Raw genomic sequence first — 108,858 nt, 5'->3', positions numbered from 1 at the left:
ACGGTTCCTTCGGGGACGTTCAGGTCGATGCCGTCGAGGACGGTCTTGTCGCCGTAGGACTTGCGCAGCCCGTGCGCGGCGATGGCCGGGTCGGTCATGTCAGGTGCTCCTTCGGGGTGGGGGCGGGTCAGTTGCTGCGGGCGGTGATGTCGCCGTACGCGGTGGTGGCGTTGATGGTGAGGTCGGTGGTGCCGTCGTTGCGGAGGGCGTTGGTGACGCGGCCGTAGGCGGTGCCGGCGTCGAGGGCGGCGGAGGCGCCGCGGGCGGCGCCGACGGTGATGTCGCCGTGGTCGGTGCGCAGGGTGACGGTGCCGCGGTGGGCCTCGGCGATGCGCAGGGCGCCCTTCCGGGTGGTGATCTCGGCGGGGCCGCCGAGGCGGCCGACGGTGATGTCCCCGGCCTGGAGGGCGAGGTGGGCGCTCGCGGTCTCGTCGAGCTTGACGGTGGCCTGGGCGGCTTCGAAGGTGACGTCGCCGAGGCGTCCGACGCCGCGGAGTTCGGCGAGGGCGGCCTTGGCCTGGACCCGGGAGCCGGCGGGCAGCTGGACGGTGATCTCGACGGAGCCGGAGTCGCCGAAGAGCTGCTTCTTGGGGGCGGGGGCCTCGATGCGCAGGACGCCGTCGGCGTAGTCGACCTCGATCTGCTCGGCGGCCTTGACGTCACGGCTCTTGGCGGCGTTGGCGGGGAGGATCTCGACGGTGGTGTCGGTGCGGTCGGCGGCGATGAAGCGGATGGTGCCGGCGGGGATGTCGAGGACGGTGGAGACGGCGGCGGGGGTGGCGAACTTCTGCATGGTCTTTTCTCCTTCTCAGTGGCGGGCCCTTCGTCGTCCCGCTCTTTCCGACAAGGGAAAAGCTACGTTGCGTTCGATGTTGTGGCAACAACATCGTTGCGTAGAGACATGGAAATTGCAGGTCAGGGCAGCAAATTCATTGCAATGGTTCTGGATTTAATGCAACAACGATCACCCCATCCATTGCAATGAATTGATGGTGAACGCTATGCTGGAGGCATCAGGAAGCGCGAAGCACCACAAAGGAGACCGCGATGCCGGGAGGCCGCCTCACCCAGCCCGAGCGCCAGCAGATCGCAGTCGGTCTGGCCGACGGCCTCGCCTACGCGGAGATCGCCCGCCGCCTCGACCGGCCGACCTCGACGATCACGCGCGAGGTGATGCGGAACGGCGGTCCCACCGCCTACCGCGCCGAGCTGGCCCACCGCGCCACCGAGCGCCGCGCCCAGCGCCGCAAGCAGGCCGCGCCCCGGAGCGGGGAGGCGCTCCCGCAGGCCCACGGGCGCGACCCCGAGGCGATGCGCGCGTACGAGGAGACGTTCACGGCCGTCCTCGCGGGCTCGGGCATGCCGACGATGATGTCCCGGGTGATGGCCTGCCTCACCCTCACGGACACGGGCAGCCTCACCGCGGCCGAACTCGTCGAGCGCCTCCAGGTCAGCCCGGCGTCCATCTCCAAGGCCATCACCTTCCTGGAGAGCCAGGGCTTCGTCCGCAGGGAGCGCGACGAACGCCGCCGCGACCGCTACGTCGTCGACGACGACATCTGGTACCAGTCGATGATCGCCAGCGCCCGGTCGACCGCCCAGATCGTCGAGATCGCCCGGCAGGGCGTCGGCGTCCTCGGCTCCGACACCCCGGCCGCCGTCCGCCTGGAGAACGTCGCCCGCTTCCTCGACTTCGTCTCCGAGAGCATCCTGCGCGCCGCCGAGCAGGCCCGCGAGGTCCTCTTCGCCAAGCCCGAAAGGACCCCGGACGACGCCGGCGACGAGCCGGCGGCGTCCTGAGGTCCCGGGGGAGTCGTACGGGCGCGCCGATCAGCCGGGGAGCACGCAGGTGACGTGCGGGGCCAGGTCGCGGAGGAAGGCGGGCGCGTCGAAGGCCGCGCCGGCGGAGGCGACGCCGGTCGTCGCGGCCCGTCCCGTGAGGAGGTGGCGGACGGCTTCCACGGCGAGCGGCGCACTGACGGCGTAGATGTCCCGGCCGCTCGCGACGGCGCGCCGCTCCTCGCCGCCCGAGCGGACGAGGACGTCGACGAGGAAGGTCTGCGCGGAGCGACCGCTCTCGTCGACCGCGGTCGGCGCCGGCGTGTCCGGGGACGCCAGCTCGCGGGCCGCCTCGACGGCCATGTACGTGCGGACCTCGGGGACGGCGAGGTGGCTGGGGACGGTGACGATGTCGGCCATGCTGAACTCGCCGATCACCGGACGGGTGCCCATCGGCTCGGGGAAGGCCCAGTCCAGGGTCGGTGCGGCGTCGTCGCGGTACTCGACGCGGCCGTTCGCGAACACCACCCGCCGGCCGTCCCGCCGCTCGCGGGAGACCGTGCCCGCGGCGAGCGTCCCCGCGGTCGGGTGCCAGCCGCTCAGCCCGTACGCGACGTGCACCTCGTCGGCCGCCTCCCAGTCGCCCATCGCGGCCGTGACCAGCAGGTCCCCGAGGCCGCCGAAGAAGGCCATCGCGGGGACCACCACGGTGCCCGCGGCCTTCGCGCGGTCCGCGAAGTGCGCGAACGTGTCGAGGTTGGCCTCGATCTCGGCGGCCACGTCGACGTACGGGATCCCGGCCCGCAGCGCCGCGTCGATCACCGGCGCGGCCGTCGTCGCGAACGGCCCCGCGCAGTTGACCACGGCGTCCGCCCCGTCCAGCGCCCGGTCGAGCGTCGCCGGGTCGTCGACCGACGCCGGGCGGACGTCGAGCCCCCCGTGCTCCGCTGCCGGACGCCCGTGCTCCGCCGCGAGCCCCTCGTACTCCGCCGCGAGTGCCCCGAGGCGGGCCGCGTCCCGCCCCGAGAGCACCGGCGTGAAGCCCCGGCGCAGCAGCTCCGCCACCACGAACCGCCCGGTGTGCCCGTACGCGCCGAACACCGTCACCGTGTGCCCCGAAGTCATCGCTCTCTCCCGCCGTCCTCGCTCGTTCAACTATGAACAAGCTTGGCGCGGTTCGACGGTCCGCACGAGGTCCGGAAGTGACACACCCCGCACAGTTCCGGACACGTCCCCGCAGCCGCGCTGGACGGTCGCCACCAGCTCCACCTCGAAGCCGTCGGCGTTCTCCAGGTAGGCCGCGTACGTGCCCCCGCCGCCCGCGTGCGGGTGCCGGTCGGGGAACAGCAGGCGCCAGCCGTGGGCCTGCGCCCCGGAGGTGAGGGCGTCGACGGCCGCGCGGTCGCCGGCGTGGAAGGCGAGGTGGTTGAGGCCCGGACGCAGCCGGTCGTGACGGTCCCCGGTACGGGCGGGCGACTGCTCCAGGACGAGGTAGGTGGGCCCCAGGCGCCAGCTGCGGCCGCCCTCCCAGCGCTGGAAGGGCTCGTACCCGAGGGCGCCGAGCAGCCAGCCGAAGCTCGCCTCGGCGCCCGCCAGGTCGCCCACCCAGACCTCGACGTGGTGCAGGGTCCCGACCTGGCTCACAGCTCGCCCAACTGGTCGGGAAGCGGGGCCGAATGAAGGATCGTCAGGCCGGAGACGGCACGGGTGAGGGCCACGTAGAGGCGGCGGAGGCCGGTGCGCTCGTCCGGTTCGCCGTCGACGACGGCGACGGGCTCGTCCAGGACCACGTAGTCGTACTCGAGGCCCTTGGCGAGGGAGGCGGGCACCAGGGTCAGGCGCGAGTCGGCGGTGGTCTCCTCGCCGGGGGAGAGGTGGGGGAGCCCGGCCGCGGCCAGGGCCTCCGCGAGCGGGGCGATCCGGGCGTCGGCCGCGATCAGGCCGATGGATCCCTCGTGGGCCAGGGACTCGACGCAGGCCGCGACGACGGCCGCGTCCAGGTCGTCCGTGGGGCGGACGGCCAGTGAACCGGGGTTCTCCCGGACCGACTCCACCGCCGCGAGCCCCGGCGACATGTGCGGAAGGAGCCGGGAGGCGTACGCGATCACCTCGCGCGGCACGCGGAAACCGGCGGTCAGCTCCTCCACCACCGCCTCCGGCTTCCCCAGGTGCCCGAGCGCCTGCGCCCAACTCTCCGTCGCCCAGGGCGTCGTGCCCTGCGCCAGGTCGCCGAGGACCGTCGCCGAACCGGTCGTGCAGCGGCGGCCCACCGCCCGGTACTGCATGGGGGAGAGGTCCTGCGCCTCGTCGAGGACCACGTGGCCGAGCGAGTGCGTCCGCTCGATCAGGTCCTTGGCCTCGTCGACGAGGACGGCGTCCGCCGCCGACCACTTCGCCGTCTTCACGCTGCGCGCCGGCTTCGCCCACAGCAGCAGCTTCTGCTCGTCCTCCGTGAGCACGCCCTCGGCGTGCTCCGCGAGGAACTCCGGGTCGCTCAGCAGGCGCAGCACCAGCTTCGCGGGCTCCACCGCCGGCCAGCACTCCTTCACGACGGCCTTCACCGCGGGGTTCCGCGCGACCGCGTTCTGCACCCGGTCGTCGGGCGCCTCGCCGGCCTGCTCCATCCGCACCAGGACCGCGTGCGCGACGCGCTGCGGCAGGGCGTCGCGGGCGGCGCCGTACCGGATGTCGCGGTCGATCAACTCCTGGACGATCTCCTCCAGTTCGTACGCGGGCACCCGCCAGCGGCGCGAGCCGCGCACCACCATGAGGGACTCCGTGGGCAGGGAGATGTGCGAACGGACCGCGCGCCGCAGCACCTCCGCCATCCGGGCGTCGCCCTTGACGACCGCCGTCGCCGCCTCGTCCGTGCCCCGCACCTCGACGTGCGCGACGAGGTCGTCGACCGTCGCCTGCTGGACCTCCAGCTCGCCCAGGGCGGGGAGGACCTGCTCGATGTAGTGGAGGAAGGACCGGTTCGGTCCGATGACCAGGGTGCCGGTGCGGGCCAGCCGCTCGCGGTGCGCGTACAGCAGGTACGCGACACGGTGCAGGCCCACGGCGGTCTTGCCGGTGCCGGGGCCTCCCTGCACGCAGACCGACCCGGACAGGTCGGAGCGGACGATCTCGTCCTGCTCGGGCTGGATCGTCGCCACGATGTCCCGCATGGGGCCCACGCGCGGCCGCTCGATCTCCGCCTGGAGCAGCCGGCTCGTGGTCTCCAGTTCGGCCGGGTCGGACAGGTGCTCGTCCTCGTACGCCGTGAGCTCGCCGCCCGTGTAGCCGAAGCGGCGCCGCAGTCCGACGTCCTGCGGGTCCTTCTTCGACGCCCGGTAGAACGGCTGCGACACCGGGGCGCGCCAGTCGATCACCATCGGGTCCCCGTCGGCGTCGTGCACGTGCCGCCGGCCGATGTAGAAGCGCTGCCCCTCCTGCGTGGTGTGCAGGTAGTCGAGCCGCCCGAAGAACAGCGGCGTGCCGGAGAGGTCGGCGAGCGCCTTGATCCGGTCCTCGATCTGCCGCCCGAGCACCAGCGAGTTGACCCAGTTCGCCGTGACGTCCTTGATGTCGAGCGCCTCGACGTCCTCGCGCATCGCGCGCAGCGCGGAGCGGGACGAGGCCAGGTGGGCGCGTTCCCGCGAGAGCGGGTCGGATGCGGAAACGGACACGGTGAAGCCTCCGGGCAGGTGGATACGCGGACACGACGAGGTGGCCGCCGGTTTCCGACCGGACGGCGGCGCTCCACGAACGGGAGGCGGGGAAGCCGGCAAGTGTAACTCCGGGCGGGCGACCCCACGAACCCCTTTCCCCTTAGGGGCCGGGGTCCGCCTCACGACGGACCCCGGTTCCACCCCCAGGCCGATGTGTTCGGAATGTCCGGATTCCATGATGGAGGCATGACCGCGACGACCTTCACCCTCGTGACCACCGTCCCCCGCCCCCACCGCCTCGCCACCGCCCTGCGGGCGATACGCGCCTTCGGCGGCGCGGCGGCCGCGGTCACCCTCCTCGGTGACCACGGCCCGGCCGAGGCCGGCGTCAGGAACCCGCGCCCGGTGTACGCCCCGGCCCGGGACTGAACCGCCCGGCCCCTACGGCGCCGCCCGGCCGCCCGTCCCCCTAAGGCGCCAGCAGTTCGTCCGCGTCCACGATCCGGTACGCGTACCCCTGCTCCGCCAGGAACCGCTGCCGGTGCGCCGCGAAGTCCTGGTCGATGGTGTCCCGGGCGACCACCGAGTAGAAGTGCGCCTGGTGGCCGTCGGCCTTCGGGCGGAGCACCCGGCCGAGGCGCTGGGCCTCCTCCTGGCGGGAGCCGAAGGTGCCCGAGACCTGGATGGCGACCGTCGCCTCCGGGAGGTCGATGGAGAAGTTGGCGACCTTCGACACCACGAGGACGTTGATCTCGCCGTTGCGGAACGCGTCGAAGAGCTTCTCCCGCTGCGCGTTCGACGTCTCGCCCTTGATGACCGGCGCGTCCAGGTGCTCGCCGAGCTCGTCGAGCTGGTCGATGTACTGGCCGATGACGAGGATCTGCTGCCCGGCGAACTTCTTCACCAGGGCCTCCGTGACCTTCCGCTTCGTCGCCGTCGTCGCGCAGAAGCGGTACTTCTCCTCCGCCTCGGCCGTCGCGTACGCGAGCCGCTCGGAGTCGGTCAGGTTCACCCGGACCTCGACGCAGTCGGCGGGCGCGATGTAGCCCTGCGCCTCGATCTCCTTCCACGGCGCGTCGAACCGCTTCGGCCCGATCAGCGAGAACACGTCGGACTCCCGCCCGTCCTCGCGGACCAGCGTCGCGGTCAGACCGAGCCGGCGGCGGGCCTGGAGGTCCGCCGTGAACTTGAAGACCGGCGCCGGCAGCAGGTGCACCTCGTCGTAGACGATCAGACCCCAGTCGCGGGAGTCGAACAGCTCCAGGTGCGGGTAGATGCCCTTCCGCTTGGTCGTGAGCACCTGGTACGTGGCGATCGTGACCGGCCGGATCTCCTTCCGCGTACCGCTGTACTCGCCGATCTCGTCCTCGGTCAGCGACGTCCGCTTCACCAGCTCGTGCTTCCACTGCCGGGCGGAGACCGTGTTCGTCACCAGGATCAGCGTCGTCGCCTTGGCCTGCGCCATCGCACCGGCGCCCACCAGCGTCTTGCCCGCGCCGCAGGGCAGCACGACCACGCCGGAGCCGCCGTGCCAGAAGCCGTCGACGGCCTGCTTCTGGTACGGGCGCAGGCTCCAGCCGTCCTCGGCCAGGTCGATCCGGTGCGCCTCGCCGTCGACGTACCCGGCGAGGTCCTCGGCCGGCCAGCCCAGCTTCAGGAGCGTCTGCTTGATCTGCCCCCGCTCGGACGGGTGCACGGCGACGGTGTCCGCGTCGATCCGCTCGCCGACCAGCGGCTGCACCTTCCTCGACCGGAGGATCTCCTCCAGGACGGGCCGGTCCGTGCTGGTCAGGACGAGACCGTGCGTCGGGTGCTTGGACAGCGTCAGCCGCCCGTACCGCGCCATGGTCTCGGCGATGTCGACGAGCAGCGCGTGCGGCACGGGATAGCGCGAGTACTCGACGAGCGCGTCCACCACCTGCTCGGCGTCGTGGCCGGCGGCCCGCGCGTTCCACAGGCCCAGCGGCGTCACCCGGTAGGTGTGGATGTGCTCCGGCGCCCGCTCCAGCTCCGCGAAGGGCGCGATGGCCCGCCGGCACGCCTCGGCGAGCTCGTGGTCGACCTCCAGGAGCAGCGTCTTGTCGCTCTGGACGATCAGGGGTCCGTTCACGCGCGATCAGGTCCTTCCCGGGCCGCTCCGACGACGGCCAATCCTCCAGTCTGCCTGATGTCAGACCTGGTCGTCGGCGAGTTCCGCCACGCCCGTGATGCGGTGCAGCGGATACGTGCGGACCTCGTCGGCCGTGTGGTCGTAGCCGGTGACGAAGCCGCCCTCGACGCGGACCGGCGCGATGACGCGCTGGCTGGCGGCCCCGTCGGCGTTCACGTAGCCGATCCAGACGGCGGAGCCGGTCATCGCGGCGGCCTGCACGGTCGCGAGGGTCTCCGCCGCCGAGGTACGGGGCAGGGCGCCGGCGGCGGTCGCCGCCGCGGGCTCCTTCCGCACCGCCGTCGCGGCCCGGTCACCGGCGCGGATCGCCTTCACGGCCGCGCCGAGCAGGGTGGCGTCGGGGGCCGGCGGGCCGTCCGGCACCGGCACCGGGGCCGTACGGGCTCCGGTGCGGTAGGCGTCCGCGCGGGTGATGAGGACGTCGCCCTCGGCGGACTCGGCGGCCGGGGCGTACCCCATCGACCGCAGCCCGGCGAGCAGCGAGGCCGGATCGGTCTGCGCGGCGAGCACCGTCGGCGCCAGTCGGCGCAGGCCCAGGGCCGCGGAGCGCCGGTCGGCCAGGATCTCGCCGAGGACCGTGTCGTCGTCGCAGCGCACGTACGCCGACGCGGACCCGACCTTCAGGTGGCCGTGCCGCCGCGCCACGTCGTCGATCAGGTACGCGAGCGGCTGCGGTACCGGCGTACGGGAGTGCGCGGCGAGGAACGCGTGCAGGTCGGACGCGGTCCGCCCGGCGTCGAGGGCCCGCCGTACGGAGCCTGGCGTGAACCGGTAGACCGTGGCGCCGCCCTTCGACTCCACGTCCGCGAGGACGGACAGCGCGTCGGCCAGCGGACGCCGCAGCGGGCCCGGCGCCACGGCCGTCAGGTCGGCCTGCAGCAGGACGTCGTCGACGACCTCAGGCAGCAGCGGCGCGAGCAGCGTCGCCGCCCGCGCGGCGGCCACCGCCAGCTCGACCCCGCCGCCGTGGTCGGCGAGCGACGCGGCCTCCGCGAGCGGCAGGTTCAGCAGCGCGCGGGCGGGCGCCGACAGGGCGCCGCGACCCGTCAGCCCGAGGAGCTCGGCCTCGGCGAGCGTCCAGCGCGCGAGCCGCGACCGCAGGTCGGCGGGCGCCTGCGGGCCCGGCCCGCCGTCCGCCGTGTCGGGCCCGCCGGCCGCCGGGCGCGGCGCGCCGACCGGGGCGGCCGGGACCGACGGGGCCGCGCCCCGCAGCGGGCGTTCCCAGCGGAGCCGGGCGAACAGCGACTCGGGGTCGGCGGCGGACCCCGGCGGGAGCGTCGCGAGGAGTTCGAGGACCCGGTGCCTGACCTCGGGCGCGGACGCGCGGTCCAGGTCGGGGCCGAGGGCGGCGAGGGTCCGGCCCTTGGCGTCCTGGTCGCCGACCAGGCCGGGCGTGCGCGTCGCGGAGAGCCAGGGCGCGACGAGCCGCGCCCAGCGCTCGGCGGGCGGCAGGTCGAGCCAGTCGTCGTAGGCGGGCGTCGGCGCGTACCGCTCGTCGGCCTCGCCGTCCGAGGCGAGCAGCCCCGCCCCGAAGGCGAGCTCCAGCCAGAACGCGGCGGTCTCCTCCGGCAGGTCCAGGGCCGCCGCGGTCCGCCTGAGGTCCCGTACGGCGAGCCCGCCCGCGCGCAGCACCTGCGGGCCGCCCTGGTCCCAGGACTTCAGCAGTTCCTCGACGGTCGCGAGCGCCGCGTGCGCCTGCCCGGCGGCGGCACCGTCCACCACCTGGGGACGGTACTCGCGCAGCACCGCCGGCTGCGGCGCCAGCGGCTCCGGCGCCCGGTGCGCCCGCCCGCCCCGCAGGTGCAGCGCCACCTCGCGCGGCAGCACCATCGTCCGCGGCGACACCGGGAGCAGCAGCCCCCGGTCGCGCAGCCAGCGGACCGGCGGCGCCGGGTTCGCCGTCACCTCGCCGTACGGCGGACCCCACACCAGCCGGTCGAGCACCGTCAGCGCCTCCGGGGCCGCCGTGTCCAGCAGCCCGCCCATCCGCGTCCGGTCGGTGAACAGCTCCGTGAGGGCCGCCACCGCCGACACCGGATCGTGCGTCGGCGGCAGCCCGGCCGCCGCGATGATCTCCTGCACCCGCCCCGGCGACATCCCGGCCGTCGCCTCAGCGACCGTCGGCCCGAGCCCCGTCGGCGACGGGTGCTGCGCCGACGGCGCGAGCAGCTCCCGCGCCGTCCGCACCAGCCGCAGCCGGTCGTCCTCGCCCCACACCAGCGCCTGCTCGCGCAGCAGCGCCACCGCGCCCGGCAGCGCCGCCTCGATCTCCGCGTCGCCCTCGTCGCCGGTGAGCAGCCCCAGCAGGACGGGGTACGGGGCCGGGTCCGGAGCCACCGCGAGCGCTTCGGCCGTCTGGAGGGCGAACCGGTCGAGCCGCTCCAGGGCCCGCACGACCGAGCCGCGCGTCCCGGCCCGCGTCGCCAGCTGCGTGAGGTCGTTCGGTACCGGGTTCAGGAGGTCCGGCCGGGCACGCAGCAGCGCGGCCAAGCCGTCGTCGCCCCGCGCCCGCAGCGCCTCCGCGAGCGTGCGCGGTCCCCCGCCGGTGCCAGTTGCCTCGGCCACGTGCGCCTCCCGGTCGAGCTCACCGATCCCCATCCGCCCCACGTTAGCCCCAATCCGTACGCCTGAGCCCGCCGCGCAGGCGCTAACGTCGGCCCGTACCGGGCGAACCGGCCGTGGAGGGGGCACCGTGGGCATCGAGAGCGACCAGCTGGTCTACGACTATCTGAGCCGGGTCGGCGACCTGGCCCAGCAGCAGCACCTCCCCGCGAGCGACCGCATGCGGCTCGTCTCCGGCCTCCGCGACGAGATCGACCGCCGCCGCGCCACCCACGGCGAGGAGAGCCCGGCCGCCGTCCGCGCCCTCCTCGGCTCCCTCGGCACCCCCGACGAGGTCGTCGGCCGCGTCGGCTCCCCGGCCGCCCGCCCGGCCGATCGCCCCGTCCCCGGGCCCCGCCCGACGGACGACGAGGAGGCGGGCGAGGGCACGGGTGCGGGTGGAAACACGGGTTCGGGCACGGGCGGAAGCACGGGCACGGACAGGCGCGCGGGCGCGGCCCGCACCGGCGACGCCCGGCGGGAAGCCCGGGGCGCCGCCCCCGGCACCCGCCCCACCCCCGTCTCCGTCCCCCGCCCCGGCCGGGCGAAGAAGGACTGGTGGCAGAAGGACGCCGCCGACGCCGCCGAGGACGACGAGCCGCCGGTCTTCGCCGGCGGGATCGAGCGACCGGACCTCTTCGCGCCGCCGCGGGAGGACGAGGAGGAGACCGACCGGACGGCCGGCGAACCCGCTCCGGCGAAGCGCCGCCGCCTCGCCCGCGTCCTCCGACTCCGCAAGGGCACCGCGCCCGGCCCCGTCCCCGAGGGGGAAGCGGACGCCGGAGAGGAACCGGACGCCCGGGACGACCCGGGCGCCGGCGACGGGACGGCCGTACGGCCCCGGCTCCGCCTCGGGAACCCGTTCCTCCTGCTCGCCGCGCTGCTCCTGCTCGGCGGGGCGCTCTTCGGATCGCTCCTCGCGCTGGCCGCCGGCTGGCTCCTCGCCTACGCCTCCCGCCGCCTGACGCCCGCCGAGGCCAAGACCGCCGTCCTCGTCCTCCCCGGCCTCGCCGCCACCGCCGGCGCCGTCTGGCTGTGGGGTCGCGTCGGCGGCCGCTGGGGCGCCCCGGTGGCCCAGGGCGGCGAGGCCCTCGGCGCCGCGATCTCCGAGACCTGGCCCTGGACCCTCAAGGGCGCCGCGGTCGTCTCCGCGCTCTTCCTCCTCTGGCGCTCCCGCAGGCACTGACGCCGCGGGCCCGGCCCGATCGGCGAGCCACCCCGGCGAGCCATCCCCTAGACGGCGGCCTCCTCCTCCCGCTCGTCCGCGTGCCACGGCGTCCCCGGGACCACCAGCGGCGAGCCCGTCACCGGGTCGGGGACGACGACGGACTCCAGGCCGAAGACGTCGCGGACGAGGTCGGCCGTGACGATCTGCTCGGGCGGGCCCTCCGCGACGACCCGGCCGGCCTTCATGGCGACGAGGTGGTCGGCGTAGCGGGCGGCCTGGTTCAGGTCGTGGAGGACGAGGACGACGGTGCGGCCGCGCAGGCGGTTGAGGCGGCGGACCAAATCGAGGACCTCGACCTGGTGGGAGATGTCGAGGTAGGTGGTGGGCTCGTCGAGCAGGAGGAGGTCGGTCTCCTGCGCCAGGGCCATGGCGATCCACACGCGCTGGCGCTGGCCGCCGGACAGCTCGTCGACGGACCGGTCGGCGAGGGCGGTCACATCCGTACGGGCCATGGCGTCCACGACGGCCCGCTCGTCCTCCTCGGACCACTGCTTCCACCAGGCCTGGTGGGGCTGGCGGCCGCGGGAGACGAGGTCGGCGACGGTGATCGCCTCGGGCGCGACCGGAGTCTGCGGCAGCAGTCCGATGGAGCGGGCGATGCGCTTGGTGGGGAGTTTCGCCAGCTCCTCGCCGTCGAGGAGGACCGCGCCGCCCGCCGGCTTGAGGAGCCGGCCGAGCGCCCGCAGGGTGGTCGACTTGCCGCAGGCGTTGGGGCCGACGATCACGGTCACCCGGCCGTCGGGGACCGCCAGGTCGAGCGCGTCGACGACGGTCCGGTCCTCGTAGGCGAGCGTCAGCCCGCGCGCGGTCAGCCTGCTGCTCACGCGTTACCTCCTGCGGTACGGCTCCGGACGATGAGCCAGATCAGATACGGGGCGCCGACCGCCGCCGTGAGGACGCCCACGGGCAGTTCGACGGGGGAGAACAGCCGCCGGCCGAGCAGGTCGGCGACGACCACGACCACCGCGCCCGTGAGCGCGGAGCAGAACAGCGGGATCTGCGCCGTCCGCGTCATGCGGCGGGCGATCTGCGGGGCGAGCAGGGCCACGAAGTCGACCGGCCCGGCGACGCCCGTCGCCACCGACGCGAGGACGACGCCGACGGCCACGAGCCCGAGCCGGACCCGTCCGAGCCGTACGCCGAGCCCGGTCGCCGTGGAGTCGTCCAGGGACACGGTCCGCTGCGCGCGGGCCGCCCACAGCACGGCGGGCAGCATCAGGAGCAGCGTCCAGCGGATCGGGGCGGACTCGTCCCAGCCGCGCCCGTTGAGGGAGCCCGTCATCCAGATCTGGGCCTGCTGGGCGACCAGGTAGTCGCCCTTCGTCATGAAGAGCGTGATCAGGGACCGCAGTGCGATGGCGAAGCCGATGCCGATGAGCACGAACCGGGTGGCGTGCAGTCCGCCGCGCCAGGCGAACACGTACACGAGCGCGGCGGCGAGGACCCCGCCCGCGATCGACAGGTACGGCAGGACGGCGTACGAGGTGAGGCCGAAGGTCATCGCGGCGACCGTGACGGCCCCGGCGCCCTGGCTGATGCCGATGATGTCGGGGCTGGCGAGCGGATTGCGCGCCACGGTCTGGATGAGGCCCCCCGCGACCCCGAAGGCCGCGCCGACGGCGAGGGCGACGACCAGCCGCGGCTCGCGCAGCTCCTCCACCACGAACGCGGACGGCGACGCCTGCCCGAGGAGGATCCGTACGACCTCCGAGGGGGCGACGAACCGCTCGCCGACGCAGAGGTACGCCACGGAGGCCGCGGCGAGCAGCACCAGCAGGCCCGCGGCGACGACCGTGGAGCGCCGGTGGACGAGGAACGAGCCCTTCCCGGCGCGCACCAGCCCGTACCCGGCGGGACGGACACCGGCGCGGGCGCCGGAGGGGGCGCGGGTGTCGCGAGGGGCGGTGGAGGCGGGCGCGGTCATGCCGGCACCGCCTTCCGGCGCACCAGGGTCACGAGGAACGGCACCCCGATCAGGGCGGTCGTCACCCCGGCGGGGATCTCGCCGGGAGGGAACACGATCCGGCCGGCGACGTCGGCCACGAGCAGCATCACCGGGCCGATGAACGCGGCCATCGGCAGCACCCAGCGGTGGTCGGAGCCGACCACGGCCCGCGCGATGTGCGGGACGGCGAGGCCGACGAAGGCGACGGGCCCGGCGGCGGCCACGGCGGCGCCCGTGAGGACGGTCGCGCCGAGTCCGCCGACGATCCGGACGGTCGCGACCCGCTGCCCGAGGCCCTTGGCGACGTCCTCGCCGAGCGCCAGCGCGTCGAGGCCGCGCGCCACGGACAGCACGAGGACCGCGCCGAGCAGCAGGAAGGGCCAGACGCGGGCCACGATCTCGGCGTCGCGGCCGTCGAGGGAGCCGATCTGCCAGAACCGGAACTCGTCGAGCGCCGAGGCCCGGGTGGTGAGGACGCCGGTGGTCACGGACAGCAGCAGCGCGTTGATCGCGGCCCCGCCGAGCGCGAGCTTCACCGGCGTCGCCCCGCCCCGCCCGCCGGACGCGACGGCGTAGACGGCCACGGAGGCGAGCGCGGCGCCGGCGAACGCGAACCACACGTAGCCGCCGATGCCGTGCACGCCGAAGAAGGCGATGGCGAGCACCACGGCCACCGAGGAGCCCTGGCTGATGCCGAGGATGCCGGGGTCGGCGATCGGGTTGCGGGTGATGCCCTGGAGGGCGGTGCCGGCGAGCGCGAGCGCCGCGCCGACCATCAGGCCGACGACGGTACGGGGCACCCGGAGCTGTCGTACGACCTCGGCCTCGGGGCTCGTCCCGCCGTGCAGCAGGGCGTCGAACACGGTCGAGGGCGCGATGGCGCGGGCCCCCACGGCGAGGCTGAGGAGCACGGCGACGAGCAGGGCGACGACGGCCGCCGAGGTCGCGAGGACCCGTCTGGAGGGGAATGCGGCGGACATGGGGGACCCATCGGGCGGAGAACAGGTTCGGTAAGGCTTGGCTTAGTGTAAGCAGCACCCATATTCGAACACCCCGGGCCGGAAGTCCTCCAGAATGGGCCCATGACCCACACGCCCGAGACACCGCTCACCGTCGGCTTCGACCTCGACCTGACCCTGCTCGACACCCGCCCGGGGATCAGGGCGGCCTACGTCGCCTTCGCCGCCGAGACGGGCGTCCCGATCGACGCCGACCTCGTCGTGAGCCGTCTCGGCCCGCCCCTCGAACAGGAGATGGCGCACTGGTTCCCCGCGGACCGGGTCACCGAGATGACCGCCCGCTACCGCGCCCTCTACCCCTCGTACGCGATCGAGCCCACCGTCCCCATGCCGGGCGCGCGGGACGCCATCGACGCCGTCCGCGAGGCGGGCGGCCGCACCATCGTGGTCACCGCGAAGAACGGCCCGCACGCCGAACTGCACCTCAAGCACCTCGGCATCGAGCCCGACGCGGTCGTCGGCGGCCTGTGGGCCGAGGGCAAGGCGGAGGCGCTGCGCGCCCACGGCGCCCGGGTCTACGTCGGCGACCACGTCGGCGACGTCCGCGGCGCGGCCACCGCCGGCGCCGTCTCGGTGGCCGTGGCCACCGGCCCCTGCAGCCCCGACGAGCTCCGCGAGGCCGGTGCCGACGTGGTCCTCACGGACCTGACGGACTTCCGCGCCTGGTGGGACGCCTACCGCGGCTGAGCCGCCGGGGCCGAGGCCTCCCGGGCCTGCCGCCGCTGTGCCGCGATCGACCGCAGCACCCCGGCGGCGGCGACGGCGAATCCGACGCCCATCAGCATCGAGACCGTGTACGCCACGGTGGGGAACGGGTCGCTCCCCAGGAACAGCGGAGCCACCGTGACCAGCGTCGCCACGGCGCCGATCGCGAACAGTACGACACCGGCCTTGACCAGTCCGTCACCAGGGGCGCTGTCGTTCACCGGCACGGCGGGGGTTTCACTACGCATCCCGCCAGGGTAGTTCCCAGGCCGGAGGAACATTCCGGCGACGTCGTGTCGACGGTCCCCGGAGCACTAGCCTTGGCGTCGGCGGGTCGGTCGACCCGCCGTTCGCCATCCCCAGCGACGAGTACGAGGACGAGGACAGACGTGCCTACCGGCAAGGTCAAATGGTTCAACAGCGAGAAGGGCTTCGGCTTTCTCTCCCGCGACGACGGCGGCGACGTCTTCGTCCACTCGTCGGTGCTCCCTGCCGGAGTCGACGCCCTGAAGCCGGGGCAGCGGGTGGAGTTCGGGGTGGTCGCCGGTCAGCGCGGCGACCAGGCGCTGTCCGTCGCCATCCTCGACCCCACCCCGTCGGTCGCCGCCGCGCAGCGCCGCAAGCCCGACGAACTGGCGTCCATCGTGCAGGACCTGACGACGCTCCTGGAGAACATCACGCCCGCCCTGGAGCGCGGCCGCTACCCCGAGAAGACCCAGGGCAAGAAGATCGCCGGCCTGCTCCGCGCGGTGGCGGACCAGCTCGACGTGTAGGCCCCCGCGGACCGGCCGACGACCGGGTCCCCGCGGACCCGGTGCGACGCGCGGGTCCCCCGCGGACCCGGCCCGGCGGCCGGGTCCGACGTCCGGGGCCCTACGGGAACGACAGCGCGTCCGGCGCGAGGGGCGGTACGAGCCCCTCCGCCGCGGCGCGGGTGAGCAGCCCGCGGACCGCCGCGTAGCCGTGCTCGCCCAGGTCCGCGGTGAACTCGTTCACGTACAGGCCGATGTGCTGGTCGGCGACCTTCGGATCCATCTCCTGGGCGTGCTCCAGGACGTACGGCCGCGAGGCCTCCGGGTCGTCCCAGGCCATCCGCACGGACGTGCGGGCGGCCTCGGCGAGCCGCTCCAGGGTCTCCGCGCCGAGGGAGCGGCGGGCGACGATCGCGCCGAGCGGGATCGGGAGCCCGGTCGTCGACTCCCAGTGCTCGCCCATGTCGGCGAGGCAGTGCAGGCCGTAGCCCTTGTACGTGAAGCGGGCCTCGTGGATGACGAGCCCCGCGTCGACCCGGCCGTCGCGCACGGCGGGCATGATCTCGTGGAACGGCATCACGACCACGTTCCCGACCCCGCCCGGCACGGACTCGGCCGCCCACAGCCGGAACAGCAGGTACGCCGTCGAGCGCTCGCTCGGCACCGCGACCGTCTTCCCCGCGAGGTCCGCGCCCGACCCGGGCTCCCGGGTGAGGACGAGCGGCCCGCAGCCCCGGCCGAGGGCGCCGCCGCACGGCAGCAGCGCGTACTCGTCGAGGATCCACGGCAGCACGGCGTACGACACCTTCAGGACGTCGTGGTCGTCGGTGCCGCCCTCCGCCCAGCCGTTGGTGACGTCGATGTCGGCGAAGGTCACGTCCAGCCGGGGCGCGTCGGCGACACGGCCGTGCGCCCACGCGTCGAAGACGAACGTGTCGTTCGGGCAGGGAGAGTAGGCGATCTTCAGCTTGGTCACGACGGCTCCACGAAGACGGTGCTGAGCAGCGCGAAGGCCCGCCGGAGCGCGTCCAGGGCCTCCCCGATGCGCCAGGCGGCGCGGTCGCGCGGCCCGACGGCGTTCGACACGGCCCGGATCTCCACGACGGGCACGCCGTACGCGGCGGCGGCCTCTGCGACGCCGAAGCCCTCCATCGCCTCGGCGGCCGCCCCGGGGTGCCGTCCGGCGAGCTCGGCGGCGCGCCCCGCGGTCCCGGTGACGGTGGAGACGGTGAGGACGGGCCCCACGGTGTGCGCCAGGCCCCCGGCGCCCAGGGCGGCGGAGAGCCGGCCGGTCAGGGCCTCCGCCACGGGATGCGCGGACCGCCCGAAGCCGAGCTCCTCGACGGTCAGGTACCCGTCGGGCGTCTGCGCCCCGAGGTCCGCCGCGACGACGGAACCGGAGACCACGACGGTCCCTACCGGTGCCACGGGCACGAACCCGCCGGCGATCCCGGCGGAGACGACGAGGTCGTAGCCGCCGTCCGCGTCCCCGGGTGCCGCGCACGCCAGGGCCGTTCCCGTCGCGGCCGCGACGGCGGCGGGGCCGACCCCGCCGGTCAGGACGTCGGCGCGGACGCCGCCGCCGGTGTGACGGCGCAGGGCGAAGCCCCCCGGCAGCGGGAGGTGCCCAGGGCCGTCGAGTCCGCTCAGGCCGAGCCCGGCGGAGACGGAATCGGCCTCCGCCGCCACGGCCGTCACGATCAGGATCCGGTGGACCACCGGCGGATCAGGATTCCTTCTCCAGCTGGAAGTGCCAGATGCCCGTGAGCGTCTTGCCGGTGTTCTCGACGATGGTCACCTGGGTCTTGTCGGTGGCCTCGCCGGTCTGCGAGGAGAAGAAGGCGCTGGCCGGAATGGTCCGGTACGTCTTCTTGTACGGCTCCGGCTCGGCCTGCTGGCCACCGAGGAAGATCGTCCAGCCGCGGTCCGCGATCTCCGGGTCCACGCCGAAGCGGATCTTGTCGTCCGAGGCGACGGTGATGGTCTTCTCGGCCTTCTTGTTGAGGCACTGCTGGATCTGCGACTCCTTGATGGGGTCGCCGTTGTTGTAGCAGGCGGCCTCGGAGTGGATCGATTCGGTCCCGACCGTCACGGTCGCGAGCGGAGTCGGCTTGTCGCAGGCGGAGAGTACGAGGAGCCCGGCGGAGACGGCCCCGAGGGCGACGGCGGCCCGGCGGCGCGAGCCGGAGAAGAACGCAACGGTCATGAGCCGAAGGCTATCGGGCCGCCGCGCCCGCGCCACGCGGGGGTACGGCGTGCCGCCTCCCGGCACCCCTCCGGCCCCGCCGCCCCGACCGCACGGGCCCCGCCGGTGAACGGGCCCCGGCCCCGCCGGCGGGCGCCCGACTACGCCACCCGCGCCTTGGTGCGGTCCTTGGGGCCGGGGCGGCGGGCGGCGCCGAGGAGGCCGCGGACCGCGAGGAGCGCGCCCACCCCGAGGATGCCGGCCGCGACGGCCATGCCGAGGGTGCCGTTCAGGGGCAGGGCGATGCCGATGCCGCCGCCCACCACCCACGCCATCTGCAGCGCCGTCTCGGAGCGCGCGAACGCCGACGTCCGCACCACCTCCGGCACGTCCCGCTGGATCAGCGCGTCCAGGGACAGCTTCGACAGGGCCTGGGTGAGGCCCGCGACCGCGGTGAGGACGGCGACCATCAGGCCGCCGAAGAAGATCGCCGCGCAGATCGCCGTACCGAGCACGGTGCTGATCATGGTGGCGATGATCACTTCGGGGCCGTGGCCGCGGTCCCTGAGCAGCGAGCCCGCCGCCGTGCCGCACGCGTTCCCGATGCCCGCCGCGACGCCCACGATCCCGAGCGAGACGGCCGCGCTCTGCCCCGAGAGCGGATGCTCGCGCAGCAGGAACGCCAGGAAGAAGATCAGGAAACCCGACAGCATGCGCTGCGCCGCGTTCGCCTCCAGGCCGTGCAGCACCGACGGGCCGACCGTCCGCAGGCTCGGCTTCCGCTCGCCGTGCGTCAGCAGGTGCGCCCGCCGCTCGCCCTTCGCCGAGTCCACCTTCGGCGGCATCCGCAGCGCCCAGAACGTCCCGAGCAGGAACAGCGCGCACGCCCCGTACAGCGGCCAGCCGGGGCCGATCAGCTGGAGCCCCGCCCCGATGGGCGCGGCGATGCCGGTGGCGAGCAGCCCGGCCAGCGTGACCCGCGAGTTCGCCTTCACCAGCGAGAAGTTCGGTGGCAGCAGCCGCGGCACCACCGCGCTGCGCACCACCCCGTACGCCTTCGACGCCACGAGCACGCCGAGCGCCGCTGGATAGAGCTCCAGGCCGCCGGTCGCCACCGCCCCCGACATCATGATCGCGAGCACCGCCCTGGTCAGCATCGCGCCGGCCATCGCGGCGCGCCGACCGTGCGGGATGCGGTCGAGGAGCGGTCCGATCACCGGCGCGAGGAGCGTGAAGGGGGCCATCGTGACGGCGAGGTAGAGGGCGACGCGGCCGCGGGCCTCGTCCGTGGGCACCGAGAAGAAGACCGTCGACGCCAGGGCCACGGTGATCATGACGTCCCCGGCGCCGTTCACGGCGTGCAGCTCGATCAGCTTCCCGAGCCCCGACTCGCCCGCGCCGTGCGCGTGCGTGGCCTTCCGGATGCCCCTCGCCGTCCCCGTGAAGGGCAGGTGGAGGGCACGCCCGACCGCCCGGCCCGCTCGGCGGAGCGGTCCGGCATGATCTTCGGATCGTGCGGGAGACCGTGCGGCTGCCACTCCGTCATAGTGCCCCACCCGCACCCCTGGCGAACCGTGCCACGACGGCGAAGACCACGCGAACCCGGCGCGAACACGGTCGGAACCAGGCCGAACGTGGGTCGGCGACCGTCCGCGATCCGGGCCGAACAGGGGTCGGCGACCGCCCGTGATCCGGGCCGTACGGGGTGTGGCGACCATCCGTGATCCGGGCCGTACGGGGTGTGGCGACCGTCCCCGTTCCGGGCCGTACGGGGTCGGTGACGGTCCGCGAACGGGGTCGGGCGCGCCGCTCCGACCGTCCGCGATCCGGGCCACTTGGGACGGGCAGGTGGGCGGAGGCCCGCGAACGGGGTAGCGTGCGTAGCGCGTCACCGGCGGAAGCTCTCGGCCGCGCGCCTCTTCGGCATCCCGCAGAATGGATGGCGATAGGTGTGCCCGAGACACGCGAGACAAGTCGGGTGCGCGGACGTCGATGCGGCCCACAGGTCCGCTCCGCCCGCCGCCCGTGGCTTCGCTCCCGCCCCCTCGGCCGGCGCACCCGTGAGACGGCGTAGGAGAGAAGCGAGACCTGTGAGTGCTGCGACGACGCGAAGCGGTACCCCGCGTACCCCGCGAGCCACGCGTACCCCCGACCGTCTGTGCGTCGAGGCCGTAGACCTCGCGCGAGAGGCCGCCGAGGAGGCGGCCGCGCCCGGCATCGTCGGCGCGCACGTCGAAGTGGTCGCGGAGGGCGACCGGGTCGTCACGCACTACTTCGAGTCCAAGGAGCCCGGCTACCGGGGCTGGCGCTGGGCCGTGACGGTCACCCGCGCCTCCCGAGCCAAGAACGTCACCCTCGACGAAACCGTCCTGCTGCCCGGCTCCGACGCCCTCCTCGCCCCCGAGTGGGTGCCGTGGAGCGAGCGGCTGCGCCCCGGCGACATGGGCCCCGGCGACCTCCTGCCCACCGAGCAGGACGACCTGCGCCTGGAGCCCGGCTACTCCGGCGAGGACGCGCCGCCGCCGAACTCCGCGGTCTCCGAGGAACTGGCGGACCACCTCGACGCCGAGGACGCCGAGATCGTCACCCGCACCCCCTCGCGGGGCGCCATCGCCGCGGTCGCCGACGAGCTCGGCATGCGCCGAGCCCGCGTCCTGTCCCGCTACGGCCTGCACACGGCCGCCGACCGCTGGGACGAGGCCTTCGGCGCCAAGACGCCCATGGCCCAGGCGGCCCCCGCCTCCTGCGAGTCCTGTGCCTTCCTGGTGCCGCTGGCCGGCTCCCTGAAGCAGGCCTTCGGCCTCTGCGCCAACGAGTTCTCGCCCGCGGACGGCCGCGTCGTCTCCCTCGCCTACGGCTGCGGAGGCCACTCGGAGGCCGCGATCATGCCGAAGCCCCCGCGCCCGGCGCCCCCGGTCCTCGACTCCATGGCCGCCGACGCCTTCCCCCTCCGTCCCGCCAAGGACTCCGGCTCCACCACCGAACCGGACGCCGCCTCCGAGGACCTCGGCCACTCGTAAGGGTGTCCTGTCGACCCGGCCGGGCACGCGGGGCCTGATCGACAGCCCCGGCGCCCGTACGGGCTCCCCCGGACGCGCTCCCGCGCGCCCCGGGGCCGGGACGTGCCCCGGCGTTCGGGGCGGGGCGGAGCGCGGTACCTTCGGGCCCCGGACCTTCGGGTCCGGCACCACCGCCCGCAGCACCGCCCCGCAGAGTGGAGTCAGACGTGAGCGTCAGCGTCCGGACGACGACCGACGGAACCGACCCCTTCGGCACCGCACGGCTGCGGCGGGGCGTGCTCGACGCCTGGGGCGCCTCACCCGCCCGGTTCCGCGAGGACGCCAACGCCGAGGAGGACCTCGCACTCGGCGGCTACCGCGACCGGCTCGTCGTCGAACTCGCCCAGAACGCCTCCGACGCCGCCCACCGCGCCGGCGTCACCGGCCGCCTCCGCCTCACCCTGCACCCGGCCGACCACGAGGGCCCCGCCGTCCTCGCCGCCGCCAACACCGGCGCCCCGCTGGACGCGACGGGCGCCGAGTCGCTGTCGACGCTCCGCGCCTCCGCCAAGCGCGACCAGGGCGGACCGGACGGCCAGGGCGCCGTCGGCCGCTTCGGCGTCGGCTTCGCCGCCGTCCTCGCGGTCAGCGACGAACCCGCCGTCCTCGGCCGCCACGGCGGCGTCCGCTGGTCCCTCGCCGAAGCCCGCGAACTGGCCGCCGAAGCCGCCCGGTACAGCCCGGGCCTCGGCGACGAACTCCGCCGCCGCGACGGCCACGTACCCCTCCTGCGGCTCCCGCTGCCCGCCGAGGGCACCGCCCCCGACGGCTACGACACCGTCGTCGTCCTCCCGCTGCGCGACACCGCCGCCCAGGACCTCGCCGAACGCCTCCTCGACTCCGTCGACGACGCCCTGCTCCTCACGCTCCCCGGCCTCGCCGAGATCGTCGTCGAGACGACCGAGGGGGTACGGACCCTCCGCCGCTCCGAGGACGACGGCTACGTCCGCATCGACGACACCGCCACCGGAACCCACCGCTGGCGGACCGTCTCCCACGGCGGCCCGATCGACGCCGAACTGCTCAAGGACCGACCGGTCGAGGAACGCCTCCGCCCCCACTGGACCGTCACCTGGGCCGTACCCGTCGACGGGGAAGGGGCCCCGCGCTACCCCCGCACCACCCCCGTCGTGCACGCCCCCACGCCCACCGACGAACCCCTCGGCATCCCCGCCCTCCTCATCGCCTCCCTGCCGCTCGACACCGCCCGCCGCCACCCGGCGCCGGGCCCGCTCACCGACTTCCTGGTGCAGCGCGCCGCCGACGCGTACGCCGAACTCCTCGCCGCCTGGCACCCGGTGACGACCGCCACCCTCGACCTCGTCCCCGGCCCGCTCGGCAAGGGACCCCTCGACGGGGCCCTGCGCGAGGCGATCCTCGACCGGCTGCCGAGGGTCGCGTTCCTCGCCCCCGCCGCCCCCTCCGAGGAACTGCCCGCGCTCCGCCCCATCGAGGCCGAGGTCGCCGAAGGCGCCGGCGCCGAGACCGTCGCCGTCCTCGCCGAGGTCTTCCCGACCCTCCTCCCGGCCGGCCTCGAACGCCGGCCCGAACTCCGCACCCTCGGCATCGGCCGCGTCCCCCTCACCGAGGCCGTCGACCGGCTCGCCGGCGTCGACCGCGCCCCGACCTGGTGGTGGCGCCTCTACGACTCCCTCGCCGGCGTCGACCCCGACCGCCTCACCGGCCTCCCCGTACCGCTCGCGGACACCGTCGACGGCCTCCGCGTCCGCACCACCATCGGCCCCCGCCAGGTCCTCCTCCCGCAGGACCGCACCCCCGCCGAACTCACCCGCCTCGGCCTCAAGGTCGCCCACCCCGAGGCCGCCCACCCGCTCCTGGAGAAGCTCGGCGCCCTCCCCGCCACGCCCCGCGCGGTCCTGACGACCCCGCAGGTACGGGCGGCCGTCGCGGCCTCCCTCGACGCGGGCGAGATCTGGGACGAGGACGCCGACACCCTCGACGCCGAGGAACTCGCCGACACGGTCCTCGCCCTCGTCCGGGACGCCGAACTCGACCCCGGCGACGAGCCCTGGCTCGGCGCGCTCGCCCTCCCCGACGAGGACGGCGAACTCTCCCCGGCCGGCGAACTCGTCCTCCCCGGCTCCCCCTTCGCCGCCGTCATGCGCCCCGACGAACTCGCCTACGTCGACGCCGAACTGGCCGCCCGCTGGGGCGAGCGCCCGCTCGCCGCCTGCGGTGTCCTCGCCACCTTCGCCCTGGTCCGCGCGACCGACCTCGTCCTCGACCCCGACGAGGTCGAACCCCGCGAGAGCGACTACCCCGAGCCCGACGACGCCGGCCTCCTCGACGCCGTCGACGTCTGGTGCGAGGACGTCCTGGACCGGCTGCCCGCCACCCCGGTGCCGCCCGTCGCCACCGAGATCGTCGCCGTACGCGACCTCGACCTCGTCGACGACGACTGCTGGCCCATGGCCCTCGCGCTCCTCGCGCAGCCGCCCCTCCGCGACGCCCTCACCCAGCCCGTCCGCATCCTCCTGCCCGACGGCACCACCGAGACCGTCCGCCCCTACACCGCCTGGTGGCTCCGCGACCACCCCGTCCTCGACGGCCGCCGACCCGCCGGACTCCGCGCCGAGGGCTCCGACCCCCTCCTCGCCGGCCTCTACGACTCCGCCGACGCGACCGGCTTCGACGACGAGCAGGTCCTCCGCGCCCTCGGCGTCCGCACCTCCGTCGCCGCCCTCCTCGACGAACCCGGCGGCGCCGCCGAACTCCTCACCCGCCTCGCGGACCCCTCCCGCGAGGTCACCGCCGTCCAGCTCCACGCCCTCTACACCGCGCTCGCCGACCTCGACCCCGAGCAGGTCACCCTCCCCGACGAGCTCCGCGCCGTCGTCGACGGCGCCCTCGTCGTCGTCGACGCCGCCGACGCCCTCGTCGCCGACGCCCCCGACCTCCTCCCGCTCACCGCCGGCACCCCCCTGCTCCCCGTCTCCCCGTCCCGCGCCGCCGACCTCGCGGACCTCTTCCAGGTCCGCCGCCTCAGCGAGGCCGTCGAAGCCGAGGTCACCACCGTCGGCGAGGAACACGACGTCCCTCCCTCCGTCCATGCCCTCCTCGGCCCCGCCACCCCGGCCTCCTACATCGAGCACGACGAACTCCGCGCCGCCGGCGTCGAACTCGACTGGCGCCACACCCCCGACGGCGTCCTCCACGCCGCCACCCTCGAAGGCGTCGCCGCCGGCCTCGCCTGGGCCGCCGGCCAATGGCCCCGCCGCTTCGAAGTGGCCGCCCTCCTCGAAGACCCCTCCCGCACCACCGAACTGGCGAGGGACCGCTGGTTCGACTGACCCCGGCGACTCCCGGGGCGGCCTTCGGCCGCCCACCGGCCCCCGCGAACGCTCCGCGTCGCGGGGGTCAGTTCGTCTCGGCCCCGGAGAAGGCGGCCGTGGCGAGCTTCACGGCGTAGTCGGTGTACTGGTCGCGGGTTCCGGTGCCGGTGGGGTTGAGGGAGTAGACGAGGCGGCGGGTGAGGTCGCGGGTGGCGAAGAGGCCGTTGTCCCAGCCGGGGCGGGAGCCGGTCTTGCCCCAGACGGTGGTGCCGTTGGGGAGGGTGAGGCGCATGAGGCCGCTGGGGGCGAAGCAGGAGGTGCCGTCGAGGCAGTTCCTGTTCTGGGGGGCGCTGGGGACGTCGGGGACGGAGAAGGCCACCTTCTGGAGGGCGGGCGGGAGGAGGCGGCCGCGGAAGAGGGCGGTGGTGAAGCGGTCGAGGTCGGCGGCGGTGGAGATCATGCCGCCTTCGGCCCAGGGGTAGGGGCTCTGCTCGGTGACGTCGTCGGCGCCGACGTACACGCGGGTGTGGGGGGAGGGGAGGGCGGTGTCCCCGGCCGCCGGGAGGCTGGTGTTCCGCAGGCCGAGGGGGCGGAGGAGGCGGCGGTCGAGTTCGTCCCGGAAGGGGGTGCCGGTGGTCCTCTCGATCAGGAGGCCGGCCACGACGGTGTTGATCCCGTTGTACTGCTGGACGGTGCCCGCGGCCGGGCGGTGCCGCTGCCACATCTCGTCGTCGGCGGCGAGCGCGAACGCGTCGCGGACGCCGTCGGCCGGTGCGACCGACCTGAGCCACCAGCCCGGCCCGTCCTTGGGGCCGGGCGTCGGGGCGGGGGCGGGGAATCCGCTGGTGTGGTCGAGGATCTGGCGGACGGTCACCGCGGCGTAGTCGGCGGGGACCAGGTCCGGGAGGTAGCGGCGGACGGGGGCGTCGAGGGCGAGTCTGTGCTCGGCGACGAGCTGGAGGACGATCGTGTGGGTGAAGACCTTGCTGATGCTGCCGATGCGGAAGTGGTCGTCCGGGGACACGGCCCCGGATGTGCCGGTCCACAGGGCGCCTCTGCCCGGCCCGTCGACCCGGACGAGTGCCCCCGCCTCGTACCCGGGCAGGGGGCTGATCAGGTCGCGGAGCGGTGCGCCGTCGAAGTCCGTGCCCGCACCGCGGGTCGCCGTGGTGGCCGGGCCGTGCTCGGCGGCCGTCGCCGCGGGGACGCCGACCGAGACGGCGAGGGTGACGGCCGCGATCCCCGCCACGGTGAGGCGGCGCAGGGCGGTGGTCGGACGGTGTCGCATGGGGCTGCTCCCAGGGTGGTCGCCGCGAGGGCTCGTCGAGTGCTCCGGACACCACTGACTCTGTCGCGTCCGGCGCCCCGGGCCCATCGGTGATCACCCCGATCGCCCCCGGATCGGACCCCGGCCCCGACCCCGAGGCGGACCCCGGCCCCGACCCCGAGGCGGACCCCGAGACCCGCCCCTGAAGCAGGCCCCGAGGCAGCTCCCGAGGCCCGACCCCGACGTCAGGCCGGGAACCTGCGGTCCACCCAGCGCCAGGCGAGTTCGAGGAGGGTGGCCGCGGCCGCGGCGACGGCGACGGCGGCCCAGGGCATGGTGACGCCGACGAGTTTGAGGGCGAAGAAGTCCTGGAGCCAGGGGACGACGAGGACGAGGAGGAAGGCTCCGGCCATGGCGGCGACGAGGACGAGGCGCCAGAGGGTGTAGGGGCGGGCGACGATCGCGAGGACCCACATGGAGACGAGGAAGAGGGTGAGGGTGGCGGCGCTCGTCTCGGCCTCCAGCGCGCCGGGGCCGCTGTAGTGGTGGCGGGCGAGGAGGTAGGTGGTGAAGGTGGCGGCGGCGGCGATGACGCCGCCGGGGATGGCGTACCGCATGACGCGCCGGACGAAGTGCGGTTGGGCGCGTTCCTTGTTGGGGGCGAGGGCGAGGAAGAACGCGGGGACGCCGATGGTGAGGGTGGAGAGGAGCGTGAGGTGGCGGGGGAGGAAGGGGTACTCGACCTGGGAGCAGACGACCAGGATCGCCAGGAGGACCGAGTAGACCGTCTTGGTGAGGAAGAGGGTGGCGACGCGGGTGATGTTGCCGATGACGCGGCGGCCCTCGGCCACCACCGACGGGAGCGTGGCGAAGGAGTTGTTCAGCAGGACGATCTGGGCGACGGCCCGGGTCGCCTCCGAGCCGGATCCCATGGAGACGCCGATGTCGGCGTCCTTGAGGGCGAGGACGTCGTTGACGCCGTCGCCGGTCATGGCGACGGTGTGGCCGCGTGACTGGAGGGCGGCGACCATGTCGCGCTTCTGCCGGGGGGTGACGCGGCCGAAGATCGCGTTCTCGTCGAGGGCCTTCGCCATCTCCTCACGGTCGGTGGGGAGGGTGCGGGCGTCCACGGTGTCCGCCGCGCCGGGCATGTCGAGCTTGGCGGCGACGGCGCCGACGGAGACCGCGTTGTCGCCCGAGATGACCTTGGTGGCGACGTTCTGCTCGGCGAAGTAGGCGAGGGTGTCGGCGGCGTCGGGCCGGAGCCGCTGTTCGAGGACGACGAGGGCGGTGGCGCGGGCGTCGGTGGCGACCTCGGGGGAGTCGAGCTCGTGGACCGCGCGGGCGAGGAGGAGCACTCGGAGGCCCTGCTGGTTGAGGTGGTCGATCTCGGTGAGGGTGGGGTGGTCGGCCGCGAGGAGGACGTCGGGGGCGCCGAGGAGCCAGGTGGAGTTCTCGCCGTTGCCCTCGCTGAAGGCGGCGCCGCTGTACTTGCGGGCGGAGGAGAACGGCAGGCTCTCCGTGCAGCGCCACTCCACGGTGTCCGGGTAGGCGTCGACGATGGCCTGGAGGGAGGCGTTGGGCCGCGGGTCGGACTCGCCGAGGGCGCCGAGCACCTTCCGTACGTACGCCTCGTCGCCGCCGTCGAGGGTGCGGAGCTCCGTGACGTCCATGCCGCCCTCGGTGAGGGTGCCCGTCTTGTCGAGGCAGACGACGTCGACGCGGGCGAGGCCCTCGATGGCGGGCAGCTCCTGGACGAGGCACTGCTTGCGGCCGAGCCGGATCACGCCGACCGCGAAGGCCACGGAGGTGAGGAGGACGAGGCCCTCCGGGATCATCGGGACGATGCCGCCGACCGTGCGGGCGATGGCGTCCTTGAAGTCGTCGCCCTTGACGACGAGCTGGCTGATGACGAGCCCGATCGCGGTCGGGACCATCATCCACGTCACGTACTTGAGGATCGTGGAGATGCCGTTGCGCAGCTCCGAGTGGACCAGGGTGAAGCGGGACGCCTCCTCGGCGAGCTGGGCCGCGTACGCCTCGCGGCCGACCTTGGTGGCGGTGAAGGCGCCACCGCCGGCGACGACGAACGATCCGGACATCATGCGGTCGCCGGGTTTCTTCACCACCGGGTCGGCCTCGCCGGTCAGCAGGGACTCGTCGATCTCCAGGCTGTCGGCCTCGGCGACCACGCCGTCGACGACGACCTTGTCGCCGGGTCCGAGCTCGATGAGGTCGCCGAGGACGATCTCGGAGGTGGACAGTTCGGCGGCGCGGCCGTCGCGCCGGACGGTCGGTTTGGCCTCGCCGATGACGGCGAGGCCGTCGAGGGTCTTCTTGGCGCGGAGTTCCTGGACGATGCCGATGCCGGTGTTCGCGACGATCACGAAGCCGAAGAGGCTGTCCTGGATCGGCGCGACGATGAGCATGATCACCCAGAGCACGCCGATGATCGCGTTGAAGCGGGTGAAGACGTTGCCGCGGATGATGTCGGTGGTGGAGCGGGAGCTCCGCAGGGGTACGTCGTTGACCTCGCCGCGTGCGACGCGCTCGGCGACCTGGGCGGAGGTGAGCCCGGCGGGGTGGTGCACGACGGGGGGCTCCACCGCCTCGATCCCGCCGCCGCCCGTGTCGATCTTCGCCCGCTGAGTCATGTTTTCGACGGTACGGCCGGATTCGACCGTTCACCTGCCGAGAAGGGCGAAGATCGGACCGGGGGAGGACCGGAATCGTCCCCTGGTCTTACGCGGGACCGCCGCGGGTGGGAGTCCGTCATGCGCGGGACCGGTCGCGGGCGGGACGGGCCGAGGCTGGGACCGGTCGCGGGCGGGACGGGTCGAGGGTGGGACCGGTCGCGGGCGGAACGGGCCGAGGGTGGGACCGGTCGCGGGCGGGGTCCGTCTTACGCGGGACCGCCTCCGTCGGCGCGCGGTGCGTCCGCTTCCGCCGCGCGTGCCGCCGCGTGCCGCTTGATCGCCGCGTCCCGCTTCCGTACGTACCAGATGCCGATCAGGCCGAGTCCGGCGCCGGCCAGGCAGGTCCACACCCACGAGGTGAGGTCGCGGTCGGCGAACCAGCCGTAGAAGGGGACCTGGACGAGGAAGAGGACGAACCAGAGGATCGTCCCGCCGGTGATGGTGGCGACGACGGGCCCTTCCAGGGGCTCGGGTGCCTCGTGCTTCGGTGTCCACTTCGCCATGGGCTCAGTCTAGGTGGCGCGAATTCGCACCCCTGCATGGTCTACGCGCGGAGATGGACGCTCGATCGCTCATGTGTTCATACTGAAACGGTTTGCCTCTGGCGTGTTTCCTTCGTATGAACCGCCAAAAAGGACTTCTTCCGAAGAGGAACCCCCATGAGCACCACGGCCACCGCCAAGGCCACATCCCCGGAGAGCCCCGAGAATCCCGAGAACCAGGGAACTCCCGCCTCCGGCCTCGACCGCTTCTTCAAGATCTCCGAGCGCGGTTCCACCGTGGCCCGCGAGGTCCGCGGCGGCTTCGCCACCTTCTTCGCGATGGCCTACATCATCGTGCTGAACCCGATCATCCTCGGCAGCGCCAAGGACATGTACGGGCACCAGCTCGACAGCGGCCAGCTCGTCACCGCGACCGTCCTGACGGCGGCCTTCACGACCCTCCTCATGGGCGTCATCGGCAACGTCCCGATCGCCCTCGCCGCCGGCCTCGGCGTCAACACGGTCGTCGCGCTCCAGCTCGCGCCGAAGATGTCCTGGCCGGACGCCATGGGCATGGTCGTCCTCGCCGGCATCGTCGTGATGCTGCTCGTCGCGACCGGTCTGCGCGAGCGCGTCATGAACGCGGTCCCGGTCGGCCTGCGCAAGGGCATCGCGATCGGCATCGGCCTCTTCATCATGCTGATCGGCCTCGTCGACTCGGGCTTCGTCTCCCGCATCCCCGACGCCGCGCACACCACCGTCCCGCTCCAGCTGGGCGGCGACGGTCACCTCACCGGCTGGCCGGTCCTGGTCTTCATCCTGGGCACGCTCCTCACCCTCGCCCTGATCATCCGCAAGGTGCCGGGCGCGATCCTCATCTCGATCGTCGTGATGACGATCGTCGCGATGGTGATCAACGCGGTCGCGACCGTCCCGTCCTGGGGCCTCACCACCCCGGAGTGGCCGGGCAACCCGGTGGCCTCGCCGGACTTCGGCCTGGTGGGCGAGGTCAGCCTGTTCGGCGGCTTCGGCAAGGTCGGCATGCTGACCGGTGTCCTCTTCGTCTTCACCGTGCTGCTGTCCTGCTTCTTCGACGCGATGGGCACGATCCTGGGTGTCGGCGACGAGGCCAAGCTGATCGACAAGGACGGCAACTTCCCCGGCATCAACAAGGTCCTGCTGGTCGACGGCCTGGCCGTCGCCTCCGGCGGCGCGACCTCCTCCTCGGCCACCACGTGCTTCGTGGAGTCCACCGCGGGCGTCGGCGAAGGCGCGCGCACGGGCCTCGCCTCGGTCGTGACCGGTGGTCTCTTCTCGGTCGCGCTGTTCCTCACGCCGCTGGCGACGATGGTCCCGTCCCAGGCGGCCACGCCGGCGCTGCTCGCGGTCGGCTTCCTGATCCTGGCCGGTTCGGTCAAGGACATCGACTGGAGCGACTTCACCATCGCGGTGCCGGCGTTCCTGGCCATGGTGATGATGCCGTTCACGTACTCGATCACGAACGGCATCGGTATCGGCTTCATCGCGTTCAGCGTGCTGCGACTCGCGGCCGGCCGGGGCCGTGAGGTCCCGGTGGCCATGTACGTCGTGTCGGCTGTGTTCGTCTTCTACTACGCGATGCCGGCGTTGGGCCTGACCTGATCGTCGCGGGGCGCGTCGGAGGCCCCGTAGAACTTCTCCGTCTCCTCCACGGCGGTTTTGAACCGCGCGTCGAAGTCCTCCCGAATGAGCGTCCGGACGACATAGTCCTGGACGCTCATTCCTCTTTTGGCGGCGTGACTCTTGAGCCGGTCGAGCAGCTCACTGTCGATGCGCAGGCTGAGCACTGTCGATCCCATGTCGTCAGGGTCGGGGCAGCAGGGGCTCCTTCGCGTCACTTTCCGGATCCGACTCACTCATTTGGGTGATGCATGGATATGCAAGCGTGACCTGCCCGGATGTGATTCGTGTGACGTCTGCGTGTTCCCGTTGGTATTTAGACAGGGTAATGAGTTAGGCTAACAAACATGCCAGACCTGTCCCACGGCACCGCCGACGACGCCGCGGCCGTGAACGCGCTCCGCTCCTCCGTCATGCGACTGGGCCGACGCCTCAAGCACCAGCGCGTCGACGAGTCGCTGAGCCCGACCGAGATGTCGGTGCTCGGCACCCTGTCGCTCTGCGGCTCGGCCACCCCCGGTGAGCTGGCCCGCAAGGAACACGTCCAGCCGCCGTCGATGACCCGCATCGTCGCGCTGCTCGAAGCCAAGGGACTGGTCCGGCTGGAGCCGCACCCCGACGACCGCCGACAGAAGGTGGTCAGCCAGACCGAGCAGGCCACGACCATGCTCGAAGAGTCCCGCCGCAAGCGGAACGCCTGGCTGGCCGCCCTCGCCGAAGGCCTGGACGAGGACGAATGGGCCAAGCTGCGCGCGGCCGCCCCGGTCCTGGAGAAGCTCGCCCACCTACCCCCGGCTCCCCGGGGGTAGCCCCCAGGGCCGGGGGAGCCCCCGGACCCGACGCGCCAAGGAGGCGACGCGCTTTGAGTACGGGACACGGAGCAGACTCCGCACCCGTCCACAAACCCACCCTCGACACCCGCGGGCGGGGAGGAACCCTCTTCGGGGACACCTTCTCCTCGCTCGGGATCCGGAACTACCGGCTGTTCTTCACCGGAGCGATCGTCTCCAACACCGGTACGTGGATGGCCCGGATCACCCAGGACTGGCTGGTCCTGAGCCTCACCGGCTCGGCCGCCGCCGTCGGCATCACGACCGCCCTGCAGTTCCTGCCGATGCTGCTCTTCGGGCTGTACGGCGGTGTCATCGCCGACCGCTACCCGAAGCGGCTCCTGCTCCTCTTCAGCCAGGGCGCCCTCGGACTCTGCGGCCTCGCGCTCGCCGTCCTCACCCTCTCCGGCTCCGTCCAGGTCTGGCACGTCTACCTGATCGCCTTCCTCCTCGGCCTGGTGACCGTCGTCGACAACCCGGCCCGGCAGTCCTTCGTCTCCGAGATGGTCGGCCCGAAGCAGCTGCGCAACGCCGTCTCCCTGAACTCGGCGAACTTCCAGTCCGCGCGGCTCGTCGGCCCCGCCGTCGCCGGCGTCCTCATCGCCGGAGTCGGCAGCGGCTGGGCCTTCCTCCTCAACGGCCTGTCGTTCCTCGCCCCGCTCGTGAGCCTCCTGCTCATGCGGACGAGCGAACTCCACAAGGTGGAGCGCACCCCGCGCGGCAAGGGCCAGCTGAGAGAGGGCCTGCGGTACGTGGCCGGGCGGCCGGACCTCATCTGGCCGATCGTCCTCGTCGGCTTCATCGGCACCTTCGGGTTCAACTTCCCGATCTGGCTCACCGCCTTCTCCGGCGACGTCTTCCACGTCGGCGCCGGCACGTACGGCCTCCTCAACACCCTGATGGCGGCCGGCTCCCTGGTCGGAGCCCTCGCCGCGGCCCGCCGCGGCTCGACCCGGCTGCGGATGCTGGTGATCGCGGCGGCCGTCTTCGGCGTCCTGGAGATCGCGGCGGCCCTGTCGCCCGCGTTCTGGATGTTCGCGCTGCTGCTCGTACCGATCGGCATGATCGGCCTCACGGTCAACGTCACCGCGAACTCGGCCGTCCAGATGGCCACCGACCCGGCCATGCGCGGCCGCGTCATGAGCCTCTACATGATGGTGTTCGCCGGCGGCACGCCGATCGGCGCGCCCCTCCTCGGCTGGGTCACCGACACCTACGGCGCCCGCGTCGGCTTCGCGACGGGCGGCGCGATCTCGCTCGTGGCCGCGGTCGTCGTCGGCCTCGTCCTCGCCCGCGTCGGCGGCCTCAAGGTCGCCATGGGCTGGCGTCACGGCCACCCCCAGGTCCGCTTCGTGGCCCGCGAGCGGCTGGCGACGGCGGCGTAGGAGCAGAAGCAGGCGTAGGCGTTCGGCCGCCTCGGAGTTGCCGGCCCCCCCTTGACCTCTCGCTCACGCGTGCGAGGATCACCGAGCCGTGCAGGTGATGATCAAGAAAAAAGGGGGGCTTGCACGCCCATGCCATTGACCCGCCGTAACGTCCTGACCGCGATGGCCGCCGCTCCGGTCCTCGTCCCGGTCCTCGCTCCCGTAGGAGCAGCCCAAGCGGCCGTCCCGCAGGCGGCTGTCCCGCAGGCGGTCCTCCCGCAGGCCGAGCCCGCCGTCTGGCCCGCCGCCGCCACCCTGCCCGCCGGGCACAGGTTCGACCTGAAGGCCCTGCCCACCGACCTGCTGGGCAGGGAGATCCTCCTCGAACACACCAGGGTGCACCAGCAGGTCGCCTTCGACCCGGTGACCGGCCTGGCGTACGCCGTGCAGCTCATGAGCGGCGGCCGCCGGCTCCCGGACGAGGATCCGGAGGTCACGCTGAATACGGAGGACCGCAACCGGCGGGGCGACCTGTGCGTCAACCAGCTCGCGCCCGACGGCACCGTCCTCGCCGTCATGCACCTGAGGGGCTTCGGCCACGGCGGCGGCCTCGGCGTCGAGCACGTCGACGGCACGCCGTGGCTCTGGCTGGAGACCGACGCGGACCGCGTCAGCGAACCGGTGAAGTTCGCCTACGGCAAGCACATCGGCCGGGTCGCGTTCACGCCCGGCGCCGTCGTCGACGCGGGCAGCAGCCTCGTCGAGGTGTTCGACCCCGTCCCGGGCGCCGCCATGATCACCCCGTCCCTGGACGTCGACCACGGCCGCATCGCGGTGCGCCACGAGACGTCCGGCGTCGCGGAGTACCGCGTGTACGGGCTCGACGCCTTCAAGAACCGCGTCTTCACCCCGGAGCACAGCTTCCCGGCGCAGTACGCCACCCAGTCCTGGTGCCTGTACGGGAACCTCGTCCACCAGAACCAGGGCAGCGCCTACAGCACCACCAACCCGAGTCCCGGCAACTCCTGGTGGACGGTCTACGACGTCCGCACCGGCAAGGTGGTCGAGCGGACCTTCAACGCCACCGCCCTCGACCTGGCCCACCGCGAGACCGAAGCGATCACCGTCCGCCGAACGCCCGCGGGGCCGCAGCTCGTCTTCGGCTTCGCCACCCAGGAGACACGACACATGGCCCTCTACGGCATCTCCGGCACCACCGTCCCGTGGACCGACCTGGTCTGCGACCCCGCCTACACCGCCACCGACAGCTACAGCCCGCAGTACCGCCAGTCGGGCGACCGCGTCGACCTCCGCCTCCGGGTGACCCGCGTCGACCTGAAGCCGTGGACCAGCGGCGAGACGATCCTCACGCTCCCGCCGCACCTCCGCCCCGGCCGCACCCAGGGCATGGTGGGCACGGCGACCGGCGCCGGCACGATCACCGGCCCCCTCGCCGTCCGCTGGGAGGTCACCCCCGACGGCCGGCTGCGCGTCTACGACGAGCGCGGGTTCGCCGGCTGGATCGCCTTGGACGCCGGGTACTTCACCAGCTGACGGGGAACCGCCGGGTGGCGGGTCCTCCGACCCGCCGCTCCAGCACCTGCCCCGGCCAGTCGCCCACCGCGAACGGTTCCGTACGGGTGAAGCCCCGGCCCTCGTAGTACGCGATCAGCCGCCCCTCGCTCCCGGCGAAGCAGTCGACGCGCAGCAGGGAGACGCCCCGGCGCCGGGTCTCGGCCTCGGCGTGGGCGAGGAGGGCGGCGCCCACCCCGTGGCCGTGGAAGCGGGCGTCGGTGGCGAGGAGGCGGACGTACACCTCGGGCTCGCCGGCCGGGGCGACGTGCCGGCCGGGGTGCGGGGTCGGCGTCATCGTGCCCGCCGGTACGCCGTCGACCTCGGCGATCCACGGGTCGCCCTCGCCCATCGTCCGCTCGACCTGCTCGACGGCCTCGGGGCGGCCGGAGAACGACTCCGTGCCCCACTGGGCGGTGGTCCCCCTGCCGTTCGGCCACACCACGGCGCTGTCGAGAATCGCGAGTATCGCAGGGAGGCCGTCGGCCCCGCCCTTGCGGATCTTCATGCCGCCGCGGCCAGTCGCTGTCAGACTTTCCCCATGAGGCTCTTCGCCGCGGTCCTGCCGCCCCCGGAGCGGCTGGCCGAACTCGGACACGTCGTCGACCGACTGCACCGGCTGCCGGGGGCCGACGGGCTGCGCTGGACGACGCGGCCCGGGTGGCACCTCACGCTCGCCTTCATGGGGGAGGTGGACGAGGAGCTGCTGCCGGAGCTGCGGGAGCGGCTGGCCAGGGCCGCGCACCGGACGCCGCCGTTCGCGCTGCGGCTGCACGGCGGCGGCCACTTCGGGCGGCGGGCGCTGTGGACGGGTGTCGCCGGGGGCCTGGACGAGCTGCGGCTGCTGGCCGAGCGCGCGGACGCCGCCGCACGGCGGGCGGGGGTCGCGATGGAGGAGCACCGCCGCTACCAGGCGCACCTGACGCTCGCGCGGGCGCGGACGGACGAGGTGGACCTGCGCCCGTTCCAGGACGAGCTGGGCGCCTTCGAGGGCGGCCGCTGGGAGGTCGCCGAGCTGGCGCTCGTGCGGTCGAACCTGCCGGTGAGCGGGGTGCCGGGTGAGCAGCCGCGGTACGAGAAGGTCGGCGGCTGGCCCCTGGAAGGGGCGGAGAGCGGCCGGGCCGGGGACGGGCGGCCGGGACGGGCGGGTTAACCTCGAAGGGTGGACCCGAAGACCCGTAACCGGATCATGGCCGGCGCGCTCGTACTGATGTTCGCGATCATCGCGGTGGCGTCGGTGGTCGGCCAGTAGCCCCTGCGCGCGGGGCCGAGGCCGCCCCTACCCACCCCGCGAGAAGCCCCTTGCTTCGAGTGCGCTCGAAGCAGTTGGCTTGACTCCCATGAAGTACACGCAGCTCGGACGCACCGGACTCAAGGTCAGCCGACTCGTCCTCGGGACGATGAACTTCGGACCGCAGACGGACGAACCCACCAGCCACGCCATCATGGACACGGCGCTGGACGCGGGTCTCAACTTCTTCGACACCGCCAACGTGTACGGGTGGGGTGAGAACAAGGGGCGGACCGAGGAGATCGTCGGCTCCTGGTTCGCCAAGGGCGACGGCCGCCGCGACCGGACCGTCCTCGCCACCAAGGTCTACGGGAACATGGGCACCGACGGCGACGCCTGGCCCAACCACGACAAGCTCTCGGCGCTGAACATCCGCCGCGCCGTCGAGGCCAGCCTCAAGCGGCTCGGCACCGACTACATCGACGTCTACCAGTTCCACCACATCGACCGCTCGACCCCCTTCGAGGAGATCTGGCAGGCCGTCGACGTCCTGATCCAGCAGGGCAAGGTCCTCTACGCGGGCTCCTCGAACTTCCCCGGCTACAAGATCGCCCAGGCCAACGAGGCCGCCGCCCGCCGCGGCTCCGTCGGCCTCGTCAGCGAGCAGTGCCTCTACAACCTCTTCGAGCGGCGCGCGGAGATGGAGGTCATCCCGGCCGCCCAGGAGTACGGCCTCGGGGTCATCCCCTGGTCCCCGCTGCACGGCGGCCTGCTCGGCGGCGTCCTCAAGAAGGAGGCCGAGGGCAAGCGCCGTACGGAGGGCCGCGCCGCCGCCACCCTCGCCGACCCGGCCTCCCGCGCGAAGCTCCAGGCCTACGAGGACCTGCTCGACAAGCACGGCCTCGCGCCCGGCGAGACGGCCCTCGCCTGGCTGCTCACCCGCCCCGGCGTCACCGGCCCGATCGTCGGCCCGCGCACCCCCGAGCAGCTCGCCGGCGCGCTCCGCGCCCTGGAGACCGAGCTGAGCGACGAGGTCCTGGCCGGCCTCGACGAGGTCTTCCCCGGCCCGGGCCCGTCGCCGGAGGCCTTCGCCTGGTGACGCCGCCGCCGGCGGCGATCCTGCCGCCGGCGGTCCGTCCCCGGGTCCCGTTCCTGGGGGTCCCGTCCCCTGGGGTCCGTCCCTGGGGCCCCGTCCCGGGCGGCCCCGTCCCGGGCGGCCCCGTCCCGGGCGGCCCCGTCCCGGGCGGTCCCGTCTCCCGTGGTCCCGTGAGGGCTCAGGGGGTGCCGAGCCAGCTGGTGGCGTCCAGGCGGAACGCCGTCTCCGCGGGGACGACGGTCCGCAGGGCGCCCTCCAGGTCGCGGACGCGGTCCGCGCCGAGGGCCGCGACCCACTCCGCGCGCAGTTCGTCGAAGATCGCGGCGGAGCGGGCGAGCGCCGCGTACCCGCGCGGGGTGAGGTGCACGAGTTTGCGGCGGGCGTCGGCGGGGTCGTCGGCGCGCTCGGCGTAGCCGAGGGCGAGCAGCCGGTCCACGGTCTTGCCGGCGGCCTGCTTGGAGACGCCGAGGCGCCGCCCGATCTCGCTGGCGGTCGCCCCCTGGGTGCCGACCGCCTGCATGGCGAAGCCGTGCGCGGGGCGCATGTCCGGGTGGCCCTCGGCGGCGAGGCGGGCGTGCAGCCCGTCGATGAGCATGCGGAAGCCGCCGAAGAGGAGCAGGGGGAGTTCGTGGCCGGGGCCGTCGGCGGGCGGTGTGCGGGGATCCCCCTTGCCGATATCGACAACCTGGTTTACGTTTTCTCCAGCGACATGGTCAACCATGTTGTCGATTCTACGTCCGGACGTCCAGAGATCCGGACATCCGCGCATCCAGGCATCCACGCATCCAGGGGGAACCGCCTTGTCCGCAGCCGTCTCCGCACCCGAACCCGCCCTCGCCTCCGTCCCCGCCGACATGTCCGCTCGCGCCGCCGCAGCCGTCGCCCTCCTCAAGGAGTCCCCGGAGACCTTCGACGGCTTCCTGAAGCTGAGCGCGATCTTCGAGTCCACGACGCTCGACCCGCACTCCCGGGAGACGGTCGTCCTGACCGTCGCCGAGCGCAACCAGTGCCACCTGTGCGTCGACATGCACGAGGCCAAGATGGCCGCGCTCGGGCCGGCGCCGGAGCCCGAACGCCTCGCGGCCGTCCGGACGTTCACCCTCCGGGTGCTCGCCTCCTCCGGCGCCGTCGGTGACGCGGACCTGGCCGCCTTCGAGGAGGCCGGCTACACCCGCCGCAACGCCCTGGAGGTCGTCCTCGGGGTGGGCACGTACACCCTCTCCACCTTCGCGAACCGCCTCGTCCGCGCGGCCTGACCCGCGCGGCCCGACCTCTGCGGCCCGGCCCTCGCGGCCCGGTTCGCGGGTGCTCAGCCGGAGTACGGGCCGCCGAGGCCCCAGGCCTGGTGCATCGCGTCGGCGAAGGCGGCGGCCAGCTTGTGCTCGCCGGTGGGGCCCGGGTGGGTGCCGTCGTAGGTGTCGGTCGCGAGGTCGTACGACTCGGGGATCGTCGCGAGCAGCAGGGGGGAGGCGGCCGTGTCCAGGTCGGCGACGGCCTTGGCGAGGAGCTCGTTGAAGCGGGCGCACTCGGCGGCGAAGGGGGCGTCGTAGCCGGCGCGGACGTTGGGGATGACCGGCAGGAGGACGGCCCGCACGCGCGGGTTCGCGGCGCGGGCCGCCGCGACGAACGCCCGGACGTTCTCCTCCGTCTGGTCGCTGTTCGTGTAGAACCCGAGGTCGATCAGACCCAGGGAGATCAGCAGGACGTCCGCGCCCGTGGCCGTGACCGTCTCGCCGATCACCGGCGCCATGTGCAGCCAGCCCTCGCCCCAGCCGGCCAGGTGGCGCCGCGCCGCGGCGGGGAAGTCCGGGTCCGCGTAGGCCTCGACGCCGTCCGGCGCGTCGGCGGCCGTCGGGTCGTAGAGCCCGGTACGCGGACCCACGATCTCGTACCCCCCGGGAAGCACGGCCTCCAGGTGCCGCCACATCCGGTGGCGCCAGGTCCAGTCGCCGACGCGTCCGATGGTCATGCTGTCGCCGACGAACAGAAAACGCATGGTCACATCATCGCGGACCGCGTCCCGGCGCAGCGACGGCGCTGCGACGTGATCCGGGACACGGGGCACGGGGCACGGGGCACGGGGCACGGGGCACGGGACACGGGGCACGGGGCGTCGGGCCCCGTCGGGGCCTAAGCCGTCACGAACGCGCCGACCGTCTCGGCGAACCACTCCGGGTCGTCGTGCCACGGGAAGTGCCCGGCGCCCGCGAGGACGGCGAGCTCGGCCTTCGGGAAGAGGTCCGCGTACGCGGCCGCCGTCGGTACCGGGGTGTTGGCGTCGCCTTCGCCGGCGACGACGAGGACCGGCCGGTCGAAGGCCGCGAACGCGGCGCGGGTGGCGTCCGGCGCGTAGGCGCCCTCGCCTCCGTAGACGGCCGCGCCCGCGGCGTTCCGCTGCCGGTGGCTGTCGGCGTGCCGTTCCCGTGCGGCCGCGTCCCAGGTGCCGTGGAAGAACGGTGCGATCGCCGCGAAGGCCGCCGCGGAACCGCGTCCGGCCGCGAGCTCCTGGAGCGCCGCGTACGCCTCCGGGAACCACGGCTCCGCCTCGCGCCACGGCTGCCGGGCGGCGGCGAGCCGCTCCTCGCCGCTCGTGTCGAGGCCGGGCGCCGCCGCGCCGGGCGTGACCAGCACGAGCCGGCCGACGCGCGCCGGGTGCCGGGTCACGTACAGCGCGGCCAGGTTCGCGCCCGCCGAGTGTCCGAGCACGTCGACGGTGTCCAGGCCCAGGTGCGCGCGCAGCGCCTCCACGTCCTCGACGAGCCGGTCGCAGCGGTACGACGCCGGGTCGGCCGGCGTCGCGGAGGCGCCGGTGCCCCGCAGGTCGAGGTGGACCAGCGACCGGCGGGCGGCCAGCCCGCCGAGGTCACCCAGATAGGCGGAGTCCTGGAGCGGACCGCCCGGGAGGCAGAGCAGCGGCTCCCCGGCGCCGGAGCCGCCGCTCCCGGAGTCGTGACCGGAGAAGTGATAGGCGAGTTCCGTGCCGTCGGGCGCGGTGAAAGTGGGCATGCGCGCGACCATGGCAGGACCTCCGTCCCAGGTCAACAAGGTTTCGCGGGTGGTGGGCGCACCGCACCGCCCGGCGTCCGCGGCGCCGCCGTGGCAGGCTTGGGCCCATGCGATCCGTTCTGTGCGCCCTCGGCGCGGCGGCGGCCCTGGTGCTGCTCCCCGCCGGCCATGCCCATGCCGAAGGACAGGAACCCGACCGGGACTTCACGATCGAGGACCCGCGGATCACCGAGTCGAGCGGCCTCGCCGCGAGCCGCGCCCACCCGGGGATCTACTGGACCCACAACGACCAGGACGCGCCCCTGGTCTACGGCATCGACTCCCGTACGGGGAAGACGGTCGCGACCCTGACGCTGAAGGGCGTCGGCACGCCCCGCGACATGGAGGCGATCTCCGTCGGCCCGGACGGCGACCTCTACGTCGGCGACATCGGCGACAACCTCGACGGCTCCTGGGACCACGTCTGGATCTACCGCTTCCCCGAGCCGAAGGTCCTGAAGGACCAGACGGTGACGGCGACCCAGTACGACGTGAAGTACGCCGACGGGCCGCGCAACGCCGAGGCGATGATGGTCCATCCGAAGACCGGCCGGGTCTACATCGCCAGCAAGAACGAGGACGGCGGCGGCCTCTACGCCGGCCCCGACCGCCTCTCCGCGTCCGGCACGAACGTCTTCCGCCGCGTCGACGAGGTCCCGTGGGTCACCGACGGCGCGTTCTCCCCGGACGGCGACCGGCTCGTCCTGCGCGGCTACTTCAGCGCCAAGGAGTACGCCTGGAAGGGCGGCCGCCTCGGCGACGACGGCACCTCCGCCGGAGCGCCCTTCCAGGGCCAGGCGGAGTCGGTGACGTACACCCCGGACGGTTCGGCCTTCATGTTCGGCTCCGAGGGCCGCGACAGCCGGGTGGTGCGGGTGGACCGGCCGAACGCCGGCCGCCCGTCGGGCGAGCCGACGGAGGCGGCGCCGGGCGGTGCGCCGAAGTCCCCCTCGGCGCCCGCCGCCGACGGCGAGCAGGGCAACGTCACGACCGGCTTCCTCGTCCTCGCCGGCGCCACCGTCCTCGTGGTCGGCGTCAAACGCCTCCTGCGCAGGGGCTGACCCCGGACCGGTGGCCGGCGACCGGCGACCGGTGGCCGGCCACCGATGGCCGGTCGCCGGTGGGCGGTGGCCGGTGGGCACACATGCCCTCGCCCCCCCCACCAACAACCACCGACTTCAGGCGAGTTGGCCGATACCGCGCTGTTGCGCGGCCCGCCGGGTGTCCACTATGGGCGTGGACACATCACTGGGGGGTGAGGGTGAAGGCATCGGTCTCCACCACCAGCGTCAGCGCGCGCGACGGCTTCGAATGGTGGGCCCACATGGTCGGCGACCTGGTCATGCCGGTGTCGATCACCAGCCCGTACGCCGACCGCTTCGAGGGCTCCGCCACCGCGATCCGGCTCGTCGACACCGACGTCTCCTGCTTCGCCTTCTCCCCGATGTCCGCGCGGCGGGCCGCCGCCCACATCCGGCGCGCGGACCCGGAGCAGTACTTCCTCTTCCTCGTCCACGGCAGCCCGATCGGCATCGAGCAGCGCCGCAACAACTCCCTGCTCACCGCGGGGGACATGGCGCTCTTCGACACCTCCCACCCCCTGGACTGCGCGTTCCACGACGAGGGGCGGCTCTCGCGGGTCAGCCTGCTGCGGCTGCCCCGGGCGGCCATGCCGATCGAACAGGACCGGGCGGACCGGCTGCTCGGCACGCCGCTGCCCTCGCGGACCGGATCCGGGGCGCTGCTCGCCGCCTACCTGAACGGGCTCCGCGCCGAGGCCGACCGGTGCCGACCCGCCGAACTGCGCCGCCTCGGCGGCATCGCGCTCGACCTCGCCGCCACCTTCCTCGCCGCCGCGGCCGACAGCCCCGCCCCGCTGCCCGCCGAGACCCGGCAGCAGGTCCTCCGCGCCCGCATCCACACCTTCATCGACCACCACCTGTCCGACCCCGACCTGGGCCCGGCGGCCATCGCGGCCCACCACCACATCTCCGTGCGCCTGCTCCACCTGCTCTTCCGCGACGAACCGGAGACGGTCGGCGCCACCATCCGGCGGCTCCGCCTCGAACGCTGCCGGGCGGACCTCGCCGACCCGGACCTCCGCCACCACGGCGTCGGCGAGATCGCGGGCCGCTGGGGCTTCCGGCACCAGGCCGACTTCAGCCGCGCCTTCCGCCGCGCGTACGGCACGACCCCCAGCAGCCACCGGCGCGGGAGCCGCTGACCCCCGGGCGGTACGCCGGAGGGCCCGGCGCGGACGATGTCCGATGCCGGGCCCTCCGTACGGGGAACGGGTGTTACAGCTTCTCGATCACGTAGTCGATGCAGGCCGTGAGCGCCCGCACGTCCGCCGGGTCGATCGCCGGGAACATCGCGATCCGCAGCTGGTTGCGGCCCAGCTTGCGGTACGGCTCGGTGTCCACGATGCCGTTGGCGCGCAGCACCTTCGCGACCGCCGCCGCGTCGACCTCGTCCGCGAAGTCGATCGTGCCGATGACCTGCGAGCGCTTCGCCGCGTCCGTGACGAACGGCGACGCGTACTTGGACTCCTCGGCCCAGCCGTACAGCGCGTCCGAGGACTCCTTCGTCCGGGCCACGGCCCAGTCGAGACCGCCCTGGCCGTTGATCCACTTCAGCTGCTCGTTGAGCAGGAAGAGGGTCGAGAGCGCCGGGGTGTTGTACGTCTGGTTCTTCAGCGAGTTGTCGATCGCCGTCGGCAGGGAGAAGAACTCCGGGACGTGGCGGCCGGACGCGTGGATCCGCTGCGCCCGCTCCAGGGCGGCCGGGGAGAAGGCCGCGAGCCACAGGCCGCCCTCGGCGGCGAAGGACTTCTGCGGGGCGAAGTAGTAGACGTCCGTCTCGGTGATGTCGACCGGCAGGCCGCCCGCACCGGAGGTCGCGTCGACCAGGACGAGCGCGCCCTCGTCGGCGCCGGCGACCCGCTTGATCGGGGCGGCGACACCGGTGGAGGTCTCGTTGTGGGTGTACGCGTAGACGTCGACGCCCGCCTCGGCCACCGGCTCCGGGTGCGTCCCCGGGTCGGAGGACACCACGGTCGGGTCCGCGAGCCACGGCGCCAGCTTGGCGGCCTTCGCGAACTTCGAGGAGAACTCGCCGAAGGTGAGGTGCTGCGACTTGTTCTCGATCAGACCGTGGGTCGCGACGTCCCAGAAGGCGGTGGAGCCGCCGTTGCCCAGGATCACCTCGTAACCCTCGGGAAGCGAGAACAGGTCGCTGATGCCGGTACGTACCTCGCCGACCAGGTTCTTGACCGGAGCCTGGCGGTGGGACGTGCCGAGGAGGGAGGTGCCGGTGGCGGCCAGGGCGTCCAGCGCCTCCGTACGCACCTTGGAGGGGCCCGCGCCGAAACGGCCGTCGGCGGGCTTGATGTCAGCGGGAATCTGGATATCAGCCACGAGGCGGAGAGTATCGGGTCCGGAAGGGGCCGGTCGCCCGATGTCCGCCGGATGAGACGAGTCCTGGGACATCCTGGCCTTGTGGGAACACACCAGGAACACGCGTCCGAGCTCGCCGCCGACCTCCGCGCCGCCGTCGCCGGAGACGTCGACTTCTCCGTCACCGCCCGGGCCCTGACGACCATGGACGCCTCCAACTACCGCCGCGTTCCGGCCGGTACGGTCGCCCCGCGCGACGCCGCCGACGTCGCGGCGGCCCTGGAGGTGTGCCGCGTCCACGGCGTCACCCCGGTCGTCGCCCGCGGCGCCGGGACCTCGATCGGAGGCCAGGCGACCGGCACCGGCGTGGTGCTCGACCTCACACGGCACATGGGCGGGATCGTCTCCCTCGACCCGGAGGAGCGCACCGCCGTCGTCCGCCCGGGACTCGTCCTCGACCGGCTGCGGGACGCGGCACGCCCCCACGGCCTCACCTTCGGCCCCGACCCCTCCACCCACAGCCGCTGCACCCTCGGCGGCATGATCGGCAACAACGCGTGCGGGGCGCACTCCGTCGCCTGGGGGACCACCGCGGACAACGTGCGCTCCCTCGACGTGGTGACCTACCGGGGCGCGGAGTTGACGCTCGGCCCCGGCGGACAGGGCGCACCGCCCGGCCTCCTCGACCTCGTCGACCGCAACCTCGCCCTGCTCAGGACCGGCTACCCGACCGGCCTCCCCCGCCGTATCTCCGGCTACGCCCTCGACGCCCTCCTCCCCGAACGGGGCGTCGACGTGGCCCGCTCCTTCTGCGGCACCGAAGGCACCCTCGGCGTCATCACCCGGGCGACCGTCGCCCTCGTCCCCCTCCCGACCGAACCTGTCCTCGTCGTCCTCGGCTACGCCGACGAGACCGCCGCGGCCGACGCCGCCGCCGGACTCCTCCCGTACGGGCCGCTGACCGTCGAAGGCATGGCGGCCGATCTCGTCCGGGGCGCCGCGGGCCTGCCCCGGGGCGCCGCCTGGCTCTTCTGCGAGGTCGACGGCGAGGGGCCCGCCCGCGCCCTCGTCCGCGCCGCCGACCCGATCGACGCCGTCGTCGTCCGCGACCCGGCAGGTCAGCGCGCCCTGTGGCGGATCCGGGAGGACGCCGCGGGCACGGCCACCCGCATGCCCGGAGGCCCCGGGGACGGGGCCTCCCGGACGGGCCCCGGGGGTGAGGCCTGGCCCGGCTGGGAGGACTGCGCGGTGCCGCCCGCCCGGCTCGGCGCGTACCTCCGCGACTTCCGCGCCCTCCTGACCGAATTCGGCCTCCGGGGAATCCCGTACGGGCACTTCGGCGACGGCTGCGTCCACGTCCGCATCGACTTCGACCTCTGGACCGACCGCGGCGTACGCGACTTCCGCCGCTTCTCCGAAGCCGTCGCCGACCTCGTCGTCGCCCACGGCGGCTCCCTCTCCGGCGAGCACGGCGACGGGCAGGCCCGCGCCGAACTCCTCCCGAAGATGTACGGCGACGAACTCGTCGCCCTCTTCGGCGCCGTCAAGGACGTCTGGGACCCGGACGGCGGCCTCAACCCGGGCATGCTGGTCCGCCCGAAGCCCCTCGACTCCGGCCTGCGCTTCGCAGGCCTCCCGCTCGTCGGCCTCGGCCGCGAGGCCGCCCGCTGCGTGGGCGTCGCCAAGTGCCGCGTCGACGGACCGAGTTCTGGCCCCTCCGTGATGTGCCCCTCCTACCGGGCCACGGGCGACGAGAAGCACTCCACCCGCGGCCGCGCCCGCCTCCTCCACGAGATGGCCCTCGGCGAGGTCGTCACCGGCGGATGGCGCTCCCCGGAGGTCCGCGAAGCCCTCGACCTCTGCCTCTCCTGCAAGGGCTGCCGCAGCGACTGCCCGGTCGGCGTCGACATCGCCGCCTACAAGGCCGAGTTCCTCCACCACCACTACGCGGGCCCGACGGGCGCCTGGCGCAGACCCCGCTCCCACTGGACGATGGGCCGCCTCCCGCGCTGGCTCGACCTCTTCGGACGCGGCCTGAACACGGCGATGCGGCTGCCCTTCGCGGCCCGGCTCGCCGGGGTCACCCCCGAGCGGACCATGCCCCGGGTCGCCGCGCGGTCCTTCACGTCCTGGTTCGCCGAACGCGCCTCCGCCCGCCCGCCCGCCCTGACCCTCTGGCCCGACACCTTCACGAACCACCTCGCCCCGGAGGTGGGCCGAGCCGCCGTCCGCGTCCTGGAGGACGCCGGCCTCGGCGTCGAACTCCCCCCGGGCCGCGTCTGCTGCGGCCTCACCTATGTCTCGACCGGACAGCTGGGCGCCGCCCGGAAGGTGATGCGGAGGACGCTCGACGTGACGGGGGAGCCGAACGCCCCGGTCGTCGTCCTCGAACCCTCCTGCGCCGCCACCCTCCGCACCGACCTCCCCGAACTCCTCCCCGACGACCCGCGGGCGGCCCGCCTCGCCGCCTCGGTCCTCACCTTCGCCGAGGCCCTGGAGACCCTCGCCCCCGGCTGGACCCCGCCGCGCCTCGACCTCCCCGCCACCGGCCAGACCCACTGCCACCAGCACGCCGTCCTCGGCGACACCCCCGACCGCCGCCTCCGCGCCCGCGCCGGCCTCACCGGCGACCTCGCCGGGGGCTGCTGCGGCCTCGCCGGCAACTTCGGCTTCGAACCCGGCCACTACGACGTCTCCGTCGCCTGCGCCGAGGACCAGCTCCTCCCCGCCCTGGCGGCCGCATCCCCCGGGACCGCCGTCCTCGCCGACGGCTTCTCCTGCCGCACCCAGATCGCCGACCTCACCGGCCACCGCGGCCACCACCTGGCCGAACTGCTGGCGGAGGCACTCGCCGAGGAGCCGGGCGAACCGCGGCCGGACGGACGGCCGCCCGGCGGAGGGCCGTCGTCCGGGCGCCCGGACCGGCCCGCATAGAGTGCGGGGAATGAGCACCGAGACCCCCTCCCCCTCCTGTTCGTGCTGCGGCGAGCCCCTCGCCGACGAACGGCGGATCGACATCCGGTTCGGGCTGCCGGACGCGGCCCTCGGGACGCCCGAGGAGGCGCGGCGGACTCCGGGACCGGACGCGCTGCTCGCGGTGGACGGAGTGGGGTGCTTCGTCCGGTGCCTGCTGCCGCTGAAGCTCGCCGGGGACACCGAACTCGTCCTCGGGACCTGGCTGGAGGTCGACGAGGAGACGCTCCGGCGGACGGCCGCCGCCTGGTACGACGAGGCCGCCTACCCCGACCTCGTCGTCCGCGGACGGCTCGCCAACGCGGTCCAGCCGTGGGACACGGAGGTCCTCGGCCTGGAGATGACGGGGCGGATCGCGAACCCCGACGAGCTGCCGTACCTCGTGGAGGGGCACTCGCCGACCGCCGTCCGGCTGCTCGGCGACGTCTGGGACCGCGACCACGTCCTGGAGCGCTTCCCGACACCGCTGCCCGTCGCGGTCCGGACCGACCTCGGCGACGGCTGGTCGGTGGAGCGCAGCGCCGGGCTCGCGGCGCGGTTCGCCGACGGGGCGGACCAGTTCGCGGGCCCCGACCGCAGCGCGGCCGTCGCGCTCTTCCAGGACGACCGGGCCGACCGCACCGCCGAGGACTTCCTCGCCGCGCTCCTCGACGGCGCGCCCGAGGTCCCGGCCGTGCAGCGCAGCACCGAACGGCTGCCGGACGGAGGCGTACGGCACGCCTTCTGGCGCACGCCCGCCGACACCGGACACGGGCGGCACGAGTTCGCCGCGTACGCCGTCGACACCGACGGTTCCGCCGCCGGGCTGTACTGCTCGCACGAGGACGCCGCCGCGCACACCTGGGCCGGCCACGTCTGGCACTCCCTCCGACGCCACACACCCGCCCCGGCCCGCAGCACCTGAGGGTCCGCCGTCTGAGGGGCCCATCAGCTGAGCGGCCCGCCGCCTGTGGGGCCCACCACCTGAGGACCCCATCACCTGAGGGGCCCCGCACCGCATCGCACGGACCTCTCTCGCGATCGCGCGGACTTCCCCCGCGCGACGGGGCGCCCGGATACGCTCGCACGATGGAGCGGTCACCCTTCCCGCACGACCGGCTCGTCCTGCGTGAGCTGGAGCCCGGTGACGTCACCGCGGTCCACGGCGTCTACGGCTCCCCCGCGGCGACCGAGCACCTGAGCTTCACCCCGCGGTCGGTGGAGGAGGTCCGGGCGATCGTCGAACGGTCCCGCGCGTCGGCGCGGGCCGTTCCCCGGCAGGAGTACGCGCTCGGCGTCGTCGAGCGGTCCACCGACGAACTCGTCGGCTTCGGCCGGCTCGCCCTCGACCCGCACCAGCAGCGGGCCGCCACCCTGGGCTTCGCGCTGCGCCCCGCGTCGTGGGGCGTCGGCTACGGCCGCGAGACCGTCGCCCTCCTCCTCGCCCTGGCCTTCGGCGAACTCGACCTCCACCGCGTCTGGGCCGCCCGCGCGCCCCTCAACACCGCCTCCGCCCGCACCCTCCTCGCCGCCGGGATGACGGAGGAGGGCCGCATCCGCGGGCACGTGCACGTCCGGGGCGCCTGGCGCGACTCGATCACGTACGGGATCCTCCGCGAGGAGTGGGACGGCCGCGCCTCCCGGTGACTCCCGCGCGGCGATCTGCGTTCCAGGCGTCGTGAGCCGGGCGGGGCCTTCCGGACAGGGCCGAGGGCGGGTTCAGGTTCCGCCGACGACGTCCCGTGCCATGGCGACCAGGGCGGTCGTCGCCGGGTGGGGGAAGGCGTCGCGCCAGGCCAGGACGACCGGGAGGGCGGGGGCGTCGGGGAGGGGGCGGTAGGTGACGCCCGGGTGGGGGTGGAGGCTGGCGGTGGAGGCGGAGGAGACGCCGATGCCGCGGGCGGCGGCGATGGCGGTGAGCCAGTCGTCGGTGTTGGCGACGGTGAGGGTGGCGGAGGGGCGGGCGGCGGCGGGCCAGAGGGCGAGCGTGGTCGTGCCCGAGACGGTGTTGAGGACGACGGTCTCGCCGGTGAGGTCGGCGAGGGCGAGCCGGGGCCGGTCGGCGAGCGGGTGGTCGGCGGGCAGGGCCGCGACCCGGTGCTCGGTGGTGAGCTCCTCGGTGACCAGGCCCGGCGCGTCCACCGGGCCGCGCAGCAGCGCCGCGTCGACCTCGCCCCGCGCGAGGCCCGCGGTGCGGTCGTCGATGCGGAGGAGTTCGAGGGGCGTCTCGGGGTGCTCGCGCTGCCAGCGCCGGAGCAGGGGAGTGGTGTACGGGCCGAACGCCGACCAGGCGTGCCCGAGCCGCAGCGGCCGGTGGCGGAGCCGCGCCGGGTCGACGGCGTCCTCGAAGGCCGCGAGCGCCGCGGCGGCCCGGTCCAGGAAGGCGCGGCCCTCGGCGGTCAGCGCGAGGTGATGGGTGGACCGGTCGACGAGGCGCGCACCGAGGTGCTGTTCGAGCGCGGCGAGCGTGCGGGACACGGCGGGCTGCGTCAGGTGGAGCCGGGCCGCCGCCCTGGTCAGACTGGATTCCTCGGCGATGGCGAGGAAGCAGCGGAGGTGGCGCAGCTCGATGCTCATGCGTCGGGAGCATAACCCCAGGGCAATCGGCATTTCCGGTGCCGCGCGGGGGCTCGTAGCGTGGGTGGAGAGGGGGAGGGGGAATCAGGAGGAAGACCCACCTGGAGTGCATTATTCTGAACTGGTAGTTCAGTTTCATGGACTTCCTGATCAATCTGATCAATCTGATCGACCCGATCGACCTAATCAATCTGGTCAACCTGGTCGATCTGATCAACGGGTCGTGTGGAGTCGTCGTACGGAGGAGTAGTCGGTGGACAGTCCGGTCAAGGACGCGGTCGCCCCGGTCGCCGCTGCCGGTGTGGGCCCCGCCCCCGTCGCGAACGTCGCGGAAGCCGGTTCGCCCGGCGCCGGCCTCGCCGGGCGGGGGACCGCCGGGCGCCGCCTCGGGCCCGTCGCGCTCGTCGTCGCGGGCGGGCTCTCCGTACAGTTCGGGTCCGCCGTCGCCGTGCTGCTCATGCCGCGCGCCGGAGCCCTCGGGGTCGTCACGCTCCGCCTCGTCCTCGCGGCGGCCGTGCTGCTCGTCGTCTGCCGGCCCAAGGTCCGCGGCTACGGCCGCGCGGACTGGGGCACGGTGCTCGTCTTCGGCGCCGCCATGGCGGCGATGAACATCCTCTTCTACCAGGCCGCGGACCGGATACCGCTGGGCGCCGCCGTGACCCTGGAGGTCCTCGGCCCGCTGATCCTCTCGGTGGTCGCCTCCCGCCGGCTGACGAACCTCCTCTGGGCGGGGCTCGCCCTCGGCGGCGTCGTCCTGCTCAGCGGCGGCGGCTTCGACCGCCTCGATCCGGCGGGAGCCGCCTTCGCGCTCGCCGCGGGCGCGATGTGGGCGGCGTACATCGTCTTCAGCGCCCGCACCGGCCGGCGCTTCCCGCAGGCCGACGGGCTCGCGCTCGCCATGGCCTTCGGCGCCGTCATCAGCCTGCCGTTCGGCATCGTGGAGGCCGGCGACAAGCTCCTCGTACCGTCGACGATCGGCCTCGGCCTCGCCGTCGCGCTCATGTCGTCCGTGCTCCCCTACACCCTCGAACTCCTCGCGCTCCGCCGCCTCCCCGCCCCCACCTTCGCCGTCCTCATGAGCCTCGAACCGGCCATCGCCGCCACCGCCGGCTTCCTCATCCTCAGCCAGGCCCTCTCCCTCCTCGACGCCCTCGCCATCGCCCTCGTCATCGCCGCCAGCATCGGCGCGGTCCGCACCCAGGCCCGCGCGGCCCGACGGGACACCGGGGCCCGGTGGGACGCACAGGACGGCGCCACGGCCGAACGCTGACCGACGGCGACCCGGCCCCCCTCCACCGGCCCGGTCGGGCCCCGGAACCCCGCACGCGACCGCGGCCGACGCCCCCCGTCGGCCGCGGTCGCGTCCTAGGATCCGCGCGTGATCGCCGAACTGCAGTGCCTCGTCATCGACTGCCCCGCTCCCCGCGCACTCGCCGCGTTCTACCGCGCCGTCCTCGGCGGCGAGGTCGACCGCCCGGACCGCCGCTGGTCCCTCGACGAGGCCTGGTCGACCCTGCACACCCCCGGAGGTCTCGTCCTCTGCTTCCAGGGCGTCGCCGACCACCGGCCCCCGGCGTGGCCCGACCCCGACCGCCCCCAGCAGTTCCACCTCGACTTCGGCGTCGCCGACCTGGACGCGGCCCACGAGCAGGTCCTCGCCCACGGCGCGACCGTCCTCGACGCGGGCGACGCGGGCGACGCGAAGCGCGGCTGGCGGGTCTACGCGGACCCGTCCGGGCATCCGTTCTGCCTGGTGCGGCACTGAGGGAGCGCGACCTACGATGCCCCCGTGGGGGGCATCGTGGGGATGTGGCTGGCCGCGGTCATCGGCGTCACCGGCTGTGTGACGGGGGCCGTGTTGACGTGGTCCGCGATCGGCCTGAAGCGCCGGGGCGTGTGGGTCGACGCGGAGGTCGTCGGGGTCCGCGAGCACGAGGACGGCGACGGGGACGTGCACCACTACCCGATCGTCCGCTTCACGCCCCCGGGCGGCGCTCCGGTCACGGGCGAGTCGTACGCCCGCATCAACGAGTACACGGCCCCGGACGTGATCAGCGTGGTCTACGACCCCCATCGTCCCGAGGAGTTCGCCGAGGACACCGTGACGGGGATCCTCGGCGGCCTCCTCCTCCTGGCCTGCTGCGCCCCCGCCGCCGGCGTCGGCCTGTGGGCGCTCACCCACTGACCCCGACTGCCCTTCGGGCAGGACGCATTGCGCATGCGGAGTGGATCGCCGGTCGATTTTTCGGGCGCGCGATAGGTTGCCGGGCATGACTGAACCCGGTTCCGTTGTGTGGCCGCCCGCCCCGATAGAGACCGAACGGCTCGTGCTGCGCGAGTCGGAGGCGCGGGACAGGGCGGGGTTCGTCGAGTTGTTCTCGTCGCCGGAGGTCGGGACGTACGTCGGGGGCGCTCGGCCCCGGGAGCAGCTGGAGAGCGCGATGCCGGAGGTGCCGGGACGGCGGCCGGGCCTCTTCGTGGTGGAGCGGGACGGGGCGATGATCGGGATGGTCACCCTCGACCGGCGGGACCCGGGGCGCGAGCCGCGCGTGGCGCCGGAGGGCGGGGAGGCCGAGCTCGGCTACCTGTTCCTGCCGCGGGCGTGGGGGAGCGGGTACGCCGGCGAGGCGTGCGTGGCGGCGCTCGGGTGGTTCGCGGGGGTGCATCCCGGCGAGCCGGTGGTGCTCACGACCCGGAGCGCGAACGGGCGGGCGATGCGTCTCGCGGAGAGGCTCGGCTTCGCCGAGGTGGAGCGGTTCGAGGAGTTCGGGGCCGAGCAGTGGTTCGGCGCGTGGACCCCGGAGACGCCGGCCGACTGAGCCGGGAGCACGCACGGAGAACCAGGGGCCCGGCGGATCGCGATCCGCCTGGCCCCTCTGCCTGTCCTGCGTCGGGGCACCACGACGCGGAAGCCGGCGCCTTCGCGTCAGCGCGCGATGTGGAACTCGTTGCCCGCGGTGTCGAGGAACTCGCCGGGGCGGCCGTCCGGGTGGGTCACTTCGAGGCGGAGGCGGTTCCGTGCGGCCTTCGGCGCGGCGGGCGGGCCCATGACCAGGGAGACCGTGCTGGTGGGGGTGCGGCGGAGCCGGACGCCCCAGTCGTGGGACTCCACGGCGTGCCAGGAGGTGTGGGACCGCCAGAAGTCCGACTGGGCGTGGCGGTCCTCGGCGGTGGTGTCGAGGCAGAGGGCGACGAGGCCGGAGTCGGCGAGGACGCCGGGGTGTCCCGGGCGCAGGACGCAGAACTCGTTGCCCTCGGGGTCGGCGAGGACGTCCCAGGGGACGTCGCCCTGGCCGATGTCGACCCGGGTGGCGCCGAGGGACAGCAGGCGGTCGACCTCGGCCTCCCAGGCGGGGCCCCCGGCGAGGTCGAGGTGGAGCGGGTTCTTGGCCGCCGGCTTCGGTTCCGTGGTCGGCGTGAAGCGGAGGCGGAGGCCGTCCGTGCGGCCCTGTGTGGCGTCCTGCCAGAAGCGTTCCATGCGTGTGACGTCGAGTGCGTCGATCACGATGCCGGTGAGCATGCCGTTCCCCCAAGTCGTCCGATGCGTCGCTCGTGCATTGTCGCCGCCGGCGGTGTCCCGGGGGCCGGATCCGGTTGATCTTTGGCCCTCCGCCTGTTTCGGGAGGTGGGGCGGCCGCCGACGATGGGGTGGTCGTCGTCGGGTGCGCGCGGCGCGGTCGGCGAGTGCCTGGGGAGAGGGGAGTCACGTCATGGCCCTGGAGATGCGGGACCGGTGCGAGCGGTGCGAGACGGCGGTGCTGACCGCGGAGGGTCCCGCCCGGATCTGCTCGTACGAGTGCAGTTTCTGCGTGCCGTGCGCGGAGGAGATGGGCGGGGTCTGTCCTAACTGCGGGGGCGAGCTGGTGGCGCGCCCGACGCGGAGGGGCGTGGGGTAGGTCCGTCGCGCGGCCGGTCCGTCCGCGGCTTTCGGGTCGCGTCCGCCGGCCGGGGTCCGGTGCCCGGTGCCCGAAAAATCTAAAGCAAGCGCGCTTGATTGTTTCTTGTGGCGCTGCCATGCTCCTCGGCGAAGGCCCGTGACCGCCCGTCCCCGAGGGGAGCGCACCGTGTCCGACTCCGTCGTCGTCCTTGACGACCTGCGCGCCGAGAGCGAAGAACTCGACGCGCTGGTCGGAGAGTTGAGCGAGGAGCAGTGGGGGGCGGAGACACCCGCGCCCGGCTGGACGATCGCCCACCAGATCGCGCACCTCGCGTGGACGGACAGGGCCGCTCTGCTCGCCGCCACCGACGCGGAGGCGTTCGCCGCCGAGACGGAGAAGGCGCTGGCGGCGCCGGACCGGTTCGTCGACGAGGGGGCGGAGGAGGGGGCGAAGCTGCCGCCCGCCGAGCTGCTCGCCCACTGGCGCGAGGGCCGGGACCTGCTCCGGGCGGCGCTCCTGGAGGTCCCGCCCGGCGCCCGATTCCCTTGGTACGGGCCGCCGATGAGCGCTCCCGCGATGGCCACCGCCCGGCTGATGGAGACGTGGGCGCACGGCCAGGACGTCGCCGACGCCCTCGGGGTCGTCCGGGCGCCCACGGCCCGCCTCCGGCACGTCGCGTGGATCGGCGTGCGCGCCCGTGACTACGCCTACCTGGTGCGGGGCGTCCCGGCGCCCGCCGAGCCGTTCCGGGTCGAACTCGCCGCGCCCGACGGCGAGTCGTGGACGTACGGGCCCGAGGACGCGGCGCAACGGGTCACCGGTCCCGCCCTCGACTTCTGCCTCCTCGTCACCCAGCGCGTCCACCGGGCCGACACGGCCCTGGTCGCCGACGGGCCCGACGCGGAGCGCTGGCTCGGCATCGCGCAGGCCTTCGCGGGCCCGGCCGGCGGCGGCCGCGCACCCCGGGAGGCGTAGGAGTGCTGCGCATCGGCAACGCCTCGGGCTTCTACGGCGACCGCTTCGACGCGGTGCGCGAGATGCTCACCGGCGGCCAACTCGACGTCCTCACCGGCGACTACCTCGCCGAACTGACCATGCTCATCCTCGGCCGCGACCAGCTGAAGGACCCGTCGGCCGGCTACGCGAAGACCTTCCTCCGGCAGATGGAGGAGGGCCTCGGACTCGCCCACGAGCGGGGCGTCAGGATCGTCACCAACGCGGGCGGACTGAACCCGGCCGGACTCGCCGACGCCCTGCGCGCGCTCGCCGCCAAGCTCGGCCTGCCGGTCCGCATCGCCCACGTCGAGGGCGACCGGCTGGCCCCGTCGGACGGCGTCCTGACGGCGAACGCCTACCTCGGCGGCGCCGGGATCGCCGCCTGCCTCACGGCCGGCGCGGACGTCGTCGTCACCGGCCGGGTCACCGACGCCGCCCTCGTCACGGGGCCGGCGCAGTGGCGGTTCGGCTGGGGCCCGGAGGCGTACGACCAGCTGGCGGGGGCGGTCGTCGCCGGGCACGTCCTGGAGTGCGGCACCCAGGCCACCGGCGGCAACTACGCGTTCTTCGCCGACCACGACCCGAAGCTCCTCCGCCGCCCCGGCTTCCCCCTCGCCGAGCTCCACGCCGACGGCACGTGCGTCATCACCAAGCACCCCGGCACCGGCGGCCTCGTCGACGTCGGCACGGTCACGGCCCAACTCCTCTACGAGACCGCCGGCGCCCGCTACGCCGGCCCCGACGTGACGGCCCGGCTCGACACCGTGCGCCTCACCCAGGACGGCCCCGACCGGGTCTGGATCGACGGCGTACGGGGCGAGGCGCCGCCCCCGACGCTCAAGGCGGGCCGCAGCAGGCTCGGCGGCTTCCGCAACGAGGTCGTGTTCGTCCTCACCGGCCTCGACGTCGACGCCAAGGCGCGGCTCGTGCGCGACCAGGTCGAGGACGCGCTGACCGCGAACCGGCCGGCGGAGGTCCACTGGGAACTGGCCCGCACCGACCACCCCGACGCCGCCACCGAGGAGACCGCGAGCGCCCTGCTGCGCCTCGTCGTCCGCGACCCCGCCCCGGAGCCCGTCGGCCGCGCCCTCACCGGCGCCGCCATCGAGCTGGCCCTCGCGAGCTACCCCGGCTTCCACGTCACCGCCCCGCCCGGCAAGGGCGCGCCCTACGGCGTCTTCGAGGCCGCGTACGTGCCCGCCGCCGACGTCCCGCACACGGCGGTCCTCCCCGACGGGACCCGCCGGGACGTCCCCGTACCCCCGAGGACCCGCGACCTGGAACCCGTACCCGACCCGGAGCTTCCGCCGCCGTACCCCCACGGGCCGACCCTGACGGTGCCGCTCGGCCGGATCGCCGGGGCCCGCAGCGGCGACAAGGGCGGCGACGCCAACGTCGGCGTGTGGGTCCGCACGGACGAGGAGTGGCGCTGGCTCGCCCACACCCTCACCGTCGGAAGGTTCCGCGCCCTCCTCCCGGAGACCGCCGGTCGGGAGGTCGTCCGGCACGTCCTGCCGAACCTGCGGGCGCTCAACTTCACCGTCGCCGGGATCCTCGGCGAGGGCGTCGCCTCCCAGGCCCGCTTCGACCCCCAGGCCAAGGCCCTCGGCGAATGGCTCCGCTCCCGCCGCGTCGCCGTCCCGACCGCCCTCCTCTCCGCCACGCCGGACGCGCGTCCGGAGAACCCGACCACCCCCACTGCCACCCTCGTCCCCACCGCCACCCCGGCCGCCCTCCCGCCCGACGTCCCGGAGGAAATCCAGTGACCGTCCTCGCCTCCGCACTCGACACCGGCGGACCCGACTTCGCGGACGCCCGCGCCGCCATGCTCGACAAGCTCGCCGCCCTCGACGCCGAGCACGCCAAGGCCCTCGCGGGCGGCGGCGAGAAGTACACGGCCCGGCACCACGGGCGCGGCAAGATGCTCGCCCGGGAGCGGATCGAGCTGCTCGTGGACCCCGACTCGCCGTTCCTGGAGCTGTCGCCGCTCGCGGCCTGGGGCAGCGACTACACGGTGGGCGCCTCGCTGATCACCGGCATCGGGGTCGTCGAGGGCGTCGAGTGCCTGATCACCGCCAACGACCCGACCGTGCGGGGCGGCGCCTCCAACCCGTGGACGCTGAAGAAGGCGCTGCGGGCCAACGAGATCGCGTTCGCCAACCGGCTTCCCGTCGTGTCGCTCGTCGAGTCCGGCGGCGCCGACCTCCCCTCGCAGAAGGAGATCTTCATCCCGGGCGGGGCGCTGTTCCGCGACCTCACCCGGCTGTCGGCCGCCGGCATCCCGACGGTCGCGGTCGTGTTCGGCAACTCGACGGCGGGCGGCGCGTACGTCCCCGGCATGTCCGACCACGCCGTGATGATCAAGGAGCGGTCGAAGGTGTTCCTCGGCGGCCCGCCGCTGGTGAAGATGGCGACGGGGGAGGAGAGCGACGACGAGTCGCTCGGCGGCGCCGTGATGCACGCGAGGACGTCCGGACTCGCCGACCACTACGCCGTCGACGAGGCCGACGCGATCCGTCAGGCGCGCCGGATCGTCGCGCGCCTCAACCACCGCAAGCACCACGGGGATCCGGGCCCCGCGGAGCCCCCGAAGTACGACGGGGAGGAACTCCTCGGCATCGTGCCCGGGGACCTCAAGACGCCGTTCGACCCGCGCGAGGTGATCGCCCGGATCGTCGACGGCTCCGACTTCGACGAGTTCAAGCCGCTGTACGGGCCGAGTCTCGTGACGGGCTGGGCGGCCCTGCACGGCTACCCGGTCGGCGTGGTCGCGAACGCGCAGGGCGTCCTCTTCTCCGCCGAGTCGCAGAAGGCCGCGCAGTTCATCCAGCTCGCCAACCAGCGCGACATCCCGCTCCTCTTCCTCCACAACACGACCGGCTACATGGTCGGCAAGGAGTACGAGCAGGGCGGCATCATCAAGCACGGCGCCATGATGATCAACGCGGTGTCGAACTCGAAGGTCCCGCACCTCTCCGTCCTCATGGGCGCGTCCTACGGCGCCGGGCACTACGGCATGTGCGGCCGGGCGTACGACCCGCGCTTCCTGTTCGCCTGGCCGAGCGCGAAGTCCGCCGTCATGGGTCCGCAGCAGCTCGCCGGCGTCCTGTCGATCGTGGCGCGGGCGTCCGCCGCCGCGAAGGGGCAGCCGTACGACGACGAGGCGGACGCGGGGCTGCGCGCCCTCGTCGAGGCGCAGATCGAGTCCGAGTCCCTGCCGATGTTCCTCTCCGGCCGGCTCTACGACGACGGCGTCATCGACCCCCGCGACACCCGCACCGTCCTCGGTCTCTGCCTTTCCGCGATCCACACGGCACCGGTCGAGGGCGCGCGCGGCGGCTTCGGCGTCTTCCGAATGTGAGGCCCACCTTGATCACCCCCCTCCTCGTGCGAGGCACACCTTGATCACCTCCCTCCTCGTCGCCAACCGTGGCGAGATCGCCTGCCGCGTCTTCCGCACCTGCCGCGAGCTGGGCATCTCCACCGTCGCCGTGTACTCCGACGCGGACGCCGACGCCCTGCACGTCCGGACCGCCGACACGGCCGTACGGCTGCCGGGGGCCGCGCCCTCGGAGACGTACCTGCGCGGCGACCTCGTCGTGCAGGCGGCGCTCGCGGCGGGCGCGGACGCCGTCCACCCGGGCTACGGCTTCCTCTCCGAGAACGCCGACTTCGCGCGGGCCGTCACGGACGCCGGGCTGCTCTGGATCGGACCGCCGCCGGCCGCGATCGAGGCGATGGCCTCGAAGACCAGGGCGAAGGAACTCCTCGGCATCGCCCCCCTCGCCGACGTCACCGAGGACGACCTGCCCGTCCTCGTGAAGGCGGCGGCCGGCGGCGGTGGCCGCGGCATGCGCGTGGTCCGCGAACTCGCCGCACTGTCCACGGAGTTGAAGGCGGCGTCCGCCGAGGCCGCGAGCGCCTTCGGCGACGGCGAGGTCTTCGTCGAGCCGTACGTCGAGAACGGCCGACACGTCGAGGTGCAGCTGCTGTGCGACACCCACGGCACCGCCTGGGCGCTCGGCACCCGCGACTGCTCGCTCCAGCGCCGCCACCAGAAGGTGATCGAGGAGGCCCCGGCGCCCGGCCTGCCCGCCGCCCTGGAGGCCTCCCTCCTGGACACGGCCGTCCGCGCGGCGAAGGCCGTCGGCTACGTCGGCGCCGGCACCGTCGAGTTCCTCGTCGCGGACGGCCGGGCGCACTTCCTGGAGATGAACACCCGCCTCCAGGTCGAGCACCCCGTCACGGAGGAGGTGTACGGGGTCGACCTCGTCGCCCTCCAGCTCGCCGTCGCCGAGGGCCGGGCCCTGCCGCCCGAACCCCCGACCCCCCGGGGGCACGCCATCGAGGCCCGCCTCTACGCCGAGGACCCGGCGCGGGAATGGGCGCCGCAGACGGGCGTCCTGCACCGCTTCGACGTCCCCGCGGAGGGGCGCGTCCGCGTCGACACCGGGTACGCCTCCGGGGACGCCGTCGGCGTCCACTACGACCCGATGCTCGCCAAGGTGATCGTCCACGCCCCGACCCGCGCCGAGGCCGCCCGCAAGCTCGCCCACACCCTGGAGCGGGCCCGCGTCCACGGCCCCGTCACCAACCGGGGCCTCCTCGTCGCCTCCCTCCGCCACCCCGACTACACCGCGCCGGACGCCCTCGACACCGGCTTCTACGAGCGGAACCTGCCGGCCCTGACCGCCGCCCCGGACGGCGAGGCGTACGCGGCCGTCGCCGCCGCCCTCGCCGAGGCGGCCGCCCGCGGGGGCCGGTTCGGCGGAGGCTGGCGCAACCTCCGCTCGCAGGACGAGACCCGGACGTACGGGGACCACGAGGTCCGCTACCGGCCGACGAGGGACGGCGGCCACGAGGTCACCACCCCCGAAGGGGTACGGGTCGTGTCGGCGGCCCCCGACCGTGTGCGCCTCGAAGTCGCGGGCGTCGTCAGGGACTTCGACGTCGACGCGTACGGCGACGGCACTGTCCACTCCGGCCCGCACCGCCTCACCCCCCGTCCCCGCTTCACCGACCCGAGCGAGCAGACCGCCCCCGGCTCCCTGCTCGCCCCCATGCCCGGCACCGTCGTCCGGGTCGCGGACGGCCTGGCCGTCGGCGACCGGGTCACCGCCGGACAGGCCCTGCTCTGGCTGGAGGCCATGAAGATGGAGCACCGCGTCACCGCTCCCGCCTCCGGCACGCTCACCGCGCTCCACGCCGCCCCCGGCCGCCAGGTCGAGGTCGGCGCCCTGCTCGCCGTCGTACAGACCGAAGCAACGGAGGAAGACCCCGTATGAGCACCGACATCGAGCCGCAGGAACACACGGAACTCCGCGCCGCCGTCTCCGCCCTCGGCCGCCGCCACGGCCCCGGCTTCGACCGGGCCGCCCTGTGGGCCGAGGCCGGGAAGCTCGGCTACCTGGGTGTGAACCTGCCCGAGGAGTACGGCGGCGGGGGCGGCGGCATCGCCGAGCTGTCCCTCGTCCTGGAGGAGGCGGGCGCCGCCGGGGCCCCGCTCCTGATGATGGTGGTGTCGCCCGCCATCTGCGGCACCGTCATCGCCCGCTTCGGCACGGAGGAGCAGAAGCGGGCCTGGCTGCCCGGCCTCGCCGACGGCTCGCGGACCATGGCGTTCGGCATCACCGAGCCCGACGCGGGATCCAACTCGCACCGCATCACGACCACCGCCACCCGCACCGAGGACGGCTGGGTCCTCAACGGCCGCAAGGTGTTCGTCTCGGGCGTCGACATCGCCGACGCGACCCTGATCGTCGGCCGCACCTCCGACGCCCGCACCGGCAACCTCAAGCCCTGCCTCTTCATCGTCCCGCGCGACGCGCCCGGCTTCGGCCGCCGCCACATCGAGATGGAACTCGCCGCCGACGAGAAGCAGTTCGAACTCACCCTCGACGACGTCCACCTGCCCGCGGACGCCCTCGTCGGCGACGAGGACGCCGGCCTCCTCCAGCTCTTCGCCGGCCTCAACCCCGAGCGGATCATGACGGCCGCCTTCGCGATCGGCATGGGCCGCCACGCCCTGGAGAAGGCCGTGGCCTACGCGAAGGAGCGCCAGGTCTGGAAGGCGCCCATCGGCTCCCACCAGGCCATCGCCCACCCCCTCGCGCAGGCGCACATCGAGCTCGAACTCGCCCGCCTGATGATGCAGAAGGCGGCCAGGCTGTACGACGCCGGCGACGACGCCGGCGCGGGCGAGGCCGCCAACATGGCCAAGTACGCCGCCGCCGAAGCCTGCGTGAAGGCCGTCGACACCGCCGTTCACACCCTCGGCGGCAACGGCCTCACCCGTGAGTTCGGTCTCGCCCGCCTGGTCACGGCGGCCCGAGTCGCCCGCATCGCCCCCGTCAGCCGGGAGATGATCCTGAACTACGTCTCCCACCAGACCCTGGGCCTGCCCAAGTCGTACTGAGGCGCGGCGTCAGTCGTCGCCCTCGTCCGCGCCCGTGGGGTACCAGCCTTCGCCGTCGCCCAGGCCGTCGACCTCGGAGATCCAGCGGAGGACCTCCGCCCCGAAGTCGACCCGGCCGACGTCGTGGTGGGCGGCGAGGTAACGCAGGGCCGGGTCCTTGTCCTTCCAGCGGTGCTCCCGGAAGGAGGCCCGGCGGACGAAGACCTCGCTGCCGACCGCGTTGGTCCGGAAGGTCAGCTCCAGCTCGCGCGGACGGTCACCGCCGTCCGTGCGGGAGGTGAGGAAGAACCCCTGCACCAGATAGAGGTGGTACTCGGAGCGGGGGATCATGCCCGTGACGATCCGCGAGGTGCCGCAGTCGTACCCGGCGGCGGCGAAGGCCTCGAAGACGGCCTCGTGCAGGGGTGTTCCGGTGACGCGCACCAGGTCGTTGTCCGTCTGCGACGTGACGCCCTCGGCCTCGACCTCGGTGTGCAGGGTGAGCAGGGCCCCCTCCAGCTCCCGCCCGTCGATCTCCGACAGCGGCGTCTCCCACTTCAGCCGGTGGCGGAACGGCACCCGCCGCTCCTCGCCCTTCTTCAGGCCGAAGTAGCCGCTCGCGCTGATGTAGTCGAAGCGGTCCCCCTCTCGTTCCCCGTCGCCGTCCCCCTTGTGGAACAGCGGCGCGTTCGCCGTCAGCCGCAGGGTCATGGACCTCACCTCCACCGACCGCTCCGGCGCCCGCACCACGACCTCCCCGGTCAGCAGCCCACCCGGCCGCACCGGCCCGGAATCCACGACCGTATCGATTTCGAGCGGTATCCCGCCCCTGCCCAGAAGACGCTTGAAGACCATGTGTGCAGGCTAGGGGGTGTCCGGACCGATCACGACCGGCGTCGCCCGTCCCAACTCGGCGAATATCGACTCCGATTGTGAAGACGGTGTATACGATCCCCTCGTTTCGCTCACATCCGAGCGCCATGAGCCAGGGAGACGCGCATGTACCAGCAGCCCGGCCCGTACCAGGCCCCTCCGCCGTGGGTGCCGACCCGCCGCTGGTGGCAGCATCCCGCCCTGGTCGTCACGTTGTTGGTGCTCTTTCCGCCGGGCGGCATAGCCCTGGCCTGGCTGAGCCGCTGGAGCAGCCGGACCAAGATCGTGGCCACGGTCCTGTCGGCGCTGTGGTTCCTCCTCGCGCTCGCCGTGGACGACCCGGAGAAGAACGACACGGACGGCCCGAAGCCCGCCACGACGGCCACGGCCTCCACGAGCCCGACGCCCACCGGGCCGAGCCCCACGGCCACCACGCCGGAACCGAGCCCGGCCGGCGAATCGCCCACCCCGGAGCCGACCACGGAGGCCCCGACCACCGAGGCCCCGGAGCCGACCACCGAGGCGCCGACCACCCGGGCGCCGGAGCCGACGCGCACCACGCCGAGGCCCGTGAAGCCGAAGCCGGTCCAGACGACCCGGCCGCCGGAGACCGCCGAGCCGGAGCCGGAGGTCTACTACGAGAACTGCACCGCCGTCCGGGCCGCCGGAGCCGCCCCCATCCACGTCGGGGAGCCCGGCTACGGCAGGCACCTCGACCGGGACGGCGACGGGGTCGCCTGCGAGCGCTGACCGGTCCGCACCAAACCATGCAGGCACGCTTGATTGTTTTTCGGCTGGCTGACAGGGTCTCCCCAAGTCCCGCGCGCAGCAGCGATCCTGGCGTCCACCGCTCACCTCTCCAGGGGGTCAACGCATGGTGTTCCACAGCGATTACGAGGCCGTTCCCACCCTCTCCCAGCCCATCCACGACGCCGTCCTCGGACGCGCCGCCGGGTACGGGGACACCCCGGCCCTGATCGACGGGGCCGGGGGGCTCACGCTCACCTACGGGCAGGTCGACGGCTTCCACCGGAGGGTGGCGGCCGGACTCGCGGAGGCGGGGGTGCGCAAGGGCGACGTCCTCGCCCTGCACAGCCCCAACACCGTGCTGTTCCCCATCGCGTTCTACGCCGCCACCCGCGCCGGGGCCGCCGTCACCACCGTGCACCCGCTCGCCACCCCCGAGGAGTTCGCCAAGCAGCTCAAGGACTCGTCCGCACGGTGGATCGTCACGGTGTCCCCGCTGCTCGCCACCGCCCGCGCCGCCGCCGAACTCGCCGGCGGGATCGAGGAGGTGTTCGTCTGCGACCAGGCACCGGAGGGCGAGGACGTCCGCTCCCTCCAGGCCTTCCTGGCGAGCACCGGCCCCGTACCGGACCACGCGATCGACCCCGACGAGGACGTGGCGGCCCTCCCGTACTCCTCCGGCACCACCGGCGTCCCCAAGGGCGTGATGCTGACGCACACGTCGATCGCCACCAACCTGGCGCAACTGGAGCCGTTCGTCCCGATGGGCCCCGGCGACCGGATCCTGGCCGTCCTGCCCTTCTTCCACATCTACGGCCTCACGGCCCTCATGAACGCCCCGCTCCGGCAGGGCGCCACCGTCGTCGTCCTGCCCCGCTTCGAACTCGACACCTTCCTCGGCGCGATCCAGCGGCACCGCATCAACGGGCTCTACGTGGCCCCGCCGATCGTCCTCGCCCTCGCCAAGCACCCGGCCGTCGCCGACTACGACCTGTCGTCCCTGCAGTACATCGTCAGCGCCGCCGCCCCGCTCGACGCGGCCCTCGCCGAAGCCTGCTCCACCCGCCTCGGACTGCCACCCGTCCGCCAGGCGTACGGGATGACCGAACTGTCCCCCGGCACCCACGTCGTACCCCTCGACGCCGAGAACCCGCCCCCCGGCACCGTCGGACGGCTGCTGCCCTCCACCGAGATGCGGATCCTCTCCCTCGACGACCCCGCCAAGGACGCGGCACCCGGCGAGGAGGGCGAGGTCGCCATCCGGGGACCGCAGGTCATGAAGGGCTACCTGGGCCGCCCCGACGCCACCGCCGCCATGATCGACGCCGACGGATGGGTGCACACCGGCGACGTCGGCCGCGTCGACGACGACGGCTGGCTGTACGTCGTCGACCGGGTCAAGGAACTCATCAAGTACAAGGGCTTCCAGGTCGCCCCCGCCGAACTCGAAGCACTCCTGCTCACCCACGACGGCATCGCCGACGCCGCCGTCATCGGCGTCACCGACGCCGACGGCACCGAGATCCCCAAGGCCTTCGTCGTACGCCAGCCCGCCGCGCCCGGACTCACCGCCGAGGACGTCCTCGCCCACGTCGCCGCGCGCGTCTCCCCGTACAAGAAGGTCCGCGCCGTGGAGTTCATCGACACCGTCCCCCGGGCAGCGTCCGGGAAGATCCTCCGCAGAGAGTTGAGGGACCGCGCATGACCCTGGTCACCACCACCGAGGAACGGGGCGTCACGACCCTCGCCCTGAACTCCCCCGACACCCGCAACGCCCTCTCCGCCCCGCTCGTCGCCGAACTCGCCGACGCCCTCACCGCCTGCGGCAAGGACCCGGCCGTCCGGGCCGTCGTCCTCACCCACACCGGCACCACCTTCAGCGCCGGCGCCGACCTCAAGGCACCGCCGAGCCCGTACGCCTTCGTCGACCTGCTCCGGCAGATCGTCGAGCTCCCGAAACCGGTCGTCGCCCACGTCACCGCCGGCAGCCACACCCGGGCCGGCGGCCTCGGACTCCTCGGCGCCGCCGACATCGTCCTCGCGGGCGAGGGAGCCGACTTCGCCCTCACGGAGGTCCGCATCGGCGTCGCGCCCGCCGTCATCTCCCTCACCCTCCTGCCCCGCCTCGACCCCCGCGCCGCCGCCCGCCACTACCTCACCGGCGAACGCTTCGGCGTCCCCGAGGCCGTCGCCATGGGCCTGGTCACCGCCCCCGACACCGACGCCCCCACCGTCCTCGACGCCCTGCGCGCCGGCTCCCCGCAAGGCCTGCGCGAGGCGAAGCGCCTGGTCACCGCTAGAGTCCTGGAGACCTTCGAACGCGACGCGGAGGACCTGGTGCAGAGGTCGGCCACACTCTTCGCCTCCGCCGAGGCACGCGAAGGGATGACGGCCTTCCTCGAACGACGGGACCCCGCATGGCGGCTGTGACCGCACCCAGACCGGACCGGAACCCCAAGCAGGACAGGAGCCGCGCCACCCGGCAGCGGCTCCTGGAAGCGGCCGTGGCCTGCCTCGCCGAGCGGGGCTGGGCGGGCTCCACGGTCGCCGTCGTCGCGGAACGGGCCGGCGTCTCCCGCGGCGCGGCCCAGCACCACTTCCCGACCCGCGAGGACCTCTTCACCGCCGCCGTCGAGTACGTCGCCGAGGAGCGGTCCCACGCGCTGCGGGACCTGCCGTCCCGCGACCGCAAGGAGGCCGTCGCCGCCCTCGTCGACCTCTACACCGGCCCCCTCTTCCGGGCCGCCCTGCACCTCTGGGTCGCCGCGTCCGACGAGGAGCAGCTCCGCGACCGCGTCACCGAGCTCGAAGCCCGCGTCGGCCGCGAGTCGCACCGCATCGCCGTCGAGGTGCTCGGTGCCGACGAGTCCCGCCCCGGCGTCCGCGAGACCGTCCAGGGCCTCCTCGACATGGCCCGCGGCCTCGGCCTCGCCACCCTCCTCACGGACGACCGCGCCCGCCGGGAACGCGTGGTGTCCCAGTGGGCGCGGCTGGTGGAGGAAGCGCTGGCCTGAGGCCCGTCGGCGCGGGGCCGCCCGGGGAGGCGCCGGCCCGAGGCCCGTCCGCGACAGGGCCGCCTGAGGCCCGTCCGAGCGGGGCCGCCTCAGGCCGCGCCCGCCGGCGTGCGGGCCGCCTCGGGCCGCCCGTCCGCGTGCGGGCCGCCCGGGCCCCGTCCGCGTGCGGGCTAGACGCCCGGGATGGCGCGGGCGCGGAAGGCGTCGCGCACCGCGTCGGCGGCCGCCGTGCCGTACATCTTCCGCGCGGTCGCGACCGTCGTGAGGGCCGCGTCCTCGAAGCTGGTGTCGGCGGCGAAGTCGAACTGGGCGTTCACGATGATCCGGTCGGCCGTACGGGCGCCGAGCTTGCCCCGGATGTCGAAGAGGGCCCGGGACCAGATCTCGCCGTCGGCGTGGACCTCGCCCTCCCTGTCCGCGTACGTCTTCGTGGAGTCGATGCGGCGCAGGCAGTGCGGGGCCTCGCTGTAGCCGGTCGCGTCCCAGTCGGCCACACAGGCCTGGTCGGCCTTCATCGGCCAGCCGTGCTTCGTGGCCGTGTTCGTGCCGACGGCCACCGCGAGGTAGTCGCCGAAGGCCTCGCCGATGGCGCCGGACTCCGCGGTGGTGCCGAAGCCGGGGACCTGGGCCTCGTGCACGGCGTGGCCGTACTCGTGGACGATCACCTCGGCGTCCTCGGCGTCGTCCACGCCGCCCTTGCCGAAGCGGATCTCGTCCTTCTTGTCGGTGAAGAAGGAGTTGTCGGAGCCCCACTGGTTGAGCCGGACCGGCTGGACGCGGTCGTTCGCCCCGCGCAGCTCGGTGCCGAAGCCGAGGCCCTGCAGGTACTCCTGCGCCTCGTTGACCCAGAAGTACGCCATGACCTGCTCGAACTCGTCGTCGGAGCGGTCGAACGAGGTGGCGGCCGAGGTCTTCGCGGGCTTGCCGGTCTCCGAGCGGACCACGGCCCACTTCCCGGACAGGCCGCCGCTCGCGTCGAGGTTGCGCAGCGTGACGGTGGCGTACGCGGAGGCGGGGACGTCGCTCGCCGCGTCCTTGTGGTCGGCGAGGGACTGGTCGCCCGAGGACTGGACCGGGTTCACCATGAAGACGCGGGCCTGCGGCGCGGAAGCGGCGGAGGCTCCCCCGGACGGAAGCAGCGCCGCGGTGGCGGCGGCCACGGTGACGGCGGCCGCGGCCGCCAGGCCACGAGAGGTGCGGCGGGTCATGGACATCCTCCTGCGATGGGATGCTGCGACGGGAAGCTTGGCGTGTACTCGCCACGCAATGGCGGCGATCTTCGCGTACGCCCGCCGTTTTGACCAGCCCCCGAGAGCCCCGCCCGCCACGTGAGCCGGGCCACAGTCCCTCTCGCACACCCGCAGTACTCTGGTCGCATGCCTCTGCTCGTACGCCGCCGTCACGTGGACTTCGTCCGCGTCACGAGCATGAGCTGTCGCCGCTCCGCCTGACCTTCCGGGTACCACTCCACACCCCGGCGGTCCCTCGTCCGAGCCCCCACGCCGACCGGCACCCGTGGCCCCCGCACCACCCCTCGCGGCCGCCCCGGGCACCCGTACACCCCGCGGATGCACCCATGACGAACAGCTCGTACCCCTCCCAGCTCCCCATCGTCGACCTCTCGGCCGCCGACCGGGACCCCCGGGCCCGCAAGCTGCTCCACGCGCAGCTCCACTCGGCCGCCCACGACGTGGGCTTCTTCCAGCTCATCGGCCACGGCATCACCGAAGCCGAGACGCACGCCCTCACCTCCGCCATGCGGGCGTTCTTCGCCCTGCCCGAGGCCGACCGGCTCGCCCTCGACAACATCAACTCGCCGCACTTCCGCGGCTACACCCGCATCGGCGACGAACGCACCGCCGGCGCCCGCGACTGGCGCGACCAGCTCGACATCGGCGCCGAACGCCCCGCCCACGCCCCCGCACCCTGGGAAGCCCCCTACTGGTGGCTCGAAGGCCCCAACCAGTGGCCCGCCGCACTCCCCGAGCTGCGCACCGCCGCCCTGCACTGGATCGACCGCCTCAGCGGCGTCGCCGAGCGCCTCCTCCACGAACTGCTCGCCTCCATCGGCGCGCCCGCGGACTTCTACGACGACATCTTCGGCCCCCGCGCCCACCCGCACCTCAAGCTGGTCCGCTACCCCGGCAGCAGCGGCGAGGGCGACGACCAGGGCGTCGGCGCGCACAAGGACTACGGCTTCCTCACCCTGCTGCTCCAGGACCAGGTCGGCGGCCTCCAGGTCCAGCGCGAGGACGGGAACTTCCACGACGTGCCGCCGCTCCCCGGCGCCTTCGTCGTCAACCTCGGCGAACTCCTCGAAGTGGCGACGAACGGCTACCTGATCGCCACCAACCACCGGGTCGTCTCCCCGCCCGGGGCGACGGAGCGCTACTCCGTCCCGTTCTTCTACAACCCGCGGCTCGACGCCCGGATCTCCCCGCTGGCCTTCCCGTACGCCGACCGGGCCCCCGGCGTCACCGTCGACCCGGCGAACCCGCTGTTCGCCGAGTACGGCCGCAACGAACTGAAGGGGAAGCTCCGCGCCCACCCGTCGGTGGCCGCCCGCCACCACGCGGAGCTCCTGCTGCACCCGGAGGGTCAGCCGGTGATGTCCGCGTAACCCTCGATGTCGCGCGGGTCCCGCTTGCCGGGGCCCGTGTAGCGCGCCGACGGACGCACGAGCCGCCCGGTCCGCTTCTGCTCCAGGATGTGCGCCGACCAGCCGGCCGTACGGGCACAGCTGAACATCGACGTGAACATGTGCGCCGGCACCTCCGCGAAGTCGAGGACGATCGCCGCCCAGAACTCCACGTTCGTCGCCAGGATCCGGTCCGGACGCCGGTTGTGCAGCTCGTCCAGCGCGGCCTTCTCCAGCGCGGCGGCCACCTCGTAGCGCGGCGCGTCCAGCTCCTTGGCCGTACGGCGCAGCACGCGCGCGCGGGGGTCCTCGGCCCGGTACACGCGGTGTCCGAAGCCCATCAGGCGCTCGCCCTTGTCCAGGGCCCCCTTCACGTACGCCTCCGCGTCGCCCGTCCGCTCGATCTCCTCGATCATGCCGAGGACGCGGGACGGAGCGCCGCCGTGCAGCGGGCCCGACATGGCGCCCACGGCGCCGGACAGCGCCGCCGCCACGTCCGCGCCGGTGGAGGCGATGACGCGGGCGGTGAACGTGGACGCGTTCATGCCGTGCTCCGCGGCCGACGTCCAGTACGCGTCGACGGCCTTCACGTGCTTCGGGTCCGGCTCGCCGCGCCAGCGGATCATGAACCGCTCCACGACCGACTGCGCCTTGTCGATCTCGCTCTGCGGGACCATCGGCTGACCCTGGCCGCGGGCGGACTGGGCGACGTACGACAGCGCCATCACGGCCGCGCGGGCGAGGTCGTCACGGGCCTGCTCGGCGGAGATGTCGAGCAGCGGCTTGAGGCCCCACACCGGCGCCAGCATCGCGAGTGCGGACTGCACGTCGACCCGGATGTCACCGGAGTGCACCGGGATCGGGAACGGCTCGGCGGCCGGCAGGCCCGGGTTGAACGCTCCGTCGACGAGCAGGCCCCAGACGTTTCCGAACGAGACGTGACCGACGAGGTCCTCGATGTCGACCCCGCGGTAGCGGAGGGCACCGCCCTCCTTGTCGGGTTCGGCGATCTCCGTCTCGAACGCGACGACTCCCTCGAGCCCGGGTACGAAGTCGGACATCAGGCGGCTCCTCTATCGATGATCGATCAACCAGGTTGGTCGATGGTGGGAATCAACAGTCATCCAGCGGAAGAGTCTGTACGGTTCCGATGATGCGGGGAAGCGTGACATCCGGCACACTCCGCCGTTCCGGCGAGTGAGGATTAGGGCCACGTGGTGCCGGGCAGACTCGGCCGCTGCGGCAGGATGGCCCTGTGACCGACGCCCTGGACCCCGCCGACATGCGCGAGCAGTACCGCACCACGGAGCTCCTCGCGGCCGACCTCGCGCCCGAGCCGATCGAGCAGTTCACCCGCTGGTTCAAGGAGACCGCCGCCAACCCGGCGATCCACGAGCCCAACGCGATGATCGTCTCCACCGCGACCCCCGACGGCCGCCCGTCCTCCCGGACGGTCCTCCTCAAGCACTACGACGAGGCCGGCTTCGTCTTCTTCACCAACTACGGCTCCCGCAAGGGCCGCGAACTGGAGGCCAACCCCCACGCCTCCCTGCTCTTCCCCTGGCACCCCCTGGCCCGCCAGGTCATCGTCACCGGCAGCGCCGTCCACACCGGCCGCGACGAGACGGTCGCCTACTTCCGCACCCGCCCCCACGGCTCCCAGCTCGGCGCCTGGGCCAGCCCCCAGTCCTCCGTCATCCCCTCCCGCAGCGACCTCCTCGCCCGCTACGACGACCTCGCCGCCCGCTACCCCGACCCCGAACAGGTCCCCGTCCCCCCGAACTGGGGCGGCATCCGCGTCATCCCCGACACCGTCGAGTTCTGGCAAGGCCACGAGAACCGCCTCCACGACCGCCTCCGCTACCACCGCGCCCCCGACACCGACACCTGGCACGTCGAACGCCTGGCCCCCTGACCGACCGGGCCCCTCCAGAGGCTCGGCCCGACGCCGGCGGGTCCGGCGTCACGGGCCCGGAAACGCAGACGACCGTGAGTCTGGTCCTGTCCGCCTAGGTTCGGACAGGAGCCGGCCGGACTTACCGGCGACTCACGGTCGGGTGACTGCGTTGTTCTTCGGCAGTTCGGCCTGCCGAGGTGCACAGAGTGCGACGGCAGGCCTCAGCCCGCAGTCACCTCGCTGGTCCGGTAAGAAATCACTTCCGGATCACCTCCTTTCATGCGTGACTCACACGCTACGAACGCCGGGCCGGACGCTCAACCGATTTATTCGGCGCGTTCGGCGTCGCTCCTCCAGGCGTAGGAACGGCCGTCGGCACGCTGGAGCAGCCGCAGGTTCCCGTGGGACGCGTTGAAGCGCCCGAGCGGCGTGGAGACGCTGTGCCGCCCCGTACTCCGGACCGACACGCGGCCGGTCCGGACGCCCGCCCACCGCCCCTGTTCTCCGCCTGTGCGGCGTGACGCCGACCGGCCCGGGTGTCGAGCCGACCGGTCTCCCCTCGCCCAAGTACCCGACCGGTGCCCCGCAGTGACGCGAGGTGTCCGCGAGCCGTTTCGTCCCTGCTCCCAGGGGTGTCTGCGCTCGCGGATTCCAGAGCAGGCTGCTGAGGAAGCACAGCCTGGCGGGTCTTCCGGCCTGCCGGGAACGTAGTCATCGAAGACACCCGCTTCCGATCCGACGATCATGATGACTGGGGCTGGTCACTCCGATTCCGCGAAGGAGTCCGGCACGGGCCGGGGAGCGAGTGACCTCACGAGTCCGTGTGACGACCGCCAGGAGCGGAACTCCTGCTCACACGGCCCAGAATCGACCGGTGTGGCATGCGCCACTTTTCGCTGCGAGTGGCTGGGAACCGCCCTTGAAAGCTCTGGGTCGCCCGTCTCGAAGGGGCTGCCTGCTCTGCTTTCGCAGGGCGGTGATTTCGCTGAAGGTGATGTGCTCTGCGTCACGTTCGAGTTGAATGGCCCCAGCATGGGGGGTGTCGGATGAGTGCCTTCACGGGGTCGGCCAGTGAGACCGCTTCTGTTCCGGGAGCGGGGGGAGATCTGCTGGCGGCGCTGCTGGACGGGATGGACGCGGCGTTGTGCGCGTTCGACGCGGACGGCACGGTGACGCACTGGAACAGGGAGGCCGAGCGGATCCTCGGGTGGTCGGCCGCTGAGGCGGTGGGACGACGGGGGTTCGGGGGGTGGGCGGCGCGGAGCGCGGACGCCGAGGAGACCCTGGGCCGGCTGATGGGCGCGATGAAGGGGCCGGGCCGGCAGGTCCACGAGTTCGTACTGCTGCGCAAGGACGGCGGGCGGGTGCTCGTGCGGAGCCAGGCGGCGGGCGTGCGGGGCGCGGACGGGGCGCCGGCGGGCGTGTACTGCGCGTTCAGCGAGGTGCACGTACAGCTGGATCTGGAGCGGTCGGTCGCGCTGAGCGAGGCACTGTTCGACGACGCGTCGTGGGGCGTCGTGCTCGTGGACGCCGACCTGCGCCCCGCGATGATCAACGCCCATGCGGCCCGCGCGCTGGGCACCGGACGTACGGCCCTGCTCGGGCGGCCGCTCGGCGACGTCGTCGTCCACGGCGCGGAGGAACTGGAGGCGGCACTCCAGCACGTGCTGGCGGAGGGGACGCCGGCCGCGCCCGCCGAGGTGTGGGTGACGCTGCGGACGGCCGCGGGGGAGCGGCGCCGGTGCTGGCGCAGCGGCTTCCTGCTCCTGTCGTCGCCGATGGCGGAGCAACCGGTGCCGCTGGGCGTGGCCTGGCTGTTCCAGGACGTGACGGAGGAGCGGCTCGCGGCGCGCGAGGCCGACCGCCTGCGGTTCCGGTGGAGCCAGTTGCACCGGGCGGGCGCCGCGGCGGCGGAGTGCGAGGACACGGACGAGGCGGCGACGGTCCTGCTCGACTTCGCCCTCGCCGGCTTCGCCGACCACGCGGTGGTCGACCGGGTGGCGGGGGAGCGGCGCCTGACGCGCGCCCTCGCGACCCCCGCCGGGGTCCCCGGCCCGTCGTCCCCGGTCGTCGGCGGCGGCATCCCCCTGCGGTACGGGCCGAGGCACCCGGCGCTCCAGGCCTGGGACCGGCTGGGCACGGTGCGGGCGAGCGCGGGCCGTACCGCCGAGGTCTGGGCGGAGGCCCACCAGTGGCCCGGCGACGCGGCGCACGCCCTGTGCCTGGTGCTGCGCTCCCGCGGCCGCACGCTGGGTGTGCTGACCTTCCTGCGGGCCGCCTGCCGGTCGCCCTTCGAGCGGGAGGACGTGGTGTTCGGCGAGACGATCGCGGCCCGGGTGGCGGCCCTCCTGGAGCTCGGCGACAAGGACTGAGCACCGCGGAGCCCCCTCCGTACACCCACTTTTTTGTGGGTACTTGTACGGTCCCGACGCCCGGGAGAACCTGGTGGTGGCCCGGACGAGAGGGAGCGACAGGGCCTCAGGAGGCGGCGGCCGCTTCCGTGAGCCGGTCCAGCCGGCGATGGCCCCAGTCCGACAACGGGCCCAGCAGTTCCGACAGTTCGCGTCCGTACGCCGTCAGCGAGTAGACGGTCTTCGGCGGCAGCACGTCGTGCACCTCGCGGTGCACGAGGCCGTCCTCCTCCATCTCCCGCAGCGCCTGCGTCAGCACCTTCTCGCTGATCTCGGGGATCCTGCGGCGCAGTTCGCCGGGCCGCAGCGGCCCGGACTCCAGCCGCCACAGCAGCGACGTCTTCCACTTGCCGTCGATGACGGCGATCGCGGCCGTCACTCCGCAGACGTTCGTGTCCTGGGCCCGGAGGCGTGTCATGCGCGTCCCTCTCGTTCGTCGGTCACCTGTATCCCATCCTTGTGCAAGGGAGTTCCCCCGTGTCTTCTTCCGCCTCTTCTTCCGCGTCCTCGACCGCGTCGTCGTCCGGTTCCCCGCTCTCCGTCACGGTCCTCGGTCTCGGCCCGATGGGTCGGGCGCTCGCCGGCGCCTTCCTGGACGCCGGGGTGCACACCACCGTGTGGAACCGGACCCCGGGCCGTGAGGGCGACCTGGCCGAGCGGGGCGCGGTCCTGGCCGGGAGCGCCGAGGAGGCGGTCGGCGCTAGCGCGCTGACCGTGATCTGCCTCGTCAACTACGACGCCACGGACTCCGTGCTGCGGCAGCCCGCCGTCAGGGACGCGCTGAAGGGGCGGACCCTGGTGAACCTGAGCGCCGACGTCCCGGAGCGCGCCCGCGACACCGACGGCTGGGCCGCCGAGCACGGCATCGGCTATCTGGACGGCGCGATCATGACGCCGACGCCGAGCATCGGGACGCCGGCCGGCGTGTTCCTGTACAGCGGGCCCGAGTCGCTGTACGCCGAGCACCGGCCGGTGCTCGACGCCCTGGGCGGTGCCCACACCCATCTCGGTGAGGACATCGGCCGTGCGGCGGCGTACGACGTGGCCCTGCTCGACATCTTCTGGACGTCGATGACGGGCTACGTGCACGCGCTGGCCGTGGCCCGCGCGGAGGGCATCTCGGCGCGCGAGTTGGCGCCCTTCGCCGCCGGCATCGGCGCGATCCTCCCGCCGCTGTTCGAGGAGTGGGCGGACGACGTCGACAGCGGTTCCTACTCGGGCGAGGGCAACCCCCTCACCTCGGCCGTCTCCACCATGTCGCACGTCGTCCACGCCGCCGAGGCCCACGGCCTCGACGCGACCGTCATGCGCGCCGCGGAGGCCCTCGCCCTCCGCGCCGTCGACCGCGGCCACGGCGCCGAGGGCTTCACCCGGGTGACGCAGGTCCTGGCCCGCGACTGAGCCGCCTGTCGGGCCCGCCGTCGTCTGTGGGGCCCGCCGTCGTCTGTCGGGCCCGCCGTCGTCTGCGGGGCCCGCCGTACGCCACCGTGGTCCGTCGCCGTCGCCGTCGCCGTCGCCGTCGTACGCCGCCGTCGTCGTCCGCCGGTGAACGAGATCCGGCTAGTGCCGGAAGAAGATCCGGTCGCCGTACTCGCTCATGACGCGGCCGTTCCACTCGTGGCCGCCGTCGACGTTGCCGGAGCGCAGGAGGGGCGGCTCGATGCCGCGGCGGACGAGGTCCTCGGCGGCGGCGGCCATGGTGGCCTGCATGAGGGCGCTGGTGACGACGGTGGAGGCGGGGGCGAAGGGGGCCTCGATGCCTTCGTGGGTGAGCTCGGCGTCGCCGACGGCGATCCTGGAGTCGAGGACGATGTCGCAGTGGTCCTTGAGGTAGGTGCCGGAGACGTGGCGCGACTTCGTCTCGGTCGCGTAGGCCACCGAGGTGACGCCGATGACGGTGAGGCCGAGGGCGCGGGCGTTCATGGCCATCTCGACGGGCAGGGCGTTGCGCCCGGAGAGGGAGATGATGATCAGGACGTCCCCGGCCTTGGCGGGAGAGGAGTCGAGGACGGCGCCGGCGAGGCCGTCGACGCGCTCCAGGGCGGAGCCGAGGGTCGCGGGCATGACGTCGACGCCGACGGTGCCGGGGACGGCGAGCAGGTTCATCAGGGCGAGGCCGCCGGCCCGGTAGACGACGTCCTGGGCGGCGAGGGAGGAGTGGCCCGCGCCGAAGGCGAAGAGCCGGTTGCCGTTCTCGACGGCTTCGGCGATCGCGGCGCCCGCGGCGGCGATCTCGGCGGAGTCCTCGTCGCGGACCTGCTGGAGCAGGCCGATCGCGGCCTCGAAGAACTGTCCGGCCAGCTTGCTCTCGCCCATGGCGGCGGCTCCTTCTCGTCGTGGTCGCGGATCACGGTGCGGTCTGGACCATTGCTCTGTCAATACCGCCTCGCCCGGGTGAGGCCCGGTTGTCGGCTCGATGCGTCAGAATTGGGGCAGGGCCAGCGCACGACTCATCGAGGGGCACGTATGTCCGGACTGATCGACACAACGGAGATGTATCTCCGCACCATCCTCGAGCTTGAGGAGGAAGGTGTGGTCCCGATGCGTGCCCGGATCGCCGAGCGGCTCGACCAGAGCGGCCCGACCGTGAGCCAGACGGTGGCGAGGATGGAGCGCGACGGCCTGGTGGCCGTGGCGAGTGACCGCCATCTGGAGCTCACGGACGAGGGCCGCCGCCTCGCCACCCGCGTCATGCGCAAGCACCGGCTCGCCGAGTGTCTGCTGGTCGACGTGATCGGCCTGGAGTGGGAGCAGGTGCACGCGGAGGCCTGCCGCTGGGAGCACGTGATGAGCGAGGCCGTGGAGCGGCGGGTCCTGGAACTGCTGCGCCACCCGACGGAGTCGCCGTACGGCAACCCGATCCCGGGCCTCGAGGAGCTGGGCGAGAAGGCGGAGGCGGAGTCCTTCCTCGACGACTCGATGGTCTCCCTGGCCGACCTCGACGCGAGCGGCGGCAAGACGGTCGTCGTGCGCCGCATCGGCGAGCCGATCCAGACGGACGCCCAGCTGATGTACACGCTGCGGAGGGCGGGCGTGCAGCCCGGTTCCGTCGTGTCGGTGTCGGAGTCGCCGGGCGGTGTCCTCGTGGGCAGCAGCGGCGAGGCCGCCGAGCTGGACGCCGAGGTCGCGGCGCACGTCTTCGTGGCGAAGCGCTGACGCCTTCCGGTACGTGGACGAGGGGCGCCCGGCAGGCCCGGGCGCCCCTCGCCCGTTTCCGCCGCCGGGCCTTCCGGCCGTGGTGCCCTTCCGTCCGTCAGATGTACGGGGCGAGGACGCCCCACAGCCCGAGCGCGAGGACGCCGAGGGCGGCGAGTGAGCCGAAGGCGTACTGCGTGACCAGGACGGGGAGCCACTTCCGCTGGACGTGGCGGCCGGTCTTCCGCGGGTCGTAGACGACGTGGATGTGCGGCGTCGAGTTGCTGGAGCCGCGCTGGAGGTACTCGTTGCCGTGGGTGTCGGTGTACTTGTAGTACTCCGACCGCTTCCCGTTCGGGTAGTGGTCCGCGGTGGCCCGGACGGTGACGCCGCGCCGCTTGAGCACCCAGCGGTCGTGGAGGTTGCTCGCGGTGGCGAGGACGCCGAGCAGGCCGAAGAGCGTTCCGAACCCGGCGAAGAAGGCGATGAAGGCCATCGCGCCGCCGTGGGCGGCGGCGGTCCACCACACGTAGCCGGTGTAGGCGGCGACGAAGGCCGTGCTCCAGCCGAGCACCGACCACCAGGGAACCGCGCCCGGGTCGTCCTCGACGGTCACCAGGGCGCTGCCGGCCGGGTCCCGCTCCGCGGGGAGGGCGGCGTCCAGGGCCGTGTGGAACAGCGTGGTCGCGGTCGGGTTGCCGCCCGTCACCCGGTGCGGGACGCCGTCGGTCAGGACGACCTCGAGGGACGTCTCGGTGTCCCGCCGGACCTCCTGGATGACGGCGAGGGGGATTTCCTTGCGCGTGCCGGTCGTCGTGATGACGAGCCGGTCGTCCTCGAGGACGGCCGAGTCGGCGCCCTTGGCGAGTATCTGGGGTGACAGCACGCTTCGTGGACGGTCGAGGGCGCAGCCCGGTTGCCCGGATCCGGGTCACGAAGGCGTATCGACCCGCTCGCACCGACTCCGCGGCAAAGCCCAACGGCCCCGCGACCTGGTTGTGTCGACTCTGCGGGAAGGTCCAACAGTCCTCCGGCCCGGTTGTGTCGACTCCGCGGCAAGGTCCAACGGCCCCTCGAACCGGTCGTGCTGACTTCGAGGGAAAGTCCGATGGCCCCCTTCGGCCCGCTCGCACCGACTCTGCTGCGAGGTCCAACAGCCCCCCGATCCGGCCGTGCTGACTTCGCCGCAAGGTCCAACAGCCCTCCGGCCCGCTCGCGTCGGCTCCGCCGCAAGGCCCAACGGCCCCCCCGTGCGCCCCGTTTACGCCGGAATGGTCACGCCCGCGCCCTCGCCGTGCCACGCTGGTACGAGCCGGGCGTGGAGGGGGTGAGGCCATGAGGGGCTGCGGACGACAGAGGGCCCCGGCGCCCTTGGGCGCCGGGGCCTGTCCTCCCCTGTGCTGACCTGGAGCCCCGAGCTCTCAAGGTCATCCCCTTCGGACCGTTTTTCCCCGAGCGGTCCGCCTCCCGTTGAAGATCTCCCCTCGGCAGCGGGAGTCAATCCTTGAGTCCTGTCACTCGAACGAGGGGTGTTGGGTGGCAGGAGCGCATTTTCGAATACGAGTTCGATAGTCTGGCTGGGTTCGACGGAAAAGAGGGGGTGCCAGGGACATGGCGCGACGACTCGACGTCACCGGGGCCGATGGCGTACGGCTGGCGGCCTGGGACTTCACGGACGGGACCGCCCGGCGGACGGGCCCCGGCGTCTTGCTCCTCCACGGCCTCATGGGGCACGCCGCCCACTGGGCCCCCGCCGTCGCCCGCCTCTCCGGCCGCACCCGCACGGTCGCCCTCGACCAGCGCGGCCACGGCCACAGCGAGCGGCCGCCCGGCGGCGTCTTCACCCGCGAGGCGTACGTCGCCGACGCCGCCGCCGCCGTGGAACAGCTCGGCCTCGGCCCCGCCACCCTCATCGGCCACTCCATGGGCGCCCTCACCGCCTGGCAACTCGCCGCCGAACGGCCCGACCTGGTCCGCGCCCTCGTCATCTGCGACATGCGGGCCTCGGCGCTCGGAGCAGCCTCCCAGCGCGAGTGGCACGACTGGTTCCGCCGCTGGCCCACCCCCTTCCCGACGCTCGACGCCGCCCGCCGCTGGTTCGGCGAGGACGACCCGTGGGTCGAGCGCCCCAACCCCGCCCGCGGCGCCTTCTTCGCCGAGGTGATGGCCCAACACCCCGACGGCTGGCGCCCCGTCTTCGACCCCGCCCACATGCTCACCTCCCGCGAGACCTGGGTCCACGACGCCCACTGGGACTCCCTCGCCGAAGTCCGCTGCCCCACGCTCGTCGTCCGCGGCCTCGACGGGGAACTCGGCCGCGCCGAAGCCCAGGAGATGGTCCGCGTCCTCCCCCACGGCTCGTACGCTGAGATCCCCGACGCCGGTCACCTCCTCCACTACTCCCACCCCTCCGCCTGGCACACCGTCGTCTCCCCCTTCCTCACCGGCCTCCTCACCCCCTGACCCCCTCCGGGCCCCGCCCAGGAAGCCCGTACCCCCACCGAGGCCCACCCTCGATGGGACCCGCGGCAGCGCCCAACGCCCCTCGCCACCCCTGCTGCGGCTGCGCACAACGTGCCTGCCCACCGCTCGTTCGGCGCGCTGCCGCTGCCGCTGCCGCTGCCGCTGCCGCTGCCGCTGCCGCTGCCGCTGCCCACCCCGCCCGCTCGGCGCGCCGCAGCTGCCCACCCCGCCCGCTCGGCGTGCCTGCGGCGGGCCCACCCCCGTCGTGGGCCGTGGGACGGTGCCCCCGGGCCCCGCGATAGGACCTCGGGCGGTGCCCACCTTCGCCGGCCCACCCCGTTGTGCGCACAACGGACTTCCCGGCCCGTCTCGTTGTGGGCACAACGGGCGCTGCGCCCCTGTCTGGTCCGGCCCGGTCCGGCCGCCTCGTTGTGGGCAACCGACGCCGCACCCCGGCCCGGCCCGGTCCACCCGTTGCGGGGCAACGGAGGGCCGGGCCCGGTCCACCCCGTTGCGGCACATCGGACGGCGCGCTCCGGTCCACCCGCGTTGTGGGCAATCGTCCGCCAGGGGCGTGGGGGTCCCCCCCCGGACGGAGTCTGGGGGAGGGTGGGCACAACGGACGGTGCCCGTTGCCGGGCCCAGGCTTCCGCGCCCGAACCCGCACCCTGCTGTACGCCGCCGTATCGGTGCGGGTCCAGGCCCAGGGGGCGGGGGCGCCGCCGAGGGCGCCGTCCCGTGTGCCCACCCGTCCCGCCCCAGCGGGACGATTGCCCACACGAAGGTGGGCCAACGGCCGGCGCGTGGCCACACGGCGATGGGCGACGGGGCGGCGGGCACAGGCGGCGCGCGGGCCCGCGCCATGGGTGCGCAGCCGCGGGAGGCGCGGGCCCACAGGGCGGCGGCTGCAGGAGGCGCGGGCCCGCAAGGCGGTGGGCGCGGGAGGCGCGGGCTCACACACCGGCAGGCGCGGGAGACGTGGGTCCACAAGGCGGCGCGGGCGCGGGAGGCGCGGGCCCACAGGGCGGCGGCTGCAGGAGGCGCGGGCCCGCAAGGCGGTGGGCGCGGGAGGCGCGGGCCCACACACCGGCAGGCGCGGGAGACGTGGGTCCACAAGGCGGCGCGGGCGCAGGCGGCGCGGGCCGCACAGCGGCGGCCGCGAGAGGCGCGGCCCCCAGGGCGGCGCGGGCCCCGCACGAGGTGGGCGGCGCGGGTCGGCACGGTGCACCGGCAGGTGCGGGCCCTTGTCGGGGTCGGCGGGTGGCAGACGTGGCCCACCCGATGAATCCAGGTGCCCGTGCCGGGGTGGCAGGTGCGCGCGGCCCGTCGGGATGGGACCCCGCGGGGTGGTAGGGGAGGGGGGCGGGGTACCGTCCGTCCCACGGCGCGTCGAGCATCGACGTCTCCGCGCCGCTGAAGGGAACTCGATGCGTATTTCCATCTTGCGGCGCCTCGCCGCGGCGGCCACGACGCTGGGTCTGGCCTCGGTGGGCCTGTTGGGCGCGGGCGCGACGCCGGCGCAGGCGGCGATCGGTGATTGCCCGTCCGGCTATTTCTGTGCGTGGAAGTCGGACAACGGCACCGGCACGATGTACAAGACGAACGTGAACCAGGCGACGCTCGGGAGTTGGGACAACGCGTTCCGCTCGATCGTCAACCGCACGAGCAAGTGGCTGTGCCTCTACGACGACGCGAACTACACCGGGTCGGCCGGCGCGACCGTGATTCCGTCGGATCCGGCGGGCACGGAGTGGGGCGGCCCGGGCAGCAACTCGATCAGCTCGCTGAAGTTCGTGCCCACGGAGCGGGAGTGCCGGGGGCTCGCGTACCCGTCGTGGAACGCGGCGACGTCTCCGGCGAAGGCCGGTTTCGGCGATCTGAACGCGGACAAGAAGGCGGACGTCCTCGTCCGTGACGAGGCGGGGCGCCTCTGGTTCCTGCCCGGTGACAGCACCGGCCGTCTCGTCGGTACGGGCGGCTGGGGCGTCATGAACGCCCTGACCCGGCACGGTGACTTCTCGGGCGACGGGCGCGAGGACGTCATCGCCCGTGAGACCGCCACCGGCAAGCTGTGGCTCTACCCCGGCACCGGCACGGGCACGCTCGGGACCCGCAAGCTGATCGGCTCCGGTGGCTGGAACGCCATGGCCAAGCTGACCGCGTACGGCGACCTGACCGGCGACAACCGTTCCGACCTGCTCGCCGTCGAGCCCACGACCGGCAAGCTGTGGCTCTACCCCGGCACCTCCACCGGCGCCCTCGGTGCCCGCAAGCTCCTGGGCTCCGGCGGCTGGAACGCCATGAACGCCCTGGTCGCCCCCGGTGACATGAACGGCAACGGCAAGGCCGACCTCATCACCCGCGAGGCCTCCACCGGCAAGCTCTGGCTCTACCCGGCCACCGCCTCCGGCACGTTCGGCCCCCGGGTCCTCATCGGCTCCGGCGGCTGGAACGTCATGGCCTCCTTCCTCGCCCTCGGCGACTTCACCGGCGACGGCCTCAACGACCTCGCGACCGTCACCACCGGCTCGTACATCGGCGAAGGCTGCCGCGGCGTCGGCTGCCTCGTCCTCTACAGCGGCAAGGGCACCGGCGGCCTCAACCCCGGCTCCCCGGAGAGCCAGTACGTCGACTGGTCCGACCTCCGCGGCACGTTCTGAGCGGACGTTCCGAGCGGATGTTCCGAGCGGACGTTCTGAGCGGATGTTCCGAGCGGACGTTCTGAGCGGATGTTCCGAGTGGACGTTCGGAGCGGACATTCTGAGCGGATCCCCAGCGCCGTGAACGCGAGCGTGACATGAGGGCCTCCACCCCGGCGGGTGGAGGCCCTCATGGCTTCGTTCATCGATTCTCCATCGCTTCGTTCGTATCGCCGCGAGGAGGGCACCCCCGTCGGCGCGAGCGATACGGTCTCGCCATGTCCCGATCAGAGAAGACCGATGTGAACCGGCGGCCCGTCACCGCGGACGACCTGGACCTGGCCGTGCGGCTCGCCGTGGAGGTCCTGCGGGGCGCGCCCCCGGAGGCGTGGGAGGGGAAGGCGGGCTCGCTGGAGTGGGACTGCTGGGAGACCGTGGAGCACCTGAGCGACGACCTGTTCGCGTACGCGGCGCAGCTCGGGCCGAAGGCGCCGCCGCTGGACGGGGACGTGCCGTTCGTGTGGGAGAGCCGGAGGCAGGGCGGGCCGGCGAACGCGATCCACGCGGACCGTGCGGCGGGGCCGGCCGGGCTGCTGACGGTGCTGGAGGCGAGTGGGGCGCTGCTGGTCGCGATGGCGCGTACGGCGTCGCCGGAGAAGCGGGCGTACCACGGGTTCGGGGTCTCGGACCCGGAGGGCTTCGCGGCGATGGGGATCGTCGAGACCGTGGTGCACACGGACGACTTGGCGCAGGGGCTGGGGCTCGTGTGGAGTCCGCCGGCGGACATCTGCGCGCGGGTGCTGGCCCGGTTGTTCCCGGAGGCGCCGTCCGACACGGAGCCGTGGCGCACGTTGCTGTGGGCCACGGGGCGGGGCGATTTGGAGGGGCGGCCCCGCCTGACCAAGTGGCGGTGGGACGGCACACCGCGCGCGTAAGGGGAATGCGGGTCGGGCGCGGGTTCAGCGGGTTTATTGGTTTGCCGCCGCCGAAGCGGGTCGGATAGGAAGTCCGCATGCTTACTGGCGGCACGATCGGGCTCAGGGCCCGGTACGACGAGGACATCCCGATCCTGCGGACCGAGCTGTACGACGACGTGGTCAACTCCGAACGTGCGGAGGCCGGTCCGTGGCGGCCGCTCACGCCGGGCTCGAAGGACCCGCGACTCGTCGTGGACGAGTCGGATCAGCGGAACGTCTCCTTCTCCGTCGTGGAGTTGGAGGGCGGCACGCTGATCGGCAGCGCGAACCTGTGGGGCATCGACAACCACAACCGGGGCGCGCACATCGGCCTGGGCCTGCTGCCGTCCGCCCGCGGCAAGGGCTACGGCACGGACGTGGTCGCGACCCTCTGCCGGTACGGCTTCGTCGTGCGCGGGCTGCACCGGCTGCAGATCGAGACGCTGTCGGACAACCACGCGATGCTGCGGTCGGCCGAGCGCAGCGGCTTCGTGCGCGAGGGCGTGCTGCGTTCGTCGGCCTGGGTGATGGGCGAGTTCCTCGACGAGGTGGTCCTCGGGCTGCTGGCCCGGGACTGGAAGCCGGCGACGGCGCAGGACACCCCCTAGGAGCGGCTGTTTGGACCTCTTCGCGTGTGCCGGCTGCGGCACGGAACTCACGGCGCCGGTGGCGCGGGTCGCGCTTCCCGTCCACACCCACTTCGGGGGGTGGGAGGAGCTCCATCCGCCGCTGATGGATCCCGGGACGTACGCCGTCGAGCCGCGGCCCACCGGGCCGCCCTGGCGGCTGTGGGAGGAGGTCGGGGAGGACGAGGCCGCGTGCCAGGGCGTGTACGCGCGGGTGCACCGGGTCTCGTTCGGCGCGCGGAACAGGATCGTCGTCGCGCCCGGCGACTCGCGGGCCATGACGCTGATCCTCGACAAGTGCGAGGGGTACTGCCGGGGAGTGGACGGCCGGGACGGCCCCAATCTGGCGTGTGAGGGGTGCGGGCGGGCCGTGGCGACCCGCATGGACGACTGCGGCATGTGGCAGGCGGTCTGGCTGGAGCCCGACGCGGTCGTACGCCGACCCTCGGGGCTCCCGGCCGTTCCGCCTCCTGACTGGGACGACCTGGCGCGCCCGGACCACCGCGCCCCGCTCTTCGAACTCGACGGGTCGTGGAGCCGCCGCTGGGAGGCGGCGCTCGGCGTCGCGCTGGCCCACCTGGTGGCCGTGACCGGGGACCGTCCGGTGATCCTGCCCGCCGGCCCCGTCGCCGAGCTGTTCGGCCCCGCCGTGGACCGCTGCCTCCCCGCCGGTCCCGACACCCGCTCCGTAGGCCTGGCCGGCCCGGGTGTCCCGGCCCCCCGCCCCCGCCCCGACGTCCTCCTCGTCCCCCGCCATCCCCTCACCGGCGACCCCTGGCGCCCATCCGGTGACGAGGCCCCCGTCGTCCCCCTCGACAGCGGTGTCTGGGCCCACTTCGTCCACCCCGGCGAAACCTCTCCCACCCCCGCCACCGGCGTCCTCCCGCCCGGCGTCCTCCGTGACGACTACACCTTCGTCCCCTGCCCCTGGTACCCGCTCACTCCCCACCGCTACGCCTTCACCCTCACCCTCGCCGGCCTCCCCGCCATCCGCGACCCCCGCCTGAGCAGGCGCCGCGAGGCGTACGGATAGGGGGTGCCGTGCCGGCGGGTCGGCGGGGCCGGTGGAGGGGGCGGGCCCAGGGCGGGCGGGCCCAGGGCGGGCGGGCTCGCTTCGGTTCGGCCCGCCCGCCCCGGGGAGGAAGGTCGACTGAGGATGGTCGACTGAGGAAGGTCAGTTGAGAAGGTCAGCTGCCGGAGACGATCTCGTTCACGATCCACGCGCCGAGTTCCTCGGTCATCGTGGTGTGCGCTTCGTTGCGACTGGCGCACAGGAACGCGTCGAGTGCGCTGGCGTCCGGGGTGATCGGCTTGTAGAGCGCCTTCTGGTCGTCGATGTCGCCGGCGGCGACGGCGCTGATGCTGGGGATGAAGCAGGACGTGCGGATGACGTCCTGGTCCACGGTGTTGCGGAGGAACGTCATGAGGAGGCCGGCCAGGCCGAAGCTGCCGGGGTCGCCCTCCGGGGTCGGCAGGGTGAAGACGCCGCCGGGAGCGCCGTCGATCTCGGGCAGCCCGCTGGTGCGGACCTGGATCGCCGTTCCGCCCCCTCCGGCCGCGAACTCGACCTCGGCACCCGCATCAACGCCGGCCCCGAAGAAAGCGACGGCGCCTGCTACACCCACGCCCCCCACATCACCCCCCGAGCCCGCACCCACCGCCACCTCCTCTCCACCGCCCTCACCACCGCCGGCCTCGTCAACTACCCCACCGAGTGGTGGCACTGGTCCTACGGCGACCGCTACTGGGCCCTCACCACCGGCGCCCCCTCCGCCCTCTACGGCCCGACGGAACTGCCCCGGGGCGCCTGACCCGCCCCGCGCCCTCGCCTGACTCACCCTGTTGCGGTGCAACAAAAGGCCCACTCCAGCCCGGCCCACTCGTGCTGCGAGGGGCAACGGACGGCTCGGCCTGCCCCCACTGCACGCAACGGACGGCGTGCCCTGGCCCGGCCCACCCCGTTGCGGCACAACGGACGCCGCACGTCCGGCCGGCCCGGCCCGGTCCGGCTGGGCCTGGCCCATCCCGTTGTGGGCAATCGTCCGCCAGGGGCGCGCGGGTGCGTGGCCGCACGGAGGTGGGCCAGGGTGGCGGGCGCAGCCTGCACAGGCGGGCCGTGCGACAGCGAGGGCGTAGCTCAGGCAGGCAGGCCCTGCGGCAGGGCGCGCGGGCGCAGCCCACGCAGCGGTCGGGCGGGTACGGGCTCAGCCAACGCGGCGGGCGCTACGAGGACGCGTGGGCGCAGCAGGCGGCACCCGTCGCGGCTGCACGGCGGCGGGAGGCGCAGGCCGCTTAAGCCGCGCGGGCCGTACAGGCCGCACAGGCCGTACGGGCAGTACGGGCCTTACGGGACACGGGTTACAGAGGTGAGGACCAGGCGGTGCGGGTGAGGCGCCAGATTTGGTCGGTGCCGGTTTCGGCGGGGGCTGTGGGGGTGTGGGGGCGCTGGAGGTGGGGGGTGAAGCCGAGTCGGGTGGGGACGGCGGCACTGGGGTGGTTGGCGGCGTCGTGGACGATTTCGATGGCGTGGATGGTGGGGATGCGGAACGCCTGGGAGACGAGGGCGCGGGCGGCGCGGGTGGCGATGCCGCGGCCGGTGGTCGCGGGGTGGAGCCAGTACCCGATCTCCAGGGTGTCGGCGGGGGTTTCCTCGTCGTGGCGGTGCAGCCCGCAGCTGCCGACGATGGCGCCGTCGAGGACGACCGCGTAGCTGTACCCGTCGCCGTCGGCCCAGAGTTCGGCGCGGCCGTCGAGGAAGGCGGCGGTATTGGCGAGGCTGTGCTGGGAGGCCCAGGGCATCCACGGCCGCAGGTGTTCCAGTGACTCCTCGATGACCCGGAAGAACTCCGGAAGGTCCGCCTCGCCCTCGAACGTGCGCAGCGTCAGACCGCCGTCGAGCTCGATACGGGTCTGCGGCAGATCCGGCGACTCGTCCGGGAGTTGGGACTCGGGCTCGACCCGCGACCCGGGGTGGGGCCGCGAGTCGGCCCCTATGCGCGACTCCGACTCCGACTCCGACTCTGAATCGGTCTGTGGCAGAGGCTCGGGCTGCGCCTGCGGCTGCGATTGCGCCTGCGGAAGGTCCATGCGGTGAGGATCGTCGGCGTGGTCGGCACGTCGCAAGGGAATTCCGGCAGGCCGGAAAGCGGGGCAGGGAGAGGCGTGGGGTGGAGTAGGGGGAGAGGGGTGCAGGCGGGCGAGGGCGATGCCGGGGATGCGGAGGTCGTTGCAGCCGAGCGAGGCCAGGAGCGGTGCTCTCGCGTTCTGGGTCTGCTCGGGGGTGATGTCCGTGACCAGTTGGTCCGCGCTGATGGGGACGGCGACTGCGGAGAACATGGTGTGTCCCGTACGGGCATTGAGGGAGCCGACCAATATGGCGCCGTTGTCCTCGCCGGTGCTGTTCACGCCGATGATGGCCGCGCCGAGGCCCACGACGCCCCCCGGACCTTCCGACGGCGTCCCGGCGCCTCGGCGTTCCGACGTCCCGGCAACGCCTCGACGCCCCGAGCAGGTCTCGACGTTCCGACGTTCCCGACGTGTCGGGAACGCGATCGTGATCGTATGGCCCGAGACGCGGCGACGAGGGTTCACTGCCGAAAGACAGCTGACACGAGCGGCCTCTGGACCCAGGGACCCAGGAACCCGGGACCCCGGGACCCCGGGACCCCGGTCCTCAGGGTCGCCGGAACAGGACTGGTGATGCCATGGACGCGCAGATCGAGATCGACGAGGAGCTGATCCGAGGGCTGCTCAGGGAGCAGCACCCGGATCTCGCGGAGCTGCCCATTCGGGAGGTGCCGGGCGGCTGGGACAATCAACTGTGGCGGGTCGGAGGAGAGTTGGCCGTGCGGATGCCTCGTACGGAACGGGCCCCGGACCTGTTGCGCAAGGAGTACCGCTGGCTGCCCGTCCTGGCGCCGCCGCTGCCGCTGCCCGTGCCCGTTCCGGTGCGTACGGGGGAGCCGTCCGAGCGTTTCCCGCGGTTCTGGACGGTGGCCCGGTGGGTCGCCGGAGAACCCGCCGACGCGGCGCCCGTCACGCGGGGGGAGCACGCGGCCGAGGCGCTGGCGGGTTTCCTGCGGGTTCTGCACCGCGAGGCGCCGGAGGAGGCGCCTGTCAACCCGCACCGGGGTGTGCCGCTGTCCGCTCATGTGGACGATGCCGAGAAGGGGTTGCGACTCCTGTCCGAGTTCGCCGACGCGGCGGCCGTACGGCGGGTGTGGGAGGACGCCCTCGCCGCGCCCGAGGCGCGGGGAACGCCGGTGTGGTTGCACGGTGACCTGCACCCTGCGAACGTCGTCGTGACCGACGGCACGCTCTCCGGCGTCCTCGACTTCGGCGAACTCTGCTCCGGCGACCCGGCCACGGACCTCTCGGCCGCGTGGCTCCTCCTGCCCTCCGCCGGGGCGGTCTCGCGCTTCTTCGAGGCGTACCGTCACGGCGCTGGCGCTGGCGCTGGCCACGGCCACGGTGACGGCGCCCGCGACGCCGACCGCGCCCGCGACGCCGACCGCTCCCGCGACGCCGCCCGCGCCGATGACGCCGCCCGCGCCGGTGAACGCGTCGGCGCCGTGGACCTGGACGAGGCCACCATCCGCCGCGCCCGCGGCTGGGCCCTCCTCCGTGCCGCCGGGCTCATCGACATCGGTCGCGCCGGAGACCAGGGCCTGCCCGGCGGCAAACCGACCTGGGGTCCAGCGGGTCGGGCGACACTCGCGCGCGTACTGGCTGACGGGTAAGACCCTCGCGGGGTCTCGCACGCCCCCGCCACGCCCCCGCACGGCCCGCCCGGCCTCGCCCGGCGCACATGGCCCCGTGCGGGCCCCTCGGTCGCCGCCCTACCCCCTACCCCCTACCCCCTGCCCCCTCCCCGTCTCCCGGTCTCCCGGTCTCCCCGTCTCCCCGCGTCAGCGGACGACGTCGAAGACGTTCTTCTGCAGGCCGTTGGCATACGCCTCGTGCTCGACCAGCTTCAGCTTCTGGGTGTCCTTGTCGGTGGTGCTGAACAGGCGCTTGCCCGCGCCGAGGAGGAGAGGGAAGACGAGGAGGTGGTAGCGGTCGATCAGGCCGGCGTCCGAGAGGCTGTGGTTCAGGGCGGCGCTGCCGTGGACGATGATCGGGCCGCCTTCGGTCTCCTTGAGGGCGGCGACGTCGTCGAGGGAGCGCAGGATCGTGGTCTCGCCCCAGTTCGACACCAGGTCGTCCTCGGAGAGGGTGGTGGAGACGACGTACTTGGGCATGACCTTGTAGTCGGCGAAGTCCGCCATGTCCGGCCAGACGGGGCTGAACGCCTCGTAGCTGGCGCGGCCCAGGAGGATCGCGGCGGATTCCTTCTGCTCGCGGGCCTTGATGTCGTACGCCTCGGCGACGAAGTCGATGTCCTTGAAGGTCCAGCCGGAGTTGCGGTAGCCGGGCTCGCCGCCCGGGCCTTCCACGACACCGTCGAGCGAGATGAAGGCGGTGCTGATCAGGGTGCGCATCTGGGGTTCCTTCTTCATGGGGCGTGGGTCGTCGTTGCTTCACTGAGTAGGACGTGGCCGCCCGGCCGAACTCATCGGTGCCGGGCGGGATTCTCGGCAATCCGCCGTCGTGCGGCCGGTCGGCGACCGCAGCTGATCAGAGGCTGCGGTCGGTCGGAGGCTGCGGTCGGTCAGGGGCCGGGGTCGGTCAGAGGCTGCGGGCGGTGATGTCGCCGTGTGCGGTGGTGGCGCGGATGTCGAGGTCGGTGGTGCCGTTGTTGCGGAGGGAGTTGGTGATACGGCCCAGGCCGGTGCCGGCGTCCAGTGCGGCGGATGCTCCGGCGGCGGCGCCGACGGTGATGTCGCCGCTCTGGGTGGAGAGTACGAGCGTGTCGCGCACGGCCTCGGCGATGCGGATGTCGCCCCGGGTCGTGGAGATGTCGGCGGGACCGGTGAGCCGGCCGATCTCGACGTCGCCCTCGACCGCGGTGAGGCGGACGGCGGCGGCCTCGTCGAGCGTGATCCGGCGGTACGCGCCTTCGAAGGCGACCTCGCCGAGCCGACCGACGCCCCTGAACTCGCAGGCGTCGGTCCTGGCCGCGACGCTGGAGCCGGCGGGCAGGTGGACGGTGACCTCCACGGCCCCGGAGGGGCCGGTCAACTGGCTCTCGGGCTGCGGAGCGTGAATCCCGAGGACCCCGTCGGCGTACGAGACGACGGCCAGCTCGGCGGCGCGGACGTCCCGCTTCTTCCCGGGCTCCGCCGGCCGGACCTCGACCGTGGCGTCGGCACGGTCGTCGGCGACGATCCGAACGCGCCCGGCGGGGATGGCGAGGGAGAGGGCGACGGGGGCGGTGGTGGCGAACTTCTGCATGACGAGCTCCTTGGACTCCGTGTTTCTGATGATGGAAACGCTACGTTGCTTTTCTGGGTTCAGCAACTGGCTCGTTGCGTAAGAAGCCTGTAATTGCAGGTAGATGCCGTGAAGTTGTTGCAATGGATTGTTGGGTAACGCAATGCGGATCGATCTAGACATTGCAATGACTAGTGAGTGAACGCCACGACGGGCAACGGGTGCGTAGTGCCCGGGTCCCGAGGGGCCGAGGCTCCCCACCTCCGCCCCCCGCCTCCGCCCCCCGCCCCCGCCTCCGCCCCCCGCCCCCGCCTCCCGCGTACGCCGATGGCCCGCTCGGATGGTGCGAGCGGGCCATCGGGGTCGTACGGGTGAGGGGGTGTCAGCCCTTGCTGACCGCCGCCAGGATCTCCGGCAGGCGCTTCGCCGTGCGCGGGGCGGCGAGCTTCAGGCCCGCGAGGACGAGGAGTCCGCCGTAGAGGGTGCCGAGGGGGAGGACGAGCCAGAGGAGGGACTGGTGGTCGGAGAGGTGGAGGTGGACCGTCGCGGCGATGAGGGGGCCGCAGAGGAGACCGCCGGCGAGCATGCCGCCGAGGATCGACATCCAGGCGAGGGCGCCCTGGCCGGGGGCGACGTTCTTGTAGCCGCTGTCCTGGGGGATGGAGTACGGGAACATCGCCGAGGTGATCGCGCCGGTGCCCATCATGGCGCCGAGCAGGGCGAAGGCGAGGCCGAGGGCCTCGGGGAGCCGTGACCAGTCGCCGAGGACGCCGGCGGTGACGGCGGTGACGAGGGCCGTGTACGGCAGGGTGATGGTGAGCATGGCGAGGGCGCGCGAGCGGAGTTCGGCGTAGGCGTCGGCGGTCGTCGAGATGGTCTGCGCGACCATCCAGAAGCCGGAGCCGTCCTGGCCGAACTGGTTGTACATCAGCATGCCGAGCATGCCGGAGGCGAAGCAGGCGAAGTAGATCGAGCCGACGCCCTGGAAGGCGTTGAAGAGCGGGACGATCAGGCCGATGGCGAGCGAGGTCACCCAGGCGGCCTTCGTCTTCGGGTCGCGCCAGATGTAGCGCAGGCTGCGGTCCATGACGGCGCCCGTGCGGCCGCCCGGCAGGAGCCGCGCGAGCCGGCCCGTACCGTCGGCCTTCTCGCGGACGCCCGCGTCGGCGGCCGCGCCGATGGTGGAGCCGTCGGGTTCGACCATCAGGCGTACGAGGCTCCGCTGCCACCAGTGGACGAGCCCGGCGAGCGCGGCCGCCGTGAGGAGCAGCCGGGCCGCGGCCACCGCGTGGTCGCCGTTGCTCGCCGCGTCCACGGCGCCGATCGCGGCGGCCGGCGGCAGCCAGGCGACGACGGCCGCCGCGGGTTCGAGCGACTCCAGGCCGCCGGCCTGGCCGAGGCGCTGGGCGCCGAAGTTCACGAGCTGCATGCCGACCGCGATGACCAGGCCGCTGAGGAGGGCGAGGTCACGGCCCTTGCGGGAGGTGAGCAGCCGTACGTTGGCGGCGGCCACGGCCCGGGACAGGGCCACGCACGTCACCGCCGAGAGCGGGACGGCGAGGATCGCGAGGACGGTGGCGGCGGCGCCGTGCGCGACGGCCAGGGCGGCGCCCAGGACCAGGATCAGGGTGAGGGCCGGGCCGATGCCCACGAGGGAGGCCGCGAGCAGGGCCCGGACCAGCGGCCGGGGCCGCAGCGGCAGCATCACGAGCCGGGACGGGTCGAGCGTCTCGTCGCCGCTCGGGATGAACAGCGGCATCACCGTCCAGGAGAGCGCGAGGAACCCGGTGACCAGGATCGCGATGCTGTCGGCGTCCGCGCTGCCCCGCATGAGGACGAAGGCCAGGAGTATCGCGGCGGCGAAGACGGTGCCGAAGACGATCGTGGAGAGGTACGCGGCGGTCCGCCCGCCCGACTGCCGCAGCCCGTTGCGCAGCAGCGACAGCTTGAGCCGTACGAAGACCGACGTGAGGGACGGTACGGGGGGTGCGGGGGACACCGGGGGTGCCGGGACGGTCGAGGTGGTGGCGCTCATCCCTCGGCCCCGTTCGCGCCGCCCGCGCCGCCCGTGGAGCCCCCGCCGCCCAGCCAGTCCAGCGAGTCGCCGGCCGCCGTGCGGCCGTTCGCGCCGACGAGTTCGAGGAAGGCGGCCTGGAGGGAGGGTGCGGTGCCGCGCACCTCGGACAGCGGGCCCTGGGCGCGGATGCGGCCGGCGGCCATGACGGCGACCCAGTCGCAGAGCGACTCGACGAGCTCCATGACGTGGCTGGAGAAGACGACGGTCGCACCGGAGGAGGTGTACCGCTCCAGGACGCCGCGGATGGTCTGCGCGGAGACCGGGTCGACGCCTTCGAAGGGCTCGTCGAGGAAGAGGACCTCGGGGTTGTGGAGGAGCGCGGCGGCGAGGCCGATCTTCTTCCGCATGCCGGTCGAGTAGTCGACGACCAGTTTGTTCTGCGAACCCGTCAGGTCGAGTACGTCGAGGAGCTGCGCGGCCCGCTTGTCGACCTCGGCACCGGGCAGCCCCCGCAGCCGCCCGCTGTACGCGAGGAGTTCGCGGCCGGAGAGCCGCTCGAACATCCGCAGGCCCTCCGGGAGGATGCCGATGCGCGCCTTGACCTCGGCGACCGACTCCGGGTCGGCCCAGACGTCGTGCCCGGCGACCAGGATGCGTCCGTGGTCGGGGCGGAGCAGTCCGGTGATCATGGAGAGTGTGGTGGTCTTGCCGGCTCCGTTGGGCCCGACGAGCCCGATGAACTTCCCCGCGGGCAGGACGAGATCGATCCCGTTCACGGCGATCTGCTGGCCGAAGCGCTTCCACAGTCCCTCGATACGCACCGCGGGCACCGCACCGTCGGCCGGTGTGGTGCCCGGTGCGGCACCCGCCTTGTCGAGCGCTCCGTCAAATGCCTGGTCAGGCATGTACGTCAACCCCTCGGTCGTCCCCGTCATCCTTACGGGCACCACCCTATGCGCGGGGTCGGCAGGCCCCCAGGGTCACGACGTGCGGCTCCTCGCCTCCGCCGCTTCCCGGCCGCACGCGTACGCGAGGGGGCTGATCAACTCCTCGGCGTCCGGGAGCCAGCGGTTGGCCGGGGTGGGGCGGCGCGCCCACTGCACCGCGCCGCAGCCGCCGATCCGGGTCGGCGGGGCCGCCACGTAGTGCCCCTCGCCGCGCGTCACGAGGTCGAGGGCGGCCGGCGTCCAGCCCAGCTTGCGGACGAGGTCGGGCACCTTGGCGGCGGCGCCGGGAAGCACGAAGAAGTACATCCGGCGGTCCGGGGTGCAGGTCACCGGGCCGAGCGTCAGCTCCATCCGCTCCATGCGGGCGAGCGCGAGGAAGCCGGCGGACTCGGCCACCTCGATCGCGTCGAAGGTCCGGCCGGTCGGCAGCAGGATCGACGCCTTCGGCGTCTTCGACCACATGCGCCGCGCCCCGACCCCGCTCCCGGTGGCCTGGGTCGACCAGTCGGGCTTGACCGCGTGGGCGCCGGGGACGGCGCACGCCTCCGCGCCGCAGGAGCAGCGCTCCCTGCCCTCGACGGCCTCAAGCCAGGTCCCGGGGAACACGTCCCAGTGCCGCTCTTCCGCGTACCGCACGGCGCTGTCCAGTAGCTGCTCGCCTCGCTGCTGGGGGATCTGTGCGGCTTCCGTGACTCCGATGGTCTCTTCCACGGTGAGCACAACTGCCCCCGCCACCTGGGGTTACGGGCGGGGTCGCGGGCGTGTTGACGCATCGATCCCGCATGCGGGGCGCATCGGTGCACGCGCGGGGGCGCGCGGGGGGCCGGGGAGCGGGGGTGGGTACGCAGAGGTGGGGGCGTCGGCGGCGGGGTGGCTCATCCTCGCGGCAGACGTGTCCGGTTTCGCGTGTTCACATCGGCATTGACCGGATATTCACCGGGCAGTGATCACTTCTCCGGTGATCACCGCACGGCCTCAGGGGGTACTCATGGCAGCCAGGCCACTCGTTCCGCGTCAGCTCAACGAACGGCTCCAGGCGCTCATTCAGGAGGCGGCCTGCTCCAACGCCGGCCTCGCCCGCAGGGTCAACATGATCGGCGCGGAGCGCGGCCTCGACCTGCGGTACGACAAGACGTCGGTGGCGCGCTGGCTGCGCGGGCAGCAGCCGCGCGGCCGGGCACCCGGGATCATCGCGGAGGCGCTGGGCCGCAAGCTGGGGCGCACGGTCACGATCGACGAGGTCGGCATGGCCAACGGCCGGAACCTCGCCGCCGGGGTGGGCCTCCAGTTCGCGCCGACCGTGCCCGGGGCGATCGAGCAGGTCTGCGAGCTGTGGCGCAGCGACGTGGGCCGCCGGGACTTCCTCTCGGGCTCCGCGGTGGCGGCCTCCGCGCTCGTCGAACCCAGCAGGGACTGGCTGATCACCGTCCCCGACACGCACGTGGCCCGGCTCGCCGGCGCCCGCGTCGGCGTCGCGGACGTGGCGGCCGTACGGGAGATGACGAGCGCGCTCGTCGACCTCGACCGGCGGTTCGGCAGCGGCCACGTCAGGCCGGTCGTCGTCCACTACCTCAACAGCGTCGTGTCGGGGATGCTGTCCGGCTCCTACCGGGAGTCCGTCGGACGGCAGTTGTTCGCGGCGGTGTCGCGACTCACCGAACTCGCCGGGTACATGGCGGTCGACACGGGCGAACCGGGCCTGGCCCAGCGCTACTACATCCAGGCGCTGCGCCTCGCGCAGGCCGCCGGCGACCGGGGCTACGGCGGGTACGTCCTGGCCGCGTCGATGAGCCACCTCGCCGCCCAGCTCGGAAACCCCCGGGAGATCGCCCAGTTGGCGCGGGCCGCGCAGGAGGGGACACGCGGGAAGGTGCCGCCGCGGGCCGAGGCGATGTTCCTCGCGGCCGAGGCGCGCGGCCACGCCCTGCTCGGCGACGTCGGCGCCTTCGAGTCGGCGGCCGGCCGGGCCGTGGGGGCCCTGGACCAGGCCGATCCGGAGGCGGACGACGACCCGGTGTGGATCGCCCACTTCGACCACGCCTACCTGGCGGACGAACTGGCGCACTGCCACCGGGACCTGGGGCAGGCGGACGCGGCGGCGCGGGCGGCGGAGGAGTCGATCGCCGGGCACCCGGAGACCCGGGCGCGGCGGCGCGCCATCGGCCTCGCGCTCCTCGCCTCGGCGCGCGTCCAGCAGCGCGAGATCGAGCAGGCCTGCCGCACGGGGACGCACGCCCTCGAACTGCTGGGCACGCTGCGGTCGTCCCGGGGCGCGGAGTACCTGGAGGACCTGAGGGAGCGCCTGGAGCCGTACGCGGGCGAGGCGGTGGTGCGGGAGTTCGGGGCGCGCATGGACCTCGCGGCGGCGTAGGCCCGGCGGGCCCTGCCCGGCTCGCGGGTCGTCCGGCTCGTGGGCCGGGGGAGGCGATCGCGACGATGCGCGAGAAGGGTGCGTCGAGAAGGCCGAGTCGAGAAGGGGGCGCCGAGAAGGTTGTGTAACCGGGCTCACACGTGTGTGCGGAGCCCCGGGCGCACCCGGTAGCGTGAGCCGACGATTCCATAGGTTTATCAGTAGGAGTCCCGGTGACGCAGAACGGACAGGGTCCGGAGCCGCAGTACCCGGCGGTGCCCCCCGCGCACGACGGTGCCCACGGGGGAGCGCAGCCGTGGGGCGGCGCCTGGGGTCCCGCCGGCGGTCAGCCGGGCGGGCAGCCGCTGCCGCCCGCGCAGCCGCTGCCCCCGGAGGCGGCGCCGGGCGCCGCGGACATGCAGTCGACGCAGTACCTCGCGCCGGTACCGCCGCAGCAGGCCCCGCAGGCTCCCCAGTCCTTCCCGCAGCAGGCGCCGCCGCAGCCCGGGTACGGCTACCCGCAGCCCGGCGGTCCGGCCGCCGCGGACATGCAGGCGACCCAGCACATCGCGCCGGTCCCGGGCGCGATGCCGCCGGTGCAGGCGCAGCAGCCCGGCTACGGGTACCCGCCGCCGGCCGCCCAGGCCGCCGGCGACATGCAGGCCACGCAGTTCATCGCCCCGGTGCCGCCGCAGCAGGGCGGGGGCTCGGCGACCCAGTTCCTCGGCGCCGGCCAGCTGCCGCAGCAGGGCGCCGGGCAGGGCGCGGGGCCGGCAGGGGCGTCGGGCGCGACCCAGTTCATCGCCCCCGTACCGGGGCAGGCGTCCGGTGAGCGGCAGCCCCCCGCGGAGTTCGACAGCCTCTTCCGCACCGAGGCGCCGCAGGCGCCCAGGGCCCCGCAGCACCCGCAGCCGACCCAGGGCTACCAGCAGTCGGCCCCGGCCGCGTACCAGCAGCACCCGCAGCAGGGCTTCCAGCAGCCGCCGCAGCCCCAGCAGCCCCAGCAGTACGGCTACCAGGACGCCTACTACGACGACGACGAGCCCGCGCCGCGCCGCAAGTCGCCGGTCGCGCTGATCGCCGCCGTCGTCATCGGCTGCGCGGTCGTCGGCCTCGGCGCCGGCGCGCTGCTCAGCGGCGGGGAGGAGAAGAAGGACCCCGGGGCGGGCGGCCAGAACGTGGCGGCGAGCTCCGCCGCGCCCTCCACCGGCGCGCCCGCGGAGAAGCCCGCCGACCCGGCGGAGGCGCAGGCGCAGGAACTGAGCAAGCTCCTCGCGACCAGCAGCAGCAGCCGTGACACGGTGATCAACTCCGTCGAGTCCATCAAGCAGTGCAAGAACCTCGACAAGGCGGCCACCGACCTGCGGGGCGCCGCCGAGCAGCGCCGCGGCCTGGTGACCAAGCTCCAGTCGCTGTCGGTCGACCAGATCCCCGACACCGCCGCGCTGACGGCGGCCCTCACCGAGGCCTGGCAGGCCTCGGCGTCCGCCGACGACCACTACGCCGCCTGGGCCGACCAGATGAAGTCCAAGAAGGCCTGCAAGGGCGGCAAGGCCCGCTCGACCGACCAGCTGATCGCGGCGAGTGCCAAGAGCAGCGATGCCACCACCGCCAAGAAGAAGGCGGCCGGGCTGTGGAACCCGACCGCCACGAAGTACGGACTGGAGAAGCGGACCTACTCCCAGCTGTAGGGCGGACCGCCCCCGGCCGCAGGGGGCGTCCGGTCGATCAAGTCGGTCAAGTCGGTCAGGTCGGTCAGGTCGGTCAGTTCGATCGGGTCGGTCAAGTCGGTCGGGTCGGTCAGTTCGATCGGGTCGATCAGGTCGGTCGGGTCGGATCAGGGGGCGCTGAGGACGGTCTCGCCGACGTCGACGAAGCCGGGCTTCTGCGCCACGAGGCGTCCCTGGCGGACCACCTGGAACGTCACCTCGTGGTTGACGATCCGGGGGAATCCGGGGGCGCCGAGCAGGTCCTCGTACTTCCACCGCAGGACGGGCGTCAGGCCGCCGGTGTCGATCCGCGCGCCCCGGTCGAGGGAGTGGCTGATCTTCGCGGCCGTGACCGTGTCCGTGTCGAGGCCCTCGACGACCTTCCTGAGGACCGTGTACGCGATCCAGGTGGTCTGGACGCCGGCGTCGGCCGGGTCGACCCGGTTGTCGGCGAACGCGTGCTCCTGGATGACCTTGCGCATCGGCGCCCAGCTCTTGTCGGCGGCCTCCGGGTACCAGCCGGTGACGTACGCGCCCTCGAAGGGGCTGTGGGCGCCGCCGGTGCGGTCGATCACGGGCTGGCCGACACTGCCGAGGACCGACGAGATGCGGACGGCCTCGTCCCCGCCCTTCGCGTCGTCCTGCCGCCCGCCGTCCGGCAGTCGGCGGAAGGAGTCGAAGAAGGTCTGGGTGCGCTCGCCGAGCACGGCGGTGACGCAGCCGTCCTCGTCGCCGGCCTTGGTACGGGCCCGGTCCGCCTGCTTCGAGTACTCGGCGGCGTCCTCCAGGGCCGGGATGTCGATCGCGCTGCGGTGACTGGCCTTGCGGAGGCCGGAGTTGAGGAGGCCGGGCAGCTTGTCCCCGGCGATGGTGTCGGGCCGGACGAGCGAGACCTTCCGGCACGACTCGGCGAGCTGCATGCCGTGCCCGGCGATCAGGGAGGCCTGCCCGCCGTTGACGGGGTACGAGAGCGGGCTGGTGAACTCGTCCTCCGAGATGCCGTAGCCGCCGATGTACGGGATGCCGGCGGCCTCCAGGGGGGCCATGAAGGCGCGGCCGTTCTGGCTGTACGAGCCGACGACCGCGACCGCCTTCTCGCGGACGGCCCGGCGCGCGCAGTCGGCGGCGCCGGCGGAGGTGTTCTGTTCGTTGCAGGTGAGGACGCGCAGTTCGTGGCCGTCGAGGCCGCCCTGGGAGTTGACCCACCGTGCGTAGGCCTGTGCCATGGCGGGCATGCCGGGCATGTTGGTCGCTCGGGTCTGGTCGGGAGCCCAGGTCATCACCGTGAGGGGCTCCCTGGAGCCCCCCGTGGCTCCAGGGAGCACGCCGCACCCGGTGAGCAGCGACGCTCCCGTCGCCGCGGTCGTGACGTACGCGAGGAGTGAGGTCAGTCGCCTACCGGTCATGGGCATGCACATTTCCGCCTCACGGGTAACGCGGGAGTGAGCACGGTTCAACGATGGGTGACGTGAAGGTGAATTACGGGGGCCGGGGCTGGATGAGGAGGGGGTGAGTCCGCTTATTCCGCAAGGGAACGTACGATCGAAACGTGTCCAGTCCAGTCTCCGGTTCGGTTAACTCTTCCCGTCGCGGCCGTCGCTCCTCCACCATGGGCGGCATGCCGCTCAACGACATGCCCTGGTGGCGCTGGCGCATCAACGTGCGCTCCGCGCTGCACATGCTCTCCGACCCCGGGTTCCACGAGACGACCTGGCTGGCCGGCCTCGACGGGTACGGCGACGTCACCGACGCCGTCTACCGCCTGGTCGAGGACACCTGGCTCGACAACTGGTCCGCCGAGAAATACGTGGGCGCCGTCTTCCGGGACACCGGCGAGGCCGCCCTCGTCGACGTCGCCGTCCTCCGCGTCCTCCGGATCATGCACCAGGTCGGCCCCGACGCCCCCGTCTCCGCCTACCTCGAACACCCCGGCTGGCCCGAAGCCGTACGCGCCGCCCGCGAGGCACACGTACGGATGGCGCAGGCCGACGGCGAGGACCCCGACGCGCCCCCGCGCACCCTCGACGTCCTCCGCATCATGACCCGCTCCTGACCCGCCGCCCCCGGCTCGCGCGCCGCTCGCGCCCCGGCTCGCGCACCGCACGCGCGGTGCTCGCGAGCCGCCCCCGAACCGCTCGCGAACCGTCCGCGAACCGTTCCGCCTGACGGACGGAGGGTCACCCGGCGCATCCGGGTGTGGCAGGCTGCCGGAATGACCGATCAGTACGTCCTCACCCTCTCGTGCCCCGACAAGCAGGGCATCGTGCACGCCGTGTCGAGCTACCTCTTCATCACCGGCTGCAACATCGAGGACAGCCAGCAGTTCGGAGACCGGGACACGGGGCTCTTCTTCATGCGCGTCCACTTCTCCGCCGAGGCCCCGGTGAACGTGGACAAGCTGCGGGCCAGCTTCGTGGCGGTCGGCGACGCGTACGAGATGGACTGGCAGATCAACTGCGCCGACCAGCCCATGCGGGTCGTGCTCATGGTCTCCAAGTTCGGGCACTGCCTGAACGACCTGCTGTTCCGCTCCCGCATCGGCGCACTGCCCGTCGAGATCGTCGCCGTCGTCTCCAACCACACCGACTTCGAGGAACTCGTCGGCTCCTACGGGCTGCCCTTCCGGCACATCCCCGTCACCAAGGACACCAAGGCCGCCGCCGAAGCCGAGCTCCTCGAACTGGTCCGCGAACAGAACGTCGAGCTCGTCGTCCTCGCCCGCTACATGCAGGTGCTCTCCGACGACCTCTGCAAGCAGCTGTCCGGCCGGATCATCAACATCCACCACTCCTTCCTCCCCAGCTTCAAGGGCGCCAAGCCGTACCACCAGGCCCACGCCCGGGGCGTCAAGCTCATCGGGGCCACCGCGCACTACGTCACCGCCGACCTCGACGAAGGTCCGATCATCGAGCAGGAGGTCGAGCGCGTCGGGCACGAGGTCACGCCCGACCAGCTCGTCGCCATCGGGCGGGACGTCGAGTGCCAGGCGCTCGCCCGTGCCGTCAAATGGCACGCCGAACGCCGCATCCTCCTCAACGGCCACCGCACCGTCGTCTTCGCCTGACCCCTACGGGCCTGCGCCCGCGGGCCCGGGCCCGCTCCTCGTGCGGGCCGCGCCCGCGCCCACGCCCCTGGCGGACGATCGCCCACAACGAGGTGGGCCCGGCCGGGCGGGGTGGGCGCCGCCCCAGCGGAACGATGGCCGCCAACGGGGGTGGGCAACGGTCTTGGCGGACGATTGTCCGGAACGGGGTGGGTGTCGTCCCCGTGGGGCGCAGGCCCGCGACGGGGGTGGGTGTCGCCCGCAGAGGGCGAGGGGGCGGCGTCCCGGAGGGCTGGGGTGGGTGGGGTCAGAGGCGGCTGAGGGAGGCGGCGGCGGAGAGGACGTCGCGGATGGCCTCGCGGTCACCGTCCTGCCCCGCGGCGGCCTCCTCCGGGGAGATGTGTCCGGCGACGAGCTGGCAGAACTCGACGCCGTCCATGGCGACCTGGGCGACGGACTGCTCGGGGGAGCCGATCGCGGCGGGGGAGTCGAGGGGGATGTACCAGTGGCCGCCCCCGGCGCCCTCGACTTCGAGGTGGAGGGAGCGGCCGGGCGTCCCCGCGGCGACGAGCCGCCGGGCCGGGCCCGCGAGCCCGGTGCGGCGCCGGGTGGCGAGGGCCGCGGGGAGCAGCCGGGCCGCGAGGTCGATCATGCCGTGGAGGTGGGCGCCGCTGGGCGGGGCGTACGGGTAGGCGATCGCGTTGGCGATGTCGTCCGCGTGGAGCCAGCACTCGAAGGCCCGTTCGAGGAGCGAGTCGCGCAGCGGCAGCGCGAAGTCCTTGTACGTGACGGTGAGGTCGGCGACGCCCCGCCCCGCGAAGGAGACGGTGCGGATCAGGGTGTGGCTCTGCTCACGCCAGGGGTCGCGCAGCGCCCGGTTCGGCGGCCGGTCGAGCCCGGTCCAGAACGCCTCGGTGCGTTCGGCCGGCGACAGCTCGGGCGTGCCCGTGCCGAGCGGGTCGTCGAGGCCCAGCGCGGCCGACACCAGGCCGTCGACCGCGAGGAGGTGGCCGATGACACCGGCGACGGTGGCCTTGCGGCGTACGACGCGGTCCTCCTCGTACCACTTGAGCCGTACCGGCGCGTGCCACTCGGACTCGCCGATGTCGCGGAGGAGCGCGTCGAGCCGGGCGGTCTCGGCGTCGTACGGGGTGACCCAGTCCGGGACGGGGATGCGGGCGGGGCGGCGGCCGAGGCAGTTCTCCAGGACCCGGGAGCGGAGCAGCGGGTCGAGGTCGAGGTCGCGGTCCTCGTGGAGCAGCGCGACCGCGTCGCGGAGCCGCAGCGCCTCGTCGGCGCAGGGCGCGCATGCCGTGAGGTGGTCCTCGACGGCCCTGGTCTCGCCGCTGGAGCACGCCGAGAGCGCCCACGCCCCGAGAAGCGACTTGAGCACCGCGTGGCTCAGCACGAGCACCTCGGGCTCGGGCCCGCCCGCGTGAAGTCCCGGCCCGCCCGCGTGGTGTGCGGTCTCGTCCGCGCCACGCTCCGGCCCGCCGGCCTCATGCCCCGCCTCGTCCACGCCAAGCCCCGCCCCGTCCTCGGGCGCGCTCGGCCATGGCCACGGGCTCGGGTGGGTGTCGAGGTTCGCGTGGTCGTCGGGTGAGGGGCGGGGGCCCGGTATCCAGGGGGTGCGGGGGGCGTCGTCGGTGTCGTCGGGCTCGGTCACAGGGCTGGTCCGTAGCCGGGTGGGGAGGAGCCGCCGAGGGGGCGGGTGTTGGCGGTGGAGAGGAGTTGGAGGCCGAGGCGGAGGCGGCGGCGGGCCTCGTCGTCGGTGACGCCGAGGTCGGCGGCGGTCTGGCGGTAGTCGCGCCGTTGGAAGTAGGCGAGTTCGAGGGCGGCCCGCAGGGGGGCCGGCATGGAGGTGACGATGTAGTCGGCGCGGGCGGCGATGCTGGCGCGGCGGACCTTCTGCTCCAGTTCCTCGGCGGAGCCGAGTCCGGTCTCCGCGTAGGCCGTCGTCTCGGCCTGCCGCAGCCGGTGGACGGCCTGGCGCTGGGTGAGCCGGGCGACCCAGGCGCGCATGCTGCCCTGCTTGGGGTCGTAGGCGTCGGGGTTCTCCCAGATGTAGCCGAAGACCTCGCGGGTGATCTGGTCGGCGGCCGCGTCGTCGTCGAGGACGCGGTGGGCGAGGCTGTGCACCAGGGCGGCGAACCGGTCGTAGAGCTCGCCGAGCGCGGCGGCCTCTCCACGGGCGAGCCGCTGCTGCATCTTGCGGTCCCAGCGCAGTGGTGTGTTCGTCGTCATCCGGCCCTCCGCCCCTCCTGGTCTCCGGTCCAGCCCTTTCCCCGTCCAAAGTAGTGCGCGGCACCGGGGGCGCACGCCTGTTTGCCGCAAGTGCGCCCTTGACGCAGGTGTGGATGGTAAGGAATGCGTCATCCCTGGATCCCGGGGTTTCGGCCCGTGCCGGTGGGGCAGGCGGCGTCCGTGACAGCGATCGAGGTCGACGAGGACGAATACGGCTCCTGGACGGTTCTGCGCATCCGGGGAGAACTGGACCTGGTCACCTCTCCCCGGATACGCCGCAGCGTCCACGACGCCGTCGCGGGCGGGCGGCACGACCTGGTGGTCGACCTGTCGGGCGTGCGGTTCTGCGACTCGAGCGGCGTCGGCGTCCTCATCGCGGCGCGCCGGCTGCTCCGCTCGTGCGGCGGCCGGCTGCGCCTGATCCTCCCCGGGCGGGTCGGGGAGGACGAGGGCGTCGGGGACGGTCACGTCGACCGGGTGCTGTCCGCGCTCGGTGTGCGGCGCCTCTTCGAGGTGTACGAGGGCGTGCCGGAGGCGCTCATCGGGGAGCCGGACCGAAGCGTTCCCTGAGCCGGTACTTGAGGACCTTGCGGAGGGTCTCGTTGCGGGGGAGCGCGTCCATCAGTTCCAGTTGTTCCGGCAGCTTGTGGACGGAGAGGCCCGCCTCCCGCAGGAAGGCCGTGACCGCGGGCAGGGTCAGCGGGGCGGCGCCGGGGGGCTGTTCGACGACGGCGCAGACGCGTTCGCCGCGCTCGGGGTCCGGGAGGCCTATGACGGCGGCGTCGCCGACGTCCGGGTGGCGGTGGAGGAGGTCCTCGATCTCCTTGGCGGAGATGTTCTCTCCCTTCCGGATGATGATGTCCTTGATCCGTCCGGTGAGGACGAGGTGGCCGGTCGGGGTCAGGTGCCCGACGTCGCCGGTGATCAGGAAGCCGTCGTCGTCGAAGGCGGCGGCCGTCTGCGCCGGGTCGAGGTAGCCGCGGCAGACGGCTTCGCCGCGGAGCCGGACCTCGCCGTCGCCGGTGATGCGGATCTCCATGCCGGTGGGTGGGCGCCCTTCGGTGGTGGCGAGGTTCTCGGCGGTGTCGCCGGGCGCGCCCATGGTGATCATGGGGACTTCGGTCATGCCGTAGCCGTGGGTGAGCTGGCAGCCCAGCTCCTTCCGCACGGCGTGGTAGATCTCGGGCGGTTTGGGCGCGCCGCCGCCGGCGAGCAGCCGGAGGGTGGGGATGACGGGCTTGTCGGGCTGTTTGCGCTGTTCGGCGAGGAACATGGAGTAGAAGGCGGTGGAGCCGCCGGCGACGGTCACGCCGTGCCGGTTGTACTCGTCGAGGGCGTCGGGCAGTGCGAACTGTTCGAACATGACGGCGGGGAACCCGTACAGGAGCAGCATCACCGTGTAGTCGGGTCCGGCGATGTGCGCGTACGGGAAGGCCATCGAGCCGACGTCGGCCTCGGTGAGTTCGAGGGCGTGGGCGAGGCAGGAGCCGCCGGCGAGGAGCGAGCGGTCGGTGTGGAGGACGCCCTTGGGGTCGGAGGTGGTGCCGGAGGTCCAGTAGATCCAGCGGACGTCGGTGCCCGACGCGGGCGGTGGGGGCAGGACGGCGGGGTCGCCGTCGGGGAGGTCCTCGTACGCTTCGAGGATCCCGGGTGCGCCGAGCCGCCGGGCCATCTCGGTGTGGTCGAATCCGCGCCAGATTCCGGGGACGGCGAAGTGCTCGGCGCGTGAGGCGCGCAGGGCGAAGCCGACCTCCTTGTCCCGGTAGAAGGGGATCACCGGCGTCTGTACGGCTCCGATGCGGGCGAGCGCGAAGGAGAGCACGGCGGTCTCGATGCGGGTGGGCAGCTGCCAGGCGACGACCGTCCCGGCGCGCACGCCCCTGTCGTGGAGTCCGGCGGCGCACCGCTCGGCCCGGTCCCGGAGGCCGCCGAAGGTGAGGACGCGGTCGCCCTGGAGCAGGACGGGCCGGTCGGGAGTGAGTGCGGCGCGGCGTTCGACGAGTTCCCAGAGCGTGCGGGACTCGCCCAGGGCGTGTGCGGTCTCGTTCATCCCGTACTCCTCTTGGCTGACGTTCCGTCAGATGGTGCGGTGAGCGTAGAGGCCCGACGCTTGTCGGTCCAGGGGTGCGGGGCTAGCCTGATCCCGTCAGATCTGACGGGTCATCAGAAACGGGCCGGGAGCGGTCCGCCCAATCCGGGAGAGGCTCCATGACGGAACTGCCCCGCATCATCAGCGTCGACGACCACGTGATCGAGCCGGCCCACCTCTTCGAGACCTGGCTCCCGAAGAAGTACCGCGACCGCGGCCCCCGGCCGCTCACCGCCGGCATCGGCGAGCTCGCCTACGTCGCCGGCAAGTACCAGATCACGATGGACCCCGAAGGCCCGCCCACCGACTGGTGGATCTACGAGGACCTCAAGTTCCCGTACAAGCGCAACATCGCCGCCGTCGGCTTCGACCGCGACGACATGACCCTGGAGGGCATCACCCGCGAGGAGATGCGGCGCGGCTGCTGGGACCCGGCCGCCCGCCTGGAGGACATGGACCTCAACCACGTCGAGGCCTCCCTCTGCTTCCCCACCTTCCCCCGCTTCTGCGGCCAGACCTTCGCCGAGGCGCACGACAAGGAGGTCGCCCTCGCCTGCGTCCGCGCCTACAACGACTGGATGGTCGAGGAGTGGTGCGGCGACAGCGGGGGCCGCCTCATCCCGCTGTGCATCATCCCGCTGTGGGACATCGACCTCGCCGTCGCCGAGATCCGGCGCAACGCCGCCCGCGGCGTCAGGGCCGTCACCTTCTCCGAGATCCCCACCCACCTCGGACTCCCCTCCATCCACTCCGGCTACTGGGACCCCTTCTTCGCCGTCTGCCAGGAGACCGGCACCGTCGTCAACATGCACATCGGCTCCAGCAGCCAGATGCCCGCCGCCTCCCCCGACGCCCCGCCCGCCGTCCAGGCCTCGCTCAGCTTCAACAACGCCATGGCCTCGATGATGGACTTCCTCTTCAGCGGCGTGCTGGTGAAGTTCCCGCGACTCAAGCTCGCCTACAGCGAGGGCCAGATGGGCTGGATCCCGTACGCCCTCGAACGCGCCGACGACGTGTGGGAGGAGCACCGCGCCTGGGGCGGCGTCCGCGACCTCGTCCCGGAGCCGCCGTCCACGTACTACTACCGGCAGATCTTCTGCTGCTTCTTCCGCGACAAGCACGGCATCGCCTCGCTCGACGTCGTCGGCCGCGACAACGCCACCTTCGAGACCGACTACCCGCACGTCGACTCGACCTTCCCGCACACCAAGGAGGTCGCCCTCGACCACGTGCAGGGCCTCGACGACGAGACGGTCTACAAGCTCATGCGCGGCAACGCCATCCGCATGCTCGGCCTCGACCTCGACCGCGGACGCGCCTGATGGACCTCACCTGCACCGACGAGGAGGAGGAGTTCCGCGCCCGGCTGCGCGCGTGGCTCACCGCCACCCTGCCCGCCCTCCCGCCGAGACCCGACCCGCTCGACTGGCCGGCCCGGCGGGCGTACGACTGCGGCTGGCAGCGCAGGCTGCACGACGCCGGATACGCCGGCGTCCACTGGGACGCGTCCCCCACCCAGCGGCTCATCTTCCTGGAGGAGACCGAACTCGCCGGCGCCCCCTACGTCGGCGCCGGCTTCGTCGGCCTCCTCCACGCGGGACCGACCATCGCCGCCGAGGGCACCGCCGAGCAGCGCGCCCGCTGGCTGCCTCCGATCCTCCGCGGCGACCAGGTCTGGTGCCAGGGCTTCAGCGAACCCGGCGCCGGCTCCGACCTCGCCTCCCTCCGGACCCGGGCCGTGCGGGACGGGGACGCGTACGTCGTCACCGGGCAGAAGATCTGGACCTCGCACGCCGAGGTCGCCGACTGGTGCGAACTCCTCGTCCGCACCGACCCGGCGGCCCCCAGGCACCGGGGCATCAGCTGGCTCGCCCTGCCCATGGACGCGCCCGGCGTCACCGTGCGGCCGCTGCGCACCCTCGCCGGCTCCACCGAGTTCGCCGAGGTCTTCCTCGACGAGGTCCGCGTCCCGGTGGAGAACCGGGTCGGCGACGAGAACGACGGCTGGCGGGTCACCATGGTCACCCTCTCCTTCGAACGCGGCACCGCCTTCGTCGGTGAGGTCGTCGCCTGCCGCCGCCTCCTCGGCGAACTCGCCCGCACGGCACGGGAGAACGGCACCTGGGACGACCCCGTCCTCCGCCGCCGGCTCGGCCGGCTCGCCGCCGAGTTCCAGGCGCTCTGGCGGCTCACCCAGGCCAACGTCAGCGAGGCCCAGGCGACCGGCGGCGTCCCCGGCGCCGGCGGGTCCGTCTTCAAGCTCCACTACTCGCAAGCCCGCCAGGAGCTGTACGAGGCCGCCGCCACCGTCCTCGGCCCCGACGCGCTCGACCTCGACCGCGACTGGACCCTCGACCGGCTGTCCTCCCTCTCGTACACCATCGCCGCCGGCACCTCCCAGATCCAGCGCAACATCGTCGCCGAGCGCATCCTCGGCCTGCCGAAGGGCCGGTGACCCCGCCGTGGACTTCCGACTCACCGAGGACCAGCGGGCCCTGCGGAAGGGCGTACGGGAGCTGCTCGCGCGGCTCTTCGACCGGGAGGCGCTGCGGGCGGCCGTGGACTCCCCGGGGCTGGACCGGGCGCTGTGGCGGGAGCTCGGAGCCGCCGGGTTCTTCTCGCTGCGGCTCCCGGAGGAGGACGGCGGGGTGGGGCTCGGGCTCCCCGAGGCGGTGCTCGTCTTCGAGGAGGCGGGGCGGGTGCTGCTGCCGGGGCCGCTGGTCGCGACGCACCTCGCGGCGGGTTCCGTGCCGGGGGCGGCGGACGGCTCCGTGGTGGTGACGTCCGCCTCGGAGGGGCTGGTGCCGTGGAGGGACGGGGCCGACGTGGTGCTGGGGGACGTCACCGGAGCCGTGCCGTTGCGGTCGGTCGATCCGCTGACGCCGCTGCACAGGGTGCCGGGGGCCGCGGGGAGCCTCGGCGCGGCGGGGGTCCTCCTCCTCGCCGCCGAGCAGGTCGGGAGCGCGGAGGCCTCGACCGGGGCGGCGGTGGGGTACGCGCGGGAGAGGGAGCAGTTCGGGCAGGTCATCGGCGGGTTCCAGGCGGTGAAGCACCTGTGCGCCGGGATGCTCGTGCGGACCGAGCTGGCGCGGGCGGCGGTGCGGGCCGCCGCCGTCACCGGGGATCCCGTCGAGATCGCGGGGGCGAAGCTGCTGGCCGACGAGGCGGCGACGGGCAACGCCCGGGACTGCCTGCAGGTGTTCGGGGGGATGGGCTTCACCTGGGAGGCGGACGTGCACCTGCATCTGAAGCGGGCGTGGGTGCGGGCGCGGCTGGGGATGACGGGCGCGCGGGCGGAGGAGGTGGTGGCGGCGGCACTGTAGCGCTGCGCGTTCGCGCGGTGACGGAATGTCGATATCGGGTTGTGTCCTTCGGCGGGGCCGTCACGGCCCGGAGTCGGCCTCCGGCTCCGGTACTCTCCGTGGGATGCGAGTGCTCGTTGGCCCGGATCGTCCCGGTGTCGCCCCTGAGGCGGCCCCGTGTCCGGGAATGCCCGCCGCTCGCGCCCGGCGTTCGACTACCCGCAGCGTGCGTCGCACAGTATGGACCATGCGTACTCCTTCGCGCTGGAATATGCCTGAAGCGCTTGTTGCGGTGACTGTACGTCAACCATGCTGTCCCACAAGGGAATCACGTTCCGTGAAGGTGTGTTGTCCGCCGGTTCGGATGGTGTGAGCGGTGCAGGTGCTTCAGGTGCAGTTGGAGGTCGGGCCCGACCCGGCCGAGGTGGGGCGAGCCAGGAGGTGGGCCCGCTCGCGGCTCGCCGGATCGGGCATAGGGGATGACGAACCGCTGGCCGACACGCTGGTCCTGCTCATCTCCGAGCTCGTGACCAACGCCGTGGTGCACACGGGGTGTCCGGCGGTGCTGCGGATGCTCTTCGCGGCGGAGGGCGGGGTGCGGGTCGAGGTCGCCGACACCAGTGACCGCCCGCCGAGGCCCCGGCACGCCGAGGGCGACGACACCAACGGGCGCGGCCTGGAGCTGGTGGACGGCCTCGCGGACCGGTGGGGCTGGCAGCCGGAGGGCGCCGGCAAGAGCATCTGGTGCGAGGTCGACCGGATTCCGGTGGGCCCTTCGCGCGGGCAGGCCGTGGTGTCGCCCGGCCGGGTGCACTGTTGACGGTTCGTGGCGTTTTGCCCACTCTGGTGTGAGCGATTCGTGGCGAGGGGAGCCGAGGGCCGTGTGCCCTCGGCGTGTGCGGGTCGTGGCCGGGTGGCGGCGGCCGTGCCGTGCTCGGGGCGCGCGCGAGCGCGCCGCCGCCCGTCGACCCGCGCCTCAGAGGATGGCGACCGGTGCCACCGGCGTGCCCGTACCGCCGACGAAGGGTTCCGGCATGGCGGAGAGCAGGAAGGCGTAGCGCCGTTCTTGTGCACAGGCTGTGGACAGGCCTTCGAGGTTCCAGTTCTGCCCCTGGAGCATCCCCATCTCGACCAGGTCGAGCGCGTGCACCGGCAGCCACAGGTCGTCGATCTCCGGTGGGAAGATCTCGAAGGTGAGCGTGTCGTTGGCGACGGCGGCGACGTCGCGGGCGTGGAACCACTCCGGTGTGCGGATCGAGAGGCCCGGTGACGGGAAGGCGTATCCGTGCTTGTCCCCGGCCAGGTACGCCCGCATCTGACCCGTCCGTACGAGGACGATGTCGCCGGCCCGGACCGTGACGCCGCCGAAGTCGGCCGCCTCGTCGAGGTCCTCCGGAGTGACGGCGTGGTCGCCGGGCAGCCGGTCGACGCCCTTCGCGGCGGCGACGTCCAGGAGGACCCCGCGGCTCACGAGGTGCCGGGCGGTGTGGATGCCGCTGAACTCGGAGCGGCCGTGCGGGGTGATGGTGGCGGCGGGGCGGCCGTTGTAGATGCGGCCCGAGTGCGAGGCGTGGGTCAGGGCGTCCCAGTGGGTGCCGGCCTGGAGGCCCAGGGTCACGGCGTCGTCGCTGGTGGCGACCGTGCCGGGGCCGAAGAGCTCCTGGTTGACCTGGACCATGACGTGCAGCGGGTTGACCCGGCCGGGGATCATCCCGGTCTGCACGCCGTCCTGCTTCAGGTCGACGGCGAGGGGGACGCGGTGGCCGGTGCGGACGGTGGCGACGGCCTCGCGCACCACCTCGTCCGTGACGAGGTTGAGGGTGCCGATCTCGTCGTCCCGGCCCCAGCGGCCCCAGTTGTTGACGCGTTTGGCGATCTCGTGAAATGCGGCGGGGAGGGACATCGGAGGCCTCCGGGGTCTTGTTTTCCGGTATCTGACGGACCGTAGAATCCTGACGACGAACGAATCTAACGGACCGTCAGAAAATGCGGGAAGGGGCCGGGCGTGGGGAACTTCTTGGCTGGCAAGGTCGTCGCGGTGACGGGAGCGGGGCGGGGCATCGGCCGCGCCGTCGCCCTCGCGTGCGCGGCGGAGGGCGCGAAGGTCGTCGTCAACGACTACGGGGTGTCGATCGAGGGCGGCGAACCGACCTCCGAGGTCGCCCTCGCCGTCGTGAAGGAGATCGAGGCGGCGGGCGGCGCGGCCGTCGCCGTCGCCGACGACATCTCGACGATGGCGGGCGGGCAGCGGATCGTGGACGTAGCCCTCGCCGAGTACGGGCGGATCGACGGCGTCGTCTGCGTTGCCGGCATCCTCCGCGAACGCATGCTCTTCAACATGTCCGAGGAGGAGTGGGACCCCGTCGTCGCCACCCACCTCAAGGGCACGTTCACCGTCTTCCGCGCCGCGTCGGCCGTCATGCGCAAGCAGGGCACGGGCACGCTGATCGGGTTCACCAGCGGCAACCACCAGGGCTCCGTCGCCCAGGCCAACTACTCGGCCGCCAAGGGCGGGATCATCTCCCTCGTCCGCTCCGCGGCGCTCGGGCTCCACAAGTACGGCGTCACCGCGAACGCCGTCGCCCCGGTCGCCCGCACCCGCATGTCGGCCAACGTCCCCATGGAGCTCAAGGAGATCGGCGAGCCCGAGGACGTGGCCGCCCTCGTCGTCTACCTCCTCTCCGAGCGGGCCCGCGCCGAGAAGATCACCGGCCAGGTCTACACGATCGCCGGACCCAAGATCGCCGTCTGGGCCCAGCCGCGCGAACTGCGCGCCGGCTACGCCGAAGGCGCCGCCTGGACCCCCGAACGCATCGCCGACTTCCTCCCCGGGACCGTCGGCACCGACCCCATGCCGATGCTCGCCCGGCTGGAGGAGATGGCACGCGCCGCCGCGGCGGGCGACCGCCCCAACGCCGCGAAGGAGGAACGGTCATGAGGGGCGTCGTGTTCGACGGGAAGTCGGTGGAGGTCGTCGACGACCTGGAGGTGCGGGACCCCGGGCCGGGCGAGGTGCTGGTCCGGATCGCGGCGGCGGGGCTCTGCCACAGCGACCTGTCGGTGGTGGACGGCACGATCCCGTTCCCGCCGCCGGTGGTCCTCGGCCACGAGGGCGCCGGGGTCGTGGAGGCCGTCGGGGCCGGCGTGGTGCACGTCGTGCCCGGGGACCACGTGGCCCTGTCCACGCTGGCGAACTGCGGGGCGTGCGCGGACTGCGACCGGGGACGGCCGACGATGTGCCGGAAGGCGATCGGGATGCCGGGGCAGCCGTTCTCGCGGGACGGCCGGCCGGTGTACCAGTTCGCGTCGAACTCGTCGTTCGCGGAACGGACGGTGGTCAAGGCGGTCCAGGCGGTGCGGATCCCCGAGGACATCCCGCTGACGTCCGCCGCGCTGATGGGGTGCGGCGTCCTCACCGGCGTCGGGGCGGTGCTGAACCGGGCGAAGGTCGGCCGGGGCGAGACGGTCGTCGTCATCGGCACCGGAGGGATCGGGCTCAACGTGATCCAGGGCGCCCGGATCGCGGGGGCCCTGACGATCGTGGCCGTCGACACCAACCCGGAGAAGGAGGCCGTGGCGCGGCGGTTCGGCGCCACCCACTTCCTCGACTCCGCGGACGGCGTCCG

At 73.5% G+C, this 108,858-nt stretch carries 96 protein-coding genes and 3 pseudogenes (1 of these 99 cut by a window edge); 56 read left to right on the top strand and 43 right to left on the bottom strand.

Annotation, left to right across the window (positions count from 1 at the left end):
• Both ACIQFX_RS06965 and ACIQFX_RS06960 read right to left on the bottom strand, forming a co-directional pair.
• Positions 1-98 (bottom strand): annotated as a pseudogene (locus ACIQFX_RS06965) (ABC transporter); the annotation flags it as partial.
• Positions 99-127: 29 nt separating this feature from the next.
• The gene (locus ACIQFX_RS06960; protein WP_402459555.1) at positions 128-793 is read right to left on the bottom strand and encodes a DUF4097 family beta strand repeat-containing protein; all 666 of its coding nucleotides are present in this window, start codon (positions 791-793) and stop codon (positions 128-130) included.
• A gap of 254 nt (positions 794-1,047) precedes the next feature.
• Here ACIQFX_RS06960 and ACIQFX_RS06955 point away from each other — a divergent pair, with 254 nt between their 5' ends.
• Entirely contained in the window at positions 1,048-1,800 is a 753-nt protein-coding gene (locus tag ACIQFX_RS06955) for a helix-turn-helix domain-containing protein (protein ID WP_402459554.1), read from the top strand.
• Positions 1,801-1,830: 30 nt separating this feature from the next.
• On the opposite strand, the gene ACIQFX_RS06950 is transcribed toward ACIQFX_RS06955, so the two are convergent.
• The 3 genes and pseudogenes from ACIQFX_RS06950 to ACIQFX_RS06940 form a co-directional block, all read right to left on the bottom strand.
• On the bottom strand, positions 1,831-2,904 hold the full coding sequence (locus ACIQFX_RS06950) for a saccharopine dehydrogenase family protein (protein ID WP_402459552.1): 1,074 nt from the start codon (positions 2,902-2,904) through the stop codon (positions 1,831-1,833).
• A 129-nt stretch (positions 2,905-3,033) separates the two neighbouring features.
• Positions 3,034-3,423, bottom strand: a pseudogene (locus tag ACIQFX_RS06945) (VOC family protein); the annotation flags it as partial.
• Positions 3,420-5,372 carry a HelD family protein gene (locus ACIQFX_RS06940; RefSeq protein ID WP_402459602.1) on the bottom strand — a complete coding sequence of 651 codons (1,953 nt, stop codon included), beginning with the start codon at positions 5,370-5,372 and terminating at the stop codon, positions 3,420-3,422. The pseudogene ACIQFX_RS06945 and the gene ACIQFX_RS06940, both read right to left, overlap by 4 nt.
• 303 nt (positions 5,373-5,675) lie before the next feature.
• On the opposite strand from ACIQFX_RS06940, the gene ACIQFX_RS06935 reads away from it, so the two are divergent.
• On the top strand, positions 5,676-5,858 hold the full coding sequence (locus tag ACIQFX_RS06935) for a hypothetical protein (RefSeq protein WP_376487180.1): 183 nt from the start codon (positions 5,676-5,678) through the stop codon (positions 5,856-5,858).
• A gap of 40 nt (positions 5,859-5,898) precedes the next feature.
• Here the strand turns inward: ACIQFX_RS06935 and ACIQFX_RS06930 are convergent, their stop codons facing one another.
• Both ACIQFX_RS06930 and ACIQFX_RS06925 read right to left on the bottom strand, forming a co-directional pair.
• Positions 5,899-7,539 carry a DNA repair helicase XPB gene (locus tag ACIQFX_RS06930; RefSeq protein WP_402459550.1) on the bottom strand — a complete coding sequence of 547 codons (1,641 nt, stop codon included), beginning with the start codon at positions 7,537-7,539 and terminating at the stop codon, positions 5,899-5,901.
• A 60-nt stretch (positions 7,540-7,599) separates the two neighbouring features.
• On the bottom strand, positions 7,600-10,197 hold the full coding sequence (locus ACIQFX_RS06925) for a helicase-associated domain-containing protein (RefSeq protein WP_402459549.1): 2,598 nt from the start codon (positions 10,195-10,197) through the stop codon (positions 7,600-7,602).
• 94 nt (positions 10,198-10,291) lie between these two features.
• Between ACIQFX_RS06925 and ACIQFX_RS06920 the strand changes: the two genes are divergently transcribed.
• Positions 10,292-11,386, top strand: coding sequence for a hypothetical protein (locus ACIQFX_RS06920; protein WP_402459547.1), 1,095 nt, complete (start codon positions 10,292-10,294; stop codon positions 11,384-11,386).
• 47 nt (positions 11,387-11,433) lie between these two features.
• Here ACIQFX_RS06920 and ACIQFX_RS06915 read toward each other — a convergent pair whose 3' ends face one another.
• From ACIQFX_RS06915 to ACIQFX_RS06905, 3 genes are read right to left on the bottom strand one after another with little or no spacing between them, the layout of a single operon-like run.
• On the bottom strand, positions 11,434-12,252 hold the full coding sequence (locus ACIQFX_RS06915; protein ID WP_402459545.1) for an ABC transporter ATP-binding protein: 819 nt from the start codon (positions 12,250-12,252) through the stop codon (positions 11,434-11,436).
• Positions 12,249-13,352, bottom strand: coding sequence for a FecCD family ABC transporter permease (locus ACIQFX_RS06910; RefSeq protein ID WP_402459543.1), 1,104 nt, complete (start codon positions 13,350-13,352; stop codon positions 12,249-12,251). The genes ACIQFX_RS06915 and ACIQFX_RS06910 overlap by 4 nt, the downstream gene beginning before the upstream one ends.
• Entirely contained in the window at positions 13,349-14,353 is a 1,005-nt protein-coding gene (locus tag ACIQFX_RS06905) for a FecCD family ABC transporter permease (protein ID WP_402459541.1), read from the bottom strand. Before ACIQFX_RS06905 ends, ACIQFX_RS06910 begins: the two co-directional genes overlap by 4 nt.
• 102 nt (positions 14,354-14,455) lie before the next feature.
• Here ACIQFX_RS06905 and ACIQFX_RS06900 point away from each other — a divergent pair, with 102 nt between their 5' ends.
• Entirely contained in the window at positions 14,456-15,079 is a 624-nt protein-coding gene (locus tag ACIQFX_RS06900) for an HAD family hydrolase (RefSeq protein WP_402459539.1), read from the top strand.
• Here the strand turns inward: ACIQFX_RS06900 and ACIQFX_RS06895 are convergent.
• Positions 15,067-15,345, bottom strand: a complete 279-nt coding sequence (locus ACIQFX_RS06895; protein ID WP_402459537.1) for a hypothetical protein — start codon at positions 15,343-15,345, stop codon at positions 15,067-15,069. The two genes, ACIQFX_RS06900 and ACIQFX_RS06895, sit on opposite strands and share 13 nt — an antisense overlap.
• A gap of 141 nt (positions 15,346-15,486) precedes the next feature.
• On the opposite strand from ACIQFX_RS06895, the gene ACIQFX_RS06890 reads away from it, so the two are divergent.
• Complete coding sequence (locus tag ACIQFX_RS06890; RefSeq protein ID WP_033211384.1) at positions 15,487-15,870, top strand: cold-shock protein; 384 nt, start codon at positions 15,487-15,489, stop codon at positions 15,868-15,870.
• Between the two features lie 100 nt (positions 15,871-15,970).
• Here ACIQFX_RS06890 and ACIQFX_RS06885 read toward each other — a convergent pair whose 3' ends face one another.
• From ACIQFX_RS06885 to ACIQFX_RS06870, 4 genes are all read right to left on the bottom strand, one after another.
• Entirely contained in the window at positions 15,971-16,825 is an 855-nt protein-coding gene (locus ACIQFX_RS06885; protein WP_402459535.1) for a 1,4-dihydroxy-6-naphthoate synthase, read from the bottom strand.
• Positions 16,822-17,568 (bottom strand): futalosine hydrolase, encoded by a 747-nt coding sequence (locus ACIQFX_RS06880; RefSeq protein ID WP_402459533.1) that lies wholly within the window; start codon positions 17,566-17,568, stop codon positions 16,822-16,824. Before ACIQFX_RS06880 ends, ACIQFX_RS06885 begins: the two co-directional genes overlap by 4 nt.
• A 7-nt stretch (positions 17,569-17,575) precedes the next feature.
• Complete coding sequence (locus ACIQFX_RS06875) at positions 17,576-18,055, bottom strand: DUF2771 domain-containing protein (protein WP_402459531.1); 480 nt, start codon at positions 18,053-18,055, stop codon at positions 17,576-17,578.
• A 140-nt stretch (positions 18,056-18,195) separates the two neighbouring features.
• Positions 18,196-19,572 (bottom strand): MFS transporter, encoded by a 1,377-nt coding sequence (locus ACIQFX_RS06870; protein ID WP_402459529.1) that lies wholly within the window; start codon positions 19,570-19,572, stop codon positions 18,196-18,198.
• Between the two features lie 552 nt (positions 19,573-20,124).
• Here ACIQFX_RS06870 and ACIQFX_RS06865 point away from each other — a divergent pair.
• Positions 20,125-21,054 (top strand): DUF3027 domain-containing protein, encoded by a 930-nt coding sequence (locus ACIQFX_RS06865; protein ID WP_402459527.1) that lies wholly within the window; start codon positions 20,125-20,127, stop codon positions 21,052-21,054.
• Positions 21,055-21,248: 194 nt separating this feature from the next.
• Positions 21,249-24,404 (top strand): sacsin N-terminal ATP-binding-like domain-containing protein, encoded by a 3,156-nt coding sequence (locus ACIQFX_RS06860; protein ID WP_402459526.1) that lies wholly within the window; start codon positions 21,249-21,251, stop codon positions 24,402-24,404.
• 67 nt (positions 24,405-24,471) lie between these two features.
• On the opposite strand, the gene ACIQFX_RS06855 is transcribed toward ACIQFX_RS06860, so the two are convergent.
• The 3 genes from ACIQFX_RS06855 to ACIQFX_RS06845 form a co-directional block, all read right to left on the bottom strand.
• Positions 24,472-25,674, bottom strand: a complete 1,203-nt coding sequence (locus ACIQFX_RS06855; protein WP_402459524.1) for a serine hydrolase domain-containing protein — start codon at positions 25,672-25,674, stop codon at positions 24,472-24,474.
• 224 nt (positions 25,675-25,898) lie between these two features.
• Positions 25,899-28,307 carry an HAD-IC family P-type ATPase gene (locus tag ACIQFX_RS06850; RefSeq protein ID WP_402459522.1) on the bottom strand — a complete coding sequence of 803 codons (2,409 nt, stop codon included), beginning with the start codon at positions 28,305-28,307 and terminating at the stop codon, positions 25,899-25,901.
• A gap of 248 nt (positions 28,308-28,555) precedes the next feature.
• A complete protein-coding gene (locus ACIQFX_RS06845; RefSeq protein ID WP_402459520.1) occupies positions 28,556-28,852 on the bottom strand; it encodes a DUF2530 domain-containing protein in 297 nt (98 codons plus the stop codon).
• Between the two features lie 156 nt (positions 28,853-29,008).
• Here ACIQFX_RS06845 and ACIQFX_RS06840 point away from each other — a divergent pair, with 156 nt between their 5' ends.
• Complete coding sequence (locus ACIQFX_RS06840) at positions 29,009-30,472, top strand: NCS2 family permease (RefSeq protein ID WP_402459518.1); 1,464 nt, start codon at positions 29,009-29,011, stop codon at positions 30,470-30,472.
• On the opposite strand, the gene ACIQFX_RS06835 is transcribed toward ACIQFX_RS06840, so the two are convergent.
• Positions 30,442-30,669 (bottom strand): hypothetical protein, encoded by a 228-nt coding sequence (locus ACIQFX_RS06835; protein ID WP_402459516.1) that lies wholly within the window; start codon positions 30,667-30,669, stop codon positions 30,442-30,444. The two genes, ACIQFX_RS06840 and ACIQFX_RS06835, sit on opposite strands and share 31 nt — an antisense overlap.
• A 168-nt stretch (positions 30,670-30,837) precedes the next feature.
• Here ACIQFX_RS06835 and ACIQFX_RS06830 point away from each other — a divergent pair, with 168 nt between their 5' ends.
• The 3 genes from ACIQFX_RS06830 (at position 30,838) to ACIQFX_RS06820 (ending at position 34,238) form a co-directional block, all read left to right on the top strand.
• Positions 30,838-31,299 carry a MarR family winged helix-turn-helix transcriptional regulator gene (locus ACIQFX_RS06830; RefSeq protein ID WP_402459514.1) on the top strand — a complete coding sequence of 154 codons (462 nt, stop codon included), beginning with the start codon at positions 30,838-30,840 and terminating at the stop codon, positions 31,297-31,299.
• Between the two features lie 53 nt (positions 31,300-31,352).
• Positions 31,353-32,705: an MFS transporter gene (locus ACIQFX_RS06825; RefSeq protein ID WP_402459513.1), complete on the top strand. Its 1,353-nt coding sequence runs from the start codon at positions 31,353-31,355 to the stop codon at positions 32,703-32,705.
• A gap of 129 nt (positions 32,706-32,834) precedes the next feature.
• A complete protein-coding gene (locus ACIQFX_RS06820; protein WP_402459511.1) occupies positions 32,835-34,238 on the top strand; it encodes a signaling protein in 1,404 nt (467 codons plus the stop codon).
• On the opposite strand, the gene ACIQFX_RS06815 is transcribed toward ACIQFX_RS06820, so the two are convergent.
• Positions 34,228-34,764 carry a GNAT family N-acetyltransferase gene (locus ACIQFX_RS06815; RefSeq protein ID WP_402459509.1) on the bottom strand — a complete coding sequence of 179 codons (537 nt, stop codon included), beginning with the start codon at positions 34,762-34,764 and terminating at the stop codon, positions 34,228-34,230. The genes ACIQFX_RS06820 and ACIQFX_RS06815 overlap by 11 nt on opposite strands.
• A gap of 33 nt (positions 34,765-34,797) precedes the next feature.
• Between ACIQFX_RS06815 and thpR the strand changes: the two genes are divergently transcribed.
• Together thpR and ACIQFX_RS06805 are read left to right on the top strand one after the other, a co-directional pair.
• Positions 34,798-35,409: an RNA 2',3'-cyclic phosphodiesterase gene (gene thpR / locus ACIQFX_RS06810; protein ID WP_402459507.1), complete on the top strand. Its 612-nt coding sequence runs from the start codon at positions 34,798-34,800 to the stop codon at positions 35,407-35,409.
• 187 nt (positions 35,410-35,596) lie between these two features.
• Positions 35,597-36,586, top strand: coding sequence for an aldo/keto reductase (locus ACIQFX_RS06805; RefSeq protein ID WP_402459505.1), 990 nt, complete (start codon positions 35,597-35,599; stop codon positions 36,584-36,586).
• A gap of 175 nt (positions 36,587-36,761) precedes the next feature.
• Here ACIQFX_RS06805 and ACIQFX_RS06800 read toward each other — a convergent pair whose 3' ends face one another.
• Positions 36,762-37,304: a MarR family winged helix-turn-helix transcriptional regulator gene (locus ACIQFX_RS06800; protein ID WP_402459503.1), complete on the bottom strand. Its 543-nt coding sequence runs from the start codon at positions 37,302-37,304 to the stop codon at positions 36,762-36,764.
• A gap of 133 nt (positions 37,305-37,437) precedes the next feature.
• Here ACIQFX_RS06800 and ACIQFX_RS06795 point away from each other — a divergent pair, with 133 nt between their 5' ends.
• Positions 37,438-37,839 (top strand): carboxymuconolactone decarboxylase family protein, encoded by a 402-nt coding sequence (locus ACIQFX_RS06795; protein WP_402459600.1) that lies wholly within the window; start codon positions 37,438-37,440, stop codon positions 37,837-37,839.
• A 53-nt stretch (positions 37,840-37,892) separates the two neighbouring features.
• Here ACIQFX_RS06795 and ACIQFX_RS06790 read toward each other — a convergent pair whose 3' ends face one another.
• On the bottom strand, positions 37,893-38,579 hold the full coding sequence (locus ACIQFX_RS06790) for a GDSL-type esterase/lipase family protein (protein ID WP_402459501.1): 687 nt from the start codon (positions 38,577-38,579) through the stop codon (positions 37,893-37,895).
• Positions 38,580-38,713: 134 nt separating this feature from the next.
• Complete coding sequence (locus ACIQFX_RS06785; protein WP_402459500.1) at positions 38,714-39,589, bottom strand: alpha/beta fold hydrolase; 876 nt, start codon at positions 39,587-39,589, stop codon at positions 38,714-38,716.
• A 107-nt stretch (positions 39,590-39,696) separates the two neighbouring features.
• Between ACIQFX_RS06785 and ACIQFX_RS06780 the strand changes: the two genes are divergently transcribed.
• Both ACIQFX_RS06780 and ACIQFX_RS06775 read left to right on the top strand, forming a co-directional pair.
• On the top strand, positions 39,697-40,689 hold the full coding sequence (locus ACIQFX_RS06780; protein ID WP_402459499.1) for a WD40 repeat domain-containing protein: 993 nt from the start codon (positions 39,697-39,699) through the stop codon (positions 40,687-40,689).
• A gap of 194 nt (positions 40,690-40,883) precedes the next feature.
• Positions 40,884-41,852 (top strand): helix-turn-helix domain-containing protein, encoded by a 969-nt coding sequence (locus ACIQFX_RS06775; RefSeq protein WP_402459497.1) that lies wholly within the window; start codon positions 40,884-40,886, stop codon positions 41,850-41,852.
• A gap of 73 nt (positions 41,853-41,925) precedes the next feature.
• On the opposite strand, the gene serC is transcribed toward ACIQFX_RS06775, so the two are convergent.
• A complete protein-coding gene (serC, locus tag ACIQFX_RS06770; protein WP_402459495.1) occupies positions 41,926-43,044 on the bottom strand; it encodes a phosphoserine transaminase in 1,119 nt (372 codons plus the stop codon).
• Between the two features lie 51 nt (positions 43,045-43,095).
• On the opposite strand from serC, the gene ACIQFX_RS06765 reads away from it, so the two are divergent.
• The 3 genes from ACIQFX_RS06765 to ACIQFX_RS06755 all read left to right on the top strand — a co-directional run bounded on the left by ACIQFX_RS06765 (position 43,096) and on the right by ACIQFX_RS06755 (position 47,622).
• A complete protein-coding gene (locus ACIQFX_RS06765; RefSeq protein WP_402459493.1) occupies positions 43,096-45,957 on the top strand; it encodes an FAD-binding and (Fe-S)-binding domain-containing protein in 2,862 nt (953 codons plus the stop codon).
• Positions 45,958-45,967: 10 nt separating this feature from the next.
• Positions 45,968-46,900 (top strand): DUF2199 domain-containing protein, encoded by a 933-nt coding sequence (locus tag ACIQFX_RS06760; protein WP_402459492.1) that lies wholly within the window; start codon positions 45,968-45,970, stop codon positions 46,898-46,900.
• A gap of 164 nt (positions 46,901-47,064) precedes the next feature.
• The gene (locus ACIQFX_RS06755; RefSeq protein WP_402459490.1) at positions 47,065-47,622 is read left to right on the top strand and encodes a GNAT family N-acetyltransferase; all 558 of its coding nucleotides are present in this window, start codon (positions 47,065-47,067) and stop codon (positions 47,620-47,622) included.
• A 72-nt stretch (positions 47,623-47,694) separates the two neighbouring features.
• Here ACIQFX_RS06755 and ACIQFX_RS06750 read toward each other — a convergent pair whose 3' ends face one another.
• Complete coding sequence (locus ACIQFX_RS06750; protein WP_402459488.1) at positions 47,695-48,552, bottom strand: LysR family transcriptional regulator; 858 nt, start codon at positions 48,550-48,552, stop codon at positions 47,695-47,697.
• Positions 48,553-48,853: 301 nt separating this feature from the next.
• Here ACIQFX_RS06750 and ACIQFX_RS06745 point away from each other — a divergent pair, with 301 nt between their 5' ends.
• From ACIQFX_RS06745 to ACIQFX_RS06730, 4 genes are all read left to right on the top strand, one after another.
• Entirely contained in the window at positions 48,854-49,822 is a 969-nt protein-coding gene (locus ACIQFX_RS06745) for an EamA family transporter (RefSeq protein ID WP_402459598.1), read from the top strand.
• Between the two features lie 108 nt (positions 49,823-49,930).
• Positions 49,931-50,317: a VOC family protein gene (locus ACIQFX_RS06740; RefSeq protein WP_402459486.1), complete on the top strand. Its 387-nt coding sequence runs from the start codon at positions 49,931-49,933 to the stop codon at positions 50,315-50,317.
• A 24-nt stretch (positions 50,318-50,341) separates the two neighbouring features.
• Positions 50,342-50,737 (top strand): DUF3592 domain-containing protein, encoded by a 396-nt coding sequence (locus ACIQFX_RS06735; protein WP_402459484.1) that lies wholly within the window; start codon positions 50,342-50,344, stop codon positions 50,735-50,737.
• A gap of 85 nt (positions 50,738-50,822) precedes the next feature.
• On the top strand, positions 50,823-51,371 hold the full coding sequence (locus ACIQFX_RS06730) for a GNAT family N-acetyltransferase (protein WP_402459483.1): 549 nt from the start codon (positions 50,823-50,825) through the stop codon (positions 51,369-51,371).
• 107 nt (positions 51,372-51,478) lie between these two features.
• Here the strand turns inward: ACIQFX_RS06730 and ACIQFX_RS06725 are convergent, their stop codons facing one another.
• Entirely contained in the window at positions 51,479-52,072 is a 594-nt protein-coding gene (locus tag ACIQFX_RS06725; protein ID WP_402459481.1) for a VOC family protein, read from the bottom strand.
• A 190-nt stretch (positions 52,073-52,262) separates the two neighbouring features.
• Here ACIQFX_RS06725 and ACIQFX_RS06720 point away from each other — a divergent pair, with 190 nt between their 5' ends.
• The 6 genes from ACIQFX_RS06720 to ACIQFX_RS06695 all read left to right on the top strand — a co-directional run bounded on the left by ACIQFX_RS06720 (position 52,263) and on the right by ACIQFX_RS06695 (position 59,841).
• A complete protein-coding gene (locus ACIQFX_RS06720) occupies positions 52,263-52,448 on the top strand; it encodes a DUF1272 domain-containing protein (RefSeq protein ID WP_402459479.1) in 186 nt (61 codons plus the stop codon).
• A 168-nt stretch (positions 52,449-52,616) separates the two neighbouring features.
• Positions 52,617-53,405, top strand: coding sequence for a TIGR03084 family metal-binding protein (locus ACIQFX_RS06715; RefSeq protein WP_402459478.1), 789 nt, complete (start codon positions 52,617-52,619; stop codon positions 53,403-53,405).
• Between the two features lie 2 nt (positions 53,406-53,407).
• On the top strand, positions 53,408-55,192 hold the full coding sequence (locus ACIQFX_RS06710; protein ID WP_402459476.1) for an acyclic terpene utilization AtuA family protein: 1,785 nt from the start codon (positions 53,408-53,410) through the stop codon (positions 55,190-55,192).
• Positions 55,189-56,787 carry an acyl-CoA carboxylase subunit beta gene (locus ACIQFX_RS06705; protein ID WP_402459475.1) on the top strand — a complete coding sequence of 533 codons (1,599 nt, stop codon included), beginning with the start codon at positions 55,189-55,191 and terminating at the stop codon, positions 56,785-56,787. Before ACIQFX_RS06710 ends, ACIQFX_RS06705 begins: the two co-directional genes overlap by 4 nt.
• Before the next feature lie 40 nt (positions 56,788-56,827).
• A complete protein-coding gene (locus ACIQFX_RS06700) occupies positions 56,828-58,711 on the top strand; it encodes an acetyl/propionyl/methylcrotonyl-CoA carboxylase subunit alpha (protein ID WP_402459473.1) in 1,884 nt (627 codons plus the stop codon).
• Positions 58,708-59,841 (top strand): acyl-CoA dehydrogenase family protein, encoded by a 1,134-nt coding sequence (locus ACIQFX_RS06695; protein ID WP_402459472.1) that lies wholly within the window; start codon positions 58,708-58,710, stop codon positions 59,839-59,841. Before ACIQFX_RS06700 ends, ACIQFX_RS06695 begins: the two co-directional genes overlap by 4 nt.
• 9 nt (positions 59,842-59,850) lie before the next feature.
• Here the strand turns inward: ACIQFX_RS06695 and ACIQFX_RS06690 are convergent, their stop codons facing one another.
• Positions 59,851-60,675, bottom strand: a complete 825-nt coding sequence (locus ACIQFX_RS06690) for a sporulation protein (RefSeq protein WP_402459470.1) — start codon at positions 60,673-60,675, stop codon at positions 59,851-59,853.
• Between the two features lie 144 nt (positions 60,676-60,819).
• On the opposite strand from ACIQFX_RS06690, the gene ACIQFX_RS06685 reads away from it, so the two are divergent.
• From ACIQFX_RS06685 to ACIQFX_RS06670, 4 genes are all read left to right on the top strand, one after another.
• Positions 60,820-61,443: an excalibur calcium-binding domain-containing protein gene (locus ACIQFX_RS06685; RefSeq protein WP_402459468.1), complete on the top strand. Its 624-nt coding sequence runs from the start codon at positions 60,820-60,822 to the stop codon at positions 61,441-61,443.
• Between the two features lie 124 nt (positions 61,444-61,567).
• Positions 61,568-63,145, top strand: coding sequence for a 4-coumarate--CoA ligase family protein (locus ACIQFX_RS06680; RefSeq protein ID WP_402459466.1), 1,578 nt, complete (start codon positions 61,568-61,570; stop codon positions 63,143-63,145).
• Entirely contained in the window at positions 63,142-63,870 is a 729-nt protein-coding gene (locus ACIQFX_RS06675) for an enoyl-CoA hydratase family protein (protein WP_402459464.1), read from the top strand. The genes ACIQFX_RS06680 and ACIQFX_RS06675 overlap by 4 nt, the downstream gene beginning before the upstream one ends.
• Entirely contained in the window at positions 63,858-64,454 is a 597-nt protein-coding gene (locus tag ACIQFX_RS06670) for a TetR/AcrR family transcriptional regulator (RefSeq protein WP_376489603.1), read from the top strand. Before ACIQFX_RS06675 ends, ACIQFX_RS06670 begins: the two co-directional genes overlap by 13 nt.
• Positions 64,455-64,624: 170 nt before the next feature.
• Here the strand turns inward: ACIQFX_RS06670 and ACIQFX_RS06665 are convergent, their stop codons facing one another.
• The gene (locus ACIQFX_RS06665; RefSeq protein WP_402459462.1) at positions 64,625-65,662 is read right to left on the bottom strand and encodes a M4 family metallopeptidase; all 1,038 of its coding nucleotides are present in this window, start codon (positions 65,660-65,662) and stop codon (positions 64,625-64,627) included.
• A 368-nt stretch (positions 65,663-66,030) separates the two neighbouring features.
• Here ACIQFX_RS06665 and ACIQFX_RS06660 point away from each other — a divergent pair, with 368 nt between their 5' ends.
• Positions 66,031-67,074, top strand: a complete 1,044-nt coding sequence (locus ACIQFX_RS06660; RefSeq protein ID WP_402459460.1) for an isopenicillin N synthase family dioxygenase — start codon at positions 66,031-66,033, stop codon at positions 67,072-67,074.
• On the opposite strand, the gene ACIQFX_RS06655 is transcribed toward ACIQFX_RS06660, so the two are convergent.
• Positions 67,053-68,153 (bottom strand): citrate synthase 2, encoded by a 1,101-nt coding sequence (locus tag ACIQFX_RS06655; protein ID WP_402459458.1) that lies wholly within the window; start codon positions 68,151-68,153, stop codon positions 67,053-67,055. The genes ACIQFX_RS06660 and ACIQFX_RS06655 overlap by 22 nt on opposite strands.
• A gap of 221 nt (positions 68,154-68,374) precedes the next feature.
• Between ACIQFX_RS06655 and pdxH the strand changes: the two genes are divergently transcribed.
• The gene (gene pdxH / locus ACIQFX_RS06650; RefSeq protein ID WP_402459597.1) at positions 68,375-69,007 is read left to right on the top strand and encodes a pyridoxamine 5'-phosphate oxidase; all 633 of its coding nucleotides are present in this window, start codon (positions 68,375-68,377) and stop codon (positions 69,005-69,007) included.
• Between the two features lie 1,028 nt (positions 69,008-70,035).
• A complete protein-coding gene (locus ACIQFX_RS06645; RefSeq protein ID WP_402459457.1) occupies positions 70,036-71,361 on the top strand; it encodes a PAS domain-containing protein in 1,326 nt (441 codons plus the stop codon).
• A gap of 106 nt (positions 71,362-71,467) precedes the next feature.
• On the opposite strand, the gene ACIQFX_RS06640 is transcribed toward ACIQFX_RS06645, so the two are convergent.
• Positions 71,468-71,818, bottom strand: coding sequence for a winged helix-turn-helix transcriptional regulator (locus ACIQFX_RS06640; RefSeq protein ID WP_402459455.1), 351 nt, complete (start codon positions 71,816-71,818; stop codon positions 71,468-71,470).
• Positions 71,819-71,877: 59 nt separating this feature from the next.
• Between ACIQFX_RS06640 and ACIQFX_RS06635 the strand changes: the two genes are divergently transcribed.
• Positions 71,878-72,801, top strand: coding sequence for an NAD(P)-dependent oxidoreductase (locus ACIQFX_RS06635; protein WP_402459454.1), 924 nt, complete (start codon positions 71,878-71,880; stop codon positions 72,799-72,801).
• 159 nt (positions 72,802-72,960) lie between these two features.
• Here ACIQFX_RS06635 and ACIQFX_RS06630 read toward each other — a convergent pair whose 3' ends face one another.
• Positions 72,961-73,716, bottom strand: a complete 756-nt coding sequence (locus ACIQFX_RS06630) for an SIS domain-containing protein (protein ID WP_402459452.1) — start codon at positions 73,714-73,716, stop codon at positions 72,961-72,963.
• A gap of 150 nt (positions 73,717-73,866) precedes the next feature.
• Here ACIQFX_RS06630 and ACIQFX_RS06625 point away from each other — a divergent pair, with 150 nt between their 5' ends.
• Positions 73,867-74,556: a metal-dependent transcriptional regulator gene (locus ACIQFX_RS06625; RefSeq protein ID WP_402459450.1), complete on the top strand. Its 690-nt coding sequence runs from the start codon at positions 73,867-73,869 to the stop codon at positions 74,554-74,556.
• Positions 74,557-74,653: 97 nt separating this feature from the next.
• Here the strand turns inward: ACIQFX_RS06625 and ACIQFX_RS06620 are convergent, their stop codons facing one another.
• Positions 74,654-75,421: a hypothetical protein gene (locus ACIQFX_RS06620; RefSeq protein WP_402459449.1), complete on the bottom strand. Its 768-nt coding sequence runs from the start codon at positions 75,419-75,421 to the stop codon at positions 74,654-74,656.
• 725 nt (positions 75,422-76,146) lie between these two features.
• On the opposite strand from ACIQFX_RS06620, the gene ACIQFX_RS06615 reads away from it, so the two are divergent.
• From ACIQFX_RS06615 to ACIQFX_RS06590, 6 genes and pseudogenes are all read left to right on the top strand, one after another.
• Complete coding sequence (locus tag ACIQFX_RS06615) at positions 76,147-76,998, top strand: alpha/beta fold hydrolase (protein ID WP_402459447.1); 852 nt, start codon at positions 76,147-76,149, stop codon at positions 76,996-76,998.
• 1,427 nt (positions 76,999-78,425) lie between these two features.
• A complete protein-coding gene (locus ACIQFX_RS06610; RefSeq protein WP_402459445.1) occupies positions 78,426-79,658 on the top strand; it encodes an FG-GAP-like repeat-containing protein in 1,233 nt (410 codons plus the stop codon).
• A gap of 257 nt (positions 79,659-79,915) precedes the next feature.
• The gene (locus ACIQFX_RS06605; protein ID WP_402459443.1) at positions 79,916-80,572 is read left to right on the top strand and encodes a hypothetical protein; all 657 of its coding nucleotides are present in this window, start codon (positions 79,916-79,918) and stop codon (positions 80,570-80,572) included.
• Positions 80,573-80,649: 77 nt separating this feature from the next.
• Complete coding sequence (locus ACIQFX_RS06600) at positions 80,650-81,201, top strand: GNAT family N-acetyltransferase (RefSeq protein WP_402459441.1); 552 nt, start codon at positions 80,650-80,652, stop codon at positions 81,199-81,201.
• A 10-nt stretch (positions 81,202-81,211) separates the two neighbouring features.
• Positions 81,212-82,252: a hypothetical protein gene (locus tag ACIQFX_RS06595; protein WP_402459439.1), complete on the top strand. Its 1,041-nt coding sequence runs from the start codon at positions 81,212-81,214 to the stop codon at positions 82,250-82,252.
• 451 nt (positions 82,253-82,703) lie between these two features.
• Positions 82,704-83,030: pseudogene (locus ACIQFX_RS06590) on the top strand (M15 family metallopeptidase); the annotation flags it as partial.
• 547 nt (positions 83,031-83,577) lie between these two features.
• Here ACIQFX_RS06590 and ACIQFX_RS06585 read toward each other — a convergent pair.
• A complete protein-coding gene (locus ACIQFX_RS06585) occupies positions 83,578-84,651 on the bottom strand; it encodes a GNAT family N-acetyltransferase (protein WP_402459438.1) in 1,074 nt (357 codons plus the stop codon).
• A gap of 272 nt (positions 84,652-84,923) precedes the next feature.
• Here ACIQFX_RS06585 and ACIQFX_RS06580 point away from each other — a divergent pair, with 272 nt between their 5' ends.
• Positions 84,924-85,958 (top strand): aminoglycoside phosphotransferase family protein, encoded by a 1,035-nt coding sequence (locus ACIQFX_RS06580; RefSeq protein ID WP_402459436.1) that lies wholly within the window; start codon positions 84,924-84,926, stop codon positions 85,956-85,958.
• 168 nt (positions 85,959-86,126) lie between these two features.
• Here the strand turns inward: ACIQFX_RS06580 and ACIQFX_RS06575 are convergent, their stop codons facing one another.
• The 5 genes from ACIQFX_RS06575 to ACIQFX_RS06555 form a co-directional block, all read right to left on the bottom strand.
• Positions 86,127-86,699: a dihydrofolate reductase family protein gene (locus ACIQFX_RS06575; RefSeq protein ID WP_402459595.1), complete on the bottom strand. Its 573-nt coding sequence runs from the start codon at positions 86,697-86,699 to the stop codon at positions 86,127-86,129.
• 187 nt (positions 86,700-86,886) lie between these two features.
• Positions 86,887-87,552, bottom strand: a complete 666-nt coding sequence (locus tag ACIQFX_RS06570) for a DUF4097 family beta strand repeat-containing protein (protein ID WP_402459435.1) — start codon at positions 87,550-87,552, stop codon at positions 86,887-86,889.
• Positions 87,553-87,913: 361 nt separating this feature from the next.
• On the bottom strand, positions 87,914-89,566 hold the full coding sequence (locus ACIQFX_RS06565; protein WP_402459433.1) for a transporter: 1,653 nt from the start codon (positions 89,564-89,566) through the stop codon (positions 87,914-87,916).
• Positions 89,563-90,453 carry an ABC transporter ATP-binding protein gene (locus ACIQFX_RS06560; protein ID WP_402459431.1) on the bottom strand — a complete coding sequence of 297 codons (891 nt, stop codon included), beginning with the start codon at positions 90,451-90,453 and terminating at the stop codon, positions 89,563-89,565. The genes ACIQFX_RS06565 and ACIQFX_RS06560 overlap by 4 nt, the downstream gene beginning before the upstream one ends.
• 75 nt (positions 90,454-90,528) lie before the next feature.
• Positions 90,529-91,215, bottom strand: a complete 687-nt coding sequence (locus tag ACIQFX_RS06555) for a bifunctional DNA primase/polymerase (RefSeq protein WP_402459429.1) — start codon at positions 91,213-91,215, stop codon at positions 90,529-90,531.
• Between the two features lie 268 nt (positions 91,216-91,483).
• Between ACIQFX_RS06555 and ACIQFX_RS06550 the strand changes: the two genes are divergently transcribed.
• The gene (locus ACIQFX_RS06550; protein WP_402459427.1) at positions 91,484-92,866 is read left to right on the top strand and encodes a transcriptional regulator; all 1,383 of its coding nucleotides are present in this window, start codon (positions 91,484-91,486) and stop codon (positions 92,864-92,866) included.
• A gap of 212 nt (positions 92,867-93,078) precedes the next feature.
• Entirely contained in the window at positions 93,079-94,536 is a 1,458-nt protein-coding gene (locus ACIQFX_RS06545; protein WP_402459425.1) for a hypothetical protein, read from the top strand.
• Positions 94,537-94,682: 146 nt separating this feature from the next.
• Here the strand turns inward: ACIQFX_RS06545 and ACIQFX_RS06540 are convergent, their stop codons facing one another.
• Entirely contained in the window at positions 94,683-95,960 is a 1,278-nt protein-coding gene (locus ACIQFX_RS06540; RefSeq protein ID WP_402459424.1) for an ABC transporter substrate-binding protein, read from the bottom strand.
• Between the two features lie 203 nt (positions 95,961-96,163).
• Between ACIQFX_RS06540 and ACIQFX_RS06535 the strand changes: the two genes are divergently transcribed.
• Positions 96,164-96,607, top strand: coding sequence for a hypothetical protein (locus ACIQFX_RS06535; RefSeq protein ID WP_402459422.1), 444 nt, complete (start codon positions 96,164-96,166; stop codon positions 96,605-96,607).
• Positions 96,608-96,766: 159 nt separating this feature from the next.
• Positions 96,767-97,618 carry a formyltetrahydrofolate deformylase gene (gene purU, locus ACIQFX_RS06530; protein ID WP_402459420.1) on the top strand — a complete coding sequence of 284 codons (852 nt, stop codon included), beginning with the start codon at positions 96,767-96,769 and terminating at the stop codon, positions 97,616-97,618.
• 286 nt (positions 97,619-97,904) lie between these two features.
• On the opposite strand, the gene ACIQFX_RS06525 is transcribed toward purU, so the two are convergent.
• Positions 97,905-99,263: a maleylpyruvate isomerase N-terminal domain-containing protein gene (locus tag ACIQFX_RS06525; RefSeq protein WP_402459419.1), complete on the bottom strand. Its 1,359-nt coding sequence runs from the start codon at positions 99,261-99,263 to the stop codon at positions 97,905-97,907.
• Positions 99,260-99,841 (bottom strand): sigma-70 family RNA polymerase sigma factor, encoded by a 582-nt coding sequence (locus ACIQFX_RS06520; RefSeq protein ID WP_402459417.1) that lies wholly within the window; start codon positions 99,839-99,841, stop codon positions 99,260-99,262. The genes ACIQFX_RS06525 and ACIQFX_RS06520 overlap by 4 nt, the downstream gene beginning before the upstream one ends.
• 180 nt (positions 99,842-100,021) lie before the next feature.
• Here ACIQFX_RS06520 and ACIQFX_RS06515 point away from each other — a divergent pair, with 180 nt between their 5' ends.
• The gene (locus tag ACIQFX_RS06515; RefSeq protein ID WP_402459415.1) at positions 100,022-100,411 is read left to right on the top strand and encodes an STAS domain-containing protein; all 390 of its coding nucleotides are present in this window, start codon (positions 100,022-100,024) and stop codon (positions 100,409-100,411) included.
• Here the strand turns inward: ACIQFX_RS06515 and ACIQFX_RS06510 are convergent.
• Complete coding sequence (locus ACIQFX_RS06510) at positions 100,380-101,891, bottom strand: class I adenylate-forming enzyme family protein (protein ID WP_402459414.1); 1,512 nt, start codon at positions 101,889-101,891, stop codon at positions 100,380-100,382. The genes ACIQFX_RS06515 and ACIQFX_RS06510 overlap by 32 nt on opposite strands.
• A gap of 158 nt (positions 101,892-102,049) precedes the next feature.
• Between ACIQFX_RS06510 and ACIQFX_RS06505 the strand changes: the two genes are divergently transcribed.
• From ACIQFX_RS06505 to ACIQFX_RS06490, 4 genes are all read left to right on the top strand, one after another.
• The gene (locus tag ACIQFX_RS06505; RefSeq protein ID WP_402459412.1) at positions 102,050-103,252 is read left to right on the top strand and encodes an amidohydrolase family protein; all 1,203 of its coding nucleotides are present in this window, start codon (positions 102,050-102,052) and stop codon (positions 103,250-103,252) included.
• On the top strand, positions 103,252-104,385 hold the full coding sequence (locus tag ACIQFX_RS06500; RefSeq protein ID WP_402459410.1) for an acyl-CoA dehydrogenase: 1,134 nt from the start codon (positions 103,252-103,254) through the stop codon (positions 104,383-104,385). Before ACIQFX_RS06505 ends, ACIQFX_RS06500 begins: the two co-directional genes overlap by 1 nt.
• 7 nt (positions 104,386-104,392) lie before the next feature.
• Positions 104,393-105,253 carry an acyl-CoA dehydrogenase family protein gene (locus tag ACIQFX_RS06495; protein WP_402459408.1) on the top strand — a complete coding sequence of 287 codons (861 nt, stop codon included), beginning with the start codon at positions 104,393-104,395 and terminating at the stop codon, positions 105,251-105,253.
• A 355-nt stretch (positions 105,254-105,608) separates the two neighbouring features.
• A complete protein-coding gene (locus ACIQFX_RS06490; protein WP_402459406.1) occupies positions 105,609-106,052 on the top strand; it encodes an ATP-binding protein in 444 nt (147 codons plus the stop codon).
• 156 nt (positions 106,053-106,208) lie between these two features.
• Here the strand turns inward: ACIQFX_RS06490 and ACIQFX_RS06485 are convergent, their stop codons facing one another.
• A complete protein-coding gene (locus ACIQFX_RS06485; RefSeq protein WP_402459404.1) occupies positions 106,209-107,135 on the bottom strand; it encodes a cyclase family protein in 927 nt (308 codons plus the stop codon).
• A gap of 102 nt (positions 107,136-107,237) precedes the next feature.
• Here ACIQFX_RS06485 and ACIQFX_RS06480 point away from each other — a divergent pair, with 102 nt between their 5' ends.
• A complete protein-coding gene (locus ACIQFX_RS06480; RefSeq protein ID WP_402459402.1) occupies positions 107,238-108,170 on the top strand; it encodes an SDR family oxidoreductase in 933 nt (310 codons plus the stop codon).
• Positions 108,167-108,858, top strand: partial view of an alcohol dehydrogenase catalytic domain-containing protein gene (locus tag ACIQFX_RS06475; protein WP_402459401.1) — the 5' portion only. The gene runs 358 nt beyond the window's last position; only the first 692 of its 1,050 coding nucleotides appear in the window; the start codon lies at positions 108,167-108,169; the stop codon falls past the right edge of the window. The genes ACIQFX_RS06480 and ACIQFX_RS06475 overlap by 4 nt, the downstream gene beginning before the upstream one ends.

Origin of the sequence: Streptomyces sp. NPDC093089 (assembly GCF_044754405.1) — a bacterium.
Classification (GTDB): domain Bacteria; phylum Actinomycetota; class Actinomycetes; order Streptomycetales; family Streptomycetaceae; genus Streptomyces.
This window is presented reverse-complemented; position numbering and strand designations above follow the sequence as displayed.

What these genes read in the sequence shown, in the direction of transcription:
- ACIQFX_RS06750 (WP_402459488.1), bottom strand. Translation starts at nt 48,552, where the DNA reads ATGAGCATCGAGCTGCGCCACCTCCGCTGCTTCCTCGCCATCGCCGAG.
- ACIQFX_RS06755 (WP_402459490.1), top strand. Translation starts at nt 47,065, where the DNA reads ATGGAGCGGTCACCCTTCCCGCACGACCGGCTCGTCCTGCGTGAGCTG.
- ACIQFX_RS06805 (WP_402459505.1), top strand. Translation starts at nt 35,597, where the DNA reads ATGAAGTACACGCAGCTCGGACGCACCGGACTCAAGGTCAGCCGACTC.
- ACIQFX_RS06680 (WP_402459466.1), top strand. Translation starts at nt 61,568, where the DNA reads ATGGTGTTCCACAGCGATTACGAGGCCGTTCCCACCCTCTCCCAGCCC.
- ACIQFX_RS06785 (WP_402459500.1), bottom strand. Translation starts at nt 39,589, where the DNA reads ATGCCCACTTTCACCGCGCCCGACGGCACGGAACTCGCCTATCACTTC.
- ACIQFX_RS06765 (WP_402459493.1), top strand. Translation starts at nt 43,096, where the DNA reads ATGAGACGAGTCCTGGGACATCCTGGCCTTGTGGGAACACACCAGGAA.
- ACIQFX_RS06510 (WP_402459414.1), bottom strand. Translation starts at nt 101,891, where the DNA reads ATGAACGAGACCGCACACGCCCTGGGCGAGTCCCGCACGCTCTGGGAA.
- ACIQFX_RS06485 (WP_402459404.1), bottom strand. Translation starts at nt 107,135, where the DNA reads ATGTCCCTCCCCGCCGCATTTCACGAGATCGCCAAACGCGTCAACAAC.
- ACIQFX_RS06950 (WP_402459552.1), bottom strand. Translation starts at nt 2,904, where the DNA reads ATGACTTCGGGGCACACGGTGACGGTGTTCGGCGCGTACGGGCACACC.
- ACIQFX_RS06655 (WP_402459458.1), bottom strand. Translation starts at nt 68,153, where the DNA reads ATGTCCGACTTCGTACCCGGGCTCGAGGGAGTCGTCGCGTTCGAGACG.
- ACIQFX_RS06790 (WP_402459501.1), bottom strand. Translation starts at nt 38,579, where the DNA reads ATGCGTTTTCTGTTCGTCGGCGACAGCATGACCATCGGACGCGTCGGC.
- ACIQFX_RS06840 (WP_402459518.1), top strand. Translation starts at nt 29,009, where the DNA reads ATGAGCACCACGGCCACCGCCAAGGCCACATCCCCGGAGAGCCCCGAG.
- ACIQFX_RS06610 (WP_402459445.1), top strand. Translation starts at nt 78,426, where the DNA reads ATGCGTATTTCCATCTTGCGGCGCCTCGCCGCGGCGGCCACGACGCTG.
- ACIQFX_RS06815 (WP_402459509.1), bottom strand. Translation starts at nt 34,764, where the DNA reads ATGAAGATCCGCAAGGGCGGGGCCGACGGCCTCCCTGCGATACTCGCG.
- ACIQFX_RS06520 (WP_402459417.1), bottom strand. Translation starts at nt 99,841, where the DNA reads ATGACGACGAACACACCACTGCGCTGGGACCGCAAGATGCAGCAGCGG.
- ACIQFX_RS06875 (WP_402459531.1), bottom strand. Translation starts at nt 18,055, where the DNA reads ATGACCGTTGCGTTCTTCTCCGGCTCGCGCCGCCGGGCCGCCGTCGCC.
- ACIQFX_RS06660 (WP_402459460.1), top strand. Translation starts at nt 66,031, where the DNA reads ATGACGAACAGCTCGTACCCCTCCCAGCTCCCCATCGTCGACCTCTCG.
- ACIQFX_RS06820 (WP_402459511.1), top strand. Translation starts at nt 32,835, where the DNA reads ATGCCATTGACCCGCCGTAACGTCCTGACCGCGATGGCCGCCGCTCCG.
- ACIQFX_RS06675 (WP_402459464.1), top strand. Translation starts at nt 63,142, where the DNA reads ATGACCCTGGTCACCACCACCGAGGAACGGGGCGTCACGACCCTCGCC.
- ACIQFX_RS06575 (WP_402459595.1), bottom strand. Translation starts at nt 86,699, where the DNA reads ATGCGCACCCTGATCAGCACCGCCTTCATCTCGCTCGACGGTGTCGTG.
- ACIQFX_RS06630 (WP_402459452.1), bottom strand. Translation starts at nt 73,716, where the DNA reads ATGGGCGAGAGCAAGCTGGCCGGACAGTTCTTCGAGGCCGCGATCGGC.
- ACIQFX_RS06725 (WP_402459481.1), bottom strand. Translation starts at nt 52,072, where the DNA reads ATGCTCACCGGCATCGTGATCGACGCACTCGACGTCACACGCATGGAA.
- ACIQFX_RS06925 (WP_402459549.1), bottom strand. Translation starts at nt 10,197, where the DNA reads ATGGGGATCGGTGAGCTCGACCGGGAGGCGCACGTGGCCGAGGCAACT.
- ACIQFX_RS06800 (WP_402459503.1), bottom strand. Translation starts at nt 37,304, where the DNA reads ATGGTTGACCATGTCGCTGGAGAAAACGTAAACCAGGTTGTCGATATC.
- ACIQFX_RS06580 (WP_402459436.1), top strand. Translation starts at nt 84,924, where the DNA reads ATGGACGCGCAGATCGAGATCGACGAGGAGCTGATCCGAGGGCTGCTC.
- ACIQFX_RS06895 (WP_402459537.1), bottom strand. Translation starts at nt 15,345, where the DNA reads ATGCGTAGTGAAACCCCCGCCGTGCCGGTGAACGACAGCGCCCCTGGT.
- purU (WP_402459420.1), top strand. Translation starts at nt 96,767, where the DNA reads ATGACCGATCAGTACGTCCTCACCCTCTCGTGCCCCGACAAGCAGGGC.
- ACIQFX_RS06665 (WP_402459462.1), bottom strand. Translation starts at nt 65,662, where the DNA reads ATGACCCGCCGCACCTCTCGTGGCCTGGCGGCCGCGGCCGCCGTCACC.
- ACIQFX_RS06835 (WP_402459516.1), bottom strand. Translation starts at nt 30,669, where the DNA reads ATGGGATCGACAGTGCTCAGCCTGCGCATCGACAGTGAGCTGCTCGAC.
- pdxH (WP_402459597.1), top strand. Translation starts at nt 68,375, where the DNA reads ATGCGCGAGCAGTACCGCACCACGGAGCTCCTCGCGGCCGACCTCGCG.
- ACIQFX_RS06615 (WP_402459447.1), top strand. Translation starts at nt 76,147, where the DNA reads ATGGCGCGACGACTCGACGTCACCGGGGCCGATGGCGTACGGCTGGCG.
- ACIQFX_RS06625 (WP_402459450.1), top strand. Translation starts at nt 73,867, where the DNA reads ATGTCCGGACTGATCGACACAACGGAGATGTATCTCCGCACCATCCTC.
- ACIQFX_RS06760 (WP_402459492.1), top strand. Translation starts at nt 45,968, where the DNA reads ATGAGCACCGAGACCCCCTCCCCCTCCTGTTCGTGCTGCGGCGAGCCC.
- ACIQFX_RS06720 (WP_402459479.1), top strand. Translation starts at nt 52,263, where the DNA reads ATGGCCCTGGAGATGCGGGACCGGTGCGAGCGGTGCGAGACGGCGGTG.
- ACIQFX_RS06905 (WP_402459541.1), bottom strand. Translation starts at nt 14,353, where the DNA reads ATGTCCGCCGCATTCCCCTCCAGACGGGTCCTCGCGACCTCGGCGGCC.
- ACIQFX_RS06830 (WP_402459514.1), top strand. Translation starts at nt 30,838, where the DNA reads ATGCCAGACCTGTCCCACGGCACCGCCGACGACGCCGCGGCCGTGAAC.
- ACIQFX_RS06645 (WP_402459457.1), top strand. Translation starts at nt 70,036, where the DNA reads ATGAGTGCCTTCACGGGGTCGGCCAGTGAGACCGCTTCTGTTCCGGGA.
- ACIQFX_RS06695 (WP_402459472.1), top strand. Translation starts at nt 58,708, where the DNA reads ATGAGCACCGACATCGAGCCGCAGGAACACACGGAACTCCGCGCCGCC.
- ACIQFX_RS06910 (WP_402459543.1), bottom strand. Translation starts at nt 13,352, where the DNA reads ATGACCGCGCCCGCCTCCACCGCCCCTCGCGACACCCGCGCCCCCTCC.
- ACIQFX_RS06845 (WP_402459520.1), bottom strand. Translation starts at nt 28,852, where the DNA reads ATGGCGAAGTGGACACCGAAGCACGAGGCACCCGAGCCCCTGGAAGGG.
- ACIQFX_RS06685 (WP_402459468.1), top strand. Translation starts at nt 60,820, where the DNA reads ATGTACCAGCAGCCCGGCCCGTACCAGGCCCCTCCGCCGTGGGTGCCG.
- ACIQFX_RS06730 (WP_402459483.1), top strand. Translation starts at nt 50,823, where the DNA reads ATGACTGAACCCGGTTCCGTTGTGTGGCCGCCCGCCCCGATAGAGACC.
- ACIQFX_RS06940 (WP_402459602.1), bottom strand. Translation starts at nt 5,372, where the DNA reads ATGCGCGAGGACGTCGAGGCGCTCGACATCAAGGACGTCACGGCGAAC.
- ACIQFX_RS06560 (WP_402459431.1), bottom strand. Translation starts at nt 90,453, where the DNA reads ATGCCTGACCAGGCATTTGACGGAGCGCTCGACAAGGCGGGTGCCGCA.
- ACIQFX_RS06600 (WP_402459441.1), top strand. Translation starts at nt 80,650, where the DNA reads ATGCTTACTGGCGGCACGATCGGGCTCAGGGCCCGGTACGACGAGGAC.
- ACIQFX_RS06500 (WP_402459410.1), top strand. Translation starts at nt 103,252, where the DNA reads ATGGACCTCACCTGCACCGACGAGGAGGAGGAGTTCCGCGCCCGGCTG.
- ACIQFX_RS06550 (WP_402459427.1), top strand. Translation starts at nt 91,484, where the DNA reads ATGGCAGCCAGGCCACTCGTTCCGCGTCAGCTCAACGAACGGCTCCAG.
- ACIQFX_RS06505 (WP_402459412.1), top strand. Translation starts at nt 102,050, where the DNA reads ATGACGGAACTGCCCCGCATCATCAGCGTCGACGACCACGTGATCGAG.
- ACIQFX_RS06570 (WP_402459435.1), bottom strand. Translation starts at nt 87,552, where the DNA reads ATGCAGAAGTTCGCCACCACCGCCCCCGTCGCCCTCTCCCTCGCCATC.
- ACIQFX_RS06900 (WP_402459539.1), top strand. Translation starts at nt 14,456, where the DNA reads ATGACCCACACGCCCGAGACACCGCTCACCGTCGGCTTCGACCTCGAC.
- ACIQFX_RS06850 (WP_402459522.1), bottom strand. Translation starts at nt 28,307, where the DNA reads ATGACTCAGCGGGCGAAGATCGACACGGGCGGCGGCGGGATCGAGGCG.
- ACIQFX_RS06795 (WP_402459600.1), top strand. Translation starts at nt 37,438, where the DNA reads ATGTCCGCTCGCGCCGCCGCAGCCGTCGCCCTCCTCAAGGAGTCCCCG.
- ACIQFX_RS06670 (WP_376489603.1), top strand. Translation starts at nt 63,858, where the DNA reads ATGGCGGCTGTGACCGCACCCAGACCGGACCGGAACCCCAAGCAGGAC.
- ACIQFX_RS06690 (WP_402459470.1), bottom strand. Translation starts at nt 60,675, where the DNA reads ATGGTCTTCAAGCGTCTTCTGGGCAGGGGCGGGATACCGCTCGAAATC.
- ACIQFX_RS06565 (WP_402459433.1), bottom strand. Translation starts at nt 89,566, where the DNA reads ATGAGCGCCACCACCTCGACCGTCCCGGCACCCCCGGTGTCCCCCGCA.
- ACIQFX_RS06535 (WP_402459422.1), top strand. Translation starts at nt 96,164, where the DNA reads ATGGGCGGCATGCCGCTCAACGACATGCCCTGGTGGCGCTGGCGCATC.
- ACIQFX_RS06780 (WP_402459499.1), top strand. Translation starts at nt 39,697, where the DNA reads ATGCGATCCGTTCTGTGCGCCCTCGGCGCGGCGGCGGCCCTGGTGCTG.
- ACIQFX_RS06605 (WP_402459443.1), top strand. Translation starts at nt 79,916, where the DNA reads ATGTCCCGATCAGAGAAGACCGATGTGAACCGGCGGCCCGTCACCGCG.
- ACIQFX_RS06935 (WP_376487180.1), top strand. Translation starts at nt 5,676, where the DNA reads ATGACCGCGACGACCTTCACCCTCGTGACCACCGTCCCCCGCCCCCAC.
- ACIQFX_RS06540 (WP_402459424.1), bottom strand. Translation starts at nt 95,960, where the DNA reads ATGACCGGTAGGCGACTGACCTCACTCCTCGCGTACGTCACGACCGCG.
- ACIQFX_RS06955 (WP_402459554.1), top strand. Translation starts at nt 1,048, where the DNA reads ATGCCGGGAGGCCGCCTCACCCAGCCCGAGCGCCAGCAGATCGCAGTC.
- ACIQFX_RS06855 (WP_402459524.1), bottom strand. Translation starts at nt 25,674, where the DNA reads ATGCGACACCGTCCGACCACCGCCCTGCGCCGCCTCACCGTGGCGGGG.
- ACIQFX_RS06640 (WP_402459455.1), bottom strand. Translation starts at nt 71,818, where the DNA reads ATGACACGCCTCCGGGCCCAGGACACGAACGTCTGCGGAGTGACGGCC.
- thpR (WP_402459507.1), top strand. Translation starts at nt 34,798, where the DNA reads ATGAGGCTCTTCGCCGCGGTCCTGCCGCCCCCGGAGCGGCTGGCCGAA.
- ACIQFX_RS06960 (WP_402459555.1), bottom strand. Translation starts at nt 793, where the DNA reads ATGCAGAAGTTCGCCACCCCCGCCGCCGTCTCCACCGTCCTCGACATC.